The organism is Bradyrhizobium sp. S3.2.6 (assembly GCF_040546885.1).
Lineage (GTDB): Bacteria > Pseudomonadota > Alphaproteobacteria > Rhizobiales > Xanthobacteraceae > Bradyrhizobium > Bradyrhizobium cytisi.
The window spans coordinates 455,024-570,366 of the sequence record NZ_JBEPOS010000002.1; the positions used below are offsets into that span (position 1 = coordinate 455,024).

105 protein-coding genes, 2 pseudogenes and 2 riboswitches (2 of these 109 running past the window's edge) are annotated in these 115,343 nt (G+C 65.3%); of the genes and pseudogenes, 66 read left to right on the forward strand and 41 right to left on the reverse strand.

Annotated elements, in window-relative coordinates; genetic code table 11:
• From ABID58_RS06405 to ABID58_RS06535, 27 genes are all read left to right on the forward strand, one after another.
• On the forward strand, positions 1-565 hold the 3' portion of the coding sequence (locus ABID58_RS06405) for an ABC transporter permease (protein WP_354031969.1). It extends 428 nt beyond the left edge of the window; 565 of the gene's 993 nt are visible here — the last part of the coding sequence; the start codon falls outside the window, past its left edge; the stop codon is at positions 563-565.
• A complete protein-coding gene (gene yjfF / locus ABID58_RS06410; protein WP_354031970.1) occupies positions 562-1,542 on the forward strand; it encodes a galactofuranose ABC transporter, permease protein YjfF in 981 nt (326 codons plus the stop codon). The genes ABID58_RS06405 and yjfF overlap by 4 nt, the downstream gene beginning before the upstream one ends.
• A complete protein-coding gene (locus tag ABID58_RS06415; protein WP_354031971.1) occupies positions 1,539-2,318 on the forward strand; it encodes a FadR/GntR family transcriptional regulator in 780 nt (259 codons plus the stop codon). The genes yjfF and ABID58_RS06415 overlap by 4 nt, the downstream gene beginning before the upstream one ends.
• On the forward strand, positions 2,311-3,237 hold the full coding sequence (locus tag ABID58_RS06420) for a Gfo/Idh/MocA family protein (protein ID WP_354031972.1): 927 nt from the start codon (positions 2,311-2,313) through the stop codon (positions 3,235-3,237). Before ABID58_RS06415 ends, ABID58_RS06420 begins: the two co-directional genes overlap by 8 nt.
• Before the next feature lie 2 nt (positions 3,238-3,239).
• Positions 3,240-4,316 carry an aldose epimerase family protein gene (locus ABID58_RS06425; protein WP_148754698.1) on the forward strand — a complete coding sequence of 359 codons (1,077 nt, stop codon included), beginning with the start codon at positions 3,240-3,242 and terminating at the stop codon, positions 4,314-4,316.
• On the forward strand, positions 4,316-5,194 hold the full coding sequence (locus tag ABID58_RS06430; protein WP_354032184.1) for an SMP-30/gluconolactonase/LRE family protein: 879 nt from the start codon (positions 4,316-4,318) through the stop codon (positions 5,192-5,194). Before ABID58_RS06425 ends, ABID58_RS06430 begins: the two co-directional genes overlap by 1 nt.
• Positions 5,195-5,274: 80 nt before the next feature.
• Positions 5,275-6,348 carry a multiple monosaccharide ABC transporter substrate-binding protein gene (gene chvE, locus ABID58_RS06435; protein WP_354031973.1) on the forward strand — a complete coding sequence of 358 codons (1,074 nt, stop codon included), beginning with the start codon at positions 5,275-5,277 and terminating at the stop codon, positions 6,346-6,348.
• A 63-nt stretch (positions 6,349-6,411) separates the two neighbouring features.
• Positions 6,412-7,989 (forward strand): multiple monosaccharide ABC transporter ATP-binding protein, encoded by a 1,578-nt coding sequence (gene mmsA, locus ABID58_RS06440; RefSeq protein WP_354031974.1) that lies wholly within the window; start codon positions 6,412-6,414, stop codon positions 7,987-7,989.
• A complete protein-coding gene (gene mmsB / locus ABID58_RS06445) occupies positions 7,986-9,176 on the forward strand; it encodes a multiple monosaccharide ABC transporter permease (protein ID WP_148754702.1) in 1,191 nt (396 codons plus the stop codon). The genes mmsA and mmsB overlap by 4 nt, the downstream gene beginning before the upstream one ends.
• Before the next feature lie 156 nt (positions 9,177-9,332).
• Positions 9,333-10,709, forward strand: a complete 1,377-nt coding sequence (locus ABID58_RS06450) for a uracil-xanthine permease family protein (RefSeq protein ID WP_354031975.1) — start codon at positions 9,333-9,335, stop codon at positions 10,707-10,709.
• Positions 10,710-10,794: 85 nt separating this feature from the next.
• Positions 10,795-12,159, forward strand: coding sequence for an amidohydrolase family protein (locus ABID58_RS06455; protein ID WP_354031976.1), 1,365 nt, complete (start codon positions 10,795-10,797; stop codon positions 12,157-12,159).
• Positions 12,160-12,367: 208 nt separating this feature from the next.
• Positions 12,368-13,024: an HAD family hydrolase gene (locus ABID58_RS06460; protein WP_354031977.1), complete on the forward strand. Its 657-nt coding sequence runs from the start codon at positions 12,368-12,370 to the stop codon at positions 13,022-13,024.
• Between the two features lie 6 nt (positions 13,025-13,030).
• Complete coding sequence (locus tag ABID58_RS06465) at positions 13,031-13,981, forward strand: sugar-binding transcriptional regulator (protein WP_148754706.1); 951 nt, start codon at positions 13,031-13,033, stop codon at positions 13,979-13,981.
• A gap of 266 nt (positions 13,982-14,247) precedes the next feature.
• Positions 14,248-15,558, forward strand: a complete 1,311-nt coding sequence (locus tag ABID58_RS06470; protein WP_354031978.1) for an ABC transporter substrate-binding protein — start codon at positions 14,248-14,250, stop codon at positions 15,556-15,558.
• An 88-nt stretch (positions 15,559-15,646) separates the two neighbouring features.
• Positions 15,647-16,519 (forward strand): carbohydrate ABC transporter permease, encoded by an 873-nt coding sequence (locus ABID58_RS06475; RefSeq protein ID WP_354031979.1) that lies wholly within the window; start codon positions 15,647-15,649, stop codon positions 16,517-16,519.
• A gap of 4 nt (positions 16,520-16,523) precedes the next feature.
• Positions 16,524-17,354 carry a carbohydrate ABC transporter permease gene (locus ABID58_RS06480; protein WP_148774067.1) on the forward strand — a complete coding sequence of 277 codons (831 nt, stop codon included), beginning with the start codon at positions 16,524-16,526 and terminating at the stop codon, positions 17,352-17,354.
• A 15-nt stretch (positions 17,355-17,369) separates the two neighbouring features.
• A complete protein-coding gene (locus ABID58_RS06485) occupies positions 17,370-18,377 on the forward strand; it encodes an ABC transporter ATP-binding protein (protein ID WP_354031980.1) in 1,008 nt (335 codons plus the stop codon).
• Positions 18,378-18,397: 20 nt separating this feature from the next.
• Positions 18,398-19,171, forward strand: coding sequence for an SDR family NAD(P)-dependent oxidoreductase (locus ABID58_RS06490; RefSeq protein ID WP_354031981.1), 774 nt, complete (start codon positions 18,398-18,400; stop codon positions 19,169-19,171).
• A gap of 38 nt (positions 19,172-19,209) precedes the next feature.
• A complete protein-coding gene (locus ABID58_RS06495; RefSeq protein WP_354031982.1) occupies positions 19,210-20,856 on the forward strand; it encodes an FGGY-family carbohydrate kinase in 1,647 nt (548 codons plus the stop codon).
• A 5-nt stretch (positions 20,857-20,861) separates the two neighbouring features.
• Complete coding sequence (locus ABID58_RS06500) at positions 20,862-21,794, forward strand: carbohydrate kinase family protein (protein ID WP_354031983.1); 933 nt, start codon at positions 20,862-20,864, stop codon at positions 21,792-21,794.
• A 111-nt stretch (positions 21,795-21,905) separates the two neighbouring features.
• Positions 21,906-23,327 (forward strand): amidase, encoded by a 1,422-nt coding sequence (locus ABID58_RS06505; protein ID WP_354031984.1) that lies wholly within the window; start codon positions 21,906-21,908, stop codon positions 23,325-23,327.
• A gap of 86 nt (positions 23,328-23,413) precedes the next feature.
• Entirely contained in the window at positions 23,414-24,364 is a 951-nt protein-coding gene (locus ABID58_RS06510) for an ABC transporter permease (protein ID WP_354031985.1), read from the forward strand.
• Positions 24,361-25,254: an ABC transporter permease gene (locus tag ABID58_RS06515; protein ID WP_354031986.1), complete on the forward strand. Its 894-nt coding sequence runs from the start codon at positions 24,361-24,363 to the stop codon at positions 25,252-25,254. The genes ABID58_RS06510 and ABID58_RS06515 overlap by 4 nt, the downstream gene beginning before the upstream one ends.
• Before the next feature lie 2 nt (positions 25,255-25,256).
• Positions 25,257-26,270 (forward strand): ABC transporter ATP-binding protein, encoded by a 1,014-nt coding sequence (locus tag ABID58_RS06520; protein ID WP_354031987.1) that lies wholly within the window; start codon positions 25,257-25,259, stop codon positions 26,268-26,270.
• Positions 26,267-27,271 (forward strand): ABC transporter ATP-binding protein, encoded by a 1,005-nt coding sequence (locus ABID58_RS06525; protein ID WP_354031988.1) that lies wholly within the window; start codon positions 26,267-26,269, stop codon positions 27,269-27,271. Before ABID58_RS06520 ends, ABID58_RS06525 begins: the two co-directional genes overlap by 4 nt.
• Before the next feature lie 57 nt (positions 27,272-27,328).
• The gene (locus ABID58_RS06530) at positions 27,329-28,822 is read left to right on the forward strand and encodes an ABC transporter substrate-binding protein (RefSeq protein ID WP_354031989.1); all 1,494 of its coding nucleotides are present in this window, start codon (positions 27,329-27,331) and stop codon (positions 28,820-28,822) included.
• 376 nt (positions 28,823-29,198) lie between these two features.
• On the forward strand, positions 29,199-30,173 hold the full coding sequence (locus ABID58_RS06535) for a magnesium transporter CorA family protein (RefSeq protein WP_148755528.1): 975 nt from the start codon (positions 29,199-29,201) through the stop codon (positions 30,171-30,173).
• Positions 30,174-30,215: 42 nt separating this feature from the next.
• On the opposite strand, the gene ABID58_RS06540 is transcribed toward ABID58_RS06535, so the two are convergent.
• Both ABID58_RS06540 and ABID58_RS06545 read right to left on the reverse strand, forming a co-directional pair.
• On the reverse strand, positions 30,216-30,836 hold the full coding sequence (locus ABID58_RS06540) for an alpha/beta hydrolase (RefSeq protein ID WP_354031990.1): 621 nt from the start codon (positions 30,834-30,836) through the stop codon (positions 30,216-30,218).
• The gene (locus ABID58_RS06545) at positions 30,833-31,771 is read right to left on the reverse strand and encodes a ring-cleaving dioxygenase (RefSeq protein ID WP_354031991.1); all 939 of its coding nucleotides are present in this window, start codon (positions 31,769-31,771) and stop codon (positions 30,833-30,835) included. The genes ABID58_RS06540 and ABID58_RS06545 overlap by 4 nt, the downstream gene beginning before the upstream one ends.
• Before the next feature lie 126 nt (positions 31,772-31,897).
• Between ABID58_RS06545 and ABID58_RS06550 the strand changes: the two genes are divergently transcribed.
• Together ABID58_RS06550 and ABID58_RS06555 are read left to right on the forward strand one after the other, a co-directional pair.
• The gene (locus tag ABID58_RS06550) at positions 31,898-32,806 is read left to right on the forward strand and encodes a LysR family transcriptional regulator (RefSeq protein ID WP_354031992.1); all 909 of its coding nucleotides are present in this window, start codon (positions 31,898-31,900) and stop codon (positions 32,804-32,806) included.
• 330 nt (positions 32,807-33,136) lie between these two features.
• Positions 33,137-33,484 (forward strand): hypothetical protein, encoded by a 348-nt coding sequence (locus ABID58_RS06555; protein WP_354031993.1) that lies wholly within the window; start codon positions 33,137-33,139, stop codon positions 33,482-33,484.
• Between the two features lie 95 nt (positions 33,485-33,579).
• Here the strand turns inward: ABID58_RS06555 and ABID58_RS06560 are convergent, their stop codons facing one another.
• The 3 genes from ABID58_RS06560 to ABID58_RS06570 all read right to left on the reverse strand — a co-directional run bounded on the left by ABID58_RS06560 (position 33,580) and on the right by ABID58_RS06570 (position 38,185).
• On the reverse strand, positions 33,580-34,230 hold the full coding sequence (locus ABID58_RS06560; protein ID WP_354031994.1) for a glutathione S-transferase family protein: 651 nt from the start codon (positions 34,228-34,230) through the stop codon (positions 33,580-33,582).
• A 224-nt stretch (positions 34,231-34,454) separates the two neighbouring features.
• Entirely contained in the window at positions 34,455-37,145 is a 2,691-nt protein-coding gene (locus ABID58_RS06565; protein WP_354031995.1) for a hybrid sensor histidine kinase/response regulator, read from the reverse strand.
• Positions 37,142-38,185 (reverse strand): ABC transporter substrate-binding protein, encoded by a 1,044-nt coding sequence (locus ABID58_RS06570; RefSeq protein WP_354031996.1) that lies wholly within the window; start codon positions 38,183-38,185, stop codon positions 37,142-37,144. The genes ABID58_RS06565 and ABID58_RS06570 overlap by 4 nt, the downstream gene beginning before the upstream one ends.
• Before the next feature lie 195 nt (positions 38,186-38,380).
• On the opposite strand from ABID58_RS06570, the gene dapD reads away from it, so the two are divergent.
• Positions 38,381-39,352, forward strand: a complete 972-nt coding sequence (dapD, locus tag ABID58_RS06575) for a 2,3,4,5-tetrahydropyridine-2,6-dicarboxylate N-succinyltransferase (RefSeq protein WP_354031997.1) — start codon at positions 38,381-38,383, stop codon at positions 39,350-39,352.
• 18 nt (positions 39,353-39,370) lie between these two features.
• Here the strand turns inward: dapD and bluB are convergent, their stop codons facing one another.
• From bluB to cobU, 3 genes are read right to left on the reverse strand one after another with little or no spacing between them, the layout of a single operon-like run.
• Positions 39,371-40,003, reverse strand: a complete 633-nt coding sequence (bluB, locus tag ABID58_RS06580) for a 5,6-dimethylbenzimidazole synthase (protein WP_354031998.1) — start codon at positions 40,001-40,003, stop codon at positions 39,371-39,373.
• Between the two features lie 3 nt (positions 40,004-40,006).
• Entirely contained in the window at positions 40,007-40,792 is a 786-nt protein-coding gene (cobS, locus tag ABID58_RS06585; RefSeq protein ID WP_354031999.1) for an adenosylcobinamide-GDP ribazoletransferase, read from the reverse strand.
• Positions 40,789-41,292: a bifunctional adenosylcobinamide kinase/adenosylcobinamide-phosphate guanylyltransferase gene (cobU, locus tag ABID58_RS06590; protein ID WP_354032000.1), complete on the reverse strand. Its 504-nt coding sequence runs from the start codon at positions 41,290-41,292 to the stop codon at positions 40,789-40,791. Before cobU ends, cobS begins: the two co-directional genes overlap by 4 nt.
• Positions 41,293-41,413: 121 nt before the next feature.
• On the opposite strand from cobU, the gene cbiB reads away from it, so the two are divergent.
• Positions 41,414-42,355: an adenosylcobinamide-phosphate synthase CbiB gene (gene cbiB / locus ABID58_RS06595; RefSeq protein WP_354032001.1), complete on the forward strand. Its 942-nt coding sequence runs from the start codon at positions 41,414-41,416 to the stop codon at positions 42,353-42,355.
• A gap of 11 nt (positions 42,356-42,366) precedes the next feature.
• Positions 42,367-43,332, forward strand: coding sequence for a threonine-phosphate decarboxylase CobD (gene cobD, locus ABID58_RS06600; protein WP_354032002.1), 966 nt, complete (start codon positions 42,367-42,369; stop codon positions 43,330-43,332).
• On the opposite strand, the gene ABID58_RS06605 is transcribed toward cobD, so the two are convergent.
• Entirely contained in the window at positions 43,321-44,769 is a 1,449-nt protein-coding gene (locus ABID58_RS06605) for a cobyric acid synthase (protein WP_354032003.1), read from the reverse strand. The two genes, cobD and ABID58_RS06605, sit on opposite strands and share 12 nt — an antisense overlap.
• A 40-nt stretch (positions 44,770-44,809) precedes the next feature.
• Positions 44,810-45,445: a cob(I)yrinic acid a,c-diamide adenosyltransferase gene (gene cobO / locus ABID58_RS06610; RefSeq protein ID WP_354032004.1), complete on the reverse strand. Its 636-nt coding sequence runs from the start codon at positions 45,443-45,445 to the stop codon at positions 44,810-44,812.
• A 40-nt stretch (positions 45,446-45,485) separates the two neighbouring features.
• Positions 45,486-45,705: riboswitch (cobalamin riboswitch) on the forward strand.
• A gap of 96 nt (positions 45,706-45,801) precedes the next feature.
• Between cobO and ABID58_RS06615 the strand changes: the two genes are divergently transcribed.
• The 7 genes from ABID58_RS06615 to cobJ are packed head-to-tail and all read left to right on the forward strand — an operon-like array spanning position 45,802 to position 53,709.
• Positions 45,802-46,176 carry a DUF1636 family protein gene (locus tag ABID58_RS06615; protein WP_148755512.1) on the forward strand — a complete coding sequence of 125 codons (375 nt, stop codon included), beginning with the start codon at positions 45,802-45,804 and terminating at the stop codon, positions 46,174-46,176.
• Positions 46,173-47,207, forward strand: a complete 1,035-nt coding sequence (gene cobW / locus ABID58_RS06620) for a cobalamin biosynthesis protein CobW (protein WP_354032005.1) — start codon at positions 46,173-46,175, stop codon at positions 47,205-47,207. The genes ABID58_RS06615 and cobW overlap by 4 nt, the downstream gene beginning before the upstream one ends.
• Positions 47,207-50,455: a cobaltochelatase subunit CobN gene (gene cobN, locus ABID58_RS06625; protein ID WP_354032006.1), complete on the forward strand. Its 3,249-nt coding sequence runs from the start codon at positions 47,207-47,209 to the stop codon at positions 50,453-50,455. Before cobW ends, cobN begins: the two co-directional genes overlap by 1 nt.
• Positions 50,452-51,615 (forward strand): precorrin-3B synthase, encoded by a 1,164-nt coding sequence (gene cobG, locus ABID58_RS06630; RefSeq protein ID WP_354032007.1) that lies wholly within the window; start codon positions 50,452-50,454, stop codon positions 51,613-51,615. Before cobN ends, cobG begins: the two co-directional genes overlap by 4 nt.
• Positions 51,615-52,244, forward strand: coding sequence for a precorrin-8X methylmutase (locus tag ABID58_RS06635; protein ID WP_354032008.1), 630 nt, complete (start codon positions 51,615-51,617; stop codon positions 52,242-52,244). Before cobG ends, ABID58_RS06635 begins: the two co-directional genes overlap by 1 nt.
• Positions 52,245-52,246: 2 nt before the next feature.
• Positions 52,247-52,978 carry a precorrin-2 C(20)-methyltransferase gene (locus ABID58_RS06640; RefSeq protein WP_354032009.1) on the forward strand — a complete coding sequence of 244 codons (732 nt, stop codon included), beginning with the start codon at positions 52,247-52,249 and terminating at the stop codon, positions 52,976-52,978.
• Positions 52,975-53,709 carry a precorrin-3B C(17)-methyltransferase gene (cobJ, locus tag ABID58_RS06645; protein ID WP_354032010.1) on the forward strand — a complete coding sequence of 245 codons (735 nt, stop codon included), beginning with the start codon at positions 52,975-52,977 and terminating at the stop codon, positions 53,707-53,709. Before ABID58_RS06640 ends, cobJ begins: the two co-directional genes overlap by 4 nt.
• Here cobJ and ABID58_RS06650 read toward each other — a convergent pair.
• Positions 53,685-54,431, reverse strand: coding sequence for a cobalt-precorrin-6A reductase (locus ABID58_RS06650; RefSeq protein WP_354032011.1), 747 nt, complete (start codon positions 54,429-54,431; stop codon positions 53,685-53,687). The two genes, cobJ and ABID58_RS06650, sit on opposite strands and share 25 nt — an antisense overlap.
• Here ABID58_RS06650 and cbiE point away from each other — a divergent pair.
• The 7 genes and pseudogenes from cbiE to cobT all read left to right on the forward strand — a co-directional run bounded on the left by cbiE (position 54,430) and on the right by cobT (position 60,603).
• The gene (gene cbiE, locus ABID58_RS06655) at positions 54,430-55,611 is read left to right on the forward strand and encodes a precorrin-6y C5,15-methyltransferase (decarboxylating) subunit CbiE (RefSeq protein WP_354032012.1); all 1,182 of its coding nucleotides are present in this window, start codon (positions 54,430-54,432) and stop codon (positions 55,609-55,611) included. The two genes, ABID58_RS06650 and cbiE, sit on opposite strands and share 2 nt — an antisense overlap.
• A pseudogene (locus ABID58_RS06660) lies at positions 55,608-55,946 on the forward strand (cobalamin biosynthesis protein); the annotation flags it as partial. The gene cbiE and the pseudogene ABID58_RS06660, both read left to right, overlap by 4 nt.
• A 27-nt stretch (positions 55,947-55,973) precedes the next feature.
• On the forward strand, positions 55,974-56,756 hold the full coding sequence (gene cobM / locus ABID58_RS06665) for a precorrin-4 C(11)-methyltransferase (RefSeq protein WP_354032185.1): 783 nt from the start codon (positions 55,974-55,976) through the stop codon (positions 56,754-56,756).
• Entirely contained in the window at positions 56,756-58,066 is a 1,311-nt protein-coding gene (locus ABID58_RS06670) for a cobyrinic acid a,c-diamide synthase CobB (protein WP_354032013.1), read from the forward strand. Before cobM ends, ABID58_RS06670 begins: the two co-directional genes overlap by 1 nt.
• Positions 58,063-58,794, forward strand: coding sequence for a uroporphyrinogen-III C-methyltransferase (gene cobA, locus ABID58_RS06675; RefSeq protein WP_148755500.1), 732 nt, complete (start codon positions 58,063-58,065; stop codon positions 58,792-58,794). The genes ABID58_RS06670 and cobA overlap by 4 nt, the downstream gene beginning before the upstream one ends.
• Complete coding sequence (cobF, locus tag ABID58_RS06680; protein ID WP_354032014.1) at positions 58,791-59,540, forward strand: precorrin-6A synthase (deacetylating); 750 nt, start codon at positions 58,791-58,793, stop codon at positions 59,538-59,540. Before cobA ends, cobF begins: the two co-directional genes overlap by 4 nt.
• 10 nt (positions 59,541-59,550) lie before the next feature.
• Positions 59,551-60,603 carry a nicotinate-nucleotide--dimethylbenzimidazole phosphoribosyltransferase gene (gene cobT / locus ABID58_RS06685; RefSeq protein WP_354032015.1) on the forward strand — a complete coding sequence of 351 codons (1,053 nt, stop codon included), beginning with the start codon at positions 59,551-59,553 and terminating at the stop codon, positions 60,601-60,603.
• Here cobT and ABID58_RS06690 read toward each other — a convergent pair whose 3' ends face one another.
• Positions 60,604-61,176, reverse strand: a complete 573-nt coding sequence (locus ABID58_RS06690; RefSeq protein ID WP_354032016.1) for a histidine phosphatase family protein — start codon at positions 61,174-61,176, stop codon at positions 60,604-60,606.
• 72 nt (positions 61,177-61,248) lie between these two features.
• A riboswitch (cobalamin riboswitch) is annotated at positions 61,249-61,450 on the forward strand.
• A gap of 117 nt (positions 61,451-61,567) precedes the next feature.
• Here ABID58_RS06690 and ABID58_RS06695 point away from each other — a divergent pair.
• Positions 61,568-63,919: a TonB-dependent receptor gene (locus ABID58_RS06695; RefSeq protein WP_354032017.1), complete on the forward strand. Its 2,352-nt coding sequence runs from the start codon at positions 61,568-61,570 to the stop codon at positions 63,917-63,919.
• A gap of 12 nt (positions 63,920-63,931) precedes the next feature.
• Entirely contained in the window at positions 63,932-65,365 is a 1,434-nt protein-coding gene (locus ABID58_RS06700) for a PepSY domain-containing protein (protein ID WP_354032018.1), read from the forward strand.
• A gap of 1 nt (position 65,366) precedes the next feature.
• On the opposite strand, the gene ABID58_RS06705 is transcribed toward ABID58_RS06700, so the two are convergent.
• Positions 65,367-66,734, reverse strand: a complete 1,368-nt coding sequence (locus tag ABID58_RS06705; protein ID WP_354032019.1) for an amidase — start codon at positions 66,732-66,734, stop codon at positions 65,367-65,369.
• 132 nt (positions 66,735-66,866) lie between these two features.
• Between ABID58_RS06705 and ABID58_RS06710 the strand changes: the two genes are divergently transcribed.
• Positions 66,867-67,202: a hydroxyisourate hydrolase gene (locus ABID58_RS06710; RefSeq protein WP_354032020.1), complete on the forward strand. Its 336-nt coding sequence runs from the start codon at positions 66,867-66,869 to the stop codon at positions 67,200-67,202.
• Here the strand turns inward: ABID58_RS06710 and ABID58_RS06715 are convergent, their stop codons facing one another.
• From ABID58_RS06715 to ABID58_RS06740, 6 genes are all read right to left on the reverse strand, one after another.
• Positions 67,203-68,018, reverse strand: coding sequence for an ABC transporter permease (locus ABID58_RS06715; RefSeq protein ID WP_354032021.1), 816 nt, complete (start codon positions 68,016-68,018; stop codon positions 67,203-67,205).
• Positions 68,018-68,881: an ABC transporter permease gene (locus ABID58_RS06720; RefSeq protein WP_354032022.1), complete on the reverse strand. Its 864-nt coding sequence runs from the start codon at positions 68,879-68,881 to the stop codon at positions 68,018-68,020. Before ABID58_RS06720 ends, ABID58_RS06715 begins: the two co-directional genes overlap by 1 nt.
• A 4-nt stretch (positions 68,882-68,885) precedes the next feature.
• A complete protein-coding gene (locus ABID58_RS06725) occupies positions 68,886-69,932 on the reverse strand; it encodes an ABC transporter substrate-binding protein (protein WP_354032023.1) in 1,047 nt (348 codons plus the stop codon).
• A gap of 29 nt (positions 69,933-69,961) precedes the next feature.
• Positions 69,962-71,053, reverse strand: coding sequence for an ABC transporter ATP-binding protein (locus ABID58_RS06730; RefSeq protein ID WP_354032024.1), 1,092 nt, complete (start codon positions 71,051-71,053; stop codon positions 69,962-69,964).
• A 107-nt stretch (positions 71,054-71,160) separates the two neighbouring features.
• Complete coding sequence (locus tag ABID58_RS06735) at positions 71,161-71,913, reverse strand: aspartate/glutamate racemase family protein (protein ID WP_148755488.1); 753 nt, start codon at positions 71,911-71,913, stop codon at positions 71,161-71,163.
• Positions 71,910-72,647 carry a GntR family transcriptional regulator gene (locus ABID58_RS06740; RefSeq protein ID WP_354032025.1) on the reverse strand — a complete coding sequence of 246 codons (738 nt, stop codon included), beginning with the start codon at positions 72,645-72,647 and terminating at the stop codon, positions 71,910-71,912. Before ABID58_RS06740 ends, ABID58_RS06735 begins: the two co-directional genes overlap by 4 nt.
• A 179-nt stretch (positions 72,648-72,826) precedes the next feature.
• On the opposite strand from ABID58_RS06740, the gene ABID58_RS06745 reads away from it, so the two are divergent.
• A complete protein-coding gene (locus ABID58_RS06745) occupies positions 72,827-73,567 on the forward strand; it encodes a maleate cis-trans isomerase family protein (RefSeq protein WP_354032026.1) in 741 nt (246 codons plus the stop codon).
• Positions 73,568-73,578: 11 nt separating this feature from the next.
• Positions 73,579-75,003, forward strand: coding sequence for a dihydropyrimidinase (hydA, locus tag ABID58_RS06750; protein ID WP_502916383.1), 1,425 nt, complete (start codon positions 73,579-73,581; stop codon positions 75,001-75,003).
• Between the two features lie 28 nt (positions 75,004-75,031).
• On the opposite strand, the gene ABID58_RS06755 is transcribed toward hydA (ABID58_RS06750), so the two are convergent.
• On the reverse strand, positions 75,032-76,165 hold the full coding sequence (locus ABID58_RS06755; protein WP_354032027.1) for an MFS transporter: 1,134 nt from the start codon (positions 76,163-76,165) through the stop codon (positions 75,032-75,034).
• Between the two features lie 246 nt (positions 76,166-76,411).
• Between ABID58_RS06755 and ABID58_RS06760 the strand changes: the two genes are divergently transcribed.
• The 10 genes and pseudogenes from ABID58_RS06760 to ABID58_RS06805 form a co-directional block, all read left to right on the forward strand.
• The gene (locus tag ABID58_RS06760) at positions 76,412-77,344 is read left to right on the forward strand and encodes an N-carbamoyl-D-amino-acid hydrolase (protein ID WP_354032028.1); all 933 of its coding nucleotides are present in this window, start codon (positions 76,412-76,414) and stop codon (positions 77,342-77,344) included.
• A gap of 60 nt (positions 77,345-77,404) precedes the next feature.
• Entirely contained in the window at positions 77,405-78,874 is a 1,470-nt protein-coding gene (gene hydA, locus ABID58_RS06765; protein ID WP_354032029.1) for a dihydropyrimidinase, read from the forward strand.
• Positions 78,875-79,090: 216 nt separating this feature from the next.
• Positions 79,091-80,695 (forward strand): ABC transporter substrate-binding protein, encoded by a 1,605-nt coding sequence (locus tag ABID58_RS06770; RefSeq protein WP_354032030.1) that lies wholly within the window; start codon positions 79,091-79,093, stop codon positions 80,693-80,695.
• Positions 80,696-80,712: 17 nt separating this feature from the next.
• Positions 80,713-81,654 (forward strand): ABC transporter permease, encoded by a 942-nt coding sequence (locus ABID58_RS06775; protein ID WP_148755481.1) that lies wholly within the window; start codon positions 80,713-80,715, stop codon positions 81,652-81,654.
• Entirely contained in the window at positions 81,651-82,574 is a 924-nt protein-coding gene (locus ABID58_RS06780; RefSeq protein WP_354032031.1) for an ABC transporter permease, read from the forward strand. The genes ABID58_RS06775 and ABID58_RS06780 overlap by 4 nt, the downstream gene beginning before the upstream one ends.
• A 19-nt stretch (positions 82,575-82,593) precedes the next feature.
• The gene (locus tag ABID58_RS06785) at positions 82,594-83,583 is read left to right on the forward strand and encodes an ABC transporter ATP-binding protein (RefSeq protein WP_187435349.1); all 990 of its coding nucleotides are present in this window, start codon (positions 82,594-82,596) and stop codon (positions 83,581-83,583) included.
• Entirely contained in the window at positions 83,580-84,563 is a 984-nt protein-coding gene (locus ABID58_RS06790; RefSeq protein ID WP_148755478.1) for an ABC transporter ATP-binding protein, read from the forward strand. Before ABID58_RS06785 ends, ABID58_RS06790 begins: the two co-directional genes overlap by 4 nt.
• A 255-nt stretch (positions 84,564-84,818) precedes the next feature.
• The gene (locus ABID58_RS06795) at positions 84,819-85,241 is read left to right on the forward strand and encodes an OsmC family protein (RefSeq protein ID WP_148755477.1); all 423 of its coding nucleotides are present in this window, start codon (positions 84,819-84,821) and stop codon (positions 85,239-85,241) included.
• 245 nt (positions 85,242-85,486) lie between these two features.
• Positions 85,487-86,002, forward strand: a complete 516-nt coding sequence (gene msrA / locus ABID58_RS06800) for a peptide-methionine (S)-S-oxide reductase MsrA (RefSeq protein ID WP_148755476.1) — start codon at positions 85,487-85,489, stop codon at positions 86,000-86,002.
• Positions 86,003-86,018: 16 nt separating this feature from the next.
• Positions 86,019-86,126, forward strand: a pseudogene (locus ABID58_RS06805) (tripartite tricarboxylate transporter substrate binding protein); the annotation flags it as partial.
• Positions 86,127-86,153: 27 nt separating this feature from the next.
• On the opposite strand, the gene ABID58_RS06810 reads toward ABID58_RS06805, so the two are convergent.
• The 20 genes from ABID58_RS06810 to ABID58_RS06905 all read right to left on the reverse strand — a co-directional run bounded on the left by ABID58_RS06810 (position 86,154) and on the right by ABID58_RS06905 (position 108,251).
• A complete protein-coding gene (locus ABID58_RS06810) occupies positions 86,154-86,783 on the reverse strand; it encodes an FMN-dependent NADH-azoreductase (RefSeq protein WP_354032032.1) in 630 nt (209 codons plus the stop codon).
• Entirely contained in the window at positions 86,784-88,361 is a 1,578-nt protein-coding gene (locus ABID58_RS06815) for an isochorismatase family protein (protein ID WP_354032033.1), read from the reverse strand. It abuts the gene before it with no gap.
• A 21-nt stretch (positions 88,362-88,382) separates the two neighbouring features.
• Positions 88,383-89,231, reverse strand: coding sequence for an MBL fold metallo-hydrolase (locus ABID58_RS06820; RefSeq protein ID WP_354032034.1), 849 nt, complete (start codon positions 89,229-89,231; stop codon positions 88,383-88,385).
• Between the two features lie 30 nt (positions 89,232-89,261).
• Positions 89,262-90,146 (reverse strand): amidohydrolase family protein, encoded by an 885-nt coding sequence (locus tag ABID58_RS06825; protein WP_354032035.1) that lies wholly within the window; start codon positions 90,144-90,146, stop codon positions 89,262-89,264.
• Positions 90,143-91,264, reverse strand: coding sequence for a vWA domain-containing protein (locus tag ABID58_RS06830; protein ID WP_354032036.1), 1,122 nt, complete (start codon positions 91,262-91,264; stop codon positions 90,143-90,145). Before ABID58_RS06830 ends, ABID58_RS06825 begins: the two co-directional genes overlap by 4 nt.
• On the reverse strand, positions 91,261-92,142 hold the full coding sequence (locus tag ABID58_RS06835; RefSeq protein ID WP_354032037.1) for an AAA family ATPase: 882 nt from the start codon (positions 92,140-92,142) through the stop codon (positions 91,261-91,263). The genes ABID58_RS06830 and ABID58_RS06835 overlap by 4 nt, the downstream gene beginning before the upstream one ends.
• Positions 92,143-92,154: 12 nt before the next feature.
• Positions 92,155-93,177 (reverse strand): xanthine dehydrogenase family protein molybdopterin-binding subunit, encoded by a 1,023-nt coding sequence (locus ABID58_RS06840; protein WP_148755469.1) that lies wholly within the window; start codon positions 93,175-93,177, stop codon positions 92,155-92,157.
• Entirely contained in the window at positions 93,178-94,779 is a 1,602-nt protein-coding gene (locus tag ABID58_RS06845) for a xanthine dehydrogenase family protein molybdopterin-binding subunit (RefSeq protein WP_354032038.1), read from the reverse strand.
• Between the two features lie 12 nt (positions 94,780-94,791).
• Complete coding sequence (locus ABID58_RS06850; protein WP_354032039.1) at positions 94,792-95,268, reverse strand: (2Fe-2S)-binding protein; 477 nt, start codon at positions 95,266-95,268, stop codon at positions 94,792-94,794.
• 6 nt (positions 95,269-95,274) lie between these two features.
• The gene (locus ABID58_RS06855) at positions 95,275-96,093 is read right to left on the reverse strand and encodes an FAD binding domain-containing protein (protein ID WP_354032040.1); all 819 of its coding nucleotides are present in this window, start codon (positions 96,091-96,093) and stop codon (positions 95,275-95,277) included.
• Positions 96,094-96,537, reverse strand: coding sequence for an SRPBCC family protein (locus ABID58_RS06860; RefSeq protein WP_354032187.1), 444 nt, complete (start codon positions 96,535-96,537; stop codon positions 96,094-96,096).
• Between the two features lie 5 nt (positions 96,538-96,542).
• The gene (locus ABID58_RS06865; protein WP_015686997.1) at positions 96,543-96,980 is read right to left on the reverse strand and encodes an SRPBCC family protein; all 438 of its coding nucleotides are present in this window, start codon (positions 96,978-96,980) and stop codon (positions 96,543-96,545) included.
• A 10-nt stretch (positions 96,981-96,990) separates the two neighbouring features.
• The gene (locus ABID58_RS06870; RefSeq protein WP_354032041.1) at positions 96,991-99,891 is read right to left on the reverse strand and encodes a flotillin family protein; all 2,901 of its coding nucleotides are present in this window, start codon (positions 99,889-99,891) and stop codon (positions 96,991-96,993) included.
• Positions 99,892-99,917: 26 nt separating this feature from the next.
• Positions 99,918-100,751, reverse strand: coding sequence for a phosphoenolpyruvate hydrolase family protein (locus tag ABID58_RS06875; protein WP_148755464.1), 834 nt, complete (start codon positions 100,749-100,751; stop codon positions 99,918-99,920).
• Positions 100,752-100,754: 3 nt separating this feature from the next.
• Positions 100,755-102,971, reverse strand: a complete 2,217-nt coding sequence (locus ABID58_RS06880) for an ABC transporter permease (RefSeq protein ID WP_354032042.1) — start codon at positions 102,969-102,971, stop codon at positions 100,755-100,757.
• Complete coding sequence (locus ABID58_RS06885; RefSeq protein ID WP_354032043.1) at positions 102,964-103,746, reverse strand: ABC transporter ATP-binding protein; 783 nt, start codon at positions 103,744-103,746, stop codon at positions 102,964-102,966. Before ABID58_RS06885 ends, ABID58_RS06880 begins: the two co-directional genes overlap by 8 nt.
• Positions 103,739-104,827, reverse strand: coding sequence for a branched-chain amino acid ABC transporter permease (locus tag ABID58_RS06890; protein ID WP_148755461.1), 1,089 nt, complete (start codon positions 104,825-104,827; stop codon positions 103,739-103,741). Before ABID58_RS06890 ends, ABID58_RS06885 begins: the two co-directional genes overlap by 8 nt.
• A gap of 1 nt (position 104,828) precedes the next feature.
• A complete protein-coding gene (locus ABID58_RS06895) occupies positions 104,829-105,839 on the reverse strand; it encodes a branched-chain amino acid ABC transporter permease (RefSeq protein WP_354032044.1) in 1,011 nt (336 codons plus the stop codon).
• A gap of 201 nt (positions 105,840-106,040) precedes the next feature.
• Complete coding sequence (locus ABID58_RS06900; RefSeq protein ID WP_148755459.1) at positions 106,041-106,868, reverse strand: AraC family transcriptional regulator; 828 nt, start codon at positions 106,866-106,868, stop codon at positions 106,041-106,043.
• 132 nt (positions 106,869-107,000) lie between these two features.
• Positions 107,001-108,251: an ABC transporter substrate-binding protein gene (locus ABID58_RS06905; RefSeq protein WP_200468655.1), complete on the reverse strand. Its 1,251-nt coding sequence runs from the start codon at positions 108,249-108,251 to the stop codon at positions 107,001-107,003.
• 425 nt (positions 108,252-108,676) lie between these two features.
• On the opposite strand from ABID58_RS06905, the gene ABID58_RS06910 reads away from it, so the two are divergent.
• The 3 genes from ABID58_RS06910 to ABID58_RS06920 all read left to right on the forward strand — a co-directional run bounded on the left by ABID58_RS06910 (position 108,677) and on the right by ABID58_RS06920 (position 112,451).
• Positions 108,677-110,203 (forward strand): sugar ABC transporter ATP-binding protein, encoded by a 1,527-nt coding sequence (locus ABID58_RS06910; RefSeq protein ID WP_354032045.1) that lies wholly within the window; start codon positions 108,677-108,679, stop codon positions 110,201-110,203.
• Complete coding sequence (locus ABID58_RS06915; RefSeq protein WP_354032046.1) at positions 110,200-111,192, forward strand: ABC transporter permease; 993 nt, start codon at positions 110,200-110,202, stop codon at positions 111,190-111,192. The genes ABID58_RS06910 and ABID58_RS06915 overlap by 4 nt, the downstream gene beginning before the upstream one ends.
• Before the next feature lie 104 nt (positions 111,193-111,296).
• The gene (locus tag ABID58_RS06920) at positions 111,297-112,451 is read left to right on the forward strand and encodes a substrate-binding domain-containing protein (RefSeq protein WP_354032047.1); all 1,155 of its coding nucleotides are present in this window, start codon (positions 111,297-111,299) and stop codon (positions 112,449-112,451) included.
• 80 nt (positions 112,452-112,531) lie between these two features.
• Here the strand turns inward: ABID58_RS06920 and ABID58_RS06925 are convergent, their stop codons facing one another.
• Positions 112,532-113,326 carry a DeoR/GlpR family DNA-binding transcription regulator gene (locus ABID58_RS06925; RefSeq protein WP_354032048.1) on the reverse strand — a complete coding sequence of 265 codons (795 nt, stop codon included), beginning with the start codon at positions 113,324-113,326 and terminating at the stop codon, positions 112,532-112,534.
• 230 nt (positions 113,327-113,556) lie between these two features.
• Between ABID58_RS06925 and deoC the strand changes: the two genes are divergently transcribed.
• Positions 113,557-114,585, forward strand: a complete 1,029-nt coding sequence (gene deoC, locus ABID58_RS06930) for a deoxyribose-phosphate aldolase (protein WP_502916384.1) — start codon at positions 113,557-113,559, stop codon at positions 114,583-114,585.
• A 2-nt stretch (positions 114,586-114,587) separates the two neighbouring features.
• A protein-coding gene (locus ABID58_RS06935; protein ID WP_354032050.1) for an aldehyde dehydrogenase family protein crosses the window boundary here: on the forward strand, positions 114,588-115,343 show its 5' portion. It continues 1,635 nt past the right edge of the window; only the first 756 of its 2,391 coding nucleotides appear in the window; it begins with the start codon at positions 114,588-114,590; its stop codon lies beyond the right edge, outside the window.

The following is a 115,343-nucleotide window of genomic DNA, read 5'->3' on the forward strand; positions in this document are numbered from 1 at the left end:
AGGTCGCATCGTGACCTTCACGTCGCCGGATCTGGTCTGGCTCGGCAACGGCGCCATTCTCGGCGTGCCGGTGCCGATCGCGATTGCGCTCGGCATGCTGCTCCTCACCGGCGCAGTGGTGCGCGGCTCGGCGCTCGGGCTCCTCATCGAGGCGACCGGCGGCAATGCGCGGGCGAGCGAGCTTGCCGGCGTCGGCACGCGCGCGATGATCTTGGCGGTCTATGTCTGGTGCGGCGTTTGCGCCGCGCTCGCCGGCGTGATCGCCGCGGCCGACATCATGGGCGCGGATGCCAACAATGCCGGCCTTTGGCTCGAGCTCGACGCCATCCTCGCGGTGGTGATCGGCGGCACCTCGCTGTTCGGCGGCCGCTTCAGCCTTGTCCTGGCGGTGCTCGGTGCGCTGATCATTCAGACCATGAACACCGGCATTTTGCTGTCAGGCTATCCGCCGGAGTTCAACCTGCTGGTCAAGGCCATGGTGGTGCTCGCGGTGCTGCTGCTGCAATCGCCAAAACTGTCCGGCTTTGCCGGTATCATGGCGTGGCTGCGGGGGACGAAACCATGAAAGGCCTGCCGCCCGTCCTGATCACGGCCCTCGTCCTCGTCGCAGGCTTCGCCCTCTGCGCGCTGCAGTTTCCCAACATCGCCTCGACCCGCGTGGTCGGCAATCTCCTGACCGACAACGCCTTTCTTGGCATCGTCGCAACCGGCATGACCTTCGTCATCATCTCCGGCGGCATCGATCTGTCGGTCGGCTCGGTGATCGGCTTCACCACCGTGTTCGTGGCGCTCTCAATCGAGCGCTGGGGTGTGCCGCCGCTGGTCGCTTTCGTCGCCATCATCGTGCTCTCGGCGGCCTTTGGCGCCGCGATGGGCGCGATCATTCACGTGTTCGACCTGCCGCCGTTCATCGTCACGCTTGCCGGCATGTTCCTGGCGCGCGGCGCGAGCTTCTTGCTCTCGACGGAATCTGTGCCAATCACGGCGCCGGTCTATTCAACCGTGTCGGATTTCGCGTTGCGCATGCCCGGGGGCGGGCGGTTGACCGCGATCGCGATCATCATGCTCGCCATCGTGATTGGCGGCGTTCTGCTGCTGCGTCTCACCCGGTTCGGCGCCAATGTCTATGCACTCGGCGGCGGCCGGGCCACCGCAAGCCTGATGGGCGTCGCGGTCGGCAGGATGACAGTGAAGATCTACATGCTGTCGAGCGTGCTCGCAGGGCTAGCCGGCATCGTGTTCTCCTTCTACACCAGCGCCGGCTATTCTCTCTCCGCCGTCGGCGTCGAGCTCGATAGCATCGCGGCCGTGGTCATCGGCGGCACGCTGCTCACGGGCGGGCAGGGCTCGGTGATCGGCACCTTCCTCGGCGTGCTGATCCAGGGCATGATCCAGACCTACATCAATTTCGACGGGACCCTGTCGAGCTGGTGGACCAAGATCGCGACCGGCGTCTTGCTGTTCGCCTTCATCGCCCTGCAGCAGGGGCTGGTCGCACTGGCGCGACGGCCGGTGGCGAAACGCGCGGGAGCCGTCTCATGACCTCGCGCATCGTCATCATCCCGACAAGGCGGGCTCATTCCAACCACGCGGAAGTGGCTCGCTCGATCGGCGTCGATATCATCGCTGGCCGCTATGCGGAAGGGGCGCGGCTTCCGGGCGATGCCGAGCTGATTGCGATGTTCGGCGTGTCGCGGCCGGTGCTGCGCGAGAGCGTGAAGACGCTGGTCGCCAAGGGGCTTTTGACTACCAAGGCGCGGGTCGGCACCGTCGTCCGCGAGCGCGCCGCCTGGAACATGTTCGATGCCGACGTGCTGGCCTGGCATCTCGACGCCGGCATCGACAAGCGCTTCCTCGACGACCTTGCCGAGATCCGCCTCGCGGTCGAGCCGCGCGCCGCAGCGCTGGCGGCGGCGCACCGGTCCGAGGAGGATATCGCAGAGCTTCGCCGCAGCATGGAACGGATGCGGCTCGAGGCTTCCGATTCCGTCAGCTTTGCCGATGCCGACCTCGCGCTGCACGTTGCGGTGGCGCGGGCATCGGGTAATCTGTTCATGCGCTCGATCGGGCATGTGATCGAGGCCGCCTTGCGCGCCTCGTTCCTGCTCAGTGCCCCGGTCGAGCCGGAGGACCGCGACACCGTGCTGCTCTGGCATCAGAAGATCGTCGATGCGATCACGTGCGGCGATGCCGGGATGGCGTCGGAGGCGATGGTCTATGTCATTCACAACGGCATGCGCCGCCATGAGGGCACTGTGATCGAGACGGCCCCTGCCGAGCCGCTGCCGTCCGCGAAAGTGGAGAATAAGCGTGACTGAACTTCGCATCGCCATCGTCGGCTTCGGCAAGATTGCGCGCGACCAGCATGTCGGCGCAATTGCCGCAGTGCCAGGCGCGATGCTCGCCGCAATTGCGAGCCGCAACGCCTCGCTGCCGGGCCTGCCGCATTTCGCGACCGTCGAGGAACTGCTGGATAAGGGACCGCAGATCGACGCGGTGTCGCTCTGCACGCCGCCGCAGGTGCGTCGTGGCCAGGCCGCCGCGGCTCTCGCCGCCGGCAAGCATGTCATGCTGGAGAAGCCGCCCGGCATCGGCGTTGCCGAGCTCGATCCGTTGATCGCGATGGCGTCGGAGGCAAAGCGGACCCTGTTTGCGACCTGGCATTCGCGCCATGCACCCGCGGTCGAGCCGGCCCGCGAATGGCTGGCTGCGCGCCGGATCAAATCGGTGCACATCAATTGGAAGGAAGACGTCCGCGTCTGGCATCCCGGCCAGGCCTGGATCTGGGAGCCGGGCGGGCTCGGCGTGTTCGATCCCGGTATCAACGCGCTATCGATCCTGACCCGCATCCTGCCGAGGCCGGTGTTTGTCATCGCGGCTGAGCTCGCTTTTCCGGCCAATTGCCAGTCGCCGATTGCCGCCAATTTGACGCTGACCGACATCGGCGGCTTGCCGATCACGGCCGAATTCGACTTCCGCCAGACCGGGCCGCAGAGCTGGGATATCCTGGTCGAAACCGACGAGGGCCGGATGACCTTGTCCCGCGGAGGCAGGATCATGGCGGTCGACGGCAAGGTTGTTGCCGACGCGCCCGATGAGGAATATCGCGAGTTGTATCGGCGCTTCGTCAAGCTTGCCGCGAGCGGCACGAGCGACGTCGATCTGGCACCGCTTCGCCTCGTTGCCGACGCTTTCCTGCTCTGCAAGCGCAACATCGTCGAACCATTTGTGGACTAGACATGGCTGGCTCGAAAATAACAAAAGACGTTTTTGGAACGCTGCCAGACGGACGCAAGGTCGAGCGCATCGTGCTGTGCGGCGAGGGCGGGTTTGAGGCTCGCATCATCACTCATGGCGCGGTGATCCAGGCGCTGATCGCGCCGGACGCTAAGGGCGGTTACGACGACGTCGTGCTCGGCCATGATGCCTTTGCCGGCTATCTCGCCGAACGGAAGTTTTTTGGCGCGACCGTCGGCCGCTACGCCAACCGCATCGCCAACGGGCAGTTCTCGCTCGATGGCGAGACCTTCCAGCTTCCAATCAACAACGGCCCGAATGCGCTGCATGGCGGCCTCGACGGCTTTGACCGCAAGCTCTGGGACATAGCCGAGCTCGACGATGGCGCTAGTCCTGCGGTTACGCTGACCTACAGCAGCCCGCATGGCGAGGAGAATTATCCCGGCAAGCTCGATGTGCGCCTGACCTATCGCGTCACCGGGCCGGCCGAGCTGTCGTTGACGATGGAGGCACGGACCGACCGTCCGACCATCGTCAACCTGACCAACCACAGTTTCTTCAATCTGGAAGGCGCGACCTCAGGCACGCCCACCCTCGATCACAGGCTGACGGTTAAGGCCGAGCATTTCCTGGCCATCGATCCCACCGCGATTCCGCTGCCGGAGCCGCCGCGCGCCGTGGCCGGCACGCCGTTCGATTTCCGTGAGGCACACGCCGTCGGCGCGCGCATTCGCGAGAGCGATCAGCAATTGCGCAACGGCAGGGGCTACGACCACACCTATTGTCTCGCGCGCGACGGCAAGCTCGCGCTCGCGGCCCGGCTGGAGGCGCCGCGCTCGGGTCGCATCATGGAGCTGTTGACCGATCAGCCCGGCCTCCAGGTCTATTCCGGCAACTATCTCGACGGCACGATCTCGGGCAAGGGCGGCAAGCTGATCCGGCAGTCGGACGCGTTGTGCCTGGAGCCCCACATGTGGCCCAATTCACCGAACCGGCCTGATTTCCCGAGCCCGCGCCTCGATCCCGGTGGCGTCTATCGGCATCACACCGTCTATCGCTTCGCCGTGAGGACGCCATGATGGAGGAGGTGCTGACCTCTGTTCTCTCCGCCGACCACTGTCACCTCGGCGAAGGCCCGACCTATGATGTCACCACCGATACAGCGTGGTGGTTTGATATTCGCGAGGGGCGCCTGTTCGAGGCGCATCTTGGCAGTGGCGCGATCCGCATCCATGCGCTTGGCCGGATGGCGAGCGCGCTTGGGCGGATCGATGCCGAACACCAGCTGGTTGTCGCGGAAGATGGTTGTTACATCCGCAGCGTGGCCGACGGCGCGATGACGCTGTTCTGCCCGCTCGAAGCGGACAATCCCGCCACGCGCTCCAACGATTGCCGCGTGCATCAATCAGGCACGTTCTGGATCGGCACCATGGGACGCAAAGCCGAGCGGGAGCTAGGAGCGATCTACGCGCTCCACCGCGGCAAGATCTCGACGCTGTTTCCTGGCATCAGCATTCCCAACTCGATCTGCTTTTCGCCGGACGGCACCACTGCCTATTTCACCGACACCGCGCGCGCCGTGCTCTATGCGGTGCCGCTCGATCCCGCCACCGGCCTGCCGCGCGGCGAACCGGAGGTGCTGCTGCATCACACTGGCATTGGCGGCCTCGACGGCTCGGTATGCGACGCCGACGGGCAAATCTGGAACGCCTGCTGGGGGGCGGGCCGCGTCGACGTCTACTCGCCGCAAGGCGAGCGCCTGCGCTCGCTGCGCGTGCCGGCCAGGCAGGCGAGCTGTCCCGCTTTCGTCGGCGCCGATCTGTCGCGCCTGCTCGTCACCTCGGCGTGGCAGGATATGGATGCCGAGGCGCGCGCCGCCGATCCGCAGGCCGGCTGCACCTTTCTGCTACAAGCCTCCGCGCGCGGTCGCGCGGAGCCCGATGTCAAGCTCGCATAGGAGATCCGAAGCCGACGCCGACCTTTACCTCTGTTCTCGACGACACTAAGAATCAGTCTGATACCCAAAGGGAGTGAAGCATGTTGAAATTGAAGACGACATTTCTCGCATTGGCGCTGGCCGGCGCCGCAACGATGGCCGCAGGCGTCACCGCCTCCGCACAGGAGAAGGCGACCGTGGGCATCTCGATGCCGACGAAATCCTCGGCGCGCTGGATCGACGACGGCAACAACATGGTCAAGGTGCTGAAGGAGCGCGGCTACAACACCGACCTGCAATATGCCGAGGACGACATCCCGAACCAGCTCTCGCAGGTCGAGAACATGGTGACCAAGGGCGCGAAGGCGCTGGTGATCGCCGCGATCGACGGCACCACGCTGTCTGACGTGCTCAAGCAGGCCAAGGCCAAGGGCATCACCGTGATCGCCTATGACCGCCTGATCCGCGGCACGCCGAATGTCGACTATTATGCGACCTTCGACAATTTCCAGGTCGGCGTGCTCCAGGCGGAATCGATCGAGAAGGGGCTTGGTCTCAAGGAAGGCAAGGGTCCGTTCAACATCGAGCTGTTCGGCGGCTCGCCCGACGACAACAACGCCTACTTCTTCTACAACGGCGCGATGAGCGTGCTGAAGCCCTATATCGATAGCGGCAAGCTCGTAGTCGCCTCCGGTCAGATGGGCATGGACAAGGTCGCGACCTTGCGCTGGGACGGCGCCACCGCCCAGTCCCGCATGGACAATCTGCTCAGTGCCTACTACGGCAACAAGAAGGTCAGCGCGGTACTGTCGCCTTATGACGGCCTCTCGATCGGCATCATCTCCTCGCTGAAGGGTGTCGGCTACGGCAGCGCCGATCAGCCGATGCCGATCATCTCGGGCCAGGACGCCGAGGTGCCCTCGATTAAGGCCATGCTGCGCGGCGATCAGTACTCGACCATCTTCAAGGACACCCGCGATCTCGCCAAGGTGACCGCCGACATGGTCGACGCCGCGCTCGCCGGCAAGCAGGTGACGGTCAACGACACCAAAACCTATGAGAACGGTGTCAAGACCATCCCGTCCTATCTCCTGAAGCCGGTCGTGGTGTACAAGGACAATTGGGAGAAGACCCTGGTTGACAGCGGCTACTACAAGAAGGCGCAGTTCCAGTAAGAGACCTGTTCCCTCTCCCCGCTTGCGGGGAGAGGGAACCAGCATCGATCGAGGACGAAAATCATGACCGCCATGCTGGAGATGCGCAACGTCAGCAAGAGCTTTGCCGGTGTTCAGGCGCTGCGCGACGTCAACTTCTCGGTCGAGGCCGGCCAGATCCACGCCCTTGTCGGCGAGAACGGCGCCGGCAAATCGACGCTGATGAAGGTGCTGAGCGGCGTCTACCCGGCGGGCAGCTACGAAGGCACCATCGTCTTCGAAGGCGAAGAGCGCCGCTTCCGCGACATCAACGATTCCGAAGCGCTCGGCATCATCATCATCCACCAGGAACTGGCGCTGATCCCGCTGATGTCGATCGCGGAAAACATCTTCCTGTCGCATCCGCCGTCGAAGCTCGGCGTGATCGATCGCGACGAGGTGTACCGGCGGACGCGCGAGCTGCTTGCGCAGGTCGGACTGAAGGAATCGCCGGATACGCTGATCACCGATCTCGGCGTCGGCAAGCAGCAGCTGGTCGAGATTGCGAAGGCGCTGTCCAAGCGCGTGCGGATGCTGATCCTGGACGAGCCGACCGCGAGCCTGAACGAGGCCGACAGCGCAGCCTTGCTGGAACGCCTTATGAAATTCCGCGAGCAGGGCATCGGCTCGATCCTGATCTCGCACAAGCTCAACGAGGTCGCCCGCGTCGCCGACCACATCACCGTGCTGCGCGACGGCCGCACCGTCGACGGTATCGACTGCCGCGCCGAGCCGATCCAGGAAGACCGCATCATCCGCAGCATGGTCAACCGCGATCTCGCCCATCGCTTCCCCGAGCGCAGCGCCAAGATCGGCGAGCCCGTGCTCGAGGTTTCGAACTGGTCGGTCTATCACCCCATTCATCCCGATCGGCAGGTGATCAAGAACGTCAATTTCGGCGTCAAGCGCGGCGAGGTCGTCGGCATCGCCGGGCTGATGGGCGCCGGCCGCACCGAGTTCGCCATGAGCCTGTTCGGCCGGTCTTGGGGCACCAATGTCAGCGGCCGCATCGCCCTCGAAGGCCACGAGATCGCGCTGACGAGCGTTGCCGCCGCGATCGACGCCGGCCTTGCCTATGTCACCGAGGACCGCAAGCAGCTCGGGCTGATCCTGGCCGACGACGTCCGCAAGAACATTACGCTGGCAAGCCTCAAGCAGGTCGCGCCGGGGCGGGTGATCGACGACATCGCCGAGCTGAAGGTCGCCAGCGACTACCGTACCCGCATGCGGATCCGCTGTTCCGACGTCTACCAGGAGACCGGCCAGCTCTCCGGCGGGAACCAGCAGAAGGTCGTGCTGTCGAAATGGCTGATGACCGACCCCAAGGTCCTGATTCTGGACGAGCCGACGAGGGGCATCGACGTCGGTGCCAAATACGAGATTTACTGTATCATCAACGAGCTTGCGGAAGCCGGCCGTGGCGTGGTTGTGATCTCCTCGGAGATGCCAGAGCTGCTCGGCATCTGCGACCGCATCTGCGTCATGAACGACGGCGCCTTTGTGGGCGAGTTCCCGGGCGCTGAGGCGACACAGGAAAAGATCATGCGCGCCATCATGCGCAACGAACGAAGCAATGGAAATGGCGCGGTCGAGGCCGCGGAGATGGGAGGATCGCAGCCATGACCGACAAGACGGTTTCGCTGCCCGAAGAGCGCCGGCACGGCAGCTTCATCAAGAACAATCTGCGCAACTACGGCATGCTGATGTCGCTGATCGCGATCATGCTGTTCTTCCAGGTCATGACCGGCGGCACGCTGCTGCAGCCGCTCAACCTGACCAACCTGGTGTTGCAGAACAGCTACATCGTCATCATGGCGCTGGGCATGCTGCTGGTGATCGTCACCGGCCATATCGACCTGTCGGTCGGTTCGGTGGCGGGTTTCGTCGGTGCGGTCGCCGCTCTCCTCATGGTGACCTACAAGGTCGACTACACGCTCGCCTTCATCATCTGCCTCGCTGTCGGCGCGGCCATCGGCGCCGCGCAGGGCTATTGGGTCGCCTATTTCAAGATTCCGTCCTTCATCGTGACCCTGGCCGGCATGCTGGTGTTCAAGGGCCTTGCGCTTGCCGTTTTGCAGGGCCAGTCGCTGGGGCCGTTTCCGTCGACCTTCCAGAAGCTGTCGTCGGGCTTCATTCCGGAGGTGCTGCCCGAGGCCGGCACGCTGCATCCGACCTCGATGCTGATCGGCGCGGTACTGGCATTGGGGCTGGTCTATGCCAGCGCCAAGAGCCGCACGCGTGAGGTGTCACACGGCATCGAGGTTGAGCCCTACGCGTTCTTCCTCGGCAAGAGCGTCGTGCTCGCCTGTGCGGTGCTGTACTTCACCTATCTGATCGCGACCTATCGCGGCCTGCCCAACGTGCTGGTCATCATGAGCGCCCTGATCGCGCTCTATGGCTTCGTCACCCGCCGCACCGTGATCGGCCGGCAGATTTATGCCGTCGGCGGCAACGCCAAGGCTGCAGGCCTGTCGGGTATCAAGACCGAGCGGCTGACCTTCTTCACCTTCGTCAACATGGGCGCGCTGGCCGCGCTCGCCGGCCTGGTTTTTGCCGCGCGCCTCAACACCGCAACCCCGAAAGCGGGCCTTGGCTTCGAGCTCGACGTCATCGCCGCCTGCTTCATCGGCGGCGCCTCGGCCTATGGCGGCGTCGGGCGCGTCGGCGGCGCCGTGGTCGGCGCCATGATCATGGGCGTGATGAACAACGGCATGTCCATCCTCGGCATCGGCATCGATTACCAGCAGGTGATCAAAGGACTGGTGCTGCTCGGGGCGGTGTGCATCGACGTGTATAATCAGCGACGGTGAGGGGCGGTATCGGGTGGCGATGGATGTCGGACGGGTCGTCGGCTGACGTCCGCCAGCCATGCGGGGCCTAGGTCACGCTTCGGCCAGAACACGGCAATACCACCGAGTGGCGGCACAACATTTGCTTCGTTTTACGGGATTGCAAGGACCCGTGAGATGCCCGCTGCCGTTACCGATCCCGTCGACGAAGTCCTGCCGGTGTCTCGGCTCATCCTGCTCGGGCTGCAGCATGTGCTTGTGATGGCGGCCTCGCCGATCACCGCCGTGTTTCTGGTCGGCAGGGCGCTCCATCTGTCATCTGACCTCACCGTCAACCTGATCAGCGCCACGTTTCTGATGTGCGGGCTCGGCTCGCTGTTGCAGAGCATCGGCCCGTTTAGGTTTGGTGCGCGGTTGCCGTTCATCATGGTGCCGGGCGGTGCTCCGATCGTGATCTTTCTTACGATCGCGCAGCAGACCGACATCCAGACCGCGTCGGGCGCGGTCATCCTCACGGCGCTATTCTATTTTGTGTTTCTGCCCGTGTTCGCGCGTTGCGTGATCTACTTCCCGAGGCTTGTCATCGGTACGATGCTGCTGCTCGTCGCCATCAACCTTGTCAAGGTATATGGCGGCATCATCACCGGCACGCCTGGTTCACCGGATTTCGCAGCTCCGAAGGGCGTCCTCCTGGCGCTATGCACGGTCGGCTTCACGCTGATATTCGCGCGCTTGTTCACCGGCATCGCAGGGCAGTTGTCCGTCCTGTTTGGCCTGTTGATCGGGACGATCGCTGCCGCGTTGACCGGCAATATGAGTTTCGACGGCATCCTGTCGGGTCCCGTCATTGCCTTGCCGCAGCCGTTTCCGTTTGGAGTGCCGCACTTCGACCTCGTTTCGGCAGTGCCGCTGATCGTCTTCAGCATCATCTCTATGGCGGAAGCTACGGGACAGACGGTGGCGATAGCGGATGTGGTCGGCAAGGAGATCGTGCCGCGTGACGATGTGTCGAAGACAATTCGCGGCGACGCGCTGATCTCATTGTTGGGGGGATGCTTCGGGACGTCGCTCATCATCACCAGCGGCGAAAATATCGGTATCGTCCGCGCCACCGGCGTGCGGTCGCGCTACGTGACCGCGACGAGCGGGATCATCCTGCTCGTCATCGCCCTGCTGGCGCCGCTCGGCCGGCTGGTCAACGCGATCCCCGGCGCCGTCGTCGGCGGCACCGCGATCATCGTATTCTGCATCATCGCGGTGATGGGCATCGATATGCTGCGCAAGGTGGATCTGCGCGAGCACGGCAACCTATTCACGCTCGCTGCTGCGCTCGCAGTCGGTTTGCTGCCCATCCTGGTGCCCGGCATTTACAGCAAATTTCCCGCCGGTGTGCAGATGATCCTTGGCAACGGGCTTGCCGCCGGAACCGTCGTCGCGGTGCTCCTCAACATCCTGTTCCATCATGTCCGCCCGAAATTTGCCTTCGGCCACGCAGAGCCCGCCGGCGAACTTGCCGATCCAATTGCGCCCGACACGCAAGTGGCGGCCGAGTAACGATTTCCGCTCGCCGCTCCAAACCAGTCTAGGTTCAGTCATGCCTCCCGATCTCAGTCCGGACCAGTTGACCGCCGGAGAACTGATGCTGGCCCCGGACCAGTTGATGCTCGGCGACGGGCCCGTCCCGGACCATGCGGTCGTCGTCAGCGGCGGCAAGTTCGCAGACGTCGGCCCGCGGATGCAGGTCCGCGCGCGTCATCCCGGTCTCGCCGAGCTGCTGCTGCCGGGCAAGCTCTTGATGCCCGGCTTCGTCGATGCGCACCACCATCTGACCCAGACGTTTGGCAAGGCGCTGGCCTTCGGCGAACCGTCGGAGATTTTCCGGCGCATCTGGGTGCCGCTCGAAGGCGTGCTCGACGACGAGCTCGTCTACCTCACCGCCAAGGCTGCGGCATTGGAGTCGCTGCGTGGTGGTTTCACCGCGGTGGTCGATGCCGGGACGCGCGCCGAGGGGAGCGTTGCGGCGGTCGCAAAGGCCACCAAAGAAGCCGGCCTGCGCTGTGTCCTCGGCTTCATTTGCAACGATCTTGGTGGCGGCGGGGCGGCGGCAGATCGCGACACGATCTTGGCTCGCGCTGAAGCGCATCTCGCACGCTGGCGCGCCGACAGTCTGGTGCATCCATCGCTGGCAATCTCGATTCCCGAGGCCGCCACCGCCGACATGCTGCGCGAGACGTCGTTCCTGGCTGCGCGTTCTCGCGCAGTATTCCAGAGTCATGTCAACGAGCATCTTGCTGCCGTCGAGCGTTCGCTGACGCAGGTGGGACGACGTCCGCTCGAATACCTCTACGATCTGGGCGTGCTCGGCCCGCATGTTTTGATCGCCCACGGCACATTGGTCACGCCCACGGAACTCGCAATGCTGCGGGAAACCAATACGGCGGTCGCCTATAATCCCGTTGCCTCGCAATGGAAGGGCAATGCGGTGGCGCCGGCGACGCTGATGGCGACCCTCGGCATTCGCTTCGGCATCGGTACCGACGGCACGCGCAGCGACGCCTTCCGTCTGGTCGATGCGGCCGAGGCTGCGCAGAGGCTTGCGTTCGGGCTTGCCAACGGCGACTCATCCTGTGGCGGTGGTTGGACCTGGCTCGAGCACGCGACCCAGCGAGGCGCGGACGCATCGGGACTCGCCGGTGTCACCGGCGCGATCGCGCCCGGCCTTGCCGCGGATTTTCTGCTCGTCGACATCGATGTGCCGGAGTTCAGCCCGTCCTGGGATCTGACGTGGGAACTGGTGCGGCTCGGCAACCGCGACCAGATCGTGGCAGTGTTTGTCGCAGGCCGCTTGCGGCTCTGGCGGGGATGGCCGGTCGATTGGGACGGCCGCGCCCTGATGCATGAGATCGCGCGCCGCGCCCGCGATGCGGTCGCTCGCGCTCCGATCCAGCGCATTCATCCGGTTTCGCAGAAGCATCGGGCCGCCAAGCTCGAACGGAAGCGTTAGGGCGGTCTTCAGGCATAGTCGCCGATGATCGATACCGGCGGTGCGCGTCTGCCGGACAAAGGTGCATTTGCGCCGTGCCCATTCTCGCTTGCTCGATGTTGCGCGGAGGAAATGGGCGCGCGTCGCTTGACGTACCCTGATAGTCCTCGACAGATCGGCCAGTGGCTGAGCTATTGCCCAGTGAATGAGTATATGATCGAATGCGGCGATGGATCCAGGCAAGCCCGATCTGATCATCTTCGATTGCGACGGCGTGCTCGTCGACAGCGAGTTGTTGAGCTGCCGCTGCCTCTCCGAGGTTCTGGCGGAGTTCGGCCTTCGGCTCAGTGTGGAGCAGGCGCTCGAACTCTTCCTCGGGCGCAGCACCAAGGCGATCGAGCAGCACTATCGCGATCTCGGGCACACCCTGCCTGACGATTTCTTTCCGGGCCTGAAGGCGCGCGTGCTCGAGACCTTTGCGGGAGCGCTCCAGCCGATCCCCGGCGTCGGCGCGGTTCTGTCCGAATTGGAGACGCCGCGCTGTGTGGCGTCGTCGAGCGACCTCGACCGCGTCTCGCTGTCGCTGGACGTCACCGGCCTCGCGCGGCATTTCGGCGACCGGCTCTACACCGCAGAGATGGTCAGGCGCGGGAAGCCGGCGCCGGATCTCTTTCTTCACGCTGCCGGGAAAATGCAGGCCGATCCCGCGCGCACGCTGGTGATCGAGGACAGTGTCAGCGGCGTGCAGGCTGCCAAGGCGGCAGGCATGATGGTCTGGGGATTTGTCGGCGGTGACCATTATCGCGCGCGCGATGGCCGCGCTATATTGTCCGCCGCCGGAGCCGATCGGGTCTTCGCGCGCATGAGCGAATTCTGGGAGGCGTGAGGCCGCATGGCCGTCGAGAACGAAAAATCCAGGCTCGACGACGCCGCGCGTGCCGGCTGGCTCTATTTCATTGCCGGCCACACCCAGGACGAGATCGCAAAGATGCTCCAGGTGTCGCGCGCCTCGGCGCAGCGGCTGGTGTCGCTGTGCCTCGCCGAGCGGCTGATCACGTTCCGGCTCGAACATCCGATCGCTGCCTGCATGGAATTGGCCGCGCAGCTGAAGGAGCGGTTTGACCTTAGCTATTGCGAGGTGGTGCCGGCCGATCCTGCGGCGCCTCAGGCCACCGCCGGCATCGCCGAGCGCTGCGCCAATCTGCTGGACGCGACGCTGCGCTCGGAGACGCCTGTCATCGTCGCGCTCGGCACGGGGCGGGCGGTGCGCGCCGCTGTCGAGCGCGTCACGCCGATCGACCGGCCCAACCACCAGATCGTCTCGCTGGTCGGCAACATCTCCGCCGACGGTTCGGCGAGCTTCTATGACACCGTCGGCCGGCTCGCCGACCGCACCGGTGCGCGGCATTACCCGATGCCGCTGCCGTTCCTGATGTCGTCGGAGGACGAGCGCAACAAGATGGTGCGGATCGAGCCGATCGCGAAGGTCAAGGCGGTGGCGGCCAAGGCGGACTTACGCCTCGTCGGCATCGGCCAGATGGACCAGAAGGCGCAGGTCCATGTCGATGGCTTCGTCACGCGCGATGAATTGTTCGAGATGATGCGGCAGGGCGCCATCGGCGAGATCACCGGCTGGGCCTATGATTCCAAGGGACGCGTGCTCAAGGCCGGCACCAACAAGCGCCTCACCAGCATTCCGCCGGAGGTCCCGGCCAAGACCACGACCATCGGCGCCGCGGTCGGTGCGGCCAAGGTGCCGGCGATCGCGGCTGCGTTGAACGGGGGTCTGATCAACGGCCTGATCACCGACGAGGCCACCGCAAGGGCGATCCTGGAGCGGTAGGGCGGGCTGTCTCGCCGCTTGAGCCGCTGTCATCATCCGCGAAAGCGGATGATCCAGTACGCCGCGGCCCAGCTTGGGGCAAACCAACTGACTGCACGGATTACTGGATGCCCCGCCTTCGCGGGGCATGACGGAAAGGTTGCCGCACCGCAGCACTCATAAGTTGCGGGGAAGGCTGCGAGCCTGCTTGACAAGCGCCGCCCCTCGTCCGAACATACGCCCAACGCGTGGGCATATGCTCAAAAGCGCGGGCTAGGGAGGTCACCGTGAAACAATTTTTGGGCGCCGTCTGCGGCGCGTCCGTACTGCTTGCCGTCCCCGCGATGGCCGAAACGACCCTGACGATCGCCACCGTCAACAATGGCGACATGATCCGCATGCAGGGCCTGACCAGCGAATTCACCAAGGCGAACCCCGACATTTCGGTGAAATGGGTGACGCTCGAGGAAAACGTGCTGCGCCAGCGCGTCACCACCGACATCGCCACCAAGGGCGGCCAGTTCGATGTGCTGACCATCGGCACCTACGAGGTGCCGATCTGGGCCAAGAAGGGCTGGCTGGTGCCGCTCGCCAATCTCGGCGCCGATTACGACGTCGCCGACCTCCTGCCGAAGATCAAGGATGCGGTCTCCGTCGACGGCAAACTCTATGCCGCGCCGTTCTACGGCGAGAGCTCGATGATCATGTACCGGACCGATCTATTCGAGAAGGCCGGCCTGAAGATGCCGGAAAAGCCGACCTGGGATTTCGTCATCGACGCCGCCAAGAAGCTCACGGACAAGAACGGTGGCGTCTACGGCATCTGCCTGCGCGGCAAGGCCGGCTGGGGCGAGAACATGGCGTTCCTCTCGGCGATGGCCAATTCCTACGGCGCGCGCTGGTTCGACGAGAAGTGGGAGCCGCAATTCAACACGCCGGAATGGAAGACGACGCTCACGACCTACGTCAACCTGATGAAGGACGCCGGACCTCCAGGTGCGAGCTCGAACGGCTTCAACGAGAATCTGGCGCTGTTCAACGCCGGCAAGTGCGGCATGTGGATCGACGCGACGGTGGCGGCGTCCTTCGTCACCAATCCGAAGGATTCCAAGGTCGCCGACAAGGTCGGCTTTGCGCTGGCGCCCAACACCGGGCTTGGCAAGAACGCCAACTGGCTGTGGGCCTGGAATCTCGCGATCCCAGCCGGCTCGAAGAAGACCGAGGCGGCCGAGAAGTTCATCGCCTGGGCAACGAGCAAAGATTACACCAAGCTCGTGGCGTCGAAGGAGGGCTGGGCCAACGTGCCGCCCGGCACGCGCACCTCGCTCTACAAGAACGATGAGTATCTGAAGGTCGCGCCGTTCGCGAAGCTGACGCTGGCCTCGATCGACGCGGCTGATCCGAACAAGCCGACCGTGAAGCCCGTGCCTTACGTCGGCGTGCAATATGCCGCGATCCCCGAATTCCAGGGCATCGGCACGCAGGTGGGGCAACAATTCTCCGCGGCGCTTGCGGGCTCGATGACCGTTGATGCGGCGCTGACCGCCGCGCAATCCGTCACCGAGCGCGAGATGAAGCGCGCCGGCTACATCAAATGAACCCGAGCTCTCCCTGAGCTCAAACTTGCGGCCATCCTCCAACCCCGGATGGATGGCCGCCTTCTTCCTCCAAGCGGAGAGCCTGAGGATGGCAACCCGGCAGACGCAGCTCCTTGCGCGGTCGCTCCTGACCCCGGCCGTCGGGCTCTTGTTCATCTGGATGATCGTCCCGCTCGCGCTGACGCTCTATTTCTCCACGCTGCATTACAGCCTGCTCGATCCTGGTTCGGAATCATTCGTCGGGCTTGAGAATTTCCGCTACTTCCTCACCGATCCCGCCTTCCTCGCCTCACTCCAGAACACGCTGGTGCTGGTCGGCTCGGTGCTGGCGCTGACGATCCTGCTAGGCATTCCGCTGGCGCTGCTGATGGATCAGCCGGTGATCGGCCGCAACATCGTGCGGCTGATGGTGATCGCGCCGTTCTTCGTGATGCCGACGGTGAGCGCGCTGGTCTGGAAAAACTTGCTGATGCATCCGGTATCCGGCCTGTTTGCCTGGCTCGCAAGATTGGTCGGGGCGACGCCGATCGACTGGTTCACCGACGCGCCGCTGTTTGCCGTGATCCTGATCGTGGCCTGGCAATGGCTGCCGTTCGCGACGCTGATCCTGCTCACCGCGCTGCAATCGCTCGACGAGGAGCAGAAGGAGGCGGCCGAGATGGATGGCGCCAGCGCCGTCTCGACCTTCATCTACATCACGCTGCCGCATCTGGCACGCCCGATCACGGTGGTGATCCTGATCGAGACCATTTTCCTGCTGACCGTGTTCGCCGAGATCTTCGTCACCACCGGCGGCGGACCGGGTCTGCAAACCACCAACATCGCCTTCCTGATCTACTCGCAGGCGCTGATCCAGTTCGACGTCGGCAGCGCCTCGGCGGGCGGCCTCGTGGCCGTCGTCATCGCCAACGTGGTCGCCTTCTTCCTCGTCCGCATCGTCGGCCGCAACCTGGAAGCCTAAAATCATGGCGCGCAAGTCAACGACGCAGCGGGTGGTGGTTTCGACGATCGGAGCGTGGTTCTTCGGCTTCCTGATCTTCTTCCCGATCCTGTGGATGGTGCTGGCGAGCTTCAAGACCGAGCTCGAGGCCTTCGCCATTCCGCCGTCCTTCCTGTTCTTCCACTGGACCACGGAAAACTATGCGACCGTGCAGGAGCGCAGCGACTATCTGCTCCATGCCATGAACTCGATCATCATCGCCGGCGGCTCGACGCTGATCGCGCTGCTGATCGCGATCCCCGCAGCCTGGTCGATGGCGTTCTCGCCGACCAAGCGCACCAAGGACATCCTGCTCTGGATGCTTTCGACCAAGATGATGCCGCCGGTCGGCGTGCTGGTGCCGATCTACCTGATCTACAAGAGCTTTGGCCTGCTCGATTCCCGCATCGGTCTTGTCTTCATCCTCTGTCTCGGAAACTTGCCGATCGTGATCTGGATGCTGTTCACCTATTTCAAGGAAATCCCGCGCGACATCCTCGAAGCCGCGCGCATGGACGGCGCCACCATCGGCCGCGAGCTCGTCTATGTGCTGACGCCGATGGCGATCCCGGGGTTGGCGTCGACCATGCTGCTCAATCTGATCCTCGCCTGGAACGAGGCGTTCTGGACGCTCAATCTGTCGACCTCGAATGCCGCGCCGCTCACGGTGTTCATCGCGTCCTATTCCAGTCCGGAAGGACTGTTCTGGGCCAAGCTGTCGGCGGCTTCCACGCTGGCGATCGCGCCCATCATCATCCTCGGTTGGTTCAGCCAGAAGCAGCTCGTGCGCGGGCTCACCTTCGGCGCGGTAAAGTAAAGGGGCTGCCGGATCATGGGTCAGATTACGCTTCAGGACGTGCAGAAATCGTTCGGCCCCGTGCACATCATCAAGGGCGCCGATCTCGAGATCGCGGACGGCTCATTCGTGGTGTTCGTGGGACCGTCCGGCTGCGGCAAGACCACGCTGCTGCGGCTGATCGCCGGGCTCGAGGACGTCAGCGGCGGCAAGATTTTGATCGACGGCAAGAACGTCGTCGATACGCCCCCCGCGAAGCGTGGGCTCTCGATGGTGTTCCAGTCCTACGCGCTCTATCCGCATATGAGCGTGCGCGGCAATATCGGTTTCGGCCTGAAGATGGCGGGCCTCTCCAAAGACGAAACCAACCGCAAGGTGGAGGCCGCCGCCGCGACGCTCAACCTCACGCCCTATCTTGACCGCAAGCCTCGCGAACTCTCCGGCGGCCAGCGCCAGCGCGTCGCGATCGGCCGTGCCATCGTCCGCGAGCCCAAGGCGTTCCTGTTCGACGAGCCGCTGTCCAACCTCGACGCGGCCTTGCGCGTGCAGATGCGCATCGAGGTGACGCGGCTGCAGAAGCAGCTTGGCACCACCGCGGTCTACGTGACCCACGACCAGGTCGAGGCCATGACCATGGCCGACAAGATCGTCGTGCTCAACGGCGGCAAGATCGAGCAATACGGCTCGCCGCTGGAGCTCTATGAGCAGCCCGCGAATCTCTTCGTCGCCGGCTTCATCGGCTCGCCCAAGATGAATTTCGTCACCGGCGAAAGCGCCGCGCAGAAGGGGGCGGCGACCATCGGTGTACGACCCGAGCACATCAAGATCGAGCGCGACGGCGCCGGTGGCTGGCCGGGCACGATCGCGGTCGCTGAACATCTCGGCAGCGACACCTTTCTCTATGTCGACGCCGGGCCGCTCGGCATGCTGACGGCACGCTACATCGGCGAATTGAGCCTGCATGCTGGCGACCGCGTGTCGCTGGTGCCGGACCCCGCGCGCATTCACCGCTTCGACGCCAGCGGCAACGCGCTTCGGAACTAACAAGAAACGGGAATACGACCATGTACCTGGAAAAATTCAAGCTGAGCGGCAAGACCGCGTTCATCACCGGCGGCGGGCAGGGCATTGGGCTTGCCTGCGCGGAGGCGCTGGCCGAGGCCGGAGCCGAGGTCATCATCGGCGACCGCGACAGCAAGGTCGCCAGCGACGCCAAGGCCAGCCTGAAGGCGAAGGGTTTTGACATCGAGACTGCGATCATGGATGTCACCGACACCAAGCGCGTGGCGGAGGTCGCCAATGATCTCGTCGCTCGGCACGGCAAGGTCGACATCCTCGTCAACAATGCCGGCATTGCGCGCAGCGAAACGCCGGCCGAGACCGTCACCGACGAGCACTGGCTCAACGTCATCGACGTCAATCTCAACGGCACCTTCTGGTGTTGCCGCGAGTTCGGCAAGCACATGCTCAAGGCCAGGAGCGGCGCCATCGTCAATGTCGGCTCGATGTCCGGTTTCATCGTCAACAAACCGCAGGAGCAGTGCTTCTACAACGCCTCCAAGGCCGGCGTACACCATCTGACCAAGTCGCTGGCGGCCGAATGGGGCGCGCGCGGCATCCGCGTCAATGCGGTGGCGCCAACCTATATCGACACGCCGCTCAACGCTTTCGTGAAGAGCACCCCGAGAATGTACGACGCCTGGATCGGTGGAACCCCGATGGGGCGGATGGGGCAGGTCGAGGAGATCGCCTCGGTGGTCCTATTCCTGGCATCCGAGGCTGCGAGCCTCATGACTGGCAGCATCGTGCTGGTGGATGGCGGCTATACTTGCTGGTAGGCTTGCGTCAAAACTGACGAGAGCGACCAGGAGCGACTATGCCGCAAGCGTATATCGGCGTCGACGTGGGGACCACGAGCACGCGGGCAGGGGTGTTTGACGAGGCCGGCTCGCTGTTGGCGACCGCCAAGCATCCGATCCGGGTCTGGCAAGAGGCTGGCGACGTCGTCGAGCAGTCGTCCCAGGACATCTGGGAGGCCTGCGTCAAATCGGTGCGGGCGGCGTTGGCGGAGGCGGCAATCGCGCCCGACAGCATCGGCGGCATCGGTTTCGACGCGACCTGTTCCCTGGTGGTGCTCGACCGCCAGGGCGAGCCGGTCACGGTGAGTGCCTCCGGCGACAAGCACCGCAACGTCATCGTCTGGATGGATCACCGTGCCATCGCTGAGGCGCGGCTGATCAACGAGACCGGCGACTCAGTGCTGCGCTATGTCGGCGGCTCGATCTCGCCCGAGATGGAGATGCCAAAACTGTTGTGGCTGAAGCGGCATCTGCGCGCGAGTTTTGACGCCGCCGGGCATTTCTTCGATCTGGCGGACTATCTGACCTGGCGCGCGACCGGTTCGCTGCAGCGCTCGACCTGCACAGTCACCTGCAAATGGAACTACCTCGCGCATGACGGCGGCGGCTGGAGTGCGCCGTTCTTTCAGCGCATTGGCCTGTCTGACTTCGTCAGCGAGAAATACGCCCGCATCGGCACCGAGATCGTCGCCCCCGGCACGCGGCTCGGCGCCGGTCTCACCCGCGTGGCCGCCACCGATCTCGGCCTGTCCGTTGGCACGCCGGTCGGTGCCTCCTTGATTGACGCCCATGCCGGCGGCATCGGCGCGATCGGCGGGCGTGACGGATCGGGCGGAACGACGGATGTCGGCGATCGCCTGGCCTACATCATGGGTACGTCGGCCTGCATCATGGCGACGACGAAAGAGCCGTGCTTCGTGCCCGGCGTCTGGGGCCCCTATTATTCCGGCATGGTGCCAGACTTCTGGCTCAATGAAGGCGGCCAGTCGGCTGCGGGCGCGGCGATCGACCATCTCCTCAAGTCGCATCCCGGCCACTCGGAAGCGAGCGCGGCAGCGCGCGGCGAGGGCGTCGACCTCATCGAATTCCTGGAGCGCCGCATCATCGCGCGCGCAGGCGATGCCAGCCGCGCCGCGCTGCTCGCCCGCGACGTCCATGTGCTTCCTGAATTCATCGGCAACCGTTCGCCTTACGCCGATCCCGATACGCGCGCGGTAATCGCGGGTCTCGATCTCGACACCGATGTCAGCTCGATGGAGCGGTTGTTCATTGCAGGTCTCTGCGGGCTGGCCTATGGGCTCGCCGAGGTGATCGAGGCCTTTGCCGCACATGGCGTGCATGCAGGCATCATGATCATGGGCGGCGGCGCCAGCCGCAGTCCGCTGGTGCGGCAGATCATGGCCGATACCACCGGGCTTACTGTCGCGTTGCCGCAGACCAAGGAGCCGGTGCTGCTGGGTGCCGCGATGCTGGGTGCGGTTGCCGGTGGGGCCTATGCCTCGATCGGCGAGACCATGGCCAAAATGTCGGCGCTCGGACGCAAGAGCGAGCCCACGGCGCCCGACATGGCCGCGTTTCACGCCAGCAAGCGCGAGGTCTACAAGCTGCTGCGCGAGGTCGATCGCGGCAGCCGCGCGGCGATGCGCGACATCGCCAAGGGTTAAGAGACATGCTGATTTCCTGCGGCGATGCGCTGATCGATTTTGTGCCGACGAAAAACGCCGATGGCCGCGAAGCGGTGATGCCGGCGGTCGGCGGCTCCTGCCTCAACGTCGCAATCGGCATCGCGCGGCTCGGCGCACCGACCGGTTTCGTCGGCGGCGTCTCGACCGATCTGTTCGGGCGCATGATCGCGGAACACGCCGCCGCCTCGAACGTCGAGCTTGGTCTCGCCACCCGCAGCGATCATCAGACCACGCTTGCCTTCGTCCGCATCGTCGCCGGCGAATCGCATTACGCTTTCTACGACGCCGGGACTGCGACGCGGAACTGGACGTTTCGGCGCGGCACCATCCCGTTCGATACGGTCGAGGCCGTCCATGTCGGCTCGACCACGCTGGTCAACGACCGGGGCGCTGCCGAGACCAAGGCCCTGATCACAGATGCGCGGGCCTCATCAACGATTTCCTTCGATCCGAACTGCCGGCCCAATCTGGTCAAGGACAAGCCGGCCTATCTTGCGCGCATGGCCGAGTTCGCCGCGAGCGCCGACCTTGTCAAGATGTCGGACGTTGACTTCGCCTATCTCTTCGGCGAGGAGCCTCATCAGCAACGCGCGAGTGCGCTCTTGGCGCAGGGCACAAGTCTCGTCGTCGTCACCCGCGGCAACAATGGCGCCATCGCCTGGCATGCAAAGGCAGGGCAGATCGAGGTTGAGGCGCCGCAGATCGAGGTCGCCGACACGATCGGCGCCGGCGACAGCTTTCAGGCCGCTTTGCTGTTCGCCCTGCACAAGCAGGGGCGCCTCGCCCGGCAACAATTGAAGAACATCGGCGCAGACGAGCTCCGCCGCGCGTTGTCCTTTGCCGCCAATTGCGCCGGCCTGACCTGCACCCGTCCGGGTGCCGATCCGCCCTGGAGCCACGAGATCAATTGGAGCTAGTAGACATGCGAGGCCCCGCGTGTCAGGGCGGACTACGGCCATGCGCCAGGCGAATGGACAGGGCAAGTCATCGCTGGCAAGGTCCGCCCGTCCTGACGCGAGCCCGCCCTGATGAGCGACGATCTCTGTTTCCTCTCTGCCACCGAACTGCGCCAACGCATCAACAGCAAGCAGATCTCGCCGGTCGAGATCACCCGTGCCGTGCTCGCGCGCGCCGAAGCGCTCCAGCCTGAGCTGAACTGCTTCATCACGCTCTGTGGCGATGAGGCGATGGCAGCGGCGCGCGAAGCCGAGCGCAAGGTGATGGCCGGCGAGCCGCTCGGCCTGCTGCATGGGCTTCCCGTCACCGTCAAGGACATCGTCAACACACGCGGCGTGAAGACGACTTTTGGCGCCGTTCCCTACAAGGATAACGTCCCCACCGAGGATGCCGTCGCGGTCGCAAAGCTACGCGCGGAAGGTGCGATCCTGATCGGCAAGACCACGACGCCGGAGTTCGGCAGCAAGTGCCTGACCGATTCACCGCTGTTCGGGCGCACCCGCAATGCGTGGAGTGCGGAGCGTTCGTCCGGCGGCTCCAGCGGCGGGGCGGCCGTTGCGGTGGCGAGCGGCATCGCGCCGCTGGCGATTGCCACCGATGGCGGCGGCTCGACGCGGATTCCGGCCGCCTGCAACGGCGTCGTTGGCTTGAAGCAGAGTAACGGCGTGATCGCGCACAGCCAGGCGCTCGATGCGTTCGGCAACCAGACCTATGTCACACCGACCACGCGCACTGTCGCCGACACGGCATTGATGATGCAGGCGATGGCCGGCGAGGATGCCTGCGATCCCTGGTCGATCGGTGTGCCTGTGCCCGATTTCATAGGCTCCGCTGCCCCGCGCGGTGATCTGCGCGGGCAGAAAATCCTGTTCTGCGCCTCGCCGCCCGGCCGCCCGGTGTCGGCGGATGTTGCCACAGCGTTCAAGGCGAGCCTCGATCGGCTCGCGAGCCTGGGTGCCGAGCTCGAGGAATTCTCCGGCGAGGAATACGACGTCGAGCCGATCTGGCGCGCCATCAACCACACCGTCTGGCGCTCGCGCTTCTCGAAGCTGGTGGCGGAGCATGGCGACGTCCTCAGCGAGACCTTCGTCAGGCAGATTGCGCTGGCGACGAATGTCAGCGGCGTCGACTATCAAGAGGCGATGTTCGCGCGCACGGCGTTGTTTCGTCGCGTGCAATCCCTGCTTGCGCATGGACACCTTCTGGCGATGCCCACCATCACCCGCACCGCGTTGCCGATCGACCAGGACCTGTTCGGCACCATCGAGATCGACGGCCGACAGTTTGACAGCGTCCGCCCGCACTGGTTCCCCTGGACCATGCCATTCAACATGACCGGTCACCCCGCGATCAGCCTGCCCTGCGGTTTTGGTCGCGACGGCCTGCCGATCGGGCTCCAGCTTGTGGGCCGCTTCCGGGCCGACGCGGAATTGCTGCGCGTCAGCGCGCTGTTCGAGGCCTCGCACGACCTTCTCGCCCGCCGGCCGGCTTGAGGGGTCCACGATGGGCCGCAAAAGGCTTGCGTCCGGGGTCCGGACATGTTGATCGTGCCGCCGATGAGCCCTGAAACCGACCGCGCATGAGCGTATTTGTCCTCCGACGTGTCCTGACTTTGCTGGCGACGCTGGTCGGCGCATCCGTGATCATTTTCCTGGTGCTGGATGCGCTGCCCGGCAATGCCGCGCAAATGCTGATGGGCGCGGATGCATCGGCCGACGCGGTCCGCGCGCTCACCGTCAAGCTCGGGCTCGACCAGCCGCTCGCGGTTCGCTATCTGCAATGGATCAAGGGGCTGCTGGTCGGAGATCTCGGCAATTCGTATGTCTACGGCACTCCGGTCGGCAGCCTGATTGCGGAGCGGCTGGTGCTGACCATTCCGCTCGCGATCATGTCGATGCTGATCACGGTGACGCTGGCGCTTTCGGCCGGCATCTACACTGCGGCCAACCACAACAAGCTCGGCGATGTCGGCGTGATGTCGCTGACCCAGATCGGCATCGCGCTGCCGAACTTCTGGTTCGCGATCCTGCTCGTGCTGCTGTTCGCCGTGCGGCTGCAATGGCTCTCGGCAGGCGGCTTTGCCGGCTGGGAGGACGGCATCTGGCCCGGCGCCAAATCGCTGCTGCTGCCGTCGATCTCGCTTGCGGTGGTGCAGGCCGCGATCCTCGCCCGCGTCACCCGCTCGGCCGTGCTCGAGGTGCTGCGCGAAGACTTCGTCCGCACGGCGCGCGCAAAAGGGCTCGGCAAGCGCGAGGTGCTGTGGAGCCATGTGTTGCGCAACGCCATGATCCCGGTGATGACCGTGATGGGCCTGCAATTCGCCAATCTGCTCGCCGGCACCATCGTGATCGAGAACGTGTTCTACCTGCCGGGCCTCGGCCGCCTGATCTTTCAGTCGATCGCCAACCGCGACCTGATCGTGGTGCGCAATTGCGTGATGCTGCTCGCCGCCATGGTCGTCATCGTCAATTTCGTGGTCGATGTGCTCTATGCCTTCATCGATCCCCGCATCAAGGTTCACGACCTGTGAGCGCGCCCCTGACAACTTCAGTCGACTTGCCGATCGCACCGCATCCTCTGCCGGCCAAGACGTTCTGGGGCAGAGCGCTGCGGCATCGCAGCTTCGTGCTGGGCGGCGTGCTCAGCTTGCTGGTGGTCGCCTCGGCCGCGCTCTCGCTGGTGTGGACACCGTGGTCGCCTTACGAGATCGATATCGCCTCGAAACTCCAGCCGCCCTCGGCCGCGCACTGGCTCGGCACCGATACCTTCGGCCGCGACATCGTCTCGCTGCTGCTTGCCGGCGCGCGTGCGACCATCCTGGTCGGCATCATCGCGGTCAGCATCGGTCTCACCTTCGGCGTTTGCCTCGGCCTGATCGCATCGGCCAAGCGCGGCTGGACCGAAGAGATCATCATGCGATTCTCGGATTTCACCTTCGCCTTTCCGGCCGTGCTCTCCGCAATCATGCTCGCCGCGGTCGCGGGGCCAGGCATGCTGACCTCGATCATCGCGATCGGCATCTTCCAGATCCCGACGCTGATCCGGCTGACGCGCGGCTCGGCCAACGCGATCTGGGCGCGCGAATACGTGCTGGCGGCGCGCGCCTCGGGGAAGGGTGCCTTCCGCATCACCATCGAGCACGTGCTACCGAACATCCTGTCGATCCTGATCGTGCAGGCGACCATTCAGTTTGCGCTCGCCATTCTCGCCGAAGCCGCCTTGTCCTATCTCGGCCTCGGCACGCAGCCGCCGCAGCCGTCCTGGGGCCGCATGCTGAACGACGCGCAGACCATGCTGTTCCAGTCGCCGATGCTCGCGGTCTATCCAGGGGCAGCGATCGCGATCGCCGTGCTCGGCCTCAACCTGCTTGGCGACGGCCTGCGTGATCTGTTCGATCCCAGACTGGCGCGGGAGCGGTGACGATGGCTGATCCCGCAACGATGCCGCTGATCGCCGTCGAAAACCTCGGAGTTCGCCTCAACACCAGCCGCGGCCCGGCGGAGGCCGTGCGCGGCGTCAGTTTTGCGCTGAAGCGCGGAGAGACGCTGGGGCTCGTCGGCGAATCCGGCTGCGGCAAGTCGGTCACGGCGCTGTCGCTGATGGGATTGCTGCCGGACAGCGCGGTCCTCACCGGCAGCATCAAGCTGGATGGACGCGAGCTCGCGCGGCTCCCGGATGCTGATTATTGCGGCTTGCGCGGCAACCGCATCAGCATGATCTTCCAGGAGCCGATGACGGCGCTCAACCCGATGCACACGATCGGCCATCAGGTCGCCGAGCCGCTACGGCGTCACAAGAAATATTCCGCTGGGCAGGCGCGCACAGAGGCGATCGCCTTGCTCGACCGCGTCGGGCTGCCCGATCCGGCCAAGCGCATCGACGCCTATCCGCACCAGTTCTCCGGCGGCCAGCGCCAGCGTGTCACCATCGCGATGGCGCTTGCCTGCGAGCCGGATCTCTTGATCGCTGACGAGCCCACCACCGCACTCGACGTCACCATCCAGGGCCAGATCCTCGATCTCATCGCCGACCTCGTCGAGGAACGCGGCATGTCGATGATCCTGATCTCGCACGATCTCGGCGTCATCGCCGAGAACGTGCAGCGCATGATGGTGATGTATGGCGGCACGGTCGTCGAGAGCGGGCCGACCGACGAGGTGTTCCGCCGCATGGGGCATCCCTACACGCAGGGGCTGTTCCGCGCCCGCCCGAAGCTCGGCGCGCGCAAGGGGACGCGGCTGACGACGATCTCAGGCACGGTGCCGGAGCTCGCCGATCTGCCGGCGGGCTGCACCTTCGGCGAACGCTGTCCGCTGGTCGAAGACAAATGCCGCGCGGCGCTGCCGCCAATGGTCGAGGTCGGTCCCAATCACGTCGTGCGCTGCGTGCGTACCGACGTCTCGATGGCCGCCAATGTCGGGGCGCTGTCCGCATGACCGCAGCACCGCTTCTCGACGTCAAGGATCTCGAGCAGCGCTACGCGCTGCCGCGCGAAAGCCTGTTCCGATCGCCCGGAGAGGTGCGCGCGCTCAACGGGGTGAGCGCGCAGGTCGCCGCCGGTAAGAGCCTCGGCATCGTCGGCGAGTCCGGCTCCGGCAAATCCACTTTTGCGCGCGTCGTGATGGCGCTGGAGCGGCCGAGTGCGGGGCGGGTCACGCTGCTCGGTCGCGACCTCAACCGCATCTCCCCCGATGAATTGCGCCGCGCACGGCGCGATATCCAGATGGTGTTCCAGGACCCGTATGGATCGCTCGATCCGCGCCAGATGATTGCGCGTATCGTCGCCGAGCCGCTCACCGTGCTTGATGACGCTGACCGCAGCACGTTCCGCGCCCGCGTCGCTGCGGTGCTGAAGCAGGTCGGCTTGCGCGAAGCGGACATGGACAAATACCCGCACGAGTTCTCCGGCGGACAGCGCCAGCGCATCGCGATCGCGCGTGCGCTGATCACCCAGCCGAAGCTCATCGTCGCGGACGAGCCGGTCTCCGCGCTCGATGTCTCCGTGCAGGCGCAGGTGCTGAATCTGATGCAGGACCTCCAGGAGCAGTTCGGCCTGAGCTACATCCTGATCAGCCACGACCTCGCCGTGGTCGATTATCTCTGCGACGAGGTCGCGGTGATGTATCTCGGCCGGGTGGTCGAGCAGGGGCGGCCGGAGGATCTGTTCGAGCGCTGCGCCCATCCCTATACGCGGGCGCTGCTGGACGCGATACCGCGGGCGCGTGCCGGCGGGGGCCGGCGCCGGCGCGGCGCCCAGGCAATCGCCTCGCAATCGGCGGCCGCTGCCGGGTGCCCCTATGCGCCGCGCTGTCCGCTCGCCGACCAGCATTGCCGCGAGGTTCCGCCCTTGCTACGCAGGGTGGGCGAGGGACATCTCGCCGCCTGCCACAAGGCGGAGGCCGTGATGGCATTGCCGCAGGCGGCCATGGAAGATTAATGTCGGCTACGAGATTGGCGTAGCCTCAAACGACAGAAGAAGGCTGGGGAGTCAGGCATGTTGAAGAAGCTAACGATCGTCGCTTTTGCCGCGGCATTGGCCGCGGCGCCGCTGCCGGTGCTGGCGCAGAGCAAGAAGGACAGCGTCGTCATGGGCATGACGCTGGAGCCGCCGGGGCTCGATCCCACCAACGCCGCTGCGGCTGCGATCGCAGAGGTCACGCTCTACAACATCTACGAGACCCTGACCAAGATCAACGAGGACGGCTCGGTCGCGCCGCTGCTGGCCGAGAGCTGGACCGCCTCGCCCGACCTGAAGACCTATACGTTCAAGCTGCGCAAGGGCGTCAAATTCCAGAACGGCGAGGCCTTCGATTCCGCTGCCGTCAAATTCTCGTTCGAGCGCAACGCGGCCGCGAACAGCACCAACAAGGACAAGAGCCTGTTCCAGGCCTTCGAGAAAGTCGATGCGCCGGACGCCGACACGATCTTGCTCACGCTGAAATATCCCGAGCCGAACCTGCCGTTCCTGCTGGGGCAGGCGAGCGGCTCGATCGTCGAGCCGAAGAGTGCTGCGACCAATGTGACGCAGCCGGTCGGCACCGGGCCGTACCAGTTAGGGGCCTGGGTCAAGGGCTCCTCGCTCACGCTCAACAAATGGGCCGACTATCGCAACGCCTCCGCGATCAAGCTGTCCAAGGTGACGATCCGCTTCATCGGCGATCCCGCCGCGCAGATTGCGGCCCTGCTGTCCGGTGACGTCGACGCATTCCCGCGCGTCACCACCCGCGGCGTCGCGCAGTTCAAGAGCGATCCGCGCTTCACCGTGCTGGTCGGCGGCTCCAAGGCCAAGACCATCGTCGCCATCAACGAGAAGAAGAAGCCGCTCGACGACGTGCGAGTGCGCCGCGCGATCCTCGCCGCCATCGACCGCAAGTCGATGATCGACGGCGCGGTCGAAGGTTTCGGCACGCCGATCGGCAGCTTCTACACGCCGGGCTCGCTCGGCTATGTCGACACCACCGCCGTCAATCCGTACGATCCCGAGAAGGCGAAGAAGCTGCTGGCCGAGGCCGGCATCACCACGCCGCTCGAGCTCAGCCTGAAGCTGCCGCCGCCGCCTTACGCGCGGCAGGGCGGCGAGATCCTCGCAGCCCAGCTCGCCAAAGTCGGCATCAACGCCAAGATCGAGAACGTCGAATGGGCGCAGTGGCTGTCGCAGGCGTTCGCCCCCAACGGACCGCACAATTACGACCTCACCATCGTCTCCCATGTCGAGCCGTTCGATCTCGTCAAGCTGACCGAGCCCGACTTCTATCTCGGCTACAACAGCGAGGCGTTCAACGCGCTCTACAAGCAGATCGTGTCGACGCCTGACGAGGCCGGCCGCGCCAAGCTGCTCGGCGATGCCCAGCGCATGCTGGCGACCGACGCGGTGGCCGGCTTCCTGTTCCAGCCGCAATGGCCCACGGTCATCAACAAGAAGCTAAAGGGCGTCTGGAAGGAGGTCCCGCAGTTCGAGAACGATTTCTCGGCCTGGTCCTGGGAGTAGACCCGGGCGTCCAAGTTAAATATCCAGGTCAAATCAGGCATCTCGATTTCGACCTCTCCCCGTCGGGGAGAGGTCTTTTTTTAACTGCTCAAAGCAAAATCCGCAAAACAACCCCATGCACAGTAGCCGGGGCTAGTTCTTTCAATGGCTTGCGCGACCCGCTCGATGGCTTGCGCATGTCGGCCGTGAACGTTGACCCGTCGGGCAAAACACTGGCATGATGGCATCGTCGGAGAAAGCCGTCGCCCATGTTCATTTGGCAGCGCCGCTTCTCTTGATCCCCGCCGCTTGAACGATTGAAACCCTCATGCGTTGGCCCGGCGCAGGATGGCCGCATGCCGTGCGAGCCGGGGCGAGGACAAACGGAGTTCGGTCATTGCTGAAGCTGCACAGATGGCCGTCCGACGATTGGCAAGGCATCGGCGCGGAAATGCCCTCGGAGATCATCTGGGCCGATCTCCTGAACGCGACCGCAGGCGAAAAGCAATTCGTCGAGCGAATGCTCAAGATACGGATTCCGTCCGAGGAATCGCTCAGCGAGATCGAGGCGTCGAGCCGGCTGATCCTCGAGCACGGCACGCTCTACCTCAGCTCGCCGGCGGTCCGGGTCAACGAGGACAACGAGGCCGAGATCACGCCGGTGGGGTTCGTGATTGGCCCGCATGTGCTGGTGACGGTGCGCTTTGCAGAGCTGCCGATCTTCGACCAGATCAGCAAGCGTGTCGGCTCCGACGACAGCCTCGAGAACGGCATGTGCGTGTTCACCAGCCTGCTCGAGGCCATGATCGACCGCGGCGCCGATGCCCTCGAGCACCTCGGCGCGAAGCTCGACCAGCTCTCGCGCGGCGTCTTCAAGGGCGGTCTCATTCGCACCAGGCGGCCGGTTCGCTCCAGCCGCAGGATGCGCGAGGCGCTGGAGAATGTCGGCGAGCTGGCCGATCGTCTCGCCAAGTCGCGCGATGTCCTGCTCGGCGTCGGGCGTATTGCATCCTATGCCGACAATGTCGGGAGCGAGTGGATCACGGCGGCGTCGAAGAAGCGCCTCGAGGCGGTCTCAAAGGACGTCGCTTCGCTCAGCGATTACGAGACGCGACTGTCCGACAAGATCCAGCTTCTGCTCGATGCCGTGCTCGGCTTCATCAACATCCAGCAGAACGAGATCTTCAAGGTCCTGACAATTGTCTCCGTGGTCGGCGTGCCGCCCACGATCCTGGTCGGTGTCTGGGGCATGAACTTCAAGAACATGCCGGAGCTGAGCTGGACGTTCGGCTATCCGCTGTCGCTGCTCGTGATCGTCGCCAGCGGCGTGTTGCCGCTGATCTGGTTCAAGCGGCGCGGCTGGTTCGAGTGAGACGGCAGCGCACCGTCCGAAAACGATGCGACGCTGGCCGCTTCATGCCGCCTTCGCCTCGACGCTGCCGATCCAGCTGCGGGCGAGCGTGACGTCGGCCTGCGACAGCTGATGGCCGGCCGGCAAGACCTTGTGCTCGACGCGCGCGCCTGCTTCCGACAACAGCGCCGCAAGCCTTGCCGAATTGGCCGCCGGCACGATCGGGTCACTTTGGCCGGACAGCAACAGAACGGGCTTGCCTGCAAGGTTGGCCTTGGGCGGATCCGACAGCGGCACCATGGCGCGCAGCAGGATCGCGCCTGCAAGCACGTCCGGCTTCAGCAGCAACAGTGCGGCTGCGATGTTGGCGCCATTGGAGAAGCCGACCGCAACTGGCGCGCCAATGCCGTATTGCTTCCGTGCGTCGGCGACGAACTCGCCGAGCTCGAGCGCGCGGCGACCCACGTCCTCCTCGTCGAACACGCCTTCGGCAAGTCGGCGGAAGAAGCGCGGCATGCCGTGCTCGAGCACGCGGCCGCGCGGCGAGAGCAGGGCGGAGCCGGGCGAGATCATCTTGCCGAGCCCGAGCAGATCGTTCTCGTCACCGCCGGTGCCGTGCAGCAGCAGAAGAGGAGGAGAGCCCGCCTTGGTGGCGGGCTCGTAGCGATGGGTGAAGTCGGTCATGACGCGGTCTCTTCCAGATTCGGCAGCACGCCCTCGATCTGCTTGCGATGCGCTTCGAGGAAGCCCGGCAGCTTCAGGTCGCGTCCGAGCGTCGCGACGGGCTCGTCGACGGCGAAGCCGGGGATATCGGTCGCGATCTCGAACAGCACGCCGCCCGGCTCACGGAAATAGATCGAGCGGAAGTAGTTGCGGTCTCGCTGCTCGGTCGGGTGCAGGCCGTGATTGCTCACGAGCTTTTGCGCCATCTTGCCCTGCTCGGCATCGTCAGCCGCGCGGAACGCGATGTGGTGCACCGAGCCGCCGCCCTGATGTCCACGCAGGAATCCCTTGGCCTCGTAGATGTCGACGACGCTGCCTTCGGCATCGCCCGAGGCCTTGAAGCGGATCACCGAGCCTTCGCGCCCGATCTCCTTGAAGCCGAACACGTCGGTAAGGACGGCGGCCGTCTTCGCGGCGCTATCGAGCAGCAAGGTCACGCCGTGGAAGCCGCGGATCGCATGCTCGGCGGGCACGTCGCCATTGCTCCAACCCGGCTCGTTCTCGGCGCCGGGAATGCCGACCAGCGCGAGCGCCATGCCGTCAGGGTCGGTGAACGGCAGCACGGACTCGCCGAAGCGCTTCTCGAGCGCCTCGTAGGCGATGCCCTTCTCGACGAAGCGCTGCGTCCAGTAGCCGAGCGAGCGCTGCGGCACGCGGAACGCAGTTTGGTGGGTCTCGCCGACGCCGCGACGCCCGGCCGACGCGCCGGCCCACGGGAAGAAGGTGAGGATGGTGCCGGGGCGGCCAGTCTCGTCGCCATAATAGAAGTGATAGGTGCCGGGATCGTCGAAATTGACCGTCTTCTTGACGAAGCGCAGGCCGAGATCCCTTGTGTAGAAGCCGAAATTGCGGATGGGATCGCCGGCAATCGCGGTGACGTGGTGCAGTCCAGACATTGTCGTCCTCCAGAATTCGGGGAGCGGTCTTGCTCTGGAGCGAAATATCGTTCCGCTTTGGATTGGAGACAATCCATGCAAATATGACGTCTATGTCTACGATTTGGAAACAATCGGGGCTGGTCCTTGGATAAGGTCGCCAGCCTCCGGGCCTTCGTGAAGGTGGTCGAAAGCGGCAGCTTTGCCGAAGCCGGCCGGCAGCTGCGGCTGTCGCGCTCGGCGATCAGCAAATACATCGCCGACCTCGAGGAGAGCCTCGGCGTCCAGCTTTTGAACCGGACCACCCGCCACGCCAGCCCGACCGAGAACGGCCAGCGCTATTTCGAGCGCGCCGTCGTCATCCTCTCGGAGATCGAGGCCGCCGATCAGGCGGTGGCGCAGGCCCAGTCGGCGCCGCGAGGACTGTTGCGTGTCAACGCGCCGATGTCGTTCGGCACGATGCGGCTCGGGCCTGTTCTCGCGGACTTCATGAAGCAATATCCGGAGCTTCAGCTCCAGATCGTGCTCAGCGACGATCTGCTCGATCCCGTCCAGGACGGCTTTGACGTGACGCTGCGGATCGCGGAGCTGGAATCCTCGAGCCTGATCGCGCGAAAAATCATGCCGGTGGCGCGCATGATCTGCGCATCGCCGGATTATCTCGCGCGCCACGGTACGCCCAAGCACCCGCAGGATCTGCGCGAGCATGCCTCGCTCACCTACGGCTTCCTGCTCACCGGCAACCAGTGGAAGCTCACCGGCCGCGACGGCGATCACTGGATCCAGCCGGCCTGGTCGCTCTGCGTCAACAATGCCGAGGTGCTGCGCGATGCCGCGATCAAAGGCAGGGGGCTCGCGCTGCTGCCCGACTTCATTGCCGCGGATGCTTTGCGCAAGGGCGAACTGCGGACGTTGCTGGACGACTACTTTGCGCCGCCGCTTGCGCTCTATGCGGTCTATCCACCGACGCGGCATTTGTCGGTGAAGGTGCGGCTGTTCATTGATTTTCTGGTGGAGCGGTTTGGGCGCGAGGAGGAGGCAGGCGCGCGCTCATGAAATCCGCGATGTCCGCTTGTCTCCTGGCAGCGGTGGAGGAGCGGACATTTGCATGAGTCCAAGAAGGGCCACAGGACTAAACCGCTTGCGCGGTAGGACTCCGCGGCTGCCGACGGAGCCAAGAGGATAGCGCGGCGGGACGTCCTGTCTTGAGATCGAGGGGTTTCGACAACCTCACTCAAGACAGGAGCATCCCCATGACCGACGAGGCCATGAAAACCTTCACACTAGCGGACATGGCGCGATTATTCGCCAAGCTTTATGTATTCTGTTCAAATGGCCTTTAACTCTCTGGGGTTAAGGGGTCGGCGATAAGCAGGTGAGGGTAACGTGACCCTAAAGCCATCCGTCATTTGTAACGTTCCGGCCGATGTCTCTTCGATAAAGAAGGCCATCGGTCCCAAGCTGGCCAAGCAGTACTCTGCAAATCCCAAGGTGCCGAAGTACGCCTTCGTCCTCAAATTCCCCGACGGCGTTGTCACCGGGCGCGCGGTTTCGCATGCGCTAGGAAAAATACCAACTCCGCGCGGCCCGATATTGCTCGCAGGTCAACACTTCACGGTAGAAGCAATGGGGCTCGCCAAGGCGGAAGGCTGTGAAGTGATTGCCATTCACGAGTTCTTTTGGACCGATGCAGCATACGCCGATAGATGGAGCGACCGACCGCTAAAAGGCTAAGGGGAATTACGGTGACAGTGCTGGACTGCACATAATTGGTCAAGCCGAGTTGAGTGCAGTCCAGCACTGTCACCGTAATTTCGTAATTGTGGAAATCAAAAATCAAGCCGGCCGTAGAGTTCGTCGAATGGCACGCACACATGCTCGCGGTACGCGGATCTCGATTGCAGCCGCTCATACCAGCGCTCAACGTTCGGCAAGTTCGGGCGCGGAAGGTCAAGATTGAGGTAGCGATAAAGATGGGTCCCTATCGGAATATCGGCGAGTGATAAGTGGTCTCCCAGCATGAAAGACCTGCCTTTCAACTGATGGTCGATGTGCTTCAGATTACGGTTGGTCTGTTCCAGAGCTTTGTCGACAGCAACCAAATTGCGTTGCGCTTCGGGCGTCCTGTACCAGCCCCAAAATACGCCAACCATGAATGCTGGCTGCAACGCGGTTTGCGACCAGTCCATCCATTGGTCTGCGTTCGCACGCTCAGCCGGATTCGCCTTACAGAACGAAGTTTCGGAAGAGTATTTGGCCGCAAGATACCTTAAGATGGCGTGCGACTCCCAGACGATGATGCCAGAGTCATCAATCACCGGAACGCGGCCATGCGGGTTCATGGCTAGGAATTCATCCGTGTCGAGGCCGCCGAACGAGCCTCCAAGTTCGACATGCTTGTGCGCGATGCCGAGCTCACCGACTAGCCACATCACCTTCTGCAAGTTGAATGACGATTTGCGGCCGTAAACGGTGAGCATTTGGCGCAGACCTCAATTGGGAGATTGGCTTTCCACCTAGAGAGCAGCAGTAAGCAGAAATGAAATGCCGCCGCAAGTTGCAATAGCTCCTGGTCTCCTTTGGGTCAAAACCAGAAGCAACTACCGACGAGCACAATGAGCCCGCTTTTGGCCGGGGCGTGATCGAAATACGCGACAATCGGCTTGCTGACGCGCTCCTGTCTCGCGCGCCTATCCAGTCCTAGCTAACCCGACCGCTGCTCGGTGGGCGCGAGCAGATCGTCCAGCGCGGTCATCGACGCCGCGCGAAGCACGGCCAGCTCGCGCGCTGCATCCTGGCACTCGGCGAGCGGCATCGTCGGCGCGGCCAGCTCGATGTCACGGCAGCGCTCGAACAGGCGGACGAGGCCGAGGGCGCTCGCCGCGCTGCCGAGCTGGTGCGCGGATCGCGCGAGCTGGCTGTGATCGCCGGCTGCGGCCGCCGCGGTGATGTCGGCGATCAGCTTTTCGCCGGTCTGGTCCAGCAGATCATGAAGCTTCGCGATCTGCGAGGCGCCGAGCAGCTCCTGCTGGTCGTCGAGAAAGTGCCGGTCGATCAATGCGCCGGCCGCAAGCGGCGCGTCGGTCGAGCGGTGCTCGGGCTCGTCCTCGATCGCCTCGCGAAGCGCGTTGATCAGGATCGGCTTGCTGACGATTTTGGTGATCCCGGCGGCTGCGAGCCGCTCGCGGGTGCTGCGCGACACGTCGGCAGTCACGACGATGATCCGCGGCATCGGCTGCAGCGGAAGCTGTCGGATGCGCGCGGCCGCCTCCACGCCATCCATATCGGGCATGTGCAGATCCATCAGGATGATTTCGAACGGCTGGCTGCCGGCGAGCGCGACCGCGGCCGCACCATTCCTTGCGATCCTGGAACGGTGGCCGAGCCGGTTCAGAATCGCTTCGCCGACCTCGCAATTGACAGGGTCGTCATCGACCAGCAGCACGCGGCGCTGCCGCGATGGCGGCGAAGGCGCGCCTTGCGCGACGCCGCTGCCGGCATAGCCCAGTGGAACGAGAAGCGTGAACACGCTGCCGGCGCCCGGCGTGCTCGCCACCGTCAGCTCGCCGTGCATCAGCCGGGCGAGACGGCGCGCGATCGCAAGTCCGAGGCCGGTGCCGCCGAACCGCCGCGCGATGCTGTCATCGGCCTGCACAAAATCCTCGAAAATCCGCTCGTGCATGTCGGGCGCGATGCCGATGCCGGTGTCACGAACGACGAGGCGAAGCAGGGCATGATCGTCGTGCCGCTCGGCTGTCGCGCTCAGCGAGATGCCGCCGCTCGGGGTGAACTTGATGGCGTTGCCGATCAGGTTGAGCAGGATGCGGTTGAGCCTGACGGGATCGCCGTGCACGGAGGTGCCGAGTGTCGCATCGCAGGCGAGGTCGAAGCGCAATCCCTTGCCGAAGGCTTGCGGCCGCATCAGATCGGCCGCGGTCTCGACCAGCCGGTCGAGACGGAAGTCGCGCGTCTCCAGCGCCTCAGTGCTGGCCTCGAGACGGGCGTATTCGAGAATGGCGTCGACCAGCGCGATCAGCGTTTCGCCCGAGGCGGCGGCGGTTGCGAGGTGGCGGCGCTGGACCTCGCCGAGGCGGCCGTCGTCGAGCAGCTGCAGCACGCCCATGACGCCGTTGAGCGGCGTGCGCAGCTCGTGGCTGACCACGGCAAGGAAGCGCGATTTGGTCTCGTTGGCCGTAACCGCTACGCTGCGCGCGCGCTCGGCCGCATCGTGCTCGGCAAGGGCGTGATCGCGCGCCTTCTCGAGCTCGGAGGTCCGTTCGATGACCTTCCGCTCCAGCGTCGCATAGGATTCACGCAAATGCGCGGCCATCCGGTTGAACTGGTCGCCGAGCGCCTCGAGCTCGTCACCCGTCCTGATCGCGAGCCGCAATCCGAGATCGCCGCTCTCGATCCGCCGCGCGCCCTGCGTCAGCATCTGGATCGGCACGGTCATGCGCCGGCTGAGCCAGAGCGACACCAGGGCGGCGAAGGCCAGCAGGACGATCAGCAGGAATGTCGACCGTCCGATCGAGGCGTAGATCGGCGCGTAGGCTTCGCTGAGCGGAAGCTCGACGAACACCAGCCAGCCGAGCGAGGGGACCGTCGCATAGGTCGACAGCACGCGTTGCCCGGAGAAATCCTGCTTGATCAGGCCGCCGGAGGGCGGGCCTACGCCGTCGAGCGCGGCGCGCACATCCGGATGCCCGGAGAGATCGCTGCGGCGGAGCGCCGGCCACAAATCGGGATGCGCGATCAGCACGCCAAGGCGATCGACCACATAGGCCTTGCCGGTGTTGCCGACCCTGATCCCGGCGACAAGGTCCCAGATGAAGCGCAGATTGACCTCGGCGACGACCACATGGGGCTCGCGGCCGGTGCCGCGGGTGGCGATCGTCATGAAGGGCTCGGTGTCGCCGAAGAAGTAGACCGGCCCGTAATAGGCCCGGCTTTCATTGGCGCCGCGGAAGGCGGCAGAGGAGGAGTAGTCGGCGTTGCTGCCGATCCTGTCCGCGACACGGCGCGACACGCGCACCTGCTCGCGGCCTTGCGCATCGAGCTCGGTCAATTCGGCGATCGCGGGCGAAAGGCGCAGCAGGCGGATGGCGTTCAGGCGCTCGTCTTCGTTGTTCGACAGCTCCGGAGGCAGGCGCGAGAGCCATCTGATTTGACTCTCGATCTGGCCGATGAATTGGCCGATCTGAATGGCCGCGCTTGCGGCCTGCTCGCGCTGGGTCGCCGCGAGAAGCTGCTTCTGCTCGCGATAGGAGAACCAGACGTCGAAGCCGGTGTTGATGGCGAGCGCGGCAAAGGCGAGGGCTGCGATCGAGTAGAGATATTTGCGGAACAGCCGGCCCGGAGGCGTCCGCAAATGTCCCTGGTCGACCGCCTCGTTCACTCGCGAATCTCGTCGGCGCGCGCGAGCAGCGTGAACGGGATGGTCAGCCCGAGCGCGTTGGCAACGGTGCGGTTGATCAACAGCTCGTATTTCCGCGGCGATTGCACCGGGAGATCGCCGGCCTTGGTGCCGCGCAGGATGAGATCGACGTAATCGGCCGAGCGCACCTCCAGCGTCGGCCCGTAGCTCATCAGCCCGCCGGCATCCATGAAGTAGTGGAACGGATAGATCATCGGCACACGATATTTCGCGGTCGTCGCGACGATCGCCTGCCGGTTCACCACCAGAAAGCTGTCGACGAGCGAGATCATCGCCGCCTTCGGCGGCCCGGCGAAGCGGCCGATCGCGCCGTCGATTTCGGCTGCCGCGCTGATCGGGGTGAGGACCACGGTCACGCCCGAGGCCGCGGCCTCCTGCTCGACGGAGTCAAGATAGAAGCGCCCGGCGCGGGGCGTGCTCGCCGGATTGAACAGGACGCCGACGCGCTGGATATCCGGCACGGCCTCCCTGACCAGCTGAAGCCATTTGCCACCCATCTCGGGGGTGCTGCTGGTGAAGCCCGTGACGTTGCCGCCGGGACGGGCGAGGCTTTGAACGAAGCCATTGCCGATGGGGTCGTTGGATGTCGCGAAAACGATCGGGATGGTCTTGGTGGCTGCCATGACGGCTGCGGTTTCGACGGTCGAGCCGGTGAGGATGACATCCGGGTTGAGGTCGATGAGCTCGGCGACCGCGGACTTCATCTTGTCCGGTCCGCCGAAACTCGAGCGGATCTCGAAACGGTAGTTGACCCCTTCGACCCAGCCACGCTGCCTCAGGCCCGCAACGAGCCCGCCAAGCCGCGTGGTTGCAGCTTCGCTCATGCTCCGTCTGGTCAGCTCGTCGTCGAGCGACAGGCTGGTGATCGAGGCGACGACCCGCATGCGATCCGACGCTGCGCCAAGCGTAAAGAATCCCGCGGCTGTTGCGCCCGCAAGGCGAATGAAATCGCGGCGGGCGACCGCCGGCACAACGCGGGCAGGAGCAGGCCGCTCAGTCATGAAATGTTTCGCAAAAGTTGTCCCTGGGCATGTGCATAACGCGAAAGTCCGACGGCGACAATTGATGAAAAAATACCCTTGTGAATGTTCATTCGCAGCCACGGGCAGCCCGATACCGTATTGCTATGCAGAAGTTGCCAATTCCAGGAGAACTCGCGTATGCACTAGCTGTAGGTCATACTGTGAGCAATTCAAATGACGATGGAGCTGAGGGGCGCGAGAGGCGAGGGATTTGCGACGGTGACCGCCGACGGTCGCGTGCTGGATTCCTGGTTCCTTCAGCTGCGCCTGGTTGAGGAGGCCGGCAAGTCGGCAACGGTGCTGCTGACGAAGGACGAGATCAAGAGGTCGCTCGGTGAGTCGGCAGACGGATATGCGCGGCACGACGACGTCCGCAACGTCGGTATCGTTGCAATCCAGACAGAAATTGACTCTCTTGCATCCGCGCCGATTGATGTGCACGACGCATATCTTCGCCTCCATCTCCTGAGCCACCGGCTCGTCCAGCCCAATTGCCTGAACCTCGAGGGAATTTTCAGTCTGTTGCCTAACGTTGCCTGGACCACCCTCGGGCCCTGTGAATGCCCTCGTGTACCGGAAGCACGAATCCTCGCACGAACGCGTGCCCTGGCGTTCGAGGTGACAGGCGTGGATAAGTTCCCGCGCATGACTGACTACGTGACGCCTGCGGACGTGAGAATTGCCGATGCGGATCGGGTAAGGCTCGGAGCCTACCTGGCTCCGGGCACGACGGTCATGCACGAAGGCTTTTGCAATTTTAATGCAGGTACGCTCGGCCCCTGCATGGTCGAAGGGCGGATCAGCGCCGGTGTGGTTGTGGGTAGTGGCAGCGACGTTGGCGGCGGAGCCTCGATCATGGGCACTCTGTCCGGAGGAGGCAAAGAGAGGATTACAGTCGGTGAGCGCTGCCTGATCGGAGCCAACGCCGGTATCGGCATTTCATTGGGTGACGATTGTATCGTCGAGGCGGGCTGTTACGTCACGGCAGGCGCGCGCATCCTTCTGGAAGATGGCCGGGTGCTGAAAGCCAAAGAGCTCTCGGGTGAGAGGGGCCTGCTTTTTCGTCGTAATTCCCAGAGCGGCGCTCTTGAGGCAACCAGGCGTACTCCAAATTGGGACGGCCTCAACTCGCAGCTTCACGGCTAGGTCCGAGACGCAGCTCGCTTAGCGCCGCAGCGTGAATTCGTCCGCGCCTCGCCGGTGCTCCCAATTCGCCCGCTCGAGCTCGGGCTGATCGCACTCCGCCTCGGGATAGCCGATGCAGAGATAGGCGATGAATTTCCAGGACGCGGGCACGTCGAGCACGCCGCCGATGCGCTCCGGATTGAGGATCGAGACCCAGCCGAGCCCGATCCCCTCGGCGCGTGCGGCGAGCCACATGGCGGTGATCGCCGCGACCACGGAATACTCTGTTGTCTCCGGCATGGTCGCGCGGCCGAGGCCGTGGCCGATCTCGCTGGCCTTGTCCGCAAATATTGCGAGATGGCGAGGTGCCTGTTCGAGCCCAGAGAGCTTGAGCGCGGCATAGCGCGCGGCGCGCTCGCCGGAGTAGCAGTTCAGCGCGTCGGCGTTGCAGGTCCTGAAATCGTCGATCACGGCGCGGCGCCGTACCGCATCATCGACGGTGACGAAGCGCCATGGCTGGCTCAGGCCGACCGATGGCGACAGGCAGGCCGTCTCGATGAGCCGCTCCACGGCACCGTCGGGCAGTGCATCGGTGCGAAAGCGACGCACGTCGCGGCGCCACACGAACAGCTCGCGCAATTGCCGGCGGAAGGCGTCGCCGAACTCGACCATCGATCATCCTCCCGCGTGAAGGAAGGCTGCGGCCACCAGCAGGATCAGGATCTCCCCGACCTGCTCGAAAGCGCCGAGGATGTCGCCGGTCTGGCCGCCGATCTGACGGATGGCAAGCTGCGCCAGGATCAGCCCGGCGAGCGAGAGCAGGACCAGGCCGACCAGCGCCTTGGCCGGTCCGAGCGCAACGGCGAGGGCGAGCGTTCCAACAGCGAAGGCGATCGCCACGCTGCGGCCCGGCGGCGATCCGGCGCGCGCAGAGAGCCCGTCGGGACGCGCCGGGGCGACCAACGACATGAAGGCCGGCACGCCGGCGCGGGCCGCAGCGTGGGCTGAGCACAAAGCCAGCATCACGGCCCATGGATCGGCGATTGCGGCGAGCGCACTCCAGCGCAGGCCGAACGACAGGATCAACGCACAGACGCCATAGCTGCCGATCCGGCTGTCGCGCATGATCTCGAGCTTGCGCTCGCGCGTCCGTCCGCCGCCGAGGCCGTCGGCGGTATCTGCGAGCCCGTCCTCGTGCAGCGCGCCGGTGATGAGGGTCGTTGTCGCGAGAGCGAGCAGGGCGGCCATGCCTGGTGCCAGTCCCAGTCTGCTCGCAAGCGCATAGGATACTGCGCCTGCAAGGCCCACCAGCAATCCCGCGATCGGCAGCGCCCAGGTCGCGCGCGCGATGTCACCATCGCCGGCCGGCTTTGACGATGCCACCGGCACGATCGTGACAAAGGACGCCGCGATCCTGAGATCGGCGACCACGTCTTTCAGAATGGCGGCGCGCGGCATCATTTCAGTTTCATCGGCAGGCCGGCAACGACGAGCTCGACTTCGTCAGCGGCCGCCGCAATGGTCTGGTTCATGATCCCGGCGGCGTCGCGAAAGCTGCGCGCCAATGCATTGTCGGGCACGATGCCGAGACCGACCTCATTGGTGACGAAAACCACCGGGCTGCCGAGGCGGGGCAGGGCGGCGGCGAGCTCGGTCACCTCGCGTTCCCAGTCGCGCGCCGCATGCATCAGGTTGGAGAGCCACAGCGTCAGACAGTCGACGAGCCGCGCGCCGCCGCCATCGGTTGCGACCAGCGCGGGCACGAGATCGAGCGGCACCTCGCGCTCGATCCAGTCGGTTCCGCGGCGCGCGCGGTGTGTTGCGATGCGCGCCTCCATTTCCGCATCGAGCGCCTCGGCCGTCGCGACATAGACGGGCTGCCCGGGAAAGGCGCGCGTGCGCGTTTCCGCACGCCTGCTCTTGCCCGATCGCGCTCCGCCCGTGATCAAGATGACGGCCATGAAGGTCTCCTGTGGGCCTGACTAATCACCAATCGCGGCCAAAGACAAAGCCGAAATCAGGCACCCGGGGGCTTGCGCTCGCCGCTCGCTTTGCGCAACAGGGGCGGGACAGGAGGCCAGTGTGGGTTTTGCGGGCGCGATGGTGGTGGCGATGGCGGTGGATGCCTTGCTGGGCTGGCCGTCAAAGCTGTTTGCGCGGATCGGCCACCCCGTGACCTGGCTGGGCGGGCTGATCGCCGCCATCGATGCCGGCTGGAATCGCGAGTCTGACCCGCCGGCGCTCCGCCGCGCTGCGGGCGCCGCCGGCGCGCTTCTGGTGATTGCGCTCGCGGTTGCGTTCGGTTGGCTGCTCCAGTCCTTGCTTCCCCCGAGTTGGATCGGAATCGTGCTGGCCGGCATTTTGGCCTGGCCGCTGGTCGCCTTGCGCTCCCTGTATGATCACGTCGCTGCCGTCGCGAATCCCCTGCTGGGCGGCGACATCACCGCGGCCCGCGCGGCGGTCTCGCGCATCGTCGGCCGCGATCCAGCCGCGCTCGATGAAGCCGGCATCGCGCGCGCGGCGATCGAGAGCCTCGCGGAGAACGCGTCCGACGGCATCGTCGCGCCGGTGTTCTGGGGGGCGCTGTTCGGCCTGCCCGGTATTTTTTGCTACAAGGCGATCAACACGCTGGACTCCATGATCGGCCATCGCAACGAACGGCACGAAGCCTTTGGCTGGGCCGCGGCGCGCATCGACGACGTCGCGAATTTCGTTCCGGCCCGTCTGACCGGCTTTCTGTTCGTGCTGCTGGCGCGGAAGCGATCCGAGGCGCTGTCGTGCATGACACGCGACGCGCGCCGTCATCGATCGCCCAATGCCGGCTGGCCGGAGGCGGCGATGGCGGGAGCGCTCGGCGTGCGGCTCAGCGGCCCTCGCATCTATCACGGCAGCATCACCGCCGAGCCCTGGCTGAACGGAGGAGCGCGCGATCCGCTTGCGGCCGACATCGGCGAGGGATTGACCGTCTACCGTCGGGCCATGCTGCTGCTCGCGGGGCTCCTTGCGATCCTGGCCTGCGCGTGAAAGAACAGGGCATGCGCGAGCACGGTGGAAATCTTGATCACGCCCGGTGGCATTTTGGCGGCCACGCAGAGGACTGGATCGATCTGTCGACCGGGATCAACCGGCTGGCTTATCCGGTGGGCGAGATCGCCGCGCATCATTGGCAGGCGTTGCCGTCGCGGTCCGAGATCGATGCGCTGCATCACGCCGCCCGGCACGCCTATGGCACGAGGGCGCCGATCGTTGCGATGAGCGGCGCACAAGCCGCCATTCAATTGCTGCCGCAACTCGCGCCGCGCGGCCGGGCGCGCATCCTCGCGCCGACCTACAACGAATATGCTCCCGTTCTGTCGGCTGCGGGATGGGAGGTCGAGGAGGTGAGGGCGCCCGACGCGCTGGCGGGGGCGAACCTTGCCATCGTCGTCAATCCCAACAATCCCGACGGCCGCCGTTATGCGCCGAAGGATCTGCTCGCGCTGTTGCCGCGCGTCGGTCACCTCGTCATCGACGAGAGTTTTGCGGACGGCATTCCCGAGCTCTCGCTCGCTTCGGAAGCGGGGCGGCCGGGGCTGCTGATCCTGCGCTCCTTCGGAAAGTTCTATGGTCTTGCCGGCCTGCGGCTCGGTTTTGCGATCGGCCATGCGGATGACATCGGCAGAATCGCGGCGGCGTCAGGTCCATGGCCGGTCTCTGGAGCTGCGATCGCGATTGGCTGCCGCGCCTTGCGCGATGACGCCTGGGCCAAGGCGACGTCAGCGCGGCTTGCCCGCGACTGCGTTCGCCTCGACGACATCGCGCAGTCGCAAGGCTGGCGGCTGGTTGGCGGTGCGCCACTGTTTCGCCTCTACGAGGCGCCGGATGCGCGTGCTGCGCAGGAAAAGCTGGCACGCGGCCAGATCTGGTCCCGCGTCTTCGCGCAAAAGCCGACATGGCTGCGCCTTGGGCTTCCGGGCGCTGAGGCCGAATGGTTGCGCCTTGCCGAGGTCCTAGCGCGCTAGCGCGAGCAGGCCTTCGACGTCGAGATACTTTTCGATGTGATCGGCGAGTGCGTCGAGCGCGCTGTCGACCCTGGCGTGATAGGGCTCGTCGCCCGCGGGAATGTCGAGCTTTGCAAGGAATGCCCTGCGAAATGCGTCCGACGTAAAAAGGCCGTGCAGATAGCTGCCTTGCACGCGCCCATCGCGTGAGATCGCGCCTTCGGGCTCGCCGTTCAGTTTTGCGAATGGCCGCGCGCGATCGGGTCCATCGGTGCGACCGATATGGATTTCGTAGGCCTCGATCGGCTGATCCGTCGCCGCATGCACGGCCGTCACCCGCGTCAGCGTCTTCTGCGGGCTCATCGCCGTTTCCACATCCAGCAGGCCAAGACCCGGCGTGTCGCCCGCAGGCCCCTCAATGCCATCGGGATCGGCGACGCTGCGTCCGAGCATCTGGTAGCCGCCGCAGAGGCCGAGCACATGGCCGCCCCTGCGGTGATGCGCGAGCAGATCGATGTCCCATCCCTGCGCGCGCAGAAAGGCGAGATCGCCGCGGGTGGATTTCGAGCCGGGGATGACGACGAGCCTGACATCGCCGGGAATCGCTTCGCCCGGACGCACCATCACGAGATCGACACCCGGCTCGAGCTTCAGCGGATCGAGGTCGTCGAAATTGGCGATCCGCGACAGCGCGAGGCAGGCGATCTTGCACTGGCCTGGCTTGCGCGCGTCGCTTAAGCCCATCGCATCCTCGGCCGGCAGCTCGCAGGCGCGCGCGAACCAGGGCAGCACGCCAAAGCCGCGCCATTCGGTCTTCGCTTCGATCAGCTTGTAGCCGTCGTCGAACAGCGTCGGATCGCCGCGAAACTTGTTGATGACAAAACCCTGGATCATCGCGGCATCGTCGGGGTCGATCACCGTCTTGATGCCGACGAGCTGTGCGATGACGCCGCCGCGGTCGATGTCGCCGACCAGCACGACGGGCACGCCGGCCTTGCGCGCAAAGCCCATATTGGCGATGTCGGCCTTGCGCAGATTCACCTCGGCCGGACTGCCGGCGCCTTCGACCAGCACCAGATCGGTGCGCGCCTTCAGCCGCTCAAAGCTCTCCAGCACCGCGCCCATCAAGGAAGGCTTCATCGCCGCGTATTCGCGTGCACGCGCGGTCGCGATGCGCTTGCCCTGCACGATGACCTGCGCGCCGACATCGGTCTCGGGTTTCAGCAGCACCGGGTTCATGTCGGTGTGCGGCTCGACGCCGGCGGCGAGCGCCTGCAGCGCCTGGGCGCGGCCGATCTCGCCACCATCGATGGTGACGGCGGCATTGTTCGACATGTTCTGCGGCTTGAACGGGAGCACGCGGAGTCCGCGGCGCGTGAAGGCGCGCGCGAGACCGGCGACGATGAGCGATTTGCCCACGTCCGAGCCGGCTCCCTGGATCATCAATGCGCGCGCCATGGTTTTTTTAAGAGCTTGGTTTTTTCAGAGCTTGGTGTCTTCAGAACTCGACGCCGGCCTGCGCCTTGATGCCAGAGCGGAACGGATGCTTCACCAGCGTCATCTCGGTGACGAGATCGGCGATCTCGATCAGCTCGTCCTTGGCGTTGCGCCCGGTGAGCACGACATGCGTCATCGGCGGCTTCGAGGTCTTCAGGAAATCGACGACCTCCGCGATGTCGAGATAGTCGTAGCGCAGCGCGATGTTGATCTCGTCGAGTACGACCATGCGCAGGCTCGAATCGAGAATCAGTTCCTTGGCCTTGTCCCAGCCGGCGCGTGCGGCCGCGATGTCGCGGGTGCGGTCCTGCGTCTCCCAGGTAAAGCCTTCACCCATCGCGTGGAACTGGCAGAGCTCGCCAAAGTGGCCGGTGAGCAGGCGCCGCTCGCCGGTATCCCAGGCGCCCTTGATGAACTGCACGACCGCGCAGGGGAAGCCATGGGCGACGCAGCGCACGATCATGCCGAAGGCGGAGGAGGACTTGCCCTTGCCGGCGCCGGTGTGGACGATGATGAGGCCTTTTTCGCCGCTCTTGGTCGCCATGATCTTGTCGCGGGCGACCTTGATCTTCGCCATTTTTGCGGCGTGCCTGGCGTCGGCTTCCGCGGCCGTTTTTGTATCCGGTTCAGGCGTCATCGTACCCGGTCCTTCGGCTTGACAAGAGGCGGCCGGGGGCAAATGGTGACCCGGCGTTGGTTCCTGTCCTATGACAGGCGAAGAGGGAATGCGATAGGGTCCGAATCGGCAAGATTTGGGTCCAAACTGCAGCCGCCCCCGCGACCGTGACCGGAGAGATGCCCAAAGCCACTGATCCTACTTGCGGATCGGGAAGGCGGGGATCGAAGGGGAAACCCTGCTCCGCAAGCCGGGAGACCTGCCAGCGCGGACGATTCTTGAACCGGCGGACGGGGTGTTCCGCGACGGGGAAACGGGCCTTCGCAAGAACGGTTCGTGTGCCTCTTCGCCTCCCGCAGATACTTCTGGAAGAGGCGATGACCGTTACACTTCACGTCTGCATCACCTGCCGTGCCGGCGAGACGCCGAGCGAAGGCGAGGCGACACCCGGCAAGCGCCTGCATGGAGCGATCCTCGAGGCCGGCGTGCCCGACGGCGTCAATGTGGTTCCCGTCGAATGCCTGTCTGCATGCAGCCAGGGCTGCTCGGTGGCGCTCAGCGCGCCCGGCCGCTGGTCCTATGTCTATGGCCGGCTGTCGGATGCCAACGCGCAGGACGTGGTCGCGGGCGCTGCCGCCTATGCCGCCGCGCCCGATGGCCTCGTGCCGTGGCGCAGCAGGCCTGAGATCTTCCGCAAGCAGTCGCTTGCCCGCATTCCCCCCATTGCCGTGTTGCCGGAGGCCGCCGAATGAACTCGCTCGCAAAAGTCCCTGTGACGGTGGTCACCGGCTTTCTCGGCTCCGGCAAGACGACGCTGATCCAGCATCTGCTCGCCAATCCCAACGGCAAGAAGCTCGCCGTGCTTGTCAACGAGTTCGGCAGCGAAGGCGTCGACGGCGAGATCTTGAAGTCCTGCGCGGATGCGAACTGCCCCGAAGAGAACATCGTCGAGCTCGCCAATGGCTGCATCTGCTGCACCGTTGCGGATGATTTCATTCCGACCATGGAGAAGCTGCTTGCGCGCCCGGTGCGGCCTGATCACATCCTGATCGAGACCTCGGGGCTGGCGCTGCCGAAGCCGCTACTCAAGGCGTTCGACTGGCCGGAGATCCGCTCGCGCATCACGGTTGATGGCGTGATCGCGCTCGCCGATGCCGAGGCGGTCGCCGCCGGCCGCTTTGCGCCGGATCCGGCTGCGGTCGAAGCGCAGCGCGCGGCGGACGAAAATCTCGATCACGAGACGCCACTGTCGGAAGTGTTCGAGGACCAGATCGCCTGCGCCGACATCGTGCTGCTGACCAAGGCCGATCTGGCGGGCGCAGCCGGCATTGAGGCCGCAAGGGCCGCGATCACGGCCGAGATGCCGCGCCGCGTGCCGATGTTGCCGATCACCGACGGCGCGATCGATGCGCGCGTCATCCTTGGTCTCGCCGCCGCCGCCGAGAATGATCTCGCCGCGCGCCCCTCGCATCATGATGGCGAGGAGGACCACGAGCACGACGATTTTGCCTCCGTCGTGATCGATCTTCCTGAGGTCGCTGACATCGATGCACTGGTCGCATCGGTGCAGCGTCTGGCGCGCGAGCAGAACGTGCTGCGCGTCAAGGGCTACATCGCGGTCGCGGGCAAGCCGATGCGCCTGCTGCTGCAGGCCGTCGGCGAGCGTGTGCGCCATCAGTTCGACAAGCCCTGGGGCGCGGGTCACAGGCAGTCAAAGCTCGTCGTGATCGGCGAGCACGGCGATATCGACGCGGCCGCGATCAAGGCGGGATTGGGAGTCTGATGCACGTCGTCTTCCGCGAGAGCCGCGGTCTCGAGGAGACCGCGACGCCAAGGGACATCGGCCAGGACCCGGCCGATCTCGTGGTGCTCTCGTACTCGGATTCCGATCTTGCGGCGTTCGCGGCAGGCTGGCGCCGCGGCCGCACCAGCCTGCCGTCACTGCGGCTGGCGAACCTCGCGGAATTGTGTCATCCGCTCTCGGTCGATACCTATATCGAGCGCACGTTGTCGCGGGCGCGCGGCATTCTGGTGCGGCTGATCGGCGGGGAGTCCTATTGGCCGTACGGGCTGGCTGCGCTGCAGCAGTTGGCAAAAGATCGCAACATCGTGCTCGCCGTGCTGCCGGCTGATGGTCGTGACGACACGCGGCTCGATGCCTATTCCACCTTGCCGGTCTCGACGCTGCGCCGGCTGAAAGTGCTCTGCGACACCGGCGGCCCCGTCGCCGCGCAAGCCGCGATCGCGCAACTCGCGCTGGCATCGGGTCTCTATGCCGGGCCGGTCGTCGGCGAGATGACCGTTCCCGAGATGGGCTTTTACGATCCCGCACGCGGCGTCATCGGCGCGCCGGTGCCGAGCGAGGGGAAGCCACGCGCGCTGGTGACGTTCTATCGCTCCTATCTCACCGCTGCCGACACCGGTCCGGTCGATGCGCTGATCGCGGCGCTGCGCGAACAGGGGTTTGACGCTCACGGCGCGTTCGTCACCTCCCTGAAGGCCGCAGGCGTTGCGGATTGGCTGAGGACGTATTTCGCGAACAATCCTCCGGCGGCGATCGTCAATGCGACGGCGTTCTCGGCGATGGGCGACGACGGCACGACGCCGTTCGATGCCGCGTCATGTCCGGTGTTCCAGGTCGCGCTCTCATCGGCGCGACGCGAGGACTGGGCGGAATCGCTGCGCGGCCTGTCGCCCGGAGATCTCGCGATGCATGTGGTGCTGCCCGAGGTCGACGGTCGCCTGTTCGCGGGCGTGGTGAGTTTCAAATCGGCCGCGGCTCGCGATCCCGATCTGCAATTTTCGCATCTGGCTCATCAGCCGGATCAAGAGCGCGTGGAAGCCGTCGCCGCCCGCGTGGTGGCCTGGCGGCGGCTTGCGGAGACACCGGCTGCCGAGAAGCGGTTGGCCATCGTGCTCTCGAACTATCCCGGCCGTCCGCACCAGATCGCGCATGCGGTCGGTCTCGACGCGCTCGCCTCGGTCGAGGCGCTGCTGTCCGATCTCACTGATGCCGGCTTCGATGTTGCGCCAGTTGAAACGCTGGGCGCGACACTGCTCAAGCAGCAATTGACCTGGAGCGTCGTTGACTACCGGGCAGCGCTCTCGCGCCTTCCGCTAAGTTTGCAGGACGATCTCGCGCAGGCCTGGGGGACGCCGGAGAACGATCCGAGCTGCCGCGATGGTGCGTTCCACTTCGCTGCGATCCAGTGCGGTCACTCGATCATCGCAGTCCAGCCCGAGCGTGGCGACGCGACCACGCGCGATTCCGACTATCACGATCTCGCCCGTACGCCGCGCCATGCCCATGTCGCGTTCTATCTCTGGCTCCGGGAGCAGGAGATTGATGCCGTCGTGCATATGGGCGCGCATGGCACGCTGGAATGGCTGCCCGGGAAATCCGTGGCGCTGTCGTCGCGCTGCTGGCCGGAAGCGCTGATCGGCGCTCTGCCTGTCATCTATCCCTTCATCGTCAACGATCCCGGCGAGGCCGCGCAGGCCAAGCGGCGCATTGGTGCCGTCACTATCGGCCATCTGCCGCCGCCGCTTGAACAATCCGCGGTGCCGGATAACCTGCGCCGGCTTGAACGTCTGCTCGACGAATATTCGACCGCTGATGGTCTCGATCCCGCCCGCCGCCAGCGCCTGATCGCTGCGATCCGCGACGAGGCGCGCACGGCAGGCCTCGAGGACGATCTCGGCCTGGATGCCTCGGCCGCGCCGGCCGAAGCGATCCCGCGGATCGATCGCTTCGTCTGCGATCTCAAGGAAAGCCAGTTCGGCGATGGCCTGCACGTGTTCGGCCGCGGCGTCTGTGGCGAGGCCGAGCGGGACGGGTTGCGTGCCGCACTTGCGGGCCGGCGCGTGGCGCCGGGCCCGTCAGGCTCGCCCTATCGCGGACGTCAGGACGTGCTGCCGACGGGACGCAATCTCTTCGCCGTCGATCCGCGTGCGGTGCCGACGCCATCGGCGCATGCGCAGGGGATAAAACTCGCCGAAGAGCTGCTGCGTCGTCATCTTCAGGATCACGGCGATTGGCCGAAAGGCCTCGTGGTCGATCTCTGGGGCTCCGCGACGATGCGCACCGCGGGCGAGGAGTTCGCGATGGCGCTGCATCTGGCCGGTCTCGCGCCACACTGGGATCACGCCTCCGGCCGCGTCACCGGCTACGACATCATCGCGCCGGCCGAGCTTGGCCGTCCCCGCATCGATGTCACGCTGCGCGTGTCAGGCCTGTTCCGCGATGTCTTCGCAGGCCTTGCGCAATTGTTCGAAGCCGCCACTGAGGCGCTGGCATCGCGCCAAGACGAGGGCGAGGAGAATCCCTATCGCCACCGCGCCTCGCGCGTGTTCGCGCCGCGCCCCGGACAATACGGCGTCGGCCTCTCGGCAATCCCGGATGCCTTCACGCCGGAGACGCGCGATGCCGCCGGCGAGGCCTGGCTGGCGGCATCGTCCTGGGCGTTCTCCGCCGATGGCGAGATCAAGCCGGATCGCGCCGGCATCGAACAACGGCTCGCATCGGCCGATGCTTTCGTCCACCTCCAGGATCTGCCGGAAACCGATCTGCTGCTCGCCGCCGACTATGCCGCGCATGAAGCCGGCATCGCCGCAGCCGCCGCGCATCTGGGTGCGGCGGGGCCATCGCTCTATCATCTCGACACGACGCGCCCCGACGAGCCGCATGCGCGCACGCTGACCGAAGAGATCTCGCGGGTGGTGCGGGCGCGCGCGGCCAACCCGGCCTGGATCGCCGGCATGATGCGCCACGGTTTTCGCGGTGCCGCCGAGATCACCGCGACGCTGGAGCACATGGCTGCCTTCGCCCATCTCGCTGATGCCGTGCCGCCGCATCTGTTCGATCTCTACTACGACGCGACGCTCGGCGACGCCGATGTCCGTGCCTTCATGGCGCGCGAAAATCCACCCGCGCTCGCTGCGATGGAGACCTGCTTCACGCGGCTGCACGAGGCCTCGCTCTGGCGGACGCGCCGTAATTCGATTGCGGCTGCGCTGAAGGAGGCGTCATGAGCGCGGCTTCGGTGAAGGGCTGGTGTCCCGGCGCGCTGCGGCCGATGCAATCGGGCGACGGGCTCGTGGTCCGCGTGCGCCCGTTCGGCGGCCGGCTCGATGCAGCACAGACCTCCGGGCTTGCGCATCTCGCCGAGCGCCACGGCAATGGCCTGATCGACGTGACCAGCCGCGCCAATCTTCAGATCAGGGGCGTCACCGACACCAGCCACCGGCTGCTGCTTGACGGTCTTGCGCAACTGACGCTGCTCGACCCCGACGCCGACACCGAATCCCGGCGCAACATTCTGGTCACGCCGTTCTGGCGCGATGGCGACGAGACCCAGGCGCTTGCGGCCGAGCTCGAAGAGGTGCTGGCGGACTCGATGCTCGAGCTTCCGACGAAATTCGGCTTCGCCATCGATGACGGCAAGTCACGCGTGCTCGCCGGCAATTCCGCGGATGTGCGGATCGAGCGTGATGCTGCAGGCGGTCTCATCGTGCGCGCAGACGGCGCCAGGCTCGGCCGCAGCGTCGCGCGCGGCGAGGCTGTGACGACCGCACTCGCTTTCGCAAGCTGGTTCATCGCCTCCGGTGGCGTCAGCGGCGGGCGCGGGCGCATGGCAAAGCATCTTGCGGCTGGCGCGGAATTACCTGAGCTGCTGCGCAGCGAGGCGGAGCCGGCGCCCATCATGGCGGCAGCGCGCCCCGGCCTTTATCCGCAAGGAGCCATGGTCGGCGTCGCCTTCGGGCAGATGCCGCATGCGACGCTCAATCGCTTGTCCGGCTGCGGGCATGCACTGCGGATGACGCCATGGCGCATGGTCTTGAGCGAGGGCAAGCGGACGATGCCGACCGCTTCCGGCCTGATCACCGAGGCCTACGATCCGGCGCTCCGCGTCATTGCCTGCAGCGGCGCGCCGCGCTGCCGCGAGGCCCATGCCGACACGCGCGCACTTGCCGCGGCGCTGGCACCGAACATCGGCGCGGCCTCGCGGCTTCACGTCTCGGGCTGCGCCAAGGGCTGTGCCCATTCCGGCACCGCCGCGATCACGCTGGTTGCGACAGGAGCAGGATTCGATCTCGTGCGCGGCGGGTCGACCCGCGATGAGCCGATCCTGCGCGGGCTCGACCGCGATGATATCGTTCGCGATCCCTCCATCCTGATGGGAGGGCACTGATGCCGCATACTTACGAGACCGACGGCGCCGCGATCTACCGGCAGTCCTTCGCGACCATCCGGGCCGAGGCCGATCTGGCGCGCTTCACGCCTGATGAGGAGCAGGTCGTGGTACGGATGATCCATGCCGCCGGCATGGTGGGTCTCGAGGCGCATATCCGCTTCACGCCTGATATGGCGACCGCCGCGCGCGCAGCGCTGCAGAAGGGCGCGCCGATCCTGTGCGACGCGCGCATGGTCTCGGAGGGAATTACGCGCGCGCGATTGCCTGCGGCCAACACCGTGATCTGCACGCTCGGCGACGAGACTGTTCCGGCGCTGGCGCAATCCATGCGCAACACACGGTCGGCCGCGGCGCTGGAACTGTGGCGCCCGCATCTCGACGGTGCGATCGTCGCGATCGGCAATGCGCCGACGGCGCTGTTTCATCTTCTCAATATGCTGGAGGACCGCGACTGCCCGCGGCCTGCGGCGATCATCGGCTGCCCCGTCGGCTTCGTCGGTGCGGCCGAATCCAAGGCCGCATTGATGGCCGATCCGCCGGTGCCGGCGTTGACGGTCGAAGGCCGGCTCGGCGGCTCCGCGATGACGGTCGCCGCCGTCAACGCGCTCGCAAGCCGGAGCGAATAGCGATGGGACGCATCGTCTGCTGCGGTCTCGGCCCCGGCGACCCTGACATGATGAGCGTGCGCGCCGATCGGACCGTGCGCGGCGCGAAGCATGTCGCCTATTTCCGCAAGAAGGGCCGGCCCGGCCAGGCGCGGCGCATCGTCGAGGGTATGCTCGGAAGCGGCGTCACTGAATATCCCATGGAGTATCCGGTTACGACCGAGATCGCTTTCGACAGCCCGGACTATGTCCAGCTGCTGGCCGGCTTCTACGACGAATGGGCCGAGCGCCTGGCGCGACTGGCGCGCGCCGTCGATGTCGTCGTGTTGTGCGAGGGCGATCCTTATTTCTACGGCTCCTTCATGCATCTGCACACGCGGCTGCAAGGCCGCGTCGAGATCGAGGTGATCGCCGGCATTCCCGGCATGGTCGGCTGCTGGAACGGCGTTGGTCAGCCGATCGCGCTCGGCGACGACGTGACGACGGTGCTGATGGGCACGCTGACTGAGGCCGAACTCGAACGCCGCATGCGCGATTCCGATGCGCTCGTCATCATGAAGACCGGCCGCAATCTCGCAAAGGTGCGCCGTGCGCTCGCGTCCGCCGGACGGCTGGACGATGCCTGGCTGGTCGAGCGCGGCACCATGCCGGGCGAGCGCGTCGTGCGGCTCGCCGAGATCGACACCGCTGACTGTCCTTACTTTGCGATCGTGCTCGTGCACGGCAAGGGCCGGCATCCGGACGCCGCCGAATGACGGGCACGCTGACCATCGCGGGCCTCGGGCCGGGCAATGATGCACTGGTGACGCCGGAGGTGTCCGCCGCGCTCGCCGCCGCGACCGATATTCTGGGCTATGCTCCCTATGTCGCGCGCGTCGCGCCGCGTCCCGGTCTCACCCTGCATCCGTCCGACAACCGTGAAGAGCTGCAGCGCGCGCGCGAAGCGTTGCGTCTGGCTGCCGAAGGCGGACAGGTCGTCGTCGTCTCCTCCGGCGACCCCGGCGTGTTTGCGATGGCCTCGGCCGTCTTCGAGGCGCTCGAACGGGCGCCGCAATGTCAGGATCTGCCGATCCGCGTGCTGCCGGGCATCACCGCGATGCTGGCCGCCGCCGCGCGCGCGGGTGCGCCGCTCGGCCACGATTTCTGCGCGATCAATCTCTCCGACAATCTCAAGCCCTGGGCGGTCATCGAGAAGCGGCTGAGGCTTGCCGCGGAAGCGGATTTTGCGATTGCGCTGTACAATCCGCGCTCGGCGAGCCGGCCGGACGGATTTGGCCGTGCGCTCGCGGCGTTGAAAGGTGCCGGCTGCGGCGAGCGCCTCGTGATCTTCGCGCGCGCGATCAGCGCACCTGACGAGAAGATCGTGACCGTGACGCTGAACGACGCGACATCAGAGATGGCCGACATGCGCACGCTCGTCATCGTCGGAAATTCGCAGACGCGCCGGGTCGGCCGCTGGGTCTATGCGCCGAGGCAGGTTCGATGACCGAGCCACTGCATCACTTCAGTGACGCTTTCCACGCTTGGCCTTTCGGGCAGCCGCGGTCGGGAGATCATGACCACGGGCAGGCCGAGCATCCGGGCCGCGTCGATCTTGGCACGCGCGCCGTCGCCGCCGGAATTACGGGCGACGATCCATGTGATGCCGCGCATGCGCATCATCTCCAGCTCGCCATCAAGGGTGAACGGTCCACGCGATACGATCACATCGGCTGCGAAGGGCAGGGGCGCTTCGGGCGGATCGACGAAGCGCAGCGTGTAGGCGTGCTGGGGCCGCGCCGCGAACGGCGCGATGTGCTGGCGGCCGATGGCGAGGAACACGCGTGCGGCTGCTTCGGGAAGGGCGGCAACCGCGGCGTTGACGTCGCCGACTTCAATCCAGTTGTCGCCGGGCGCTTTTGCCCAGAGCGCGCGTTCGAGCGCAATCAACGCCGTGCCGGTTTCCGCGCACGCTTCAACGGCATTGCGGCTCATCCCGGCCGCGAAGGGATGCGTCGCATCGATCACGTGCGTGATGCCTTCGCGCCTGATGGTATCGGCAAGCCCGCCCGCGCCGCCAAAGCCGCCGCTGCGGGTCGGCAGCGGCTGATCGGCGGGCGCGCGGGTGCGGCCGCCATAGGAATACACGGCATCGATCCCTGCGCGTGCGATCTCCGCGGCAAGCAGGCTCGCATCGGCAATTCCGCCCAATATAAGGGCGCGCATCATGGCTGATCCCTGGCTGACCATCATCGGTATCGGCGAAGATGGCCTTGCCGGGCTGTCCGATGCAAGCCGAAAGGCGCTAGCCAAGGCAGAAACCGTGTTCGGCGGCGAGCGTCATCTCGCGCTTGCAGGCGTGAGCGGGCGCGGCCGCCCGTGGCCTGTGCCGTTCGACGGGGATGTGGTGCTGAGTCGACGCGGTCGACCGACAGTGGTGCTTGCCTCCGGCGATCCGTTCTGGCACGGCGCCGGCGCGAGCCTGGCCGAGAAGCTCGACGGGGATGAGTGGATCGCACATCCGGCGCCGTCAACCTTCTCGCTGGCGGCGGCACGGCTGGGTTGGCGTCTGGAAGCAACCGCCTGTCTTGGTCTCCACGCCGCGCCGTTTGAGCGTCTCGTGCCGCATCTGGCGCGAGGTGCGCGCATCATTTGTCTCGTGCGCGATGGCAAGGCGGCCCGCGATCTCGCGAAGTGGCTGACGCAACGCGGATGGGGCGCCTCACTCGTGTGGACTCTCGTTGCGCTTGGCGGCCCAAGCGAAAGCATCGACCAGCACCGCGCTGATCTCTTTGCCGAGGATATTGCCGGCAATCTGGTTGCGCTGGCGGTGCAGGCGTGGGGAGGACAGGCCATTCCTCGCGGCTCGGGATTATCGGACGATCTCTTTGTCCACGACGGCCAGATCACCAAGCGGCCAGTGCGCGCGCTGGCGCTCTCAGCGCTGGCGCCGCGTGCCGGCGAGCGGCTGTGGGACATTGGCGCAGGCTCAGGCTCGATCTCGGTTGAATGGGCGCTGTGCGGGGGTGCCGCGATTGCGGTCGAGCCGCGCGAGGACCGCGCCGTAAACATCCGCAGCAATGCAGCGGCGTTCGGATTGGCGCACCGAATTACCGTCATCGCGGGACAGGCGCCGGAAGTGCTCCCGACGTTGGACGTGCCCGACGCCGTCTTCATCGGCGGGGGTCTTGATCGCGCGATGTTCGATGCCGTCTGGTCGCGCATCGTGCCCGGGACGCGGTTGGTCGCGCATGCCGTGACGCTGGAGACGGAAGCGCTGCTCGGCGAGTTGCACCAGCAGCATAGCGGTGACCTGATGCGGGCTGAGATTGCGCATGCCGCGCCGCTTGGCCGTTACCGCTCCTGGGAGGCGGCGCGGCCGGTGGTGCAGTGGAGTACGGTCCGATGAAGGTCGCCGGGCTCGGATTCAAAAAGGATGTCACGCTGGCCTCGTTGCGCGAAGCGCTTGTGGCGGCCGGCGGTCCCGATGGCCTCGCGGCCGTGGCAACCATCAGCGACAAGGCTGATTCAGAGGCATTAAAACTGCTCGCGCGCGAGTGTGGTGTCCCGATCAAGGCCGTCCCTGCCGACATGCTGGCCGGTATCGCGACGCCGACACAGTCGCAGCTGATCACTGAAAAGTTCGGCACGGGATCCGTCGCCGAAGCGGCAGCGCTGGCAGCCGCTGGCCCTCGCGCGCGATTGATCACGACGCGCGCGATCTCGCAGGATCGCACCGCGACCGCGGCGATCGCGGAAGGAGACGGGCCCATGACGGTACATTTCATCGGCGCCGGGCCGGGCGCGCCTGACTTGCTGACGTTGCGGGGACGCGACCTGATCGCGGCTTGTCCGGTTTGCCTTTATGCGGGCTCGCTTGTGCCAGAGGGCGTGCTGGCGCATTGCCCGCCCGGCGCGCGCATCATCAACACCGCGCCGCTGTCGCTCGACGAGATCATCGCCGAGATTTCTGCCGCGCATGCCGAGGGCAAGGACGTCGCGCGGCTGCATTCCGGCGACCTCTCGATCTGGTCGGCGATGGGCGAGCAGCTTCGCCGCCTGCGCGCGCTCGGCATTCCCTTCACCGTCACGCCCGGCGTGCCGTCGTTCTCGGCGGCCGCGGCGGCGCTCGAGGCCGAGCTGACGTTGCCTGGCCTTGCCCAGACGGTGGTGCTGACGCGCACGCCGGGCCGCGCCAGCGCGATGCCCGAGGGCGAGAAGCTTGCGGCATTCGCCGCAACCGGCGCGGTGCTCGCCATCCACCTGTCGATCCATCTCCTCGACAAGGTCATCGCCGAGCTGACGCCGCATTACGGCGCGGACTGCCCGGTCGCCATCGTCTGGCGCGCGAGCTGGCCCGACCAGCGCATCGTCCGCGCCACGCTCGCATCGCTCGATGCAGCGGTGGCTGCCGAGATGGAGCGCACCGCACTCATCCTGGTCGGAAAGACGATTGGCGCTGCGGATTTCGACGAGAGCCGGCTTTACGCCGCCGACTATGACCGCCGCTACCGGCCCGTTGGTGCCGAGCCGCGTTTTCCGGAGGCGTCGTGATGCCGGCGGGCCTCGTTATCTCCGCGCCGGCGTCCGGCGTCGGCAAGACCACGCTGACGCTGGCGCTCGCGCGCGCTTGGCGCAATTGCGGATTGCGCGTGCAGTCCTTCAAGAGCGGGCCCGACTACATCGATCCCGCCTTCCATGCCGCCGCCACAGGCCGCGCCTCCGTCAACATCGACAGCTGGGCGATGGACCGCGCCACGATCGCACATCTCGTCGGCCGGGGCACCGATGCCGATATCGTGCTCGCCGAGGGCTCGATGGGCCTATTCGACGGCGTCGCCGCGTGCGGCGTCTCCGGAACCGGCGCCACCGCTGACATCGCGGAGATGCTGGGCTGGCCGGTGGTGCTGGTGATCGACCCATCCGGGCAGGCGCAGACGGCGGCGGCGATTGCAGCAGGGCTTCGTGATTATCGCGCCGGCGTGCGCCTTGCCGGCGTGGTGCTCAACCGCGTCGCGAGCCCCCGTCACGAGGACCTCGTGCGTCGCGCGCTCAATGACGCCGGCATCGCCGTGTTCGGCGCGCTGCCGCGTCATGCCGAGATCAGCCTGCCAAAACGTCATCTCGGCCTGGTGCAGGCCGAGGAGCAGGCCGAGATCGGAAAGCTGATCGACGAGGCCGCGCGCTTTGTCTCAGAGCATGTCGATCTCGATGCCGTGCTGCGGTCCGCGGCCGCCTGGTCTGTGCAACCAGCGGCGAACGGCCTGAACGTGACGCCGCCGGGGCAGCGCATTGCACTCGCCCGCGATGCCGCTTTCTCCTTCGTCTATCCGCATATGCTGGAGGCCTGGCGCGCGGCGGGTGCGGAGATCTCGACGTTCTCGCCGCTGGCGGATGAAGCGCCCGACGCGAGCGCCGACGTGTGCTGGCTGCCCGGCGGCTACCCCGAGCTTCATGCCGGCAAGATCGCCGCCAATGCGCGCTTCCGCAGCGGCTTGCGCGCCTTCGCCGAGACACGACCCGTGCACGGCGAATGCGGGGGGTATATGGTGCTGGGAACTGCTTTGACCGACGCCGACGGTATCAGTCATGAGATGACGGGCCTGCTCGGACTGGAGACGAGCTTTGCCAAGCGCCGGATGCATCTGGGTTATCGTCTCGCCGCGCTCGCTGCGCCAATGCCGGGCCATCAGGTTGGCGCGCGCCTGCGCGGTCATGAATTCCACTATTCGACGATCGTCGCCCAGCCCGATACGCCGCTGGCAGTCGTGCACGACGCAACCGGAGCGGTCATCGCCGAAACCGGCTCGTGGCGCGGCCACGCCACCGGCACGTTCTTCCATCTAATTGCGGAGGATCGGTGAGCGGCTTTGTCACCTTCATTTCCGCCGGGCCCGGCGATCCTGAGCTGCTCACGCTTAAGGGCGCCGCGCGGCTGCGCGAGGCGGACGTCGTGCTCTATGACGACCTTGCCTCGGGCGCGATCCTCGATCTGGCGCGCCCGGGCGCCAATCTCGTCGCGGTCGGGAAGCGGGCAGGGCGGCCCTCGACCAAGCAACACCACGTCAACCGCTTGCTGGTCGACTACGCTGCCACGGGCGTGCGCGTCGTGCGGCTCAAATCGGGCGATGCCGGCATTTTTGGCCGGCTCGAGGAGGAGCTGGAGACGCTGCGCGAGGCCGGTATCGGTTACGAGATCGTTCCCGGCGTCACTTCGGCTTGCGTTGCCGCCGCGCAGGCCGGCATTCCCTTGACCCGTCGCCACACCTCGCGCCGGGTGCAGTTCGTGACCGGCGCCGATGTCACCGGCGAGCTGCCGCAGAATTTGAACTGGGCCGCGCTGGCCGATCCTGATGCGACGACCGTGGTCTATATGGGCCGGCGCACCTTTCCGGCGTTGGTCGCGAAATTGATCGAGCACGGGCTTTCGCCGAATACGCCGGCGCTATTCGCCGAGTCCCTCGGCCGTACCGACGAGCGGCTGGTGCGCACCACCATTTCCGAGCTTGCCGAGCAGCTCGCGCGCGGCGGTGCGGCTTCCACGGCGGCTGTGATCGTGTTCGGCGCGCTGGCGGAGGGCGGATCGTCATGATGACGCTCTCCCTGATCGGCATCGGTTGCGGCGATCCCGGGCAGCTCACGCGTGCGGCGATTGGCGCAATAAATGCCGCCGATCTCGTTCTAATCCCACGCAAGGGAACGGCAAAATCCGATCTTGCCGATCTCAGACGGACGATTTGCGCCGATGTGCTCACCAATGACACCACGCGTATCGCCGAGTTCGATCTCCCGATGCGCGACGCCGGCGAGGCCGATTATCGCAAGGGCGTCGACGACTGGCACGACGCGGTCGCCGCGACCTGGTCGCAGACGATCGCCGATCATCCCGGCGGTGACGGTAAGGTCGCGCTGCTGATCTGGGGCGATCCCTCGCTGTACGATTCCTCGCTCCGCATCGCGCGGCGGCTCCATCCGTTGCCTGATATAGAGGTCGTGCCCGGCATCACGTCGATCCAGGCGCTGTGCGCGGCGCATGCACTGCCGCTCAACGACATCGGCGAGCCGTTTCTGGTGACGACGGGACGCCGCCTGCGCGAAGGCGGCTGGCCCGTGGGCGTCGATACAGTCGTTGTGATGCTCGACGGCGGCACGGCGTTCCAGTCGCTCGATCCCGAAGGGCTTCACATCTGGTGGGGCGCCTATCTCGGCATGGCCGATCAGATCCTCATGTCCGGGGCGCTCGCCGAAGTGGGCCCGCGCATCGTCGCATCGCGGCAGGCCGCGCGCGAGCGGCACGGCTGGATCATGGACAGTTACATTCTCAAGCGCAGGCCGTAAGCGAGGCAGCATGCTCCCCGAATGGGTCACCCGGAAATGCCCCGAGATCTCCGCCGCTCATCGCGAGGCCGCGATCGCGCGGCAGACGCAACTGACAAAACCGATCGGAGCGCTGGGGCGGCTGGAGCAGCTTGCGATCGAGCTTGCCGCCTTGCAGGCGACCGAACGCCCTCGCGCCGCACGCGTGCCGATCGTCATCTTCGCCGGCGATCACGGCATCGTCGCGCAGGGCGTGTCGGCCTATCCGCAGGCCGTGACCATCGCGATGATGGCGAATTTTGCCTCCGGCGGCGCCGCGATCTCGGTGCTGGCGCGCGAGCTCGGCTCTACCCTCGAGGTCGTCGATGCCGGAACGCTGGCTGAAGTGGCGATGCCTGATATCGTCACGGACAAGCCGCGCTTTGGCACCCGCGATTTCAGCATCGACGCAGCACTCTTGCCGGCCGAGCTGGCATTCGCCTTCGAGGCCGGCCAGCGCGCAGTGGCGCGGGCGCAGGCCAATCAGCCCGATCTCCTGATCTTCGGCGAGATGGGCATTGGCAACACCACGACCTCGGCAGCAATCGCCGCGAGTCTGCTCGGCATCGGCGCCGAGGAAATCGCGGGCACGGGTACCGGTGTCGATGCGGTGGGCCGGGCGCACAAGGTGCGCGTGATCGATGCGGCGATCGCACGTCATGGCGTTGCGGGCGCAGCGCTCGAAAAGATCCTCTGCGCCGTGGGCGGCCTCGAGATCGCGGCGATCTCCGGCGCAATCATCGCGGCTGCGCAGGCGCGCATTCCCGTGCTGATCGACGGTTTCATCGTTTCGGTTGCTGCGCTCGCGGCCGTGCGGCTGAACCCGTCGTGCCAGCCATTCCTGCTGCCATCGCATCAATCGGCGGAGCAGGGGCATCGGCTGGTGTTGCGCGCGCTGAACGTGCAACCGCTGATCAGCCTCGATCTCAGGCTTGGTGAGGGATCGGGCGCCGCGATCGCGCTGCCGCTGGTGCGATCGGCATGTCACCTTCACAACGACATGGCGACGTTCGCGCAGGCCAACGTGCCGGATCGGCCTGTTTGATCAGGCCACGCGCTGATTGACCGAGACGACACGCCAGCCGGTCGCGAGCCGATCGATCCGGGTCAGCGACAGCGGATCGATCACGAAGCGCAACGCCGCTTGCGGCGTCAGATCCAGTGCGAGGCAGAGCGCGGCACGGATGGTGCCTGAATGCACGACGAGCGTTGCGTGAGCTGTGCCGATCCGCGCTAGCCCCAGCCGGACGCGCGCGACCTGATCCTCAAAGCTCTCGCCGCCTGGCGGCCGTCCGCGCGCCGGATCGCTCCAGAATTGCGCATAGGCCTGGCCTCCGTCAGCTGCGAGCTCGTCATGCCGCCGGCCGGTCCAGCCGCCAAAATGCTGCTCGCCGAATTCGGTGACCAACGCCGGCTCTAGCCCTAGAGCGCGCGCCGTCTCGACCGTACGTCGTGACGGGCTGGCATAGCTTGCGGCATCCTGCGGCAAGCGCTGCCGCAGCGTCTCCAGCTGCGCGCGGTCGCCGAGATCGGCGGGCGCGTCGGCGGCGTGGATCGTCCCTTTGACGCCGTCGACCGGCGCATGCCGGATCAGCCAGAGGAAGGTCTCGCCTTCCATGCTTATCTCCAAAGAAGTTGGGCGCTGCGGCAACAACGACGCAGCTTGTACATTGACTCTGTCTTGATCGTAACCCTAGATGACTTTGACGGTTTCCCCGAGAGGGGATGAAAAGGGAATGCGGTGCGGGGACATTGTCCCCAATGCCGTAGCTGCCCCCGCAACTGTAAGCGGTGAATCCTTCGTCAGAAGCCACTGGGTCCTCGGTCCCGGGAAGGCGACGAAGTGGTCACGACCCGCGAGCCAGGAGACCTGCCGTCAGCCGTGGTCACACGCGAAGATGTCGGTCGGGGAGTACAGACATTCGGCTTCATCGGAAGGCTTATGAGCCGGAAGATGGGACCTTGGTTCGCGGTGACGTGCCACTGACGTCACACCGAGGTCCAAGACCGTGTCTTCTAGCCATATTGTACGACCACGCCGTTTCCTGCTGGCGTCCGCCGCTGTCACATCTTTTGTCGCCATCGACATGCCGGCCACCCTGGCGCAGCAGGTCCGCGAACCCTTGCCGCCCGTGGAGGTGTCGCCGCCGCAATCCCGCAAGCAGACCAAGCCGGCCGGCCGGGATGCGGCAACGGTGCGCCGCACAGCAGCGCGCAGGCCCGCCGTGGCCGCGCCCAAGCCGGTCGCGCCGAACGCTTCGGCGCCGACGCCGCTCAACAGCAACGCGGTTGCCGAAAGCGCCTCGCGCCTCGGCCTGACCGTGCGCGAGACGCCCGCGACCGTCGAGGTGATCTCGGCGGAAACCATGCGCGAGCAGGGCTACCGCACCGTCTCCGACGTCGCGCAAGGCGCGGTCGGCGTCACCGCGGGCGACAACCCGGCCGAGCCCTCAGCCTTCTCGATGCGCGGCTTCACCAACAGCCAGATCAACACGCTCTACAACGGCATCAAGATCGGCCCGCAGAACATGACCTCGCGGATCATGGACACGGCCAATCTCGAAGCCGTGGAGATCCTGAAAGGGCCGGCCTCGCTGATCTCGGGCGAGGGCGCCGCCGGCGGCGCGATCAACTTCGTCAGCAGGCAGCCGCACACCGGGCCGATCCGGAACGAGGCTGACTTTTCATACGACTCCCTGAACTCCTTCCGCGCGCATTACGGCTCGGGCGGCAGCACCAATGTCGAGGGGCTCGACTACCGCTTCGACGTCAGCCGCTCCACGCTCAACGGCTTTGCCGACGACACCAATACCAGGACGCTCGACGTCTCCGGCCAGCTCAACTATCGCATCTCCGACAGCCTCAAGGTCTGGGGCGCGATCGAATATCGCGAGGACCGCTCCAGGGCATATTGGGGCGCGCCACTGGTGCCGGTGGCGTTCAGCGGCTCGCACGCGACGGCTGGCATCGTCTCGGGCAGCTACGTATCGAGCTTCAACCCGTCGAATCTCGGGCCGATCACCATCGACGACCGTACCTTCAACACCAACTACAACGTCCTCGACAACCGTAACGTGGCGCAGGAGGTCTGGCTGCGCGGCGGCTTCGAGCTGAAGCTTGCCCCCGACCTGACGTTGAAGAGCCAGGCCTATGCCTACGGCGCGGAGCGCTCGTGGTTCAACAACGAGGTCGAGGCATTCAACGCCGCGACCAACACGGTTGATCGCAGCCGCTTCTATGTGGCGCACAACCAGCGGCTGGTCGGCAACATCACCGATCTGACCTGGGATGCGAATATCGCAGGCTTCGACAATCGTCTCGTCACAACGCTGTCGTCGAGCTATCTCGATTTTGTTCGGCCCGGCGCCGCCAACCTTCCCGGCGATTCCGTTGATCTCGTCGATCCCAACCGCGGCTTCTACGGCCTGCTCACGACCAAGCAGCAGACCGCGCGTATCGACAATGAGGCGCTGTCGTTCGAGGACCGGTTGAAGTTGACACGGACCTTTGCGTTGATCGGCGGGCTGCGGGTCGAGCATATCGGGCTCGACCGCAACTCGACAGACCAGTTCGGTCTGGAAAACGCTGGCTTCCCGTTCTCGAAGTCGTGGGCGCCCGTCACCGGCCGCATCGGCTACACCTGGGAAGCCGTTCCGGGTCTGACCTTCTTCAGCCAGTACGCCACCGGCGCGGACGTCTCGGCCAACAATATCTTCCTGCTTGCTCCGACCCAGAACCTCGACCTGACGACCGCGCGCACTTACGAGACTGGCGTCAAGCATGTGCTCTGGGACAACAGGGCGGAGTGGTCGTTCTCGGCCTACGATATCGTGCGCAAAAATGTCTATGCGGCGGCCGGCGGCATGACGCTCAACATCGCGGGACGGCAGGAATCCAAGGGTGTCGAGCTTGCCGGATCGGTCCGCCCGATCGAGCCTTTGCGTCTCTGGGGCAACATCGCCTATGTCGATGCGCGCTATGCCGATTATGATTTCGTCGGCGGCTCGTTCTCCGGCAACACACCGCCGAACGTGCCGCGCATCGTCGCCAATGCCGGCGCGTCCTGGCGCTTCTTCACGCCGTGGCCTGTCGAGGTCGGCATCACCGGCCGCCATGTCGGCGACCGCTACAACAGTGACGCCAACACCGTGACCATGAATGCCTACACCGTCGGCGATCTCTACGCCTTCGTCGATATCCCCAAGACGGTCTTCAATGCGGCCGACCAGGCCCGCCTGACTTTCCGGGTGCGCAACTTCACCGACAAGCGCTACGCGATCTGGGGCGACCCGTTTTATCCCGACCAGATCCTGCTGGGTGCACCGCGGACCTATGAAATCTCCGCCGCGTTCAAATGGTAGGGTGTTGACCACATGATGGGCGCGATCGTCCTCTCGCACCGCTGGCTCGGGATCGCGTTCTGCTTCCTGTTCGCGATGTGGTTTGCGAGCGGAATCGTGATGCACTTCGTTCCGTTTCCGTCGCTGACGGAGGCGGAGCGCTTTGCCGGGCTCGCGCCAGTTGAGCGCGCGCAGCCGGTCATGTCGGTGGCCGACGCGGTCGCCGCCAGTGGGATCGCGGACGCCACGCGTGTGCGGTTGATCCAGCGCAGCGACGGGCCGGTCTATGTGGTGTCGGGACCATCGCGTGTGCGGGCGGCTCATGCGTCCGATGGGGCCGATGCATCGGTGGAGTTTCCCGACGTCGCGCTCGCCATTGCGCAAGATCATGCTCGTCGACGTGGGCTCGATGCCGCAAACGCCACGATCGCGGCGCGTGCCGATTACGATCAATGGAGCGTCCCCAACGGTTTCGATCGCCATCGGCCTCTGTTTCGGGTCGCGCTCGGCGATGCGGCGGGAACGGAAATCTATGTCTCGTCGCCTACCGGCGAGGTTGTGCTCGACACGATCCGCAGCGAGCGCGGATGGAATTGGGTCGGCAGCGTCGTGCACTGGATCTATCCGACGGTGCTCAGGAGCAACTGGCCGCTGTGGGACCAGGTGGTCTCGACACTGTCGTTGGTGGCCTTGACCGCAGCGGTGCTGGGCGCAGTGCTCGGTGTCATCAGGATCAGGATCCGCGGGCGCCAGATCGCGTCGCCCTATCGCGGCTGGCACGCCCTGCATCACATCATCGGGCTCGTTTCGACCGTTTTCGTGCTGACCTGGATTTTCAGCGGCTGGCTCTCGATGGATCACGGCCGGCTGTTCTCGCGTGGGCAATTGACCCCGGCCGAGGCCGCCGTGACGAACGCCGTGCCGGACTGGCGCGCAGCTCCGTCGCTCGATCAGCAGCCCATTTCCTCCCCGGTCCGTGAAATCGAATGGTTTGCCTTCCAGGGGAGCGTCTTTCGGCGCGATCGGACCGGCCTTAACAGTCAGACCTTGACCAGGGCGGGCGAGCCGGCCCCGGCTCGGCAAGCGGCGTTCCTGACTGAGCAGGACTTCCTCAGCCTGACGACGCGCCTGGCGACAGGCTGCGGCGCGGCGTCCGTTGTCGCCTACAAGGATGACTATCCCGCGCAGTCCATCGTTCCCGGCGCGCCCGTCTACCGCGCCCGCTGCGGCGATCTCTGGTTCGACATCGACGGCGCCGACGGCAGCGTGCTGCAACGGCTGGATGCCTCGCGGCGAGCCTATCGTTGGCTCTATGGCGCGCTGCACACGCTCGACTTCCCTGTCCTGATGGCCCATCCGCGTCTGCGTGATGTCCTGATCGTCGGACTTTGCGCGCTTGGCCTGGTGTTCTCCGTCACGGGCATCGTGCTCGGCTGGAGCCGTTTGCGGTCGACCTTCGTGACGTGACCTACGCCCGCAGCACCGCCTCGATATGTCGTGCGGCGCGTAGCAATGTGCGATCCTGTCCGCGCCGGGCGATGATCTGGAGGCCGAAAGGAAGTCCGGCCTTGTCACGCCCGCACGGGATCGAGATCGCCGGCAGCCGGGCGTGATTGACGAAGGGCGTGAACACGGCGTGCCCGCGAGGGCTCGCCGGGCGGCCGCCGATCATGTCGGGTCCGAGCTGGGTCAACGGCCAGGCGACGCAGGGCACCGTCGGGGCCAGCAGCAGGTCGATTTCGGTGAAGAAGGTCGCAAACGTATGGGCGATCGACGTGCTGGCGACCAGCGCCCGGGCAACATCGCTGCCTGACCAGGCGAGACCGCGTTCGACCTGCTTGGCGATGTCAGGATCGAAAGCGGCTGGATCCTTGCGAAAGCCATCGCCGTAGAGAGCGGCAAGGCCCGCGTGCTGAAGCGGTATGATAGCGTCTTCCGTCGCACCCGGGGGCCAGACGGGATCGCGTTGTGCGACGGGTAAGCCTGCGGTGGCGAGACGCGCAACCGCGGAGGCGAGCCCATTCGCGACGACATCGTCGACCGCGACGTCGAGCCCGAGACGCGGCGAGGACGCGATGCGCAGGCTGGAGATGTCACTGGCATCTCGCGCGATGTTCGCTGAGTCCGGATCGCGCGGATCGTCGCCGGCCATGGCTTCGAACGCCAGGGCGATGTCGCCGACATCAATGGCGATCGGCGCGATGACGGACAGGCCGAAGAATGGCTCGACGAAACCGGGCCCATAGGGGATCGCGCCATAGGACGGCTTGAATCCGGCGACGCCGACATGGGCCGGCGGCCTGCGGCTGGAGCCACCGGCATCGGTGCCGATCGCGAGCGGCACAAGGCCGGCTGCAACGGCCGCGGCGGGTCCGCCCGAAGAGCCGCCCGGCGTCAGTGCGGGATTTTGCGGATGCCGTGTCGGCCCAAACAGCGACGACGTCGTCACGCCCTTGCAGGCGAACTCGGATGTTGCCCCGATGCCGACGACAACAGCGCCTGCGCGGCGCAGCCGCTCGATCGCAATGGCATCCTGCGGCGCGATGAAATCGGCGAACAGGCGCGAGCCCTGCGTCACGCGCCAGCCGCCGACCCAGATATTGTCCTTGACGATGACGGGAACGCCGGCGAGCGACATGGCCTCGCCATTGCGCAAGCGTGCGTCGACCGCTGCCGCATCAGCGAGCGTCCGCTCGGGATCGATCGTGACGACCGCATTCAAGGCTTTCGCAGCCTCGATGCGGGCGAGGGCGGCCTTGGCAGTCTCTACCGCACTGATCCGTCCGGCGCTGACCTCGACCGCAATCTCGCGCGCGCTATGTGCCGGATTTGTCATGGCCTCCCCGGATCAACGCCAGTGTGGCGCAGAGCGCGAGGCACGCTGCGCCGAACGCCGGCGGCAGTGCAGGCACTGGCCGAACCGCCGCGTTTCCGTCTACCATGGCGGCGCGCTCACGGGAGGAACATTGTGGCAGGCGGCATTTCCATTCACGCGGTCGATGTGGCGAGCGGACGGCCCGCGCAGGGGTTGCGTGTCGAGATCTGGCGGATTGATCCGGATTCGTCTCGGATCGCCGACGGGCGGCTCGGTGCCAACGGCGTGCTTGATCACCCCGTTACGCGCGGCGAAGGCGTCACGGCCGGCGAGTACGAGGTGCTGTTTCATCTCGGCGAGTTCTTCGCGGACAGCGACGGCTTCTTGACCGTGACGCCGTTCCGCTTCCGCATCCACAATGTCGACGAACATTTTCATCTGCCGCTGAAATTCACGCGCTGGGGATATTCGCTGTTCCGCGGCGCCTGATCAGTTCGCCAAGCGCCGCGACAGGCCGGTGACGCGCTCCATGACAGCAACCAGCAGGACTGTGGCAATGATCAGCACGCTCGAAAGTGCTGCGATGGTGACATCGAGCTTGCCCTCGAGATCCTGCCACATCCGGATCGGCAGCATGTCGGTTGCGGCATCGCGCAGGAACAGCGAGACCGGCACGTTGTCGAAGGACGACATGAAGGCGATGAAGGCCCCGGCAATGATGCCCGGCCGGATCAGCGGCAGCACGATGCGCCGGAACGTATAGAGGCGGCTCGCGCCCAGCACCGCCGAGCTCTCCAGGAGCGTCGGCTCGAGCTGGGCAAGAGCCGCGACCGTATTGCGCACGACATAGGGCACGCAGACCACGGTGTGGCCGATCACCAGCGTCAGCGGCGACACCGGCAGACCGACCAGCGAGAATAGCATCAGCGCAGCCAGACCGAAAGCCAGCGCCGGCAGCACCAGCGGCGACATGAACAGGGAATCGAGCAGCCGCGCCGACAGCGCGCGCGATCGCGAGATCGCAAGTGCCGCCGCAACGCCAAGCACGATCGACAGGCCCGTTGCCCATAGCGCGACGATCAGGCTGTTCTTCGCCGCGAAATGGAGCTGCCAGGCGTTCCACAGTTCGGCGTACCAGCGCAACGAATAACCCGGCGGTGGGAACCGCAGCGAGAAGCCGCTGGTGAAGGAGACGATCAGGACCACCAACGATGGTGCAATGATGATGACCAACGCGATGATCGCGATGACAGTCATGACAAATTCGAAGCTGATCGCTTCAAGGGTCCTTTTGCGTCCGCTCATCACGCCCCTCCATAGCCGCGCGACATGCGGCCGAGCGTGGTGAAGACGGAGACGACCGCGAGCACGGCGAGCAGGAAGATGATCGAGATCGCGGACGCAAACGGCCAGTTCTGCAGCGTGGACGCCTGCTGATAGAGATACATCGGCATGAACAGCATCTGCCCGCCGCCGATCAGCGACTGCGTGATGAAGGCGGTGATAGCAGCGGCATAGGTCAGCGTGCATCCGGCGATCACGCCGGGCAGCGACAGCGGCAGCACGATCCTGAAGAAGGTGCGCCAGCTCCCGGCGCCGAGCGAGCAGGAGGCGTCGTCGAGATTGGGATCGATCCTGCCGAGCGCGGTGATCAGCGGCAGTGTCATCAGTGGCATCTGCACCTGCGCCAGCGCGATCACCACGCCGAACTGGGTGTAGAGCAGTTTTAAGGGCGTATCGACGATGCCGAGCGATTGCAGCGTCGCGTTGATGATGCCCTGGCGGCCCAGGATGACGATCCAGGCGAAGGTGCGGACCACGACGCTGGTCAGGAGCGGCAGCAGCACGATCAAGATGATGATTGTCTGCAGCCGCGGCCCGACCCGTTGGTAGAGCCAGGCGATCGGAAAACCGAGCACGAGACAGACGGCGGTCACCTCGGCACCCAGCCACAGCGTCGAGCCGAGCACGCTGAGGCTGAAGGGATCGGTGAGGAAGTGGAGGTACTGGCCGAGCCCCCAATGGAGCCCGGCCGTGTCGTTGTGCAGCGAGAGCCAGAGCAGTTGCAGCAGCGGCGCCACGAAGAAGACCAGGAAGAACAGCGCCAGCGGCGCTGCCAATCCCATTCCGTAGGACGTCACGTCCCGTGATGCCGGTGCTGTGCCCATGGTGCTAGATCTTGATCTCGCGGTTGAAGCGCTCGATCCAGGCTGAGCGCTGCTCATTGATCTTCTTCCAGTCCTGGAACACGAATTTCTGCTTCAGCTCGGCCGTGTCCTTGGCGAGCACACGCGCGATCTCGCCGCCCATCGCCACCTTGGAATTGGTCGGCACGATCAGATAGGGCGAGTTCATCAGCGCGGTCTGCACCTCCGGGCTCAGCGATGCCTCGATCAGCTTGAAGGCGAGCTCGCGGTTGGGCGAGTTCTTGACGATGTGGATCGTGGTCTTGAAGGCGATCGCGCCTTCCTTCGGCGCCACGAACTCGACCGGCACGGCGCGGGCTTTCAGGATCTGGATGGCGTTGAAATTGCCGGGCGAGATGTCGATCTGGCCCTGCTGGAACAGGGTGGCGAGCGCGCCGGGATTGGCGGCGACCGCGGCCAGATTGGGCTTCAGCTCTTCGAGCGCCTTGAAGGCGGGATCGACATTGGCCTCCGAGCCGCCGCGCATCTTGGCGATCTCGACCAGCCAGCCGGTGCCGAGCGTCGAATTGAGGTTGGTGATGCCGACGCGGCCCTTGAATTCCGGCTTCCACAGATCGGCCCAGGAGGTCGGCGGCGTCTTGATAGCCTCCGGATTGTAGGTGAGGCCGACGACCTGGAAGAATGGGGCGGGGCCCATCGGCTCCTGCGCTTCCGAGATCAGGTCCTTGAAATAGGCGCTCTTCTCGACCGGATAGGATTCTGCGAGATCCTGGCCAATCGCGACAAGCGCCGGACCGGGATCGTGCAGCATCACGTCGATCGGCGGATTGGCCTTGGCGGCATTGATCTTCGCGATCTGGTCGACCGACAGCATCGGATCGAGCACGATCGCCGCGTCCGCGTTGGCTTTGCGGAACGCCGGCACCAGCACGGCCTTGTGCGCTTCCTCCCAGCTTCCGGTGAAGGTCGCAAACACCAGTGGGCGGGCCTGGGCGTAGCTCAGCCCCGGAAACGCCTTCATGGCGCCGAGGGTGAGTGCGGTTGTCATCAGGCTTCGGCGGTTGAGGATCATGTCGAACTCCCTGTGGACTATGTCCGGATCTAAAGCGTTGCGGGAAAGGCGTTGGCGAGCGACGGGGCGAGCGGCGCGAGGCGCACCGCAGCACCGTTTTCCAGCGCGCGCGTCCCGCCGATGCGCGCCTGGGAAATCTTGACGCCGGAGCCGTCGGCGGTCGTCACTTCGTGCACGACGGTGGCTCCCAGCGGCAGCGACATGCCGACCACGCCGGCAAAGCCCGTCTCGTCGCCGACGAATTGCAGATGCTCGGGGCGGATGCACACCGTGACGCGGCCGCCTTCGGTGAGGGTGGCCGCGGGTCGCACAATGATCTCCGCGCCGGCGTCGAGCCGCACCTTTGCAGCCGTGCGGTCCGCGGACACCACGACGCCCGGCATGCGGTTGCTGGAACCGACAAAGGTGTTGACGAACAAGGTCTGCGGACGGTCATAGACGTCCGACGGCGATCCGAACTGCTCGAGCTTGCCATGGCTCAGCACGGCGACACGGTCGGCCATCGATAGTGCCTCTTCCTGGTCATGCGTCACGATCAGCGTCGTGATGCCGGAGACGCGCTGCAACCGCTTGACCTCGATCTGCATGTCGAGCCGCAGATTCTTGTCGAGCGCGGCAAAGGGCTCGTCGAGCAGCAGGATCGACGGCTTGATCGCGAGCGCACGGGCGAGCGCGACACGCTGCTGTTGGCCACCGGAGAGTTGCCGGGGTAGCCGCTCCGCCATTGCGGGTAACTGCACGAGTTCTAGCAGCCGCTGCGCCTCACGCTGGCGCGACGCCTTGTCGACGCCGCGGGCGGCGAGGCCATAGCCGACATTTTCGCTGATCGAGAGGTGCGGAAACAGCGCGTAGTTCTGGAACACGATGCCGACGGCGCGGCGGTTGGGCGGCAGCGCATCGACGATGTGATCGCCGATGATGATCCGCCCCTGGGTCTGTGCAATGAAGCCGGCGATGATGCGCAGCAGTGTCGTCTTGCCGCAGCCGGAGGGCCCGAGCAGTGCGATGATCTCGCCGCCCTTGATGTCGAGATTGATGTTCTCGACGGCAAGCGCGCCGCTGTGATAGCGATGGGTTACCGCGTCGACGACGAGCGATCGCCCGCCTGGCGTATCAGCCATGGTGTTGCCTCCCGTTCTCCCCGGAAAGAAAGCAAGTCTCGTGCCCCAGTCTGCCGCCAGCCGTGCGATTGAAGACCGATCGTACCTCTCGCATCGTCAGACCCTTCTCACTCATTGTCGCGATGCTCGAGCCGGGCGGCGAGCACCTCGGCAAGGCCAATGGTTGGCTTGGCAGCGGGCCTTCGGAACGTCCCTGCCGTAGCCTTGCGCAGGCGCAGCGCAACCAGCGCCTCGGCCTGCTTCACTGAGGCGACCACTTGATCAACCACAGGAACCGGGACGCGGTGGGCGACGCGCTCGGCAAGCCCCGAAAGCGGGGCGCCCGCAAAGATCAGGACGTCGGCCTCGTTCTCGTCGATCGCGCGTTGGGCGAGATCGACGAGCACATCCTCCTTTTCGGTGCCGACCTCCGAGATCGCTTGAAACGGCGTATCGAGCATTCGGATACCGGCGCAGCGCTCCCACAGCCCGTGGGCGCGGACGCATTCCTCGTACCAGGGCCCCAAGGCCCGTGCGAAAGTGACGATGGCAAAGCGGCGTCCGGCCATGCAGGCCGTGAGCATCGCTGCTTCCGCCATGCCGACCACGGGAATGTCAAAGGTCTCGCGTGCGGCGAACAGGCCGGGGTCACCGAAAGCCGCGATAATTGCGGCGTCGACGTTCCGCTGCTGCTCGGCCAGCATCTCCAGCGCGATGGCGCCGCCGATCTGGGCCTCGGTGCGCGTCGAGATATAGGGCACACCGCGCGTCGCGGTGCAGGGGATCAGCTCGGTGCCGGGGGACGCCGCGCGCTGTCCGACGCCCGCCATCAGCCGGGTGACCTCGATGCTGGTGTTCGGGTTGAGCAGCAGAAGCTTCATGATTGCGACGCCGTCCGCCTGGGTTGGGATTTGGCGAGGACTTCGAGCAGCGCCGTCCCGGTGCGTGCGACATGAGCGCCGAGCAGGCGGCCGGCCGCCTCGCCGTTGCGCGCCTCGAGCGCGGCAAGAATAGCGGCGTGCTCGTCGACCGAATTGCTCCAGCGGCGGTCGGCACCGAGTGCGAGGTAGCGCGCGCGCTCGGCGCGGGAGATCAGCATCTCATGCGCTTCGCGCAGCGGCTTGTTGCGGGCCATACGGACGATGGTGTTGTGGATCTCGCCGTTGATGGCGAAGTAGTCGTCGAGCTTGCCGTTACGGTGATGACCCTCCATCCGGGTCTGAAGCGTGCGCAAGCGGGCAAGGTCGCGCTCGGTGGCACGCTCCGCGGCGAGCTCTGCGGCAAGTCGCTCGATGCCGGCCAGCGCCTCGAACAATTCCGAGATGCCGTCGACCGCGATATCGGCGATGCGCGGGCTGCGGTTGGGACGGAGCTCGATCAATCCTTCGGCGGCGAGCACCTTCATCGCCTCGCGCAAAGGGGTGCGCGATACGCCCAGCTCTTTCGACAGCTTTGTCTCCTGGGTCTGCGCTCCCGGCGGCAGCTCGCCGCGAATGATCATCGTCCGCATCCGCGTGGCGGCGCGCTCATGCAAGCCCCTCCTCTTGAGCTTGGGCGATTTTCGTCCGGGGCTTGGTTCGGATTTCTGCTGCACGCGGGCTTCCTGCCTGCGCATGACCCTATCCACTCCCCACCAAATGCGGTGCCCAAATTTGCGACGTATGTGGCTCAAAACAAATGCATATCGAATAAATTGTATGCAGCATGCAGATTGCGGCTTGCGCAGCGCGATGCCGGCAAGGATGATCTTTCGAGGGGCGCAATCGCGCCTTCGCAATGGAGCGTCCGTGATCGATGTCAGTCCTGCGCAAGCGTCTCGGCATGATCACGCCGTCCTCCAATTCGGTACTGGAGCCCGCGACCTGCGCCATGCTGCAGGGCATCGACGGCGTTACCGCCCATTTCTCCCGTTTCCGCGTCACCGAGATCGCGCTCGACGTGGCAGCGCTGAGCCAGTTCGATGCATCGGTGATGCTGCCGGCCGCTGACCTGCTGGCCGATGCCAAGGTCGACGCCATCGCCTGGAACGGTACGTCGGCGAGCTGGCTCGGCATCGGCCGCGACAGGGGCCTTTGCGACGCGATCACGGCGCGCACTGGCGTGCCGGCAACGACCTCGACGCTGGCCTGCATCGACGCCGTCCGCGCGCTTCGAGCCAAACGTGTCGGTCTGGTCTCGCCCTATACCGATGACGTGCAGCGGCGGATTGGCGAGGTCTGGGCCGAGGAGGGCATCGCGCCACACGCCGAGCGTCACCTCGGCCTGCGCGATAACTTCGCCTTTGGCGAGGTCGCGTCCGCGACGATCGCGGACATGATCCGCGTGGTGGCGGCGGAGGGCGCCGACGCCGTCGTCATCCTTTGCACCAATCTGGACGGTGCCGCGCTTGCGGCCTCGCTCGAGCAGGAGCTGAATATCGTTGTGCTTGACTCCGTTGCAGTCACGCTGTGGCGAAGCCTCAGCCTCGCCGGCGGCGACATCGCGACCCTTATGTCGTGGGGGCGCATATTCCAGACAATGCCGATCATCAAGTGACGGAGACGCAAGTGCTTCAAGGTCAAGTGACGCAGCTCGATCTCACCATTCGCGGCGGCACCATCGTGACGGCCAGCGACGAGTTTCGCGCCGATATCGGCATTCGCGACGGCCAGATCGTCGCCATCGCCGACAGCATCGAAGGCGCGGCACGCGAGATCGACGCGTCGGGGCTGCTGGCGCTGCCGGGCGGGATCGACAGCCACGTCCACATCTCTCAAGCCCAGGGCCCCGACGTCGTGATGGCCGACGATTTCGCCTCGGCGACGCGCGCAGCCGCAGCTGGCGGCAACACCATGGTGCTGCCCTTCGCGCTACAGGAGAAGGGGACGTCGCTACGGACCTGCGTGGAGAACTACCGTAATCTCGCGGAGGGCGAGTGCTACATCGACACCGCCTTCCACCTCATCATCTCCGATCCGACCGCGGTCGTGCTCGGCCAGGAGCTGCCGGCGCTGGTCAAGGACGGTTATACCTCGTTCAAGGTGTTCATGACCTATGACGACCTTGTGCTCAGCGACAAGCAGCTTCTCGAGGTCTTCGATGTCGCACGCCGCGAGGAGGCGCTGGTGATGGTCCATTGCGAGGGCTATGATGCCATCCGCTTCCTCACCACGAAGCTCGAACGCGAGGGCCACATCGCGCCTTATTATCATGGCAGCTCGCGGCCTCAGGCCGTCGAACGCGAGGCGACGCATCGCGCCATCAGCCATGCCGAGGTGATCGGCGTCCCCATCATGATCGTCCACGTCTCCGGGCGCGAGGCGATGGAGCAGATACGGTGGGCCCAGCAGCGCGGCCTGCCGGTGCATGCCGAAACCTGCCCGCAATACATCACGCTGACGGCCGACGACATGAAGGGCCTGAACATGGACATCTCAGGAGCCAAATATGTCTGCTCGCCGCCGCCGCGCGATGCCGAGAGCCAGCAGGCGATCTGGGAAGGCATCACCACCGGGGTGTTTCAGACCTTCTCGTCCGACCACTGCCCGTTCCGCTACGACGATCCCAAGGGCAAGCTGACGCCGAATGCCCGCACCTCGTTCCGCTGGGTGCCGAATGGCATCCCCGGCATCGAGACGCGACTGCCGATCCTGTTCTCCGAGGGAGTCTCGAAGGGGAGGATCACGCTGCAGAAGTTTGTCGAGCTGACCGCGACCAACCACGCCCGCATCTACGGGCTCTATCCGCGCAAGGGCTCGATCGGAATCGGCTTCGACGCCGATATCGTGCTATGGGACCCGAAGCTCAAGAAGCCGATCCGGCAGGTCGATCTGCACCACGGCTCCGACTACACGCCCTGGGAAGGCTTTGACGTCACCGGCTGGCCTGTCACCACCATCGCGCGGGGCCGGGTCGTGTACGAGCAGGGCAGGATCGTCGGCGATAAGGGCGCGGGCGAGGTGCTGAGCCGCGGCAAGTCGAGCCTGGTGTGACGGGAAGATGATGCTGTGGCGCGCTTTGCTATTTTGTGGTCACGGCGCGCGCGGACAGCGTGACGAGGCACATCAGCGCCGCGAGCATCCAGAATGCCATCGGCAGCCCGGTGGCGTGGGCGATAAAGCCGATGCCGGCGGGGCCAACCAGAACGCCGGCATATCCGGCGGTGGTGATCGATGCCACCGCGAGCCCCGTGGGCATCGCGGTCTGCATGGCTGCGCCACGAAACAGCACCGGCACGAGGTTCGAGGCGCCGAGACCGATGAGCAGGAAACCGGCGATGGCAACGGCCTTGCTCGGCGCGAGCAACAACACTGCAAGGCCCGCGACGGCAAGCAGGCTTCCCCCGACCAGCGTTGTGCGATCGCCGATGCGTGCCACGACGGCGTCGCCGCCGAGCCGGCCAATGGTCATCGCGATCGAGAACACGATGTAACCGATCCCGCCCTGGGCCTCGCTGACGAGGCCCGTCCCGATGACGAGCAACGCGCCCCAGTCGAGCATCGCGCCTTCGATCAGGAAGGTGATGGCCGCCAGCAACGCCAGCAGCAGCACGATGCCATGCGGCAGCACGAACAGCGGTCCCTCCTGCGCCTGCGCCGAACGCAGCAGGCGCGGCCAGGCGAGCGCCATCGCGATCAGCATCAGCACGGCGCAGATCAATGCGCTCGCGAGCGGTCCAATATGAAACGACAACAGCGCCGTCATCACCGCGGATCCGGCGAACCCGCCAATGCTGAAGAGCGCATGAAAGCCCGACATCAGCGGTTGTCCTGCCGCGCGTTCGACCTCGACGGCATGGATGTTCATGGCGACATCGATGGAGCCGAGCGCAGCGCCGAATGCGAGCAAGGCAATCGCCAATGTCAGGGGCGTGCCGGCGATGACCAGCAGGGGCAACACCAGGGCGAGGGCAATTCCGCCCGCGATGATGATCGGCTTGGTGCCGTGGCGTGCGCTCAAGATGCCGGTTGCGAGCATCGCGATGACCGAGCCGATACCGAGGCTGAGCAGCAGCAAGCCAAGGACCGCGTCATCGACCGCGAGCCGTTGCTTCGCGAACGGCACCAGCGGCGCCCAGCACGCAATGCCGAAGCCGGCGACCAGGAACGAGAGGCGCGTGGCGAGCCGCGTCGCCGGACGGTCGGCTGATGTCATTCGCAAAGCTCCGGAGGGGATTGGGGAAGAGGAGAGGGGGGCGCAGGTATAAACCGAAGCGAAGAGAGAGGTTCCGCATGCTTGTAACTCGGATGGAGCGGCTTGTCCGCTGAACGGAGGGCGCGGCATGAAAGCTGCTTGGCTGGAAAAATGGCGTGAGGCTGCGTTATGCTGCGCGTGCCGCCCCCCAGAAGCTGCGATCCCCAGCCTCGCCAAGAAATTTTTCAAATAATCAGGAACTCGCTGATGCGTATCGTCAATGTTGCCGCCGCCCAGATGGGCCCGATCCAGAAGGCCGACAGCCGCGAGGCCGTGGTCAAGCGCATGATCGCGCTGATGGACGAAGCCAAGGCCAAAGGCGCCGACCTGATCGTCTATCCGGAACTGGCGCTGACAACGTTCTTCCCACGCTGGTACGCAGAGGACCGGGCGGAGTTCGACAGCTGGTTCGAACGCGAGATGCCGAGCGCTGCGACCAAGCCGCTGTTCGAGCGTGCCGCGCAGCATCAGATGGCAATGAATTTCGGCTATGCCGAGCTGACGCCCGACGGCCGCCACTTCAACACGGCGATCCTCACCGACAAGTCTGGCAAGATCGTCGGCAAATATCGCAAGGTCCATTTGCCCGGCCATGCGGAATACGACACCAATCGGTCGCACCAGCATCTGGAGAAGCGCTATTTCGAGCCGGGCGATCTCGGCTTCAACGTCTGGCGCGAGCTGGGCGGCATCATCGGTATGGCGATCTGCAACGACCGCCGCTGGCCGGAGACCTATCGCGTCATGGGCCTGCAGGGTGTCGAGATGGTGCTGATAGGCTACAACACGCCATCGGTGAATGCGGAGCGAAGCGAGGAGGGCGTCGAGAAGCGCCTGTTTCACAACCGCCTCTCCGTGCAGGCCGGCGCGTATCAGAACGCAACCTGGGTGGTCGCGGTGGCCAAGGCTGGCGTCGAGGACGGCCATGCGTTGTTTGGCGGCAGTCTGATCGTCGATCCCGACGGCGAGATCGTTGCCGAAGCCCGGACGGACGGCGACGAGCTACTTGTCCATCCTTGCGATCTCGAGGCCACCACCTTCGGCAAAACCACGATCTTCAATTTTGCACAGCACCGTCGCATCGAGCATTACGGCCTGATCACCAGCCGTACCGGCGCGGTGCCGCCGCCGGAGAAATGATGCCCATGGTCTTCCTGCAAACTGGCAATCATTTCGCTCAGGCCTATCATGGAGTGCCTCATGACTGAACCCACTTACGATCTGATTATCCGCGGCGGCCGCGTCGCTACCACGACCGATGTGTTCGAGGCCGATGTGGCAATCTCCGGCGAGACCATCGTAGCCATCGGCCGCGGGCTTCCGTCCGCCAAGCGCGAGATCGACGCACGCGGCAAGCTGGTGCTGCCCGGCGGTGTCGACAGTCATGCGCATATCGAGCAGCTGTCCGCGGCCGGCATCATGAATGCCGACACTTTTGAAAGCGCGACCGTGTCGGCGGCGTTTGGCGGTACGACCACGGTGATCCCGTTCGCGGCCCAGCACGTCGGCATGAAGCTGCCGCAGGTGGTGGAGGATTATCACGCGCTTGCAAAGAAAGGCGCCGTGATCGACTACGCCTTTCACATGATCATCGCGGACGCGACCAGGGAGACGGTCGAGGAGCACATTCCGGCGCTGGTGAGGCAGGGGCACGCCTCGATCAAGATCTTCATGACCTACGACCGGCTCAAGGTCGACGACGAGCCGCTGCTCGACATTCTCCTCGCCGCACGCCAGTCCGGCGCGATGTTGTGCGCCCATGCCGAAAATCACGGCATCATCGCCTGGATGGTGAAGCGGCTGCTCGTGCGCGGCTACACGATGCCGAAATACCACGCCGTCAGCCACGCGCGTGTGTCTGAAGCCGAAGCCTTCACCCGGCTGATCGGCATGGCGGCGCTGATCGATCAGCCCATCATGATCTTCCATGTCTCGACCGCCGAGGGCGCAAAGGTCATCCGCGATTCGCGCGGGCAGGGGCTCAAGGTGTTTGCCGAGACCTGTCCGCAATATCTGTTCCTCACGGCTGATGATCTCGACAAGCCCGGCGCGGAGGGGGCGAAGTGGATGTGCAGCCCGCCGCCGCGCACGCATTCGGACCAGGAGGCGCTGTGGCAGGCGCTTTCGCTCGGCGATCTCCAGACCATCTCATCGGACCACGCGCCGTATCGTTACGACGAGACCGGCAAGCTGCGTGCTGGCCCCAATCCGAACTTCAAGCAGGTCGCGAACGGCCTGCCGGGACTGGAGCTGCGGCTGCCGCTGTTGTTCGACGCGATGGTGTCGAAAGGACGGCTCGGTCTTGAGAAGTTCGTCGAGCTGACCGCGACGGCACCCGCAAAAATCTACAATCTGCATCCGCGCAAGGGCTCGATCGCGGTCGGCGCGGATGCTGATATCGCGATCTGGGATCCCAATCGCGAGACCACGATTGCGGACGACATGATGCACGATCTTGCCGGTTACACGCCGTTTGCGGGCCGCAAGCTGAAGGGGTGGCCGATGTCGGTGCTCTCGCGCGGCCGCGTGATCGTCGACGGCGACAAGTGCCTCGCCAGCGCCGGCAGCGGCAAATTCCTGGCGCGGAGCGGCGGCGAGGCGGCAAAGCCGACGGGCCGGCTGGTGGCGGACATGGATCCTGAGCGGAATTTCGGAGCAAAACTGCTGTGATCGCGGACCGCGCGCGATGAGGATCGTCGCGGACCAGCACCTCGCGTGTCCTTGGCGCGGTCTCGTCCGTGCTGCTGCGCAACGATAGGCCCAAAAGGCGATGAGAACCCGCTGGCGGCCCCGCGGTTACTGGCATACCATTTGCACGCAAATGGGCTCTGTTTCACCTGCCCTTGGCCAACACGGCCGGCATCACGGCATTACCGGGAGGATTTCATGGATCGCAGGACCGTATTGAAGGGACTGGCCGGCGCGGGCGGTCTGGCATTGTCGGGTGGCGTCTCGGCGCCTGCGATCGCACAAGGCGCCTCAGCCCGCACCCTGCGCTTCGTGCCACAGGCCAATCTCGCCAATTTCGATCCGATCTGGGGCACCCAATATGTCGTGCGCAACGCGGCGGCGCTGGTCTGGGATACGCTCTACGGCATCGATTCTTCGCTTCAACCGCAACGTCAGATGGTCGAATCCGAGGAAGTAACCGACGATGGCACGACCTGGACGTTCAAGCTGCGATCGGGGCTCAAATTCCATGACGGCGAGCCGGTGCTGAGCAAGGACGTCGTCGCGAGTCTTGCGCGCTGGGCGGCGCGCGATCCGATGGGTCTGATGATCAAGGCGCTCCAGCAGGAGCTCACCGCGGTCGACGACCGCACCTTCAAATGGGTGCTGAAGCAGCCTTTCCCGAAGTTGCTCTACGCGCTCGCGAAGAACAACTCGCCTTGCGCCTTCATCATGCCGGAGCGGATCGCTCAGACCGACCCGTTCAAGCAGATTGGTGACTATGTCGGCTCCGGGCCGATGAAGTTCGCCAAGAGCGAGTGGGTCCCCGGCGCGAAAGCCGTGTTCGAGAAATTCGCCGATTATGCGCCGCGGCAAGAGAAGGCGTCGTGGCTCGCCGGCGGCAAGCAGATCCTGATCGATCGCGTGGAATGGATCGTGATGCCGGACGCGGCGACCGCAGCGGCCGCGCTGCAGAACGGCGAAGTCGACTGGTGGGAGAGCCCGATCGCCGACCTCGTTCCGGTCCTGAAGAAGAACAAGAACATCAGCGTCGATATCGGCGATCCCCTCGGCAATATCGGCTCGTTCCGCATGAACTTCCTGTACCCGCCCTTCAACGACGTGCGGGCGCGACGTGCGGTGCTGATGGCCATGAGCCAGGAAGACTATATGCGCGCCATCGTCGGCGACGACAATTCGCTGTGGAAGCCGCTGCCCGGCTACTTCACGCCGGACACGCCGCTCTATTCCGAGATTGGCGGCGAGATCCTGAAGGGCAAGCGCGATCTCGATGCGGCCAAGAAGCTGCTCGCCGAGAGCGGTTATTCCGGCCAGCCGGTGACGTGCCTGGTGGCGCAGGACCAGCCGATCACCAAGGCGCAGGGTGACGTTACCGCGGACCTCCTCAAGCAGCTCGGCATGAATGTCGACTTCGTCGCCACCGATTGGGGCACGGTCGGCTCGCGTCGTGCGGCGAAGACGCCGCCGGGACAGGGCGGCTGGAACATGTTCCACACCTGGCACGCCGGCGCGGATTGCATCAATCCCGCGCCCTACACCGCCATTCGCGCCAACGGTGACAAGGCCTGGTTCGGCTGGCCCAGCAGCCCCAATACCGAGAAGGAAGTCTCGTCCTGGTTCGAGGCCAAGAACCTCGATGAGGAGAAGGCCGCCATCGGCCGCCTCAACAAGGCCGCACTCGATGACGTCGTCTACGCCCCGACCGGCTTCTTCCTGAGCTACACGGCGTGGCGCAAGAACATCTCCGGCATCGCGAAAGGGCCGCTGCCGTTCTTCTGGGGCGTGTCGAAATCCGCATGACCGCGCGCTGAAGCCAGATGCTCTCCTACATCCTCCGGCGCATCGTCTCGACCCTGCCAGTGATGGCAATCGTCGCGCTGTTCGTGTTCAGCCTGCTCTACATCGCGCCGGGTGATCCCGCCGTGGTGATTGCGGGCGACCAGGCAAGCCCGGAGGATGTGGAGCGCATCCGCCAGAGCCTCGGCCTCGATCGACCCTTCCTGATCCAGTTCGGAAGCTGGGTCTGGCGTATCCTGCATGGCGATCTCGGCACCTCGATCTTCACCAACCTGCCGGTTTCGACGATGATCGGCCAGCGTCTGGGGCCGACGCTGTCGCTGATGATGGTCACGCTGCTGCTCACGATCGTGGTCGCGGTGCCGCTCGGGGTCGTGGCCGCGTGGAAGGCTGGCAGCCTGATCGACCGCGCCATCATGGCGTTCGCCGTGTTCGGCTTCTCGCTGCCGGTCTTCGTTGTCGGCTATGTCCTTGCCTATATCTTCGCGCTGGAGCTCGAATGGCTTCCGGTGCAGGGCTACACGCCGCTCACGGAGGGGTTCTGGCCCTGGCTGCAAAATCTGATCCTGCCGGCGGTCGCGCTCGGCTGCGTCTACATCGCGCTGATCGCGCGCATTACTCGCGCGACCATGCTCGAAGTGCTGCAGCAGGACTATATCCGCACGGCGCGGGCCAAGGGCCTGGGGCAGGGCGGCATCCTCTTCGTTCATGCGCTGAAGAACGCAGCCGTGCCGATCGTCACTGTGATCGGGATCGGCATCGCGCTTTTGATCGGCGGGGCGGTCGTGACTGAAAGCGTGTTTGCGATCCCGGGCCTTGGGCGGCTGACGATCGATGCGATCCTGCGCCGCGACTATCCCGTCATCCAGGGCATCGTGCTGCTGTTCAGCTTTGTTTACGTGTTGGTCAATCTGATGATCGACGTCACCTATACGATCGTTGACCCGAGGATCCGCTATTGACCGACATGACCGTCAACCCGCACGCGCTCCCGGCCGGCCTCGTCGTCGCGCCTCAACTGCCCGAAATCCTTCGGCCCGTCGTGATCCGGCGTGGCGTCGTCGGTTTTCTGCGCAGCCATCCGACGGTCGCCATCGGCGGCGCGCTGCTGCTGATGCTAGTTCTTATCGCGGTCTTTGCGCCCTATCTCGGCACGGTCGATCCGACCGCGCTCGCGCCAGCCAAGCGGACCCGCGCGCCCTCGGCTGTTTTCTGGTTTGGCTCCGACGTGCTCGGCCGCGATATCTACTCGCGCGTGCTGTTTGGCGCGCGGGTCTCGCTCACGGTCGGTCTGTCCGTTGCGATATTCGCCTCCGCGGCGGGTCTTGCCATCGGAATCGTCGCCGGCTTCATCCGCTGGGCAGATGGCATCCTGATGCGCTTCATGGACGGTTTGATGTCGATCCCGCCGATCCTGCTGGCGATCGCGCTGATGGCCTTGACGCGCGGCAGCGTCGGTAACGTCATCCTGGCGATCACCGTTGCCGAGATCCCGCGCGTCTCGCGCCTCGTCCGCAGCGTCGTGCTGTCGTTGCGCGAACAGCCCTATGTCGATGCGGCGGTAGCCTGCGGCACGCGCACGCCGATGATCATCCTGCGCCATATCCTGCCCAACACGCTGGCGCCGATGTTGGTGCAGGCGACCTATATCTGCGCCAGCGCGATGATCACGGAGGCGATCCTGTCCTTCATCGGCGCCGGCACGCCGCCGACCATTCCGTCCTGGGGCAACATCATGGCCGAGGGCCGCGCGCTGTGGCAGGTCAAGCCCTATATCGTGTTCTTCCCGGCGGCATTCCTGTCCGTCACCGTGCTCGCGGTCAACCTGCTGGGCGACGGCCTTCGCGATGCGCTCGATCCGCGCATGGCCAAGAGCCTCTGATGTATCGAGGCTGATCGCGATGGCACTGCTCGAAGTCGAGAATCTGCAGACCCACTTCCGCACGCCCAGCGGCATCAACCGCGCGGTCGACGGCGTATCCTTCCACGTCAATGAGGGCGAGACGCTGGCCATCGTCGGGGAGTCCGGCTGCGGCAAGTCGGTGACCTCGATGTCCCTGATGCGGCTGATCCCGGAGCCGCCGGGCAGGATCGCAGGCGCCATCCGCTTCGCGGGCAAAGATATCTTGAAGCTTTCAGATCGCGAGATGCGCGCGATCCGCGGCAACGACATCTCGATGATCTTTCAGGAACCGATGACGAGCCTCAATCCGGTGCTGACCGTCGGCCGTCAGATCCGTGAAACGCTGATGATCCATCAGGGGCTGGACCAGCAGGCCGCCGAGGCGCACGCGATCGAGATGTTGACGCTGGTCGGCATTCCCGAGCCGAAACGGCGCGTGCGCGAATATCCGCACCAGCTTTCCGGCGGCATGCGTCAGCGCGTGATGATCGCGATCGCGCTCGCCTGCAATCCGAAGCTCCTGATCGCGGACGAGCCGACCACCGCGCTCGACGTCACAATCCAGGCACAGATCCTGAAGCTGATGCTGGATTTGAAGCGCCGTGTCGGTGCGGCGATCATCCTGATCACGCACGATCTCGGCGTGGTCGCCGAAATCGCCGAACGCGTCATGGTCATGTATGCCGGCCGTAAAGTCGAGGAGGCGCCGGTCGCCGAGCTGTTCCGCTCGCCGCGCCATCCCTACACGCAGGGCCTGCTCGGCGCGGTGCCGAGGCTCGGCTCCTCGCTGACCGGCGCCGCGAGGCGGCTCGCCGAGATTCCCGGACAGGTGCCCGATCTGCGCAAGCCCATCACCGGCTGCGTCTTCGCCGGCCGCTGCGCGCTCGCGACCGATCTCTGCCGGCAATATGCGCCGGGTCTCGAGGAAAAGGCGCCGCGCCACATCGCTGCCTGCCATTACGCCGCCAAGGGAGCGGTTGCGGCATGAGCCCCCCGCTGCTCCAGGTCAACGACCTCAAGAAGCATTTTCCGGTCAAGACCGGCCTGTTCGGGCGCAAGTCCGAATGGGTCTACGCGGTCGACGGCGTGTCGTTCGAGATTGCGCGCGGCGAGACGTTGTCGCTGGTCGGCGAATCCGGCTGCGGCAAGTCGACGGTCGGCCGCGCAATCCTGCGGCTGTTCGACGTGACGTCGGGCCAGGTGATCCTCGATGGCCAGCGCATCGACGACGCGCATCCGAGCACGATGCGCCAGATGCGGCAACGCATGCAGGTGGTGTTCCAGGATCCGTTCTCGAGCCTCAATCCGCGCATGCGCGTGCGCGACATCCTCGCGGAGCCAATCCGCAATTTCGGCCTCGCCAAATCCGCGGCCGACCTCGAGACGCGCGTGACCGCGCTGATGGACACGGTGCGCTTGCCGCGGGAAGCGCTCAACCGCAGGCCACACGAATTCTCCGGCGGCCAGCGTCAGCGCATCGGCATTGCACGGGCGCTCGCGGCCGAGCCGGAGCTGATCGTCTGCGACGAGGCAGTTTCGGCGCTCGACGTCTCGGTCAAGGCGCAGATCGTCAACCTCTTGCAGGATCTTCAGCGCGAGTTCGGGCTGGCATTGCTGTTCATCAGCCATGACCTCGCGATCGTCGAGCACATGACCCACCGCGTTGCGGTGATGTATCTCGGCAAGATCGTCGAGGTGGCGCCGCGCCGGGAGATATTTGCGGCGCCCAGGCATCCCTATACCAAGGCGCTGCTCTCGGCAGTTCCGTTGCCGGAGCCCGGTGCGCAGCGCAACCCCATCATCCTCGGCGGCGACGTGCCGAGCCCGATCAATCCGCCGAGCGGGTGCCGCTTCCACACCCGCTGCCCCTACGTGTTCGATCGCTGCCGGACCGAAGAGCCGCAGCTTCGTTCGGCTGGGGGCGAACAGTGGGTGGCCTGCCACCTCGATGCGCTGCCGGCGGGATAAAGAACCTCTTCAGCCAACGTCGATCGCAAGCTGATCATCTGTCGCGGCTGAAGACATCCGGCTGGAGCGGCGCGTGGTTTCCACCGCGCGGGCGACGTCGAAATCCGGCTAGGCCTAGGCTTCCACGCCGGACAGGTCGGTATTTGACGGAACCGCTCCGGCGCTCGAACGGTTGAAGGGCGACACCGCGGTGACGCCGGGATAGCCTTCCGTCGGCGCGGTGCGCAAGCAGGCAAGCAAAACCAGGAGAAAGAGATGATCCGCAAGGCAAAGGCAGTATGGCAGGGCACCGGCCGCGATGGGACCGGCCATCTATCGAGCGAATCCGGCGTGCTCGCCGAGACGCCCTATTCGTTCAAGACGCGGTTCGAGAACGAGAAGGGCACCAATCCCGAGGAATTGATCGCAGCGGCCCACGCCGGCTGCTTCACGATGGCGCTGGCCTTCGGTCTTCAGCTCGCTGGCTTCACGCCGACTGAGCTCTCCACCGAGGCCGCGGTTACCCTCGATCCCGAAGGGAAGGGATTCAAGATCAGCAAGTCGGCGCTGACCTTGCGCGCCAAAGTGCCCAACCTCGACGACGCCGGTTTTGCCCGTATCGCCGGCGAGGCCGAGAAGAACTGTCCGGTGTCGAAAGTGCTCAACGCGACGATTACGCTCGACGCCAAATTGACCTAGCCGAATATTGGGAGCTGCGCCAGGACTTGCCGGCGCCAGGACTTGCCGGCGCCAGGACTTGCCGGCGCCAGGACTTGCCGACACCAGGACTTGCCGACACCAGGACTTGCCGGCACCAGGATTTGCCGGCACCAGGACTTGCCGGCATCGGCCTGATGAAGGCAAAGTCCTGGGCGAGAGGCCGTCGAGGATGGGGTGTTTCCGCTTGAATCGCGGCAATCCCGATGAAGCAGATGGAGCATCAAATGACGACAGAGCGCGCAGTTTTGGCTGGAGGATGTTTCTGGGGCATGCAGGATCTCATCCGCAAGCAGCCTGGCGTGATCTCGACGCGGGTCGGCTACACCGGCGGTCGGGTGAAGAACGCCACCTATCGCAATCACGAAGGCCACGCCGAAGCAATCGAGATCATGTTCGATCCCGCGAAGACCAGCTTCCGGACCATGCTTGAGTTCTTCTTCCAGATCCACGATCCCACGACGTTCAACCGTCAGGGCAATGATCTCGGCACGAGCTACCGCTCCGCGATTTTCTACACGTCAGATGAACAGAAGCACGTCGCCGAAGACACTATTGCCGATGTCGAGGCATCGGGCCTGTGGCCCGGCAAGGTGGTGACGGAAGTCGCCCCCGCCGGCGAATTCTGGGAGGCCGAGCCCGAGCATCAGGATTATCTCGAACGCTATCCCGACGGCTACACCTGCCATTTCATCCGGCCGGACTGGAAGCTGCCGCGACGTGCGGCGGCTGCGGGAGGCTAGCGGTGGCCAAGGGTTCTTGAGTCAGGCGGGCAAGATACGGCTACTCGCGGTCACACCCGACAAGCGATTGAGCAGCGCGCCTGATATCCCGACCGCCGTTGAATCGGGGATGCCGGATCTTCAGTCGCTGCAAGGGTGACAAGAGCGCAGCTCAGAACCGCTTCGCTATCTCGGCAAGGCGGCGGTGGGCGGTGTCGCGGGCGGCACGGATCGGCTCGGCCGGGCCTGCCGTCGGGCCGATCGGCACGAAGCGCACGTCGCTGACGCCTATGAAACGAAGCGCCTCGCGCAGGTACGGAGTCGCCATGTCGATGCGGCCGCGGTTCATGCCGGTGGCAAAGTCGCTGCCAGAGGCGAGGATGACGATCGTCGGCCGATCCTTCAGCAAAGGAAGGTAACCCTGCGCCGGATCGAATCGGAACGTCAGGCCGGGCTGGATGACGATGTCGAACCACTGCTTCAGCTTGTAGGGGATGCCGAAATTCCACATCGGCGTCGAGATCAGCACGCGGTCGGCCAGCGAAAAGCGCAGCGCCATCCGCTCGGCCTGCGCAAAGCTGTCCCGCTGCGCGTCGTTGAAGGCCAGCGCGTTCATCCGCGCATATTTGGCCTCGACGATGGGGCCTGCAAATTCCGGCATGCGCTCGCGCCAGAGATCGACGAGGTCGATGTCCCAGTCGGGGCGGGCCTGGCGAAAGCCGTCAAGGAACGTCCGTGCACCGGCGCTCGACTCGGAATCGGCGCGTGGGGAGCAGGAGAGGTGCAGAAGCTTCACCGCCACTCATCCCAGCGCTCTAATGACGGCGTCCGCGCGGGTGACCACCGCGACGTTCTGCATGGCAAAGTTGATCGAGGCCGAGTGCCAGTCGGCATTCATGGTCGAGCAGCAGTCCTCCGGCACGATCATGAAATAACCTTTGTCGGCACCGGTGCGCGCGGTGTGCTCGACCGACATGTTGGTCCAGGCGCCGGTGTTGATGATCATGTCGCGGCCGGTGGCTTTGAGGATCGTCTCGAGCCGCGTGCCTTCCCAGGCGCTCATCCGCATCTTCTCGACGACGAAGTCGCCGGGCCGCGGCTCGAGGCCGGAGACCGGCGCCGCGCCCCAGCTGCCGCGCACCATCGCCTTGCTGTCGACGAGACCCTCGAACAGCGGCGCGTTCAGCGTCACGCCGGGTGCGCCGGGCTCGACCACGAACCAGACGTGGATGATGACCACGCCTCGGGCACGCGCGGCCTCCGCGAGGCGGCGGACATTCTCGACGACATGCTGCTGCTTCGCGTGCCCTGGCGCGCCGGACTCGGCGAAGGCGCCGCCGTCCATGATGACGTCGTTCTGGAGGTCCTGGATGATCATGGCGCAGCGGTTTGGATCGAGGCGCAACTCGCCATCGGCCAGGATTGGCGCCGCGGCGGCAGGGCCGGCGCTCGTGGTGCCGCCACCACTGCGCCTGCCGCTCATGTAGGGCTCGTGGCGCGGGCCGGCCTTGGTCGGGATGGCATAAACCGAATGCGTCGAGGTCAGGTACAGCGTGCGGAAATCCGGTCCGCCCCAGGCGAGGTTGGCGACGAGCTCGGGCACGCGAACTTTTCCAAGCAGCTCACCATGCGGCGAATAGACCCAGACGCCGCCGGGTGCGGTGACCCAGACATTGCCGTGCTGGTCGCACTTCATGCCGTCGGGCAGGCCCGGCTCCAGCTCGGAGCGGATGCCGCTTGCGAACACCCGCGCGTTTGACAACGTGCCGTCGGCATTGACGTCGAAGACGCGGACCAGCGCCTGCACGGTGTCGTTGACATAAAGCAATGTCTCGTCGGGCGAGAAGCACAGTCCGTTCGGTTGATCGAACAGGGTTCTGTCGACCACCAGCTTGGGCTCGCTGCCGGGCACCACGCGATAGACGCCCTGGAAGCCGAGCTGGCGCGGCCGTTCGACGCCGTAGACCGGCATGCGGCCGTACCAGGGATCCGAGAAATAGATCGCGCCGGACGAGTGCACGCAGACGTCGTTGGGGCTGTTGAGCTCCTGCCCGCCAAAGTGCGAGGCCAGCACCTCGCGCCGTCCGTCCGGCCGCTCGCGGATCAGCGACGAGGTCGCGTGCTCGCAGACGATCAGGTTGAGCTCGGAATCGTAAGTCATGCCGTTGCATTTGTTCGACGGACGCTTGACCTCGGCAACGCCGCGCCGCGCATCCCAGCGCCGGCGCACGTCGCCCGGCATGTCCGAGAACAGAAGGTAGTGATCAACGGGATGCCAGATCGGCCCTTCCGTGAAGTCAAAACCTGTGCCGACCTGCCCGACCGGCGCGTAAGGGTCGATCAGCGTCTCGAATTCGGAGCGCAAGGTGACGTGTGTCATCGGTCGGTCCTCAAGATCATCTCAAGCCGGAAACCAGTTCCGCGCGGGCAGGGACTGCACGATCGGGCCCGGCACCTGGTCCTGGAGACGGCCCACGACGTTGCCGCCTTCGATCTTGGCGGGGCGGTCGTGCACCGGCAGCAGATAGCGCGAGTTGCTGAGCAGCTTCTTGATCGCGGCCTTCTCCGCGCGCTTGCTGGTGCCGTGATTGCCGGTCGTGCGCGGCTCCCAGTCGTGGATCTCGTTGAAGGGCGTGACGATCTGGTCATTGATATCGTAGATCACATCGCCGCAGATGGTAGCGATGCCGTCGGCGGTCTCGACGATGATGTTCATCGAGCCCTCGGTATGGGCGTTGGCGGCGTCGCAATAGACGCCGGGCATCAGCTCGATCGGGCCGGTGATCTCGAGGTCGAGGAAGCGCAGCGCGCTCTTGGTGTGCAGGCGGTCGATCAGGTGCTTGATGTCGGGTGCCGGATATTGCGGATGCATCAGGCCGGAAACCGAATATTCCAGCTCCTTGCGGTTGAGGACGACAGTCGTGTTCATAGGGAACAGATCGTCCTTGCCGGCATGGTCGATGTGCAGATGGGTGTGGCAGACGAAGCGGACATCGCCCATGCGCACACCGTGGCGTGCGAGCTGGTTCTCGATCATGTTCTCGTGGTACTGCAAGCCGCGCATGCCCAGCGTTTCCGTGATCTGGTTGGATCGATAGCCGGTGTCGACCACGATCGGATATTTGCCGCCGAGGATCAAAAAGCCCAGCGTGAGGACGCGGCGGGTGCGGCCGCAGTCGCGGCCAAGCACCAGGAAGCTCGATTCCAGCTCGATATCGCCGTAGTCGAGGATCTTGATCTCCAGCGCCATTCGTTTCCCTCCCTGTTCTGCTTTTATCTGTCAAAGCCGATAGACACGCGTTGCGGTGCCTCTGAAGATCGCATCTCGTTGCGCGGCACTCAGCGGGGCTGCCGCTGTACGAAATGCGTCGACCAGTTCGCGATAGCTGGTCCACAACTTCTCGATCGGGAAATTGGATCCGAACAGGCAGCGCTCGGCGCCGAAGATCGCGACGGTGTCGGTGACGACGGCGGCGATATGCGCGGGGTCGTTGCGATGGATGAACGTGCCGAGCCCCGACAGCTTGGAGACCACGTTCGGACACGTCGCGAGCCGGGCCATCCCGGCGCGCCAGGCAGCGCGCCCCCCAGGCGAAAGGTCCTCGTGCATGCCGGCATGCTGAAGGACGAAGGTCACCTTGGGACAGGACCCCGCAAGCTGCGCTCCATCCGGCATCTGAGGCGCGAAGAGTTGGAGATCAAAGCTCCAGCCGTAGTCGGCGAGGTGCGCAATGTTGCGACGGACCATGGGATCGATGCAGAGATCGGGCTTTGCGGCGAAGCGATAGAGCGGGTTCTCGTGCCAGTGCAGCTGCATGCGTACGCCGCGCACCAGCGGATAGCGCTTCAGGCGGTCGAGCTGCGGGCGCACGTCGTCGACCGCGAAATTGGCATAGGCGACGATGGCATGTGGCCAGCCGTGCTCGTCGGCGGTCTGCTGCACCCAGGCGGCTTCGTCCTCGAAGCGGTCGTTGGCCCAGTTGGTCTGGACGTAGACCGAGCGGGTGACGCCGCTGCCCTCGAGGTCGTTGAGATATTCCTGGATCGGATAGTCGCGCCGGACCGCCTCGTAGGGTCCGAAGATGCGCGGCTGCATTGGGCCGACCAGCCAGGGCAGATCGGTCTGCCGCCAGATGTGATGATGCCCGTCGACAATTCCGGTCACGCAACTCTCCTTCGTCCCAGTGCCAGTACGTGCGCGACGATCGACGCGCTGGATCCGCCGTCGACGAGGTCGTCGACGAAACGCTCGATGGCAACCAGCGCTTCCGTCTGCGGACGGAAACCCGGCCCGGTCGCGAGCGGTGTCAGCCAGCTCACGCGCCACGCGCGCCGCGACAGTTTGGCCACGGCGTCACGGAGGGCATCGGGTTCGCCCCGCTCCAGCCCGTCCGAGACGATGACCACGGCCGCCCCTCGCGCGTACCCGCCGAACCGCGGCACTGCGAGGAAGGCCCGCAGCGCGTCGCCGATGCGGGTGCCGCCGTCCCAGTCGCTGACGAGATGCGCGGCCGCACTCAACGCCTGCTCGCGCCGCTTCAGTCGCAACGAGCGGGTGACGCGGGTCAGCCGGGTGCCGAAGGTGAAGACCTCGACATTGGGCGTAGCCTGGACCAGCGCATGAGCGAGTTTCATGTTCTCCTCAGTACGGCTCTTCATCGAGCCGGAGACGTCGATCAGCAGCAGGAACTTTCGCGGGCGCTGGCGTCGCTTCATATGGCCGAGCCGCAGAATTTCGCCGTCATTCCGGACGGAGTCGCGCAAGTTGCGGCGGAGATCGGCAAAGGGACCGCGACGGGCGCGCATGCGGCGATGGCCGCGCCGCCGCGGCAGCCGCCGGGGAGCCTCGCGCGACAGGCGGCGGAGTGCATCTGTCGTGGAAAGCTGCGCAAAGCGGCGTTCAACCAGCGCCTCGGTGCGGGTGGCGGTCAGGCCGGACTCATTGGCCTCCTCGGAGAGCAGCGGCTCCTCGTCGCCGCGGCCCTCTTCCTGTAGCCTGACGGTCTCGTCGTCCTCGCCATCATCGACGCGCTCCAACGCTTCGCTGCCGCGGAAGTGGAGGTCGAACAGGCGGTCAAAACTCGCGCGGCGTTCGGGCGGTGGAGCGAGAGTGGCCAGTGCCGCCTGTCTGATATCCCCGAGGTCGCGTGGGCCGAGCAACTCGATCGCGGTCAGGAACGCGGTGGTCTGCTCCGGGGCGACGGCAAAGCTGTTGGCGCGCATGAGTGCAACGAAGGAGACGAAGATGCGGGCGGCCTGTGGCAGTTGGAGGTCGGTGCTCATGCGGTTGCCTCCGCGAGCATGGCGTCGAGCCGGGGCGAGATGAAATGCAGATCCTCCTCATCCTTCAGCGCCACGCCGATCGAGCGCCTGAAGGCGTCGGGCCAGCGGGCGCCGCCCTTGTGGAGCAGCGTTGCGGCTTCGGCCCAGTCGACGGCTTCGGCGATGCCCGGCGCTTTGCTTAGCGGCTCGCGACGGAGCCTGCCGACGGCCGCGACGACGGCGCGCGCGGTCGCCTCCGCAACGCTGGAGGCCCGCAGCATGACGATGCGTGCCTCCCGCTCTTCGGTGGGATAGTCGATCCAGTGGTAGACGCAGCGGCGGCGCAACGCCTCGTGCAAATCGCGTGTGCGGTTCGAGGTCAGCACGACGACGGGTCGCTCGGTGGCGCGCACCGTGCCGCGCTCGGGGATCGAAATCTGGAAGTCGGACAAAAATTCGAGCAGGAAGGCCTCGAACTCCTGGTCGGCGCGGTCGATTTCGTCGATCAGCAGCACGGTCGAGTCCGGCGCCCGCAGGGTCGCCAGCATGGGACGCTCGATCAAAAATGTCTCGCCATAGATGTCGATGCTCTCGTCGCCGGCCTGGCGGATCGCGAGCATTTGGCGCGGGTAGTTCCACTCGTAGAGCGCCGCGGAGGCGTCGATCCCCTCGTAGCATTGCAGGCGGATCAACCGGCGGCCGAGCACGGCGGCGATGGCTTTTGCGGCTTCCGTCTTGCCAACGCCAGGCGCGCCCTCAAGCAGCAGCGGCTTGCCAAGCGCGAGGCCGAGGTAGGCGGCAGTCGCGAGGCCCTCGTCGGCGAGGTAATAGGCGGCGCGCAGCGCCTTCTCCAGCGCCTCCGGGCTGTCGATGCCGACGATGTTGCTGCGGACCGCCATGAACCGGGCCCTCTAGCGCCGCGCCTGCGGCCGCGTGCCGCCCTGGGCCTTGATCGCACGCAACACTTTTTCCGGCGTAATCGGCAGATCGTCGATGCGTACACCGACCGCGTTGAAGATCGCATTGGCGATCGCCGGCAGCACGGGGTTCGCACACATCTCACCCGGACCCTTGGCGCCGAATGGACCGTCGGGGGCAGGGCGCTCCAGCACCGCAATGTCATGCGGGCAGATGTCGCCGGGGCCGGGCATCAGATATTCGACGAAGTCGCGCGGGCCGTGCACGGGCTCGGGATAATATGGCTCCGGGGTCTCGTAAAGCGCGTGGCTGACGCCCATCCAGGCGCCGCCGACAAGCTGCTGCTCGACCAGGCGCGGGTTGAGCGCGCGGCCGAGCTCGTAGGCCGAATCCATCCGCACCATCGCAACTTCGCCGGTCTCGTCGTCAACCTCGACCTCGGCGACCAGGCAGGCATGGGCGTAGCAGGTGGCGGGCGACATCTCGCCGGTCTCCGGATTCACTTCAGAGAGCGGCACCAGGAAGATGCCGCGGCCCGAGATGGTCTTGCCCTGCTTGAACTGCGCGGCGATCGCGACGTCCTTGGTCGAGATCGAGCGATGCGGCGCGCCCTTGACGTGGATGTTGCCGCGCCCGTCGGTCTCGAGATCGGCGGCGTTGACCTCGAGCTCTTCGGCCGCAGCTTCCATCATGACACCGCGAGCCTCGCGGGCCGCCGCCATCACCGCGTTGCCTACGCGATGGGTGCCGCGCGAGGCGAACGAGCCCATGCAATGCGGGCCGGTGTCGGAATCCGCGGTGTCGACATAGACGTCCTCGACCGGCACGCCCAGCGTCTCCGCGCAGATCTGCCGCGTCACCGACTTCATGCCCTGTCCCAAGTCGATCGACGACAGCGCCACCGTGAATTTGCCGCTGGGATTCGAATGCACCAGCGCCTGGCTGGGGTCGCCGCCCAGATTCATGCCGATGGGATAGTTGATCGACGCGATGCCGCGTCCGCGATGCCGGGTCATCTAGCGCCTCCTGGTGCCAAAGACGGAGGAGAAACGGGTCGCGCCATGCGAGGGCGTGGCCGGCCGCGGCGAGGGCGGCGGCGGCGGCGGAGGAGGTGGTGGCGGCTCGCGCGGCGGTTCGCGGGTGACGGTGGGCGGAAGCCGGTCGTAGCTGGTGCGCTGCTGCGCCGGAGTGGTGGGCCGTACGCGCGAAGAATCCGTCGGGGTCGGCGGGATCACGGCGCGGCTGCCGCCGCCGTCCTTGCGCGAGGATGCTCGCTTGAACTCCTCGCGAAGCGGCCACTTGGCTTTCTCGGCCGCGACCTGGACGCATTCGATCAGCGCGGTGTTCTTGGCTTCGCGCCGGTGCGCCTTCATGTCGCCGTCGCGATAGGCGTTGAGGATGCGGAACTCCATCGGATCCATGTTGACGAGGTGCGCCAGCTTGTCCATCTGACACTCGATCGCAAAGTCCATCGCGGTCACGCCGAAACCGCGCATGGCGGTCGCCGGCGTGCGGTTGGTGAAGACGCAGTAGACGTCGCCGTAGACGTTGGGGATGGTGTAGGGACCCGGCAAATGCGCTGCGCATTTCACTGCGGCGTAGCTGGACAGCCGCGTATAGGCGCCACTGTCAAAGTAGCAGCGGATCTTGCGCGCGACGACGCGGCCGTCGCGCATCACGCCGTCCTTGATATAGATGCGCTCGGCGCCGCGCGGCGGGCCGTATTGCATCTCCTCCTCGCGCCCGAACACATAGCGCACGGGCCGTCCGGTCAGCATCGCGCCGAGAATGGCGAGCGGCTCGGTCAGCGTGTCCACCTTGCCGCCAAAGCCGCCGCCGACCGTGCCGCCGATGAAGTGGAAGGTGTTGGACGGCACGTCCAGAATCTTGGCGCAGGTGTCGACCGAGAAGAACAGCGCCTGGGTCGAGGTGTAGACCACATAACGGCCGTTGGTGTCCGGCGCCGCGATCGCGCCGTTGGTCTCGGTCGGGGCGTGCTCGATCGGCGACATCTGGTAGCGCTGCTCCAGCACGTGGTCGGCGGTCGCCAACGCCGCGTCGGCATCGCCGAAGCGGAGCCTCTGGTGGTCGTAGGTCTCGTGATAGGTGAAGGTGTTCTTGGGATAGGTTTCGTTGACGACGGGCGCGCCGGGCTTCAACGCATCCTCGACGTCGAACACCGCCGCCAGCGGCTCGTAGTCGACCTTGACTTTTGCGATGGCCTCGAAGGCCTCGCGCTCGCTGTCGGCAACGATGGCGACGATCGGTTCGCCCTTGTAGCGGACCTTGTCGACCGCGAGCGACGGCTCGTCGTCCTTGCCGAAATTGATCAGGCTCAGAAGCGTGTTGAGATTAACCGGCACATCAGTGCCGCGGATGATCCGGCGTACGCCGGCGGAGCGCTCGGCCTCGGTGGTATCGATGCGGCGAATTCTGGCATGCGCCTGCGTCGAGCGGACGACCTTCAGATGCAACATGCCCTGCAGCATGTGGTCGTTGAAATAGCTCGACGTGCCCGTGACATGGCCGAGCATGTCCTGGCGCTGGGTGCCCTTGCCGATTTCCTTCAGATTGTCGTCGCGCTCGTCGGCGAAGATGTCCTTGCGCAGTTCCAGCATGGTCACGTTCCCTTAGGCGCTGACCCGGCCGCTGGCGGCGGCGAGGATGGCGTTGATGATCGGCTCGTAGCCGGTGCAGCGGCAGATGTTGCCGGAGATGGCTTCAATGACGTCGTCGCGACTCGGCGACGGGTTGCGGTCGAGCAGGGCCTTTGCGGCCATCAGCATGCCCGGGGTGCAATAGCCGCACTGGGCGGCAAAATTGTCGGCGAAGGCGCGCTGGAGCGGATGCAGGTTCGGGCCCTGCTTCATGCCGTCAAGCGTCTCCACCGAACGGCCGGCGACGGTTTCCGCCAGCGTCAGGCAGGAGAGGTGAAGCTCACCGTCGATCAGCACGCTGCAGGTGCCGCAGCCGCCCTGGCCGCAGCCGAATTTGGGCGTCATGTCGCCGATCAGCTCGCGCAGCGCGACCAGCAGATTGGTGCCGCCGTCGACGAAGATCGCGACGTCGCGGCCATTGTGACGAAATTGCAGGGGGATCTTGGACATGACCGTTTATTCCTGTCCTGACAGCAGACGGCGCAGATGGACGCCAACGATCTCGCGGCGATACCAGGCGCTGCCAAGCGCATTGTCGGATGGCGATGTTCCTTCCGTGACGGCGGATGCGGCCGCCGCTATGGTTGCGGTATCCAGCGAGTGGCCCTCCAGCGCCCGCTCGGCGGCGCGGGCCCGGATCTGGGTCGGTGCCATCGAGCCCAACGCGATCCGCGCGCCAGCGATCCGGCCGCCGCTGATCGGCAGATGCGCGGCCAGCGTGATGACCGAGCCGCCCTTCGGCTTGATGCGCGCGATCTTGCGATACCGAAACGCTTCGGTGCTTGCGGGACGGGTGCAGGAGACCGACAGGACCAGCGTGCCGGCTTGACGGTCGCGGGCCTGCAAAAACTCCTCAATCGGAATGTCGCGCGCGCCAAAGCTGCCTTGCACGGCGACGGTGGCATCGAGCGCCAGCAGCGCGACGGTGAAATCGCCATACGGGTTCGGGGCGAAGAGATTGCCGCCGACAGTCCCCATGTTGCGCACGGCCGGGCCACCAATCGAACGGGCAGGGGCGTGAAGGAAGCCGAGATCTCGCTCGGCAAGGACGCGCGCGAAAGTGACGCCGGCGCCCAGCGTGATGCGCGGGCCGGAGGCATCGATCCGGGTCAGCGCCTGGTCCTGGGCACGAACGACGGTCGAGATTGTGACGTCGCCCTCGTTCAGCGCGCGCATCACCAGCGTGCCGCCGCCGAGATAGCGCGCGCTGCGGTCGGTGGACAGCGCGCCCGCCGCCTCACTGGCGCTGGTGAAAGTCTTCACTGTCACGCCCATTTATGCGGCCTCCTTCAGATGGCGGCGGATTGCCTCGAACCCGGCCTGATAAATGTCTTCGGCAACCATGTGGGTGATGCGGTCGCGGTCCTCGGGCTTGGTCGTGAAGCGCGACTCCCAATGCCAGAAGGTGCGATCGCCGTCGGTGACCGGCAGCAGGCGGACATGGGCGACGTAGTTGAACATCGGGATCGGGGTATCGAGCAGACAGTAGCTGAAGCTCTGTTCGAGGTCGGACAGCGCCAGCAATTGCTCGCGCAGCTCTGCGCCGTCCTTGAGCTTGAACCGCCTGACGCAGCCGATCTTGTCCGGGGAATGTGCGCGCTCGATCGAGGAGGTCGCAACCGCCGGATGCCAGCGGTCGTGCCCGTTGAAATCGCGCAGCAACGACCACGCCGCATCGGTCGGCGCGTCCAGGATCGTGCTTTTGACGATATGCGGCACCGCCATCACCCTCCGAACACGCGCTTGAGGGCATCGAAGCCGCCCTGGAACACGCCGCCGCCGATGTTGCCGACGAGCTCCGTCTCCCGCTCCGGCGCGCAGTCGAACTCGGCGGTCCATTCCACAAAGGTCTGGTCGCCGTCGGTGACGGGCGTCAGCCGCAAGGTCGCGACGTAGTTCTCGACGCCCATCGGGGATTCCAGGATCGAGTAGGTGCAGAACATGTCGTAGTCGGAGAGGCCCAGAAGCTTCTCGCGGATGCGGTCGCCGTTGCGCAGGCGAAAATCCCTGACGCAGCCGATCTTGTCGGAGGGCTCGCCGCCCTCGATGCGGCTCTCAGCGATCGCCGGGTGCCAGTTCGGTAGGCCATTGAAGTCGCGCACGCGCGCCCAGACGCGGTCATTGCGCGCATTGACGACGGTGGAGACGTAGACGCGGGGCATGGGTCAGACCTCAGCTCTTCTTCCGCGGACCACGCTCGGCCGGCGGTTCGCCGCCCTCAGCTGCAGGCGGAGGGGCTGCGGTCTTGTCGCCGCCACCGCCCTTGCGCGCGGACTCCTTGATGCCCTGCATGTCGCGGGCCTCGCGGATCAGGCCGGGCATTTTTGCGAGGCTGCCACCCTCGACGCCGATGTCCGCCAGCAGCGAATCGATCAGCGGCGCCTGCACGCGGTAGCGCAGCGCCGAGTCGATCACCTCGTCGGTGGCGCTGCGGCCGCCATTGCCGCCATGGCCATTGCCATTGAGCCCGTCGACCTGGAGGATACGGATGCCCTCGATCTTCTCCATCGGCTTGACGCTCTCGCGCACGATGCCCTCGATCCGGTCGAGCAGTTTCCTGCGGAACAGCGAGTAGCGGGCCTGGTCGGTGAGGACGTTCTCGGCCTCGTTGAGCATCCGCTGGGCTTCCGCTTCGACGGTGGCACGGACACGCTCGGCGTCCGCCGCAATCCGGGTCTCCTCGGCCTGCTTCTCGGCAATCATGATTTCGACGGTCTTGCGGCGTTTGGCGATCTCGCTCTCGCGCGCGGTGATGACGCGCTCGGTTGCCTCGGTGGCCCGCATCCGCGCTTCCTCGGCCATCGCCTTGGCAGCGGATTCTTCCAGCGACTTCTGATGGATCGCGATTGCCTTCTCCATCAGGACGGTTTCGACCTCCTTCTCGCGGTTGACTTCGAGCTTGCGCAGCTCGCGCTCGCGACCGACGCGGGCTTCGTCCAGGCCGCGGTCGGAGGAGATGCGCGCGCGCTCGACCTCCTCGCGGGAGGCGATCTCGGCCTCCTGCAACGACTGGACCCGGGCGACCTCGAGCTGCTCGATAGCGCGCCGGCGCTCCAGGCGGGCAGCTTCCAGCGCCTGCTCGCGCGAGACGTCGGTGGTCTCGACCTCCTTGCGGGCGACGATCTCGGCCTGCCGGACCTGGCGGTCGGCATCGATCCGCTCCGATTTCTTGGCGGAGAGGGCGATGACGCGGTCCTCGTCGGCGATCTCGATCGCCTTCTTCTGCTCGATGTTGAGCACCTCGCGCTTCTTGGAGGAGTTTATCCGTTCGGCTTCCAGGGCAAGATCGACCACGATACGCTGGCGCTCGATGGCGTCGCGCCGTTTCAGTTCGGCGGCCTCCAGTACGCCCGTGCGCTCGATTTCCAGCGAGCGTGTGTCGCGCTCGGCCTGGATGCGTTCGGCCGCAACGGCCTTCTCCTGCGCGATGCGGGCCGCCTCGATCGCTTCGCGGGAGGCGATGTCGGCTTCCTCGACGGCGCGATTGCGCGCGATCTCCAGCGAACGCACGCGCTCCTCCTGAGCGATGCGGCTCGCTTCCGTCGTCTCGCGTGCGGAGATGCCGGCAACTTCAAGGGCCTGGTTGCGCTCGATCTCCAGCTGCCTCGTGTTCTGCTCGGCAGCGATGCGCTCGGCGGCGAGCATCCGCTCGCGGGCGATGCGGGCCGCCTCGACCGCGCGCTGTGCCTCGATCTCGGCCTCCTGGATGGTACGGACCTGCTGGATCTCCAGCGCGCGGGTGCGCTCGTCTGACGCGATACGCTCGACATTGACGATCAGCGTCTGGGCGATGCGCGCTTTCTCGGTAGCTTCGCGGGCGGCGATCTCGGCTTCGTCGATGGCGCGGGTGCGCTCGATTTCGCGGCGGCGCGTTTCCTCTTCGTTGGCGATGCGGGCATCGGTGACGACGCGGTCCTGCTGGATCCGGGCCTTCTCGATCGCCTCGCGCGCGGCGATCTCGGCTTCCTCGACGGTCCGCATCCGCTCGATCTCGCGCTGGCGGACCTCGCGTTCCGACGCAATGCGCGTCGTGTCGATCGAGCGCTGGTTGGCGATCCGCGTCTTCTCGATCTCCTCGCGCGCCAGCAGCTCTTTCTCCTCGATGGTGCGGGTGCGCTCGATCTCCTTCTGGCGGGTCTCGCGCTCGGAGGCGATACGGGCCTCGGCAATCGCCTGTTCATTGGCGATCCGCGAGCGCTCGATCGCCTCGCGTGCGGAAATCTGCGCCTGCTCGGCCTCGGTCTCGCGCAGGGCGCGTTCGCGGGCGACTTCCGTGCGCTGGAGCGCGCGGCGCATCTCGATGTCGCGTTCCTGCTCCAGCCGCGCCGTCTCGCTCTCGCGCTCGATTTCGAGTGCCTGTCGCTCGGCCTCCAGATTGCGGGTGCGGATCTTGATCATCGAGTCCTGCTCGATGTCGTTGCGCAGCTTGCGCCTCGCCTCGATGTCCTCCATCAGCTTGGTCAAGCCTTCGGCGTCGAAGCGGTTCGAGGGGTTGAAGAATTCGAGGTCGGTCTGGTCGAGATCGGTGATGGCGACGGATTCGAGCTCGAGCCCGTTCTGGGCGAGCGCCTCGGCCGCATTGGTCTTGACCCGCGCGACGTAGTCGCCGCGACGTTCATGCATCTCTTCGAGGGTCATTTCGGAAGCGACCGAGCGGATCGCGGAAATGAACTTGCCGGCCAGCAGCGCGTGGAGCTGTTCCGGCTCCATGGTGCGGCGACCGAGCGTTGCGGCGGCGATCGAGACGGCTTCGCGAGTGGCCTGGACCCTGACATAGAAATCGGCCTCGATATCGACGCGCATGCGATCGCGCGTGATCACGGCGTCCTGCCGCGAACGCACGATCCCCATCGGCAGCACGTTCATGTTGACCGACGTGTAATCGTGAATGAAGGGCAGCACGAAGGCACCGCCGTTGATCACGACGCGTTCGCCGAGGAAACCGGTCCGGACGAACGACACCTCCTTGGAGGAGCGGTGGTAGAGCCAGTTGACGATGTAGACGCCAACCACGATCACGATGATCGCGACGATCAGCCAGAGAATAAGCTCGCCGACCAGGATCCCTGACATGTTTCCCTCCCTCAATCTTACAGGCGTTATCGCGCGCCGATCGCCTTGAATTTGCGTACCTGCTCCGTCAACGCCCGCTCCACCGGCAGCCGCTCCATCGAGGAGGCACCGTAGAAGCCGTGGCAGTAGCGGGTGTTCTTCATGATGAAATCGGCATCCGCCGGATCCGCGATCGGGCCGCCATGGGCAAGCACGAGAATGTCCGGATTGACGCTGAGCGCGGCGGACGCCCAGGTGTCGATGCGCGCCGGGCAGTCCTTCAGCTTCGGTGCGGTCTGCGCGCCGATGGTGCCGCCGGTGGTGAGCCCGAGATGGCAGACGATGATGTCGGCGCCGGCGATCGCCATCGCGGCGGCTTCCTTCTCGCTGAAGACGTAAGGCGTCGTCAGCAGGTCCTTCTCGCGCGCCTTGGCGATCATGTCGATCTCCAGCGCGTAGGACATGCCGGTCTCTTCGAGATTGGCGCGGAAGACGCCGTCGATCAGGCCTACGGTCGGGAAGTTCTGCACGCCGGCAAAGCCGAGCGCCTTGAGCTGGTCGAGAAACACATCCATGTCGCGGAATGGATCGGTGCCGTTGACGCCGGCGAGCACCGGCGTCTTGCTGACCACGGGCAACACTTCGCCGGCCATCTCCAGCACGATGGCGTTGGCGTCGCCATAGGGCATCAGCCCGGCAAGCGAGCCGCGGCCGGCCATGCGGTAGCGGCCGGAATTGTAGATCACGATGAGATCGACGCCGCCGGCCTCCTCGCATTTGGCCGACAGGCCGGTGCCGGCGCCGCCGCCGACGATCGGCTCGCCGCGTTTCGCCATCTCGTGAAACCGTCTCAACAATGGTGCGCGTTCAAACCGGGCCATCGGTCACCTCGCTAGTCTCCGGCGTGCCCCGGCGCGGCCGAACAATGTTCGGAACGCAGCTGTGATGGTCGAGGCGAACTCGGGATCGTTGATGTTCTGCTTGACGCGGATCAGCTGGCGGTTGCCCGTCGAACGCACCGTGCGCTCCAGCGTGCGGAACAGGGCGGCGTCGGCCTCGCCATCCCAGAACGGCTGGCCGCGGGCATCGAGCGCGGAGACGCCCCCCTCGGGCAGGAAGAAACGCACCGGCCCATCCATCTGGTTGAGCCGCTCGCCGATCCAGCGGCCCATGCGTTCGTTCTCCTCCACCGTCGTCCGCATTAGCGTTACCTGCGGATTGTGGACGTGGAATTTGCGGCCGCGATAGCGTTCGGGGATGGTGTCGGGCGCGCCGAAATTGACCATGTCGAGCGCGCCGACCGAGCCGATATAGGGCAGGCGGGTGCGGATGATCGCGCCGAAGCGATCCTCGGTCGCCGGAAATACGCCGCCCATCAGGAGGTCGCAGATTTCGGTGGTGGTGAGGTCGATCACGCCGGCGAGCTGGCCGGAGTCGACCAGCTTCTCCATCGAGCGGCCGCCGACGCCGGTGGCGTGGAAGACGAGGCATTCGAAATCCTCGCGCAGATCGGCCGCGATCTTCTGTACCGCCGGCGTCGTGACGCCGAACATGGTGATACCGACCGACGGCAGCGCGGCGCTGGCAGCCCGTTCCCTGTTCTCGCGCTGGTCGAGCCGCGCCTTGACCATGCCGGCGATGGCGTTGGCGCCGTTCGACAGCACCGCGCGCGAGATCGAGTTGAGGCCCTGCACGTCGGTGACCGAATGCATCATGGTGATGTCGGCGGGCCCCACATAAGGCCCGACGTCGCCGGAGGCGACCGAGGAGATGATCAGCTTCGGCACGCCGACGGGGAGGGTGCGCATGCCGGGTGCGACGAGAGATGCCGCACCCGAGCCGCCGGCCGAGATCACGCCGGCAACATTGCCCTGCCGCTTGATCCAATTGGCGAACGCGTCAGCCATCGCGGTGACTGCAGCACCGCGATCCGGGCCGAACACGGCCGAGCCGCCGCGACCGTGGTTCAGCGCGATCTCCTGGGCGGAGACATCGCAGGTTGCGTGCTTGCCGCTGGTGGAGACGTCGACCAGCCGCGTACGCAGGCCGCCTTCCACGATGATCTCGCGGATGAAGCGAAGTTCCGTGCCCTTGGTGTCGAGCGTGCCGACGACCAATACGACCGGAGGGCCGGAGGTCTGCGCCGTCACCGGCTCACGCTTGCGCCGCGCGGTCTCGTCGAGGCGGGGATCCTGCGTCGAGAGCGTGCGTGCGGCGGCCTCGATGCGCCCGATCGGGACCGGCTGCGACCACCGTGTCGGCGGCGTCGGATTGGAGATGTAGATCCGGATCGGTCCGCTGGCGCGCGTCGGTTGCGGGAGCGGCTTCGTTTCACTGCTGGCAGCCGGCACATCGATTTCGGGTTCGAGCTCGGCGTGCAGTCCGACGCCGAGCAGGCGCCGCTGCAGCTCGCGGTCGGCGGACAGCCGGCCAGAGTCGATGATGCGGTTGATGCGGCCGTTGACCATGATCGCGACATTGCGCGAGATCGCAGTCGCAACCCCAATGTTCTGCTCGATCACAAGCACGGACATGTCGCCGTCCTCGCCGAGCTGCTGCAGCATTTCCTCGACCTGGGCGACGATGACGGGCGCGAGCCCCTCGGTCGGCTCGTCCATGATCAGCAGCTGCGGATTTGTCAGCAGCGCGCGCGAGATTGCGAGCATCTGCTGCTCGCCACCGGAGAGCTGGCCGCCGCCATGATCCCGGCGTTCGGCGAGCCGCGGAAAGGTCTCGTAGATGCGTTCGACGGTCCAGGCACCGGACCGCATGCCGCCGGCGAGCCGCAGATGCTCGTCGACGCTGAGCGAGCGCCAGAGCCGCCGGCCCTGCGGCACATAGCCGACGCCGAGCCGCGCGATATGCGCGGGTGGCCGCCGTGTGATGTCCTCGCCGCGGATTCGGATCGAGCCGCCGCTCACCTGCACCAGGCCCATGATCGCCTTGCACAGCGTGGTCTTGCCCATGCCGTTGCGGCCGACCACGGAAAAAACGCCGGCATCGAGCGAGAGGTCGACACCCTGCAGCGCGTGCGAATGGCCGTAATAGACGTCGAGGCCGCGGACCTCGAGCGCTGCGGGGGAGCGGCGGACCTCATTCATGGCCGCCTCCGAGATAAAGTTCCTGCACCTCGGGGTCGGACTGGATCTCCTCGGGCACGCCTTCCTTGAAGATGCGGCCGTTGTGCATCATCGTCACGCTCTCGACGACGCGTAGCGCCACGTCCATGTCGTGCTCGATGATGATGTAGCCGATATGCGCCGGCAGCGAGGTCAGGATCTCGACCAATTCGGCCCGCTCGGTCGGTGAGAGGCCGGCGGCGGGCTCATCGAACAGCACGAACCGCGGGGCGCCCGCCAGCGCCAGCGCGATTTCGAGCTGGCGCTGCTGGCCGTGTGCGAGCTCGGCGACGCGCTGATCCTTCACCGCGGCGAGGTGCACGGCTTGCACCAGACTGTCAGCGGCGTGCATCAGCGCATCGGTCTGGCCCGGACGCAGGAACGAGAAGCGCCCGCGCGAGACGCCACGGCAGGCGAGATAGACGTTGTCCTGGACGGTGAGGCCGGGGAACAGCGCGGAGATCTGATAGGTCCGCCTCAGCCCGCGGCGGATGCGCTCATAGGGCGGGAAGTGCGTGACGTCCTCACCGAAGAAGCGGATCGTGCCCGATGTCGGCAGGAAGTCGCCGGTGATGCAGTTGAACAGTGTGGTCTTGCCGGCGCCGTTGGAGCCGAGCACGGCGCGCCGCTCGCCGGGGCGCACGGTGATGGTGACGTCGGTCAGCGCCGCCAGCGCGCCGAACAGCCGGGTGACGCCGCGCAGCTCGAGTGCTGCACCGGCACCGACCGCGGAGAGACGCCGGGCGACGCTATCCATGGCCGCGCCCTCCGCCCGGGTGATCTGACTGCGGACGTTGGCTCTGGCGCCAGCGTTGCCACAGGCCGATCACGCCGTCTGACGACCAGAACACGATGGCGAGGAAGCCGAGGCCAATCAACAGCCGGAACCGGTTGCCGTCGAGCCCGATCCTGACCAGGAAATCGAGCGCAAACGTGCGCAGGAGGACGAAGACCAGTGCGCCGATATAGGGACCGATCGGCCGGGTAATGCCGCCGACGACGGCGATGATGAGAATGTCGATGCAGGCGCCGACGCTGACCGAGCCGGGCGAGATCTGGCGGTAGTTCCAGACCTGGAGCACGCCGGCAAGGCCTGCGATGAAGGACGCTACCGCATAGGCCGCGACGCGGTGCGCATTGACGTTGAAGCCGAGCGCGGCCATGCGGCGCGGATTGTCGCGCACGCCCTGCAGCGCCAGGCCGAACGGTGCGCGCGAGATGTAGTCGACGGCGAAGTAGCAGATCGCGGCGACCGCGAGCACGACATAGTAGAAGGGAATATCCCGGCGCCAGTCGACGCCCCAGAAATGCGGCGTCGAGACATTGTTGATGCCGGTGTGGCCGTTGAAGATCGCCCAGTTCTGGTTGGTGAAGTAATAGAAAGCAGCGCCGATCGCGAGCGTGATCATGATGGTGTAGATGCCCTCGGTCCGCACCGCGAGGGCGCCGCCGAGCGTGCCGAAGATGGTCGCGAGCGTCAGCGCCATCGGCACCGCCAGCCACCACGGCCAGCCCAGGCTGATATTGGCATTGCCGCTGACGCCGAACACCGCGACCATGTAGGCGCAAAAGCCGGCGATGGTGAGCTGCATCAGGCTGACCATGCCGCCATAACCGGCCAGGAACATCAGGCTGAGCGCGATGGTGCCGAGGATCAGCGTCGTCGCAAAAATTTCGATCAGGAAGAAGCCGTTGGCGATCAGTGGCATGATCAGGAGGATGGCCGCCACGATCCAGACCGCGGGATTGTTGGCGTCGGGCCAGCTTCGCGCGGCCGGCCGCTGTGCCGCGGCGGCGGGGTTGTGGATCTGGACGCGAGCGTCGTGGGTGACGGACATGTCAGCGCCTCGCGAGCAGGCCCTGCGGCCGAAGCGCCAGCACCAGCACCATGATCAGGAACGTCACGACGATGGCGTAGGTCGGGATGTAGACCGAGCCGAGTTGCTCGGCGAGGCCGATGATCAGCGCGCCGAGCGCGGCACCCGGGATCGAGCCCATGCCGCCGACGATCACGACCACGAGGGACGCGAGCAGGAAACGGATGTCCTCACCGGGGGAGAGTGACTGGAAGGTGCCGCCCACGACGCCCGCGATGCCGGCAAGCCCGGCGCCGAGCGCGAAGACGAGCACGAAGACGATCTGGATGCGCACGCCGGTTGCGGCGAGGATGTCACGATCGTCGACGCCGGCGCGAATGATCATGCCGATCCGGGTGCGGTTGAGCGCGAGCCACATCGCGACGCCGATGATCACGGATGCCAGGAAGATCACAAGCCGCACCAGCGGATAGCGCAGGTAGACCGGTTCGCCCGAGGATTTCACTGCGGTGATCAGCGGCAGCTCAATCGGACCGATCAGCCAGTTCGGTGTCTGGACTTGATAGAAGTCGCCACCGCAGGCCCACAGCATGAGATCGGCGAACACGATCGAAAGCCCGATCGTCACCATGGTCTGGCGCAGATCCTGGCCCTCCATGCGGCGGAACACAAGGAGCTGAAGCAGGACGCCGACCAGCGCCGTCAGGATGAAGGCAACGATGAACGAAAGAATCCAGGAGCCGGTCGAGGCACTGATGGCGTAACCGACATAGCCGCCGAACAGATAGAGCGAGCCATGGGCGAGGTTGACGTTGCGCATCAGGCCGAAGATCAGCGTGAAGCCGCTGGCGACGAGGAAATAGAGACCGCCGAGCGTGATGCCGTTGAAGAGCGCGTTGAGGAACACCCGTTTGCGGCCGATCGCCTCTTCAAGTCCCGGTGGCCATACCGCGAAGATCAGCCACAGCGCCACTGCGACAGCGATGATGATAATCAGCGCCCATGCAGGATGGCGCTCGACAAAGCGGGTCATGATCGCCGCTCCGTCGTCACGTCCCTCCAGCCCTCTGCTTTCAAGCGAGGCGAGGTCGCACGCAGACCGTTGGCGGCCGCAAGCCCTGCCATGAACGTACGCTCCCTATCGACCGCGATCCTCTTGTCGGGATCGCGTTCTGCATATCCTAGTGGGACGCACGGGAGCGCGTTTGATCGTGAGTATCTTTTCGCGTGCTCGTCAGCCGCGCAAAACCTTGGCCGCGCGGCGATAATCGGTCGGCGCCATTCCGACATTGGCGGCGAAGAAACGGGTGAAGCCGCTCTGCGAGGAGAAGCCGAGATCGAAGCCGATATCGGCGATCGGCGCTTCGCTCGCCACCAGCGCCTCCAGCGCCTGCTCCATCATCAGCGTGTTGAGATAGAGGTGAGGGGTAACGCCGGTCTGGGTGCGGAACAGGCGGTAGAAATGGGGGCGCGACAGGCCGGATTCGCGCGCGATGGTGTCGAGCTCGATCTCGGCGCCGGGGCTCTCCGACATCATCTTGATGCATTTGCGCACGCGAAAATCGGTGACGGAGCCGCTCGCGCGTGGATCCCGCGTGAGCTCGGCCTGCTGCCAGCTTTCGTCGTAGCAGATGTCGATCAGGCTTCTCAGCTCGCCATCGAGGCTATTCAGCGAGGGTGCGCCGCACACAAGGGCGGCTGCGTGCCTGATATGCTTGTCCAGCGCAACCGACCGCGTGAGCTGGGTGCGGCCAAACCGCAGGCGGTCGGCGCCCGGCGCGTCGGGCGCGAACCACTCTGCATTGACATAGAGCACGAAGAACACGGCGCCGCCGTCGAGATCGGACGGCAGGAAATTATGCGGCTCCCATGGATTGACTGCGACCACGGAACCTTCGGTGAGCTCGTAGCGTCCATCGTTGACATCGATGCATGCGGGACGCCCCCCGACATGGAAGATCAAATGACCTTCGCGATGTGCGTGGATGTTGAAAGGGCGGTTCAACTGATAGACCGTCGCCCGGCCAAAGCGGCCGTGGAAGACGGCGAGCGCCCGGCTCATGCCTTCTCTCCCAGAAGCTCTCGTCTTTTTTTTGATAGCGTTCAACAACCAAGGAGAGAATGCAAGGGCGCACGTATCGCGCACTTTGCAAATCTCTCCCCGGTCAGTCATGGCGTTGCTGATAAGACTACGTCAGTACTTCTTACATTCCGGTACCGTACGGCTTGGCAAACCGATCTTGGCGAACACGGCGGGGTCGTAGCCCAGCGTCTGGTTCACGTTCGGGATCACCTTCACGACCTTCGAGAACAGCGCGCCCTTGCCGTCGTCGACGACTTCGGTGACGAAGTTGGTGCCGATCGCCTGGCGGTTGGCGTCGAGCTTGATCTTGCCGTTGGGCGCATCGAGCTCGATCTTGGCCAGTGCAGCCTTGTACTTGGATTGGTTGTCGCTGAGATCGCCATTGACCTGACGCAGCGCCAGGATCAGCGCCATAGTCGATCCGTAATAGTTGGTGGCGAGCAGCGACGGGCTCGGGAAGCGCTTGTTTGGCGGGAAGGCGTCCTGATAGTCCTTCACGAACTTCTGCCAACCCGGATCTTCCCAGGTGTCGGCCTGGCCGCTCGCGGCCAGCGTGCCGACCAGCGCGTTCTTGGCATTGCCCTTGGACGACAGGATGGTCTGATCGATCATGATCGACCCGCCCATTAGATGCGCCTTGCCGCCGGCCTGCTGGTACTGGTTGAGGAAGTTGACGGCGTCGGCGCCGCCGAGGCCGAGATAGATCGCATCGACGTCGTCGGGCAGGGCGGCGATGACCGAGGCAAAGTCCTTGGTGCCGAGCGGCACCCATTGCCGGTTGGTGACCTGTCCGCCGGCGCCGCAGAACTCCAGCACGAGGCCGAACACCTGGGTATAGATGAAGGAATAGTCCTCACCGACGGTCGCGATCTTGCGATACTTCTTCTCGTCATAGGCGTATTTGCCGAGGCCCACCTGCCACTGCGCGCCGTCCATATTGTAGCGGAAGAAGTTCGGGGCCGGATCGACATAGGTCGTTTCCTGGGCCCCGGAGGCCGCGTTGATGAAGGTCAGCTCGGGATGGGTCTTTGCAAAATTCTTGACCGCGATGCCCTCGTCGCCTGACAGCGGCGACAGCAGGATCTGCACCTTGTCCTGCTCGATCAGCTTTCGCACCGCACGGACCGCAGAGTCCGGCGTTGCGTCAGTCGAGGCGATGACGAATTCGAGCTCCTTGTCGCCAACCTTCTTGCCGAGCACGTTGAGCGCGGTCTGGAAGCCGCGGATGCCGTCCTCGCCGAGCACGGTATAGGTGCCTTCGAGCGTCGCAGTGACGCCGACCTTGATCTTCTCCTGCGCGAAGGCGGTGCCCGACAACAACAGGCTGCTCAACGCGATCAGTCCTAGACTGCCTTTCAACATTGCTCTCCTCCCTGGGGCGTTCTTGTCGTTGTTTTTCACTCGTTGTTTTTCACCGCATCCTCGCGCGTCCGCCGCGCGGTGCGACGTTTTGCAAGGCCAACGGTTCTTGAGGTGGAGGCTAACCGAACTCGGATGCGGCGCACGCGTCGGAGCCATGCGCGGCTTAACGGGCAGTCTCATTTTGAATGGTGCGTCGCAAATCGTTCCTCACCGCCCGAAGCCCGATCGGGGCGGCAGTCATTCAGTCGGCTTCAATACGCGATCTGCCATTGACAGGCCGCCCGAGGTGATAGAATTATAACAAGATAAGTTGTAAAAATAACAATATGTCACCATCGTACCAGCATCTCGCAGGGCGACGGGAGGAAGGTTTGGAATTGTCCGGTTCGGGTACGGCAGAGCCAGGGACGTCGACCTCGCTTTTGATGGTCAGTGCCATCAACAAGCGTTTTGGCGGCGTGCGAGCGCTGCGCGACGTCAACCTCGAGGTTCGCTCCGGCGAAGTGCACGCGCTGCTGGGCGAGAACGGTGCGGGAAAATCCACGCTGATCAAGATCCTCAGCGGTGTTCATGCCCTCGACAGCGGCACGATCGAGATCGCCGGCAGGCCGGTGGAATTCGACAGCCCGGCGAAGTCGCGCGAGGCGGGGATCGCCGTCGTCTATCAGGACCTCAGCCTCGTCGAATCCTTGAGCGTCGCGGACAATCTGTTGCTCGGCCGTGAGCCGCGTGCGCGTTTCGGCTTCGTGCGGCAGCGCGCGCTGATGGCCAGGGCCGAGGCGTTCCTGAACGAGCTCGGCATTCCCCTGGATACGAGAGCGACTGTCGGCTCGCTGCCTTTCGCCTATCGCCAGATGACGGAGATCGCCAAGGCCCTGATGGGCGAGGTTCGGCTTCTGATCCTCGATGAGCCGACCTCTTCGCTGACATCGGATGAGGTCCGGATCCTGTTCGATGCGATCGGGAAGGCAACGCGTCGTGGAGTTGGCGTGATCTATGTGACCCATCGGCTCAATGAGGTCTTCGAGATCTCGCAGCGCGTGACGGTGCTCCGCGATGGCGCTAACGCCGGCACGTTCGTCACCACCGAGACCGACATGAAGCGGCTGGTGAACGCGATCGTCGGAGCCGATCGATCGGCGCCCACGGGCCCGCGCACCGAACCCGCCGCGAAGCGTGAATTGGATCCGTTGCCGGTCTTGTCGCTGTCGGATGTGTCCAACGACCGGCTTCGCGCTGTCGATCTGTCCGTGCTGAAGGGCGAGATCCACGGCCTCGCCGGGCTGATCGGCAGCGGACGCACGGAGATTCTGGAGACAGTGTTCGGCCTCCGGCCGCTCGAGAGCGGCGCAATCGAGATCGAGGGCAGGCGATGGCTACCGGGAGGACCTGCCGATGCGATCGAGCAGGGCATCGCGCTGGTGCCGGAAGACCGGCACGTGCAGGGTCTGGTCCTGGACCATTCGATCGAACGAAATGTCACTTTGCCGCGGATTCCCCATTTCTCGCGCTGGGGCTGGATGCAGCAACGCGCCGCTGCCAGGCGGGCCGAAACCGCGGTCGCCAGGCTTTCGGTGAAAGCGCCGGGCGTGTTCAGCCTGGTCAGGACACTCTCCGGCGGCAACCAGCAAAAGGTCGTGTTCGGAAAATGGAATGATCCGCGGCCGCGCGTGCTGCTCCTGGACGAACCGACGGTCGGCGTCGACGTGGGCGCACGCGAGGAGATCTATGCCGTGATCCGGAATGCCGTCCGCGACGGCAGCGGGGTCCTGGTCGTCTCGTCCGATCTCGTCGAGTTGATCGAGCTCTGCGACCGCATCTCCGTGATCGTCAACGGGCGCGTGGCTCGTACGCTTTCGCGCGGCGAGATCGATGATGCCGAAGAGCTGCATCATCTCCTCCAGATCTACCAGGCCTCCGGGCCAGGCCACTTGCAAGAGCTTCCCGCATGACAGAACTGACTGCTCCCAACGTGGTCGCCTCGTCGACCCGATCCGATCGCCGCCGCAAGATTCTCCAGAATCTGCTGCGCGGCGAGCGGCCATATATGCTGTACATCGCCTTCGTGATCCTGCTGGTCGTGTTCAGCCTGTCCTCGCCCTGGTTCCTCTCGGTCGACAATTTCCTGAACATCGGGCGCCAGACCACGCTGGTGTCGATCATCGCGGTCGGCATGACCTTCATTATCATCGCGCGTCAGATCGATCTGTCGGTTGCCTCGACGTTGGCGCTATCAGGCATGGCGGCCGCACTCGCGATGAGCCAGATCGACAACAGCTGGATCGTGGGCGCCGTGGCCGGGCTCGGCACCGGTGCGCTGGTCGGGCTGCTCAATGGCATCCTGACCACGCAGCTATCGATCCCGTCGTTCCTGGTGACGCTGGGCTCGCTGAGCATGGCGCGGGGACTGGCGATGATGGTGACCAACACCAAGCCGGTGATCATCACCAACGAGACCTATTTCGCGATCTTTGGGGAAGGCACGTTCCTCGGCATGCCGGTTCCGATCGCCTGGACGTTGGCGGCGATGATCATCGGCATCCTGCTGCTGCACTACAATGTGTTCGGCCGGCGCATCTATGCCGTTGGCGGCAATCCGACCGCGGCGCTCTATTCCGGCATCAACACCAAACGGATCACGACTGCGGCCTTTGTCCTGACCGGCACGCTGGCCGGACTAGCGGCGCTGGTGCTGTCGGCGCGTTCACATGCCGCGCGGCCAGATGTCGTGCAGGGCATGGAGCTCGACGTCATCGCCGCAGTGATCCTCGGTGGCTGCAGCCTGTTCGGCGGGCGCGGCTACATCCTGGGAACGCTGTTCGGCAGCTTGATCATTGGCACGCTCAACAACGGCCTTGTTCTGCTCGGCGTGAGCTCGCCGATGCAGCTCGTGATCAAGGGCGCGATCATCGTGGCCGCCGTTGCTTTCACGAAACGCTAGTCGAAGTCAGGCGCGGCGCATGAGCCACAAGTTCATCGCGCTGCGTGGGTAGGGGCAAGGTCGCTGGCCCTCCGGTGAATCGGCGACCAAAAATGGAGGAAACAATGAAACCAATCTTGCGACAGACCTTGCCTTTGACTGTGTTGATGGCCGCTGCTGCGGTCGTCTCGATCGTCCCCTCGGCCCGCGCCGAAGTGCCCGCGACCTGCGTCAAGGGCGTCGATCTCGCTACGCTCGGGCCGAAATCGATCGTCGGCCAGGGCCCCCACGGCGAGAAGGCGGCTTCCCCCGAGATGCTCGCGCTGTCGGAGGCCGACGCCGCCAAGGTCAAGGAGAAGCACTTCAAGGTCGGCATCTCCATGCAGACGGTCAACCTCGACTGGTCGCAGCTCCAGATCCAGGGCATCACCGATACGCTGAAGAAGTACGGCGTGACGGTGACGGGTGTCGCATCCGCCGAATATCAGGTGGACAAGCAGATCGCTGATATCGAGAACACCATACAGCAGCATCCTGACGGCATCATTTCGATCCCGGTCGATTTCACCGCGACCGCGCCGACCTACAAGAAGATCGCCAAAGCCGGCATCAAGCTCGTGCTGATGGACAGCATCCCGACCGGCCTGAAGCATCCCGAGGAATATGCGACGATGGTCTCGGCCGATAGCCAGGGCAACGGCCAGATCGCGGCACAGATCCTGGCGTCCTGCGTGGCGCAGGGCGGCACCATCGGTCTCGTCAATTTCGGCGTCGATTATTTCAGCACCAACGAGCGCACCAAGGGCGTGCGGGAGTGGATGAAAGCAAACCGGCCCGACATCAAGATGAAGCAGGTCGATTTCACCGATCCGCCGAAGGTCTCGCAGATCGCCGGCGACTTCCTGACCGGCAATCCCGACGTCAAAGGACTGTACGCGGTGTGGGATCAACCGGCGCTCGACACGTTGAGCTCGATGCGGGCCCAGGGCATCGACATTCCCATGACGACGGTCGACCTCGGCCTGCAATCGGCCATCGAGATCGCCAAGGGCGGGCCGCTGAAGGCGACCGGCTCGCAGCGTCCCTACGACCAGGGTGTCGCCGAGGCGATGGCGATGATGAACGCGCTGCTGGGTAAGGAAACGCCTGGCTGGATCGGTGTGCAGTCGCTGCCGGTGACGCAGTCGAATGTGCTGGAGTCCTACAAGATCGTGTTCAAGAAAGATCCGCCGGCCGAGCTGGCGGATGCCTGCAACAAGGCGAAGCCTGCCTGCAACTGAGCCTGTCATACAATGCGTGGTCCCGCGGGACCGCGCATTGTTCGGCGGACCTCATCCTGGCGAACCAGCTCACGCCCGGATCAGGCTGCGCTGGTGACGTATTCGACCGGATGGCTGCGGAAGTGCTTGCGCGTGTCTGCCGGCACGGAGCCGCCGACGATGATCCGCGAGAACGAGCTGACGTCGGAGAAGAACGCGGGCTTGAGGCTGCCGAGCTTGCTGGCGTCGACCACGAGGATGCTCTCCATCGCGGTCGCGATGACGGCCTGCTTGATGGCGACTTCGTGGAAATTCGAGCAGCTGGCGCCGCGGGTCCAGTGCAGGCCGCCGGCCGAGACGAAAGCCTTGTTGACCCCGAGCCGCCGCAGATAGGACAGGCCGTCATCTGACGAGAACGACTGCGACGACGGATGGTAGAGCCCGCCCATCAACATCACCTGCGTCGCCGCACGGTGGGTGACGATCGAGGCGACGTTCAGCGAATAGCAGATCACCGAAAGAGGCATGTCCTCGGGCAGGCAATCCGCGAGCGACTGCATCGTGGTGCCGCAGTCGATGAAGATGGTATCACCTTCCTTGATCGAGGCGGCTGCGGATCGGCAGGCGAGGAGCTTGTCCTGCGTATGCTGGTCGATTTCCTGCTCGAATGTGTACTTGATCCCGGTCGGCGACGCCGCGTTGACGACGTAACCGCCGAGCAGGGCGAGCACCGCCTCGGGCCCGGCTAGGTCGCGCCTGACCGTCATCTCCGACACCTTCAGCAGTCCTGCGGCGTCCTTCAGATGCAGTGCGCCGCTCGTCTCGACGGCGCGGCGCAGCCGCTGCAGCCGCTGGACGCGGGTCTCGCTGGGGCGTGCGGTCGGCGTTTCAGTCATTTTCGTCACCGAGCTTGCTTATCCGGTTGACAATGATCTTACAATGATGTGAGTTTAGCAACGTCAATTTGTTACAATAATAACATCTGGCCCGAAGGGTGTTGCCGCTGTCCGCGATGGCAGGCAGCAGAAGCTCCAGCGGGCAAGGGATGGGAGGATCGCATGTCGCAATCGGCACATTCAGTCTATCTGCCGTTTCAGCCGATTCGCTAGCATCGCGCGGCGTACCGATGGCGCAGGGCGTCTTGATATCAAATCCAACCGCAGTGCCGGCGCAGCCCCATGCGCGGGATCACAATCGTCCGCATCCGATCGCGCGCAACAGCGGCCGCGCCCTCGAGATGGACTGGGTCGATGAGATCAGGATCAATCTGTCCGCCGCCGAGCGCCGCGTTGCCAGCCTGCCGGGCCGACGCACCGTCAAGAAGGACGCGCAGGCGGCATGGTTGCTCAAGGCGATCACCTGCATCGACCTGACGACGCTCAACGGCGACGATACGACTGAGCGGGTGAAGCGCCTCTGCGCCAAGGCGAGGGCGCCGATACGAAGCGACCTTCTCGAGGCACTCGGCTTTGCCGGGCGCGGGCTGCACACGGGCGCGATCTGCGTCTATCACCGCTTCGTCGCAACCGCGGTCGAAGCGCTCGAGGGGTATGACATTCCGGTTGCTGCGGTCTCGACCGGATTCCCTGCTGGCCTCGTGCCCCATGATCTGAAGCTCAAGGAGATCGAGGCGTCCGTCAGGGACGGTGCGCAGGAGATCGACATCGTCATCACGCGTGAGCATGTGCTGACCGGAGACTGGCGGGCTCTTTACGCCGAGGTCCGGGATTTCCGCGCCGCCTGCGGCGATGCGCATCTGAAGACGATCCTGGCAACGGGCGATCTCAAAACGCTGCGCAACGTCGCCAAGGCGTCGATGGTCTGCATGATGGCGGGCGCCGACTTCATCAAGACCTCCACCGGCAAGGAGGGCGTCAATGCCACGCTGCCGGTGACACTCGCGATGCTGCGCATGATCAGGGTCTATGAGGAGCGCACCGGCTTCAAGATCGGCTTCAAGCCGGCCGGCGGAATCTCGACGGCGAAGGACGTGCTCAACTACCAGTTCCTGATGAAGGAGGAGTTGGGACGCGATTGGCTCGAGCCGGATCTGTTCCGCGTCGGCGCCTCGAGCCTGCTCGCCGACATCGAGCGTCAGCTTGAGCATCACGTCACCGGCCGCTACTCGGCCTTCAACCGTCATCCCGTGGGCTGAGCATGAGTATCGCACATTACTACGAGACCATGGATTATGGTCCTGCCCCCGAGGCGGACGGCGAGGCGCGCGCCTGGCTGAAGCGGCACGAGGCGACGTTTGGGCATTTCATTGCCGGCAAATTCGCAGCTCCGGCGTCGGGCAAGCATCTGACGACGATCGAGCCGGCCACCGGCAAGACGCTGGCCAGGATCGCGCAAGGCATCGCTGCGGATATCGAGGCTACCGTCGGCGCCGCGCGATCGGCGCAGTCGTCATGGGCAAAGCTCGGTGGTCACGGTCGTGCCCGTCATCTCTATGCGCTGGCGCGCATGCTGCAGCGTCATGCTCGCCTGTTCGCGGTGCTGGAAGCGATCGACAATGGCAAACCGATCAGGGAAACCCGCGATCTCGACGTGCCACTTGCCGCGCGCCACTTCCTGTATCACGCCGGCTGGGCGCAATTGCAGGAGCGCGAATTCGTCGACCATGTCCCGGTCGGTGTGATCGGCCAGATCATCCCCTGGAACTTTCCGCTGCTGATGCTGGCCTGGAAGATCGCGCCCGCACTGGCGACCGGCAATACCGTGGTGCTGAAACCGGCAGAATTCACGTCACTCACCGCGCTGCTGTTCGCCGAGCTCGCGGCGGAAGCCGGCCTGCCGCCCGGCGTGTTGAATGTGGTGACGGGCGATGGCGCCACCGGCGCGTTGCTCGTCGAAAATCCCGGTGTCGACAAGATCGCCTTCACCGGATCGACCGAGGTCGGGCGGTTGATC

Coding starts and splice junctions, on each gene's coding strand:
- yjfF (WP_354031970.1), top strand. CDS start 562: ATGAAAGGCCTGCCGCCCGTCCTGATCACGGCCCTCGTCCTCGTCGCA.
- ABID58_RS06415 (WP_354031971.1), top strand. CDS start 1,539: ATGACCTCGCGCATCGTCATCATCCCGACAAGGCGGGCTCATTCCAAC.
- ABID58_RS06425 (WP_148754698.1), top strand. CDS start 3,240: ATGGCTGGCTCGAAAATAACAAAAGACGTTTTTGGAACGCTGCCAGAC.
- ABID58_RS06430 (WP_354032184.1), top strand. CDS start 4,316: ATGGAGGAGGTGCTGACCTCTGTTCTCTCCGCCGACCACTGTCACCTC.
- chvE (WP_354031973.1), top strand. CDS start 5,275: ATGTTGAAATTGAAGACGACATTTCTCGCATTGGCGCTGGCCGGCGCC.
- mmsA (WP_354031974.1), top strand. CDS start 6,412: ATGACCGCCATGCTGGAGATGCGCAACGTCAGCAAGAGCTTTGCCGGT.
- mmsB (WP_148754702.1), top strand. CDS start 7,986: ATGACCGACAAGACGGTTTCGCTGCCCGAAGAGCGCCGGCACGGCAGC.
- ABID58_RS06450 (WP_354031975.1), top strand. CDS start 9,333: ATGCCCGCTGCCGTTACCGATCCCGTCGACGAAGTCCTGCCGGTGTCT.
- ABID58_RS06455 (WP_354031976.1), top strand. CDS start 10,795: ATGCTGGCCCCGGACCAGTTGATGCTCGGCGACGGGCCCGTCCCGGAC.
- ABID58_RS06460 (WP_354031977.1), top strand. CDS start 12,368: ATGGATCCAGGCAAGCCCGATCTGATCATCTTCGATTGCGACGGCGTG.
- ABID58_RS06465 (WP_148754706.1), top strand. CDS start 13,031: ATGGCCGTCGAGAACGAAAAATCCAGGCTCGACGACGCCGCGCGTGCC.
- ABID58_RS06475 (WP_354031979.1), top strand. CDS start 15,647: ATGGCAACCCGGCAGACGCAGCTCCTTGCGCGGTCGCTCCTGACCCCG.
- ABID58_RS06480 (WP_148774067.1), top strand. CDS start 16,524: ATGGCGCGCAAGTCAACGACGCAGCGGGTGGTGGTTTCGACGATCGGA.
- ABID58_RS06485 (WP_354031980.1), top strand. CDS start 17,370: ATGGGTCAGATTACGCTTCAGGACGTGCAGAAATCGTTCGGCCCCGTG.
- ABID58_RS06490 (WP_354031981.1), top strand. CDS start 18,398: ATGTACCTGGAAAAATTCAAGCTGAGCGGCAAGACCGCGTTCATCACC.
- ABID58_RS06495 (WP_354031982.1), top strand. CDS start 19,210: ATGCCGCAAGCGTATATCGGCGTCGACGTGGGGACCACGAGCACGCGG.
- ABID58_RS06500 (WP_354031983.1), top strand. CDS start 20,862: ATGCTGATTTCCTGCGGCGATGCGCTGATCGATTTTGTGCCGACGAAA.
- ABID58_RS06505 (WP_354031984.1), top strand. CDS start 21,906: ATGAGCGACGATCTCTGTTTCCTCTCTGCCACCGAACTGCGCCAACGC.
- ABID58_RS06510 (WP_354031985.1), top strand. CDS start 23,414: ATGAGCGTATTTGTCCTCCGACGTGTCCTGACTTTGCTGGCGACGCTG.
- ABID58_RS06520 (WP_354031987.1), top strand. CDS start 25,257: ATGGCTGATCCCGCAACGATGCCGCTGATCGCCGTCGAAAACCTCGGA.
- ABID58_RS06525 (WP_354031988.1), top strand. CDS start 26,267: ATGACCGCAGCACCGCTTCTCGACGTCAAGGATCTCGAGCAGCGCTAC.
- ABID58_RS06530 (WP_354031989.1), top strand. CDS start 27,329: ATGTTGAAGAAGCTAACGATCGTCGCTTTTGCCGCGGCATTGGCCGCG.
- ABID58_RS06540 (WP_354031990.1), bottom strand. CDS start 30,836: ATGACCGACTTCACCCATCGCTACGAGCCCGCCACCAAGGCGGGCTCT.
- ABID58_RS06545 (WP_354031991.1), bottom strand. CDS start 31,771: ATGTCTGGACTGCACCACGTCACCGCGATTGCCGGCGATCCCATCCGC.
- ABID58_RS06560 (WP_354031994.1), bottom strand. CDS start 34,230: ATGCTCACCGTTTACGGCCGCAAATCGTCATTCAACTTGCAGAAGGTG.
- ABID58_RS06570 (WP_354031996.1), bottom strand. CDS start 38,185: ATGACTGAGCGGCCTGCTCCTGCCCGCGTTGTGCCGGCGGTCGCCCGC.
- dapD (WP_354031997.1), top strand. CDS start 38,381: ATGACGATGGAGCTGAGGGGCGCGAGAGGCGAGGGATTTGCGACGGTG.
- bluB (WP_354031998.1), bottom strand. CDS start 40,003: ATGGTCGAGTTCGGCGACGCCTTCCGCCGGCAATTGCGCGAGCTGTTC.
- cobS (WP_354031999.1), bottom strand. CDS start 40,792: ATGATGCCGCGCGCCGCCATTCTGAAAGACGTGGTCGCCGATCTCAGG.
- cobU (WP_354032000.1), bottom strand. CDS start 41,292: ATGGCCGTCATCTTGATCACGGGCGGAGCGCGATCGGGCAAGAGCAGG.
- cobD (WP_354032002.1), top strand. CDS start 42,367: ATGCGCGAGCACGGTGGAAATCTTGATCACGCCCGGTGGCATTTTGGC.
- ABID58_RS06605 (WP_354032003.1), bottom strand. CDS start 44,769: ATGGCGCGCGCATTGATGATCCAGGGAGCCGGCTCGGACGTGGGCAAA.
- cobO (WP_354032004.1), bottom strand. CDS start 45,445: ATGACGCCTGAACCGGATACAAAAACGGCCGCGGAAGCCGACGCCAGG.
- ABID58_RS06615 (WP_148755512.1), top strand. CDS start 45,802: ATGACCGTTACACTTCACGTCTGCATCACCTGCCGTGCCGGCGAGACG.
- cobW (WP_354032005.1), top strand. CDS start 46,173: ATGAACTCGCTCGCAAAAGTCCCTGTGACGGTGGTCACCGGCTTTCTC.
- cobN (WP_354032006.1), top strand. CDS start 47,207: ATGCACGTCGTCTTCCGCGAGAGCCGCGGTCTCGAGGAGACCGCGACG.
- cobG (WP_354032007.1), top strand. CDS start 50,452: ATGAGCGCGGCTTCGGTGAAGGGCTGGTGTCCCGGCGCGCTGCGGCCG.
- ABID58_RS06635 (WP_354032008.1), top strand. CDS start 51,615: ATGCCGCATACTTACGAGACCGACGGCGCCGCGATCTACCGGCAGTCC.
- ABID58_RS06640 (WP_354032009.1), top strand. CDS start 52,247: ATGGGACGCATCGTCTGCTGCGGTCTCGGCCCCGGCGACCCTGACATG.
- cobJ (WP_354032010.1), top strand. CDS start 52,975: ATGACGGGCACGCTGACCATCGCGGGCCTCGGGCCGGGCAATGATGCA.
- cbiE (WP_354032012.1), top strand. CDS start 54,430: ATGGCTGATCCCTGGCTGACCATCATCGGTATCGGCGAAGATGGCCTT.
- ABID58_RS06650 (WP_354032011.1), bottom strand. CDS start 54,431: ATGATGCGCGCCCTTATATTGGGCGGAATTGCCGATGCGAGCCTGCTT.
- cobM (WP_354032185.1), top strand. CDS start 55,974: ATGACGGTACATTTCATCGGCGCCGGGCCGGGCGCGCCTGACTTGCTG.
- ABID58_RS06670 (WP_354032013.1), top strand. CDS start 56,756: ATGCCGGCGGGCCTCGTTATCTCCGCGCCGGCGTCCGGCGTCGGCAAG.
- cobF (WP_354032014.1), top strand. CDS start 58,791: ATGATGACGCTCTCCCTGATCGGCATCGGTTGCGGCGATCCCGGGCAG.
- cobT (WP_354032015.1), top strand. CDS start 59,551: ATGCTCCCCGAATGGGTCACCCGGAAATGCCCCGAGATCTCCGCCGCT.
- ABID58_RS06690 (WP_354032016.1), bottom strand. CDS start 61,176: ATGGAAGGCGAGACCTTCCTCTGGCTGATCCGGCATGCGCCGGTCGAC.
- ABID58_RS06700 (WP_354032018.1), top strand. CDS start 63,932: ATGATGGGCGCGATCGTCCTCTCGCACCGCTGGCTCGGGATCGCGTTC.
- ABID58_RS06705 (WP_354032019.1), bottom strand. CDS start 66,734: ATGACAAATCCGGCACATAGCGCGCGCGAGATTGCGGTCGAGGTCAGC.
- ABID58_RS06715 (WP_354032021.1), bottom strand. CDS start 68,018: ATGAGCGGACGCAAAAGGACCCTTGAAGCGATCAGCTTCGAATTTGTC.
- ABID58_RS06720 (WP_354032022.1), bottom strand. CDS start 68,881: ATGGGCACAGCACCGGCATCACGGGACGTGACGTCCTACGGAATGGGA.
- ABID58_RS06725 (WP_354032023.1), bottom strand. CDS start 69,932: ATGATCCTCAACCGCCGAAGCCTGATGACAACCGCACTCACCCTCGGC.
- ABID58_RS06730 (WP_354032024.1), bottom strand. CDS start 71,053: ATGGCTGATACGCCAGGCGGGCGATCGCTCGTCGTCGACGCGGTAACC.
- ABID58_RS06735 (WP_148755488.1), bottom strand. CDS start 71,913: ATGAAGCTTCTGCTGCTCAACCCGAACACCAGCATCGAGGTCACCCGG.
- ABID58_RS06740 (WP_354032025.1), bottom strand. CDS start 72,647: ATGCGCAGGCAGGAAGCCCGCGTGCAGCAGAAATCCGAACCAAGCCCC.
- ABID58_RS06745 (WP_354032026.1), top strand. CDS start 72,827: ATGTCAGTCCTGCGCAAGCGTCTCGGCATGATCACGCCGTCCTCCAAT.
- ABID58_RS06755 (WP_354032027.1), bottom strand. CDS start 76,165: ATGACATCAGCCGACCGTCCGGCGACGCGGCTCGCCACGCGCCTCTCG.
- ABID58_RS06760 (WP_354032028.1), top strand. CDS start 76,412: ATGCGTATCGTCAATGTTGCCGCCGCCCAGATGGGCCCGATCCAGAAG.
- hydA (WP_354032029.1), top strand. CDS start 77,405: ATGACTGAACCCACTTACGATCTGATTATCCGCGGCGGCCGCGTCGCT.
- ABID58_RS06770 (WP_354032030.1), top strand. CDS start 79,091: ATGGATCGCAGGACCGTATTGAAGGGACTGGCCGGCGCGGGCGGTCTG.
- ABID58_RS06775 (WP_148755481.1), top strand. CDS start 80,713: ATGCTCTCCTACATCCTCCGGCGCATCGTCTCGACCCTGCCAGTGATG.
- ABID58_RS06785 (WP_187435349.1), top strand. CDS start 82,594: ATGGCACTGCTCGAAGTCGAGAATCTGCAGACCCACTTCCGCACGCCC.
- ABID58_RS06790 (WP_148755478.1), top strand. CDS start 83,580: ATGAGCCCCCCGCTGCTCCAGGTCAACGACCTCAAGAAGCATTTTCCG.
- ABID58_RS06795 (WP_148755477.1), top strand. CDS start 84,819: ATGATCCGCAAGGCAAAGGCAGTATGGCAGGGCACCGGCCGCGATGGG.
- msrA (WP_148755476.1), top strand. CDS start 85,487: ATGACGACAGAGCGCGCAGTTTTGGCTGGAGGATGTTTCTGGGGCATG.
- ABID58_RS06815 (WP_354032033.1), bottom strand. CDS start 88,361: ATGACACACGTCACCTTGCGCTCCGAATTCGAGACGCTGATCGACCCT.
- ABID58_RS06820 (WP_354032034.1), bottom strand. CDS start 89,231: ATGGCGCTGGAGATCAAGATCCTCGACTACGGCGATATCGAGCTGGAA.
- ABID58_RS06830 (WP_354032036.1), bottom strand. CDS start 91,264: ATGAGCACCGACCTCCAACTGCCACAGGCCGCCCGCATCTTCGTCTCC.
- ABID58_RS06835 (WP_354032037.1), bottom strand. CDS start 92,142: ATGGCGGTCCGCAGCAACATCGTCGGCATCGACAGCCCGGAGGCGCTG.
- ABID58_RS06840 (WP_148755469.1), bottom strand. CDS start 93,177: ATGACCCGGCATCGCGGACGCGGCATCGCGTCGATCAACTATCCCATC.
- ABID58_RS06845 (WP_354032038.1), bottom strand. CDS start 94,779: ATGCTGGAACTGCGCAAGGACATCTTCGCCGACGAGCGCGACGACAAT.
- ABID58_RS06850 (WP_354032039.1), bottom strand. CDS start 95,268: ATGTCCAAGATCCCCCTGCAATTTCGTCACAATGGCCGCGACGTCGCG.
- ABID58_RS06855 (WP_354032040.1), bottom strand. CDS start 96,093: ATGGGCGTGACAGTGAAGACTTTCACCAGCGCCAGTGAGGCGGCGGGC.
- ABID58_RS06865 (WP_015686997.1), bottom strand. CDS start 96,980: ATGCCCCGCGTCTACGTCTCCACCGTCGTCAATGCGCGCAATGACCGC.
- ABID58_RS06870 (WP_354032041.1), bottom strand. CDS start 99,891: ATGTCAGGGATCCTGGTCGGCGAGCTTATTCTCTGGCTGATCGTCGCG.
- ABID58_RS06875 (WP_148755464.1), bottom strand. CDS start 100,751: ATGGCCCGGTTTGAACGCGCACCATTGTTGAGACGGTTTCACGAGATG.
- ABID58_RS06880 (WP_354032042.1), bottom strand. CDS start 102,971: ATGAATGAGGTCCGCCGCTCCCCCGCAGCGCTCGAGGTCCGCGGCCTC.
- ABID58_RS06885 (WP_354032043.1), bottom strand. CDS start 103,746: ATGGATAGCGTCGCCCGGCGTCTCTCCGCGGTCGGTGCCGGTGCAGCA.
- ABID58_RS06890 (WP_148755461.1), bottom strand. CDS start 104,827: ATGTCCGTCACCCACGACGCTCGCGTCCAGATCCACAACCCCGCCGCC.
- ABID58_RS06895 (WP_354032044.1), bottom strand. CDS start 105,839: ATGACCCGCTTTGTCGAGCGCCATCCTGCATGGGCGCTGATTATCATC.
- ABID58_RS06900 (WP_148755459.1), bottom strand. CDS start 106,868: ATGAGCCGGGCGCTCGCCGTCTTCCACGGCCGCTTTGGCCGGGCGACG.
- ABID58_RS06905 (WP_200468655.1), bottom strand. CDS start 108,251: ATGTTGAAAGGCAGTCTAGGACTGATCGCGTTGAGCAGCCTGTTGTTG.
- ABID58_RS06910 (WP_354032045.1), top strand. CDS start 108,677: ATGGTCAGTGCCATCAACAAGCGTTTTGGCGGCGTGCGAGCGCTGCGC.
- ABID58_RS06915 (WP_354032046.1), top strand. CDS start 110,200: ATGACAGAACTGACTGCTCCCAACGTGGTCGCCTCGTCGACCCGATCC.
- ABID58_RS06920 (WP_354032047.1), top strand. CDS start 111,297: ATGAAACCAATCTTGCGACAGACCTTGCCTTTGACTGTGTTGATGGCC.
- ABID58_RS06925 (WP_354032048.1), bottom strand. CDS start 113,326: ATGACTGAAACGCCGACCGCACGCCCCAGCGAGACCCGCGTCCAGCGG.
- deoC (WP_502916384.1), top strand. CDS start 113,557: ATGGCGCAGGGCGTCTTGATATCAAATCCAACCGCAGTGCCGGCGCAG.